The organism is Halocynthiibacter styelae, assembly GCF_016123485.1.
Taxonomy (GTDB): Bacteria; Pseudomonadota; Alphaproteobacteria; order Rhodobacterales; family Rhodobacteraceae; genus Halocynthiibacter; species Halocynthiibacter styelae.
Map to the genome: position 1 here is coordinate 1 of NZ_JADCKQ010000012.1, position 114450 is coordinate 114450.

Below are 114450 nucleotides of genomic sequence, written 5' to 3' on the forward strand. Positions count from 1 at the left end.
CGGTCTGAAGCCAGCTGTACGTCAGCATCTGACCCACGTCATTCGCATCGGAAGCAGACCCGTTCAGCGTCACGCCAGCACCGGATGCCACGCTCTGATCGCTGCCCGCATCGGCGGTTGGCGGCGTATTGACCGGGCCGTTCACCGTGATCGCAACCGTGTCCAGAGTGGAATCGACAAACCCGTCGTTCACAATCAGGCGGAAAGTGAGGATCTCACTGTCGCTAATCGCAACCACGGGGGCCGTAAACACCGGGCTTGCCACAGTGCCATCGTTCAGCGTCACAGAAACGCCCCCGGTCTGAAGCCAGCTGTACGTCAGCATCTGACCCACGTCATTCGCATCGGAAGCAGACCCGTTCAGCGTCACGCCAGCACCGGATGCCACGCTCTGATCGCTGCCCGCATCGGCGGTTGGCGGCGTGTTCGGGGGCGGAATGGGTGTGCGCGATTTCACATAATGCGTACCTGAGACACCCTCGACGCCAATCCTGTAGTTATACCACTGACCACCATGCTGGCCGGCAAAGCTCACACCAACAAAATCATCTGCTGCAAACGTGCCATTTGCTCCGTCAGTAACAAAATTTTCGATCGCTGTAATTTCACAAAACTCGATGAAATCACTTGCCTGAATATCACCCGTGCCCCAGTTGATAATCGTTTCCGTCGCACTATCCCAAACGTTTCCGCCTGCATATCTGTTTTTAAAACCGACACCAACCTCGGTGTCATCGTAGTAAGAATTAATAGTACATCTCGAATCTGAAACGCCATCGAGTGCCTCTGTGACATCAAAATAGCCCACTCCGCCCAAAGCATGGGCCGGTCCGGCGGATAGCGTGCCCAGTGTCAGGGCAGCAAACGTGTAAGTTCGTAAGCAGTTCGGTTTCATTGTATCATCCATTGCAGTGAGCGGAGCGCCCCAAAAACTGCAATCAAGGTAAATGTCAGAAAAAATTAACTCTGTGTCGCTGGGCACAGAAATCATCCCGATATCCCTGTTCACAGTGAGGGGAGCGGTCCGGAAAGCCGGACATTCAGCACATCCAATACGGAGTTCACTCATGGAACCTTTCATTGCACAGATCATGATTTTCGGCGGAACCTTTGCCCCCCGCGGGTGGGCGTTCTGCGACGGTCAGCTTCTGCCCATTTCCTCAAACGAAGCCCTGTTCAGCCTGATCGGCACCACATACGGCGGCGATGGCCGGACAAATTTTGCCCTGCCGGATTTACGGGGCCGCGCCCCGATCCATGAAGGCCAGGGACCTGGCCTGACAAACCGTCAGCTGGGACATCCCTATGGGGCAGAACAAGTGTCCCTGACGGCTAATCAATTGCCAGAACACAGCCATACAATGAATGTTGCCAATGCCCCCGCCGACAACAGCCGCCCTCAGGGTGACATGCTGGGACGCAGTGAAATCTACACCGCGACAACAAGCCCAACTGTCCCACTTGCCGCAGAAACCATCAGCGGTGGCGGTTCAGGTCACGGCCACGACAATATTCAGCCAAGCCTCGCCGTGAACTACATCATCGCGCTTCAGGGCATTTATCCATCCCGCAGCTGACCAGGGGCCGGTCTGCTATCAAAAACACTTGGGCGGGATCACATTCCCGCCTAAGCTGTATTGGGGACAAATCAAACAAGGCACTGAAATGAAAAAACCTTTATCACTGATCGCTGTTACGGCACTTGCGGGTCAAATGGCTTATGCCTCTGATCACCGCGATGCACCCGCAACACAAATGGACCCGATGTCTGACATTGGCGACAGCTTTATGTTTAAGGGCGCACAAACCGGCGGGTTGACCATGGCCTATACGCTGAACCCGCTGTCCGGCAGCGGCGCGCCGGGCACCCAGGCATCAGATGAAATCCGGCTTGATCCGGAACGTATCTATATGTTCAAGCTGGATACAAATGACGACGCCCTGGCTGACATCGCCTATAAAATCCGGGTCTTTGATCTGGAAGACGACAGCCAGAAACAGCGCCTTGAAATGCTGCGCGCGGAAGGGCGTGATGCCCAGTCCCATGAATGGGTCGGTGAAATGGTGGGGGAAGGTTTCACAACCGCGTTGAATGCCCCTCTGGAAGTCACCCATGGCGACAATGGCGAACTTCTGTTTGTCGGCCCGCGCCGCGATCCGTTTTTCTTTAACTTCACCTCTGTTCAGGCCCCTGCAGCGCAAGCCATCAAACAGGCCCTGGCCGGTGGTGATCACCTGCCCTCTGCTCCCACATCGCTTGGTGCATTTGGCGTCACCGATATGACCCTGATCGTGCTTGAAATCCCTGAACTTGCAGATCAGACCCTGAACTACTGGGCCGTGGTCGCGGATAGCCTGGGGCATTCTGTTGATCGCATGGGCCGCGCCGGTGTGCAGGGCATCTTCTTTGTCGATCCACCCGTTGGCTATAACAAATGGCATTATCTGCCGGTGGAAAGCAACGGGCACCACTATGACACGGTGGGCGCATTTAACGACGCCTATAATGCAGCCGGCCCTGATCAGGGCCTTGAAGATTTCGGCGCACAGTTCCGTTTCAGCTTTGAACGGCTGGAAGTCCTGAAAGATGACATCGAGGAACATGTCACCTTTTACGCACCGGATATGCTGCGCTGGGATCCATCCCTTGATCCGGGTTACCCAAACGGGCGTTCATTCGCGGAAGATGCGATCTACTGGACCATCAAAGACGTGAACCCTTTCATGTATGAAGACACGGACAGTTTCCTGCCGCGCACCTCTGATCAGGATCTGAACCCGGATCATTTCCCCTATGCCGCGCCTTCCATCAATCAGGCCTGGAAACCCGGCCTGCCGGTGGAACCGGTTGCTCCGATTTACATGGATTAATCCTGCGTGGGCCGGAACACACGGACCGGCCCGCGACCCCGCAGCTGAATTTCCCCGTCTGACCGAAACCCCTGCGCGGTGCTCAGCAGATCCACCGTACTTTGCGACACAAGCATGCTGTTCACAGCACTGCCCCGCACAAGGCGCGCAGCGGTATTCACCGTATCCCCCCAGATATCAAAGCTCAGCCGGTCCTGGCCAATCACCCCGGTAGAGACCGGCCCCGCGTTAATCCCGATCCGGATCTGCCACAGGGGCATGTCGTCTGAAATCCCAAAGGGACGTACGGTTTTCACAAATGTCAGACAGTCCTGCGCTGCGCTAATCATGTGATCAGCAGGCTGGCTATCTGCATGTAATCCGGCAACACACATGTAAGCGTCACCAATGGTTTTCACCTTCTCCACGCCGTGCCGGGCAGCGATGCGGTCAAATTCGGAATAATACTGATCCAGAATCTGCACGAGGATCATTGGGTCCAGCGTTTCTGCATGGGCCGTGAAACCGACAAAATCCGCAAACATCACCGTCGCATTGTCAAAGCGCCGGGGCACAACGCCCCCGTCTTCGCGCAGCTCCTGCGCGATAGATTCAGGCATAATTGAATGCAAAAGCTTCACCGTGCGGCCCTGCTCTTGCTGCAATTGCGCGTGGAGTTCTTCCAGTGCCGCTTTTGATGCCTCAACCTCTTCCAGCACACGGCGCTGAAAGGACTGGCCTGTGTCAATCAGATGTTCCAGTTCGGTGCGCCGCATTTGCGAACGCTCCAGCCGCCGTTTCAGGCGCAGGACCTCGCGTTCTTTGTCCATGTCAGCTTTCGGGCGACCCGATCAGAACCGCAATGAAAGCGTTGGTATGGGTCAAAGACGGGCCGTTCATGATATCGGGGCCTATTTCCCCGTAACAATAAAACCCGGCCGTGGGGACATCCGCGCCAATAATGTCTTTAATACCCGCGTATTCTTCCCCTGTGCGGGTCCCAAGCGTCGCCCGTCTTCCGGCGCAGGAAAACAGCAAAGCCACGTCAACGTTGCAATCCCCGAAACCGGCAGCGGCCTGACCAACCGCATTGCGCGCCGCATCAATGATTTCCTGGCGGGATGCGGTCGCAAGCTGCACTTCGCTGTCCTGCGCCACCGGGTTGACCAGATGCAATGCGCCAGTTTCCGCGTCAAAATTCAGAGGCGAACTCAGAACAAGCGATCTGCGGCTTTCATCACGCACAGCCAACGGGTAAAAAATTGACGGTTGCTGCAGGTAATCAGCATAAAGTTCTGCGGCCGGGCGATCACCGATCTCATACACAACCTGACCTTCGGCTCTGGTGACCACATGTGGCTGACCAAGCGGCGTGTATCCGGTTGAAACGCCAGATGACACCACAAGAGGCCCATGCAACATAAGCACCACAACCGCATCACTGGTGACCACGTCATTGCAGATCTGACGTGTCCCTTCAAACCGCAGCTGATCCCCGGCAGCCCCCCCGACAATCGGTACATCCGCGCCCAAAGCCGTGCGCAGACCGTCAACAAGATGGTGGATATTTGTGCCCAGCCCTTCAAGCAAAGAAATCGCCAGCGATGGGGCGGTTTCTGTCCCTGCGCGGGCCTGGTTCACGGCTGTCAGAGTGGCGTCTTGCGGATTTGCAACGGCGCCCTGCCCCATGCCGACGGTAAACTCGATATTGTCTGAGGCAAACAATGTGATAACAAGGCTATCCTCAAGGAACCCCTCGCCACCGGCAATCTCGCCATCCGTGGTACAGCCCGCGATCAACAGATCGGGGAACCGTTCCAGCATGGCCTGCGACACCACCTCAAGGTCCAGATCAACCGCCGCATACACCAGCGCGGCCCGGGGTGGATGCCCATCCAGCATCTCAACGGCCATATCCAGTGCTTCCTGCGTCGTTGTTAAGCTATCCGGATCATCAGACCAACCAGTTCCAACCTTTAACATTCCATCCCCCCTTTGGGCGGATCAGCTGACCTGATCCGCGCCTTTATCTGCGCTTATGTCTCTGGCACAGCAATGCCATGCGCTTTCATAACATCAATTGCAGCTTCTCTTGCAACCTTTTGGAAAGCTTTGACAACTTCCGGAAGATAATTCCCCTCAGCAGTGGCGGATACCCAGGGATCCTGCGTGGTTGAAATCAGGAAGGACAGCGATGTTCCATCCGTCGGATCAAGCCCCGCACGGGTGCCAAACGCATCGACAAATGTCTGGCCATAGCTGGGCACATCGAAGGCAGAAGAGGTAACAAACATTGGATTTTTGGGCACTGTACCGCCGTTAAATGTACTGATGGACAGGTGATTGAAAATCGCTGTGTTCAGTTCATTCATCAGGGCGGGATCACGGTTCCAGCCCTCAGAGGTTCTGAAATTCACCGCATAGGTGACAATATTCTGATCAGATCCAAGCTCTTTGAACAGTGCATTTGCTTTCGGATCTTCCACCAGAAGATCCAGAAGCTCGTTATTTTGTCTTGGCACAAAGTTATCGCGGATATAAGCGATCTGCTCTGCGACGGCATCGGGGCTTTCGGCGGATTTTTCAGCAGGAAGGCGTTGAAAAGGAACAACTTTGATAAAGTCGTCTGTCCCATCAAGGGATACCAGTTCCGAATACAACCGCTTAGAGTTAAAAATACACTTCCCCAGCAGCTTGCCATATCCTGACTTATCAGGACGGATCATTTCATGGGACAGATAAACCCCCGCAGCCGCAGCCCCGGGTTTGGAACCCTCGATCCCATAAACACCAACAGTCGGGTCAACACCACCGTGATACACAACGGGGGCCGTGAAGGTGATCATATCCCGCATCGCGCCGTTGCGATAACACAGCGCACCCGCAGGATAAGGCACAAAACCCGCCTTGTGTGGGTCAACGGTTTGCGTATCTGCATGCCGGAAAGCGCGATACTGACGCAGCACATAATCGCTCATGATCATCGCCGGGGTTTGTTCCAGCGCATCCGCCTGATCCGGATCAATGGGTTCCTTGCTGTCGCGCAACATAGACGCAAAATACCCGCCCCAGGCACCATCGACATGCAGACAGAATTCAAGCCCTTTGGACCGGAATTCATCACGCAGTTCAACGATATCAGCCAGCGGATCAACAGCGCTTTCTTCGGTAGATCCGATAACGGCAACCACCTCTAGCACCGGGCGCTTATTGTCGAGACACTCCTGCAGCATCTCGCGCAGGTGATCCATGCGCATGCGCCCATCCAGGTCGACGTGAACACGGTGCAGCTGATTGGCACCCAACCCGATAAGGGCCGCACTTTTCGGCCAGGAATAATGTGCCGTAGACGGTGCCAGAACGATGGGCAGGTTCTGCACATCCTTTGCGATAAAGCGCTGCTGGTATTCCGCAAGCCCCAGGTTCTGCACAGAATACGTATCAAGCGCAGCTTTGATCGCCGCCTGTGTCACGCCGAAATCTGATTGCAGACGGGGTGACAGGGCGATCACATCATCAACAGCAACGTTCAGCAGTTCCCAACAGCTCAGGTCCAGAAGCTTCGCAACCCGCCCGTCAGCCAGCGTCACAGTCACATCTTTGCCCGCCGCCATGTCGGGTTCGTTGCGAATGGCCTCGGCCAGCGTAATCGGCATATATTTCAGATTGCGCGCCGCCCACATTGATTCACCATTGGCCACCGATCCGTCACAGGTGATATGCGCCCAGGGCGTAATCCCGCCCTTTGTTTCATCATCGGGCACAGTATAGCCCAGCATCCGCGCCAGATCCTTGCCCACTTCAATTTCCAGCAATGTCGTCACAGGCGAAGCCTCAGCGGCAACATTGTTCTGATTGTAAAGCATCGCAGCAAAGTACCCGATCGCGCCGGGCATGGTGATATCCCAGTACATATGCGACTGATTGCGATAGCTCGACAGCGGGATTGATCCGTGCAGGGCCCCCAGAAGATCATCAAGCTTGTGATCCAGCGTATGAAGCGTCTCACGGTATTCTCTTGAAGCTTTGATTTCCGGTGTCACATAGGGCGGATCATCAAACTGCGCCCCATATTCACGGCGGGCATCACAATGCGCCCCGACGGCACGCACCACGGCCCGCTCCAGGACGTCCTGATTTTCCGCCACAGGCCCCAGAAACCAACCCGCCAGGGATTTTGACCCCTTGCTGTTATCAAGATCCATTCTCCCGGAATCGCGTTCCTGTTTATGGAATGTGTTCAGGACGGATGTGATCTTTTTGTGCTTATCAGTCAGGCTCATAAAGCGCTCCCATTGTGTCTTTGGCCAGCCTCATAAATGTCAGAAACCACATCCGAAGCCTGGCCCTTTCCGGAAGCAGATTTGCGGTTTTAGGGTAAAAGTGATGTGCTGTTGCGCACGTTTCCTCAAAGAATCTTAACACTCCATAGCAAGCAACTGACGCAGATCACGGATCACAATTTTTTTGCGCTCAGATTCAATCACGCCAGCCTTGTTCAGTTTTGCAATCGCACGGCTGACCGCTTCCCGGTTTGACCCGACATAACCAGCCATCATTTCATGCGTTGGTGTGTTCCGGATGATCCCACCTTCAACAAGTTGCTCCTGGGCCTGCGCCAGTTGCATCACCCGCACCCGCACCCGGGTTTCAACATCATGTGCGATCAGCCCGAACACGCGTTCATTCATGTTCCGCAATTGACCAACAAGGTCCCTGGCAAGATTAATTCCGACTTCAGGAAACTCATGCAGGATTTTCAGAAACCGTTCCTTGCTGAGCTTCGCAAAAACGCAATCTGCACCGGCTGAAATCGTGATGGACCGCGCCCTGTTGTCCAGGGCTGCAAGCTCCCCGAAATACCCATTCTGCCCAATTTCTGTAAACAGGATTTCCCGCCCGTTTTCTGCAATTATCTGTCCGATAACAGAACCAGATAACAGAAAATACATGTCCGTCGTCGGATCGCCGTGTACGATCACCAACTGACCACGCGACGCATGCAGCCTGTCCGTTTGCACCGCAATTTGCTGCAACTGATCCTCACGCATCCCGGCAAACAGACTGCAATTCTGCAACGCCTGTGATAGCTCAGACGCCGGCACTTTTTCCTCGGACATAATCCCCCCATCCCTGATCAGGTTGATTTCAGGTTTGCTGTCCCAACAGCAAGTCCCCACCTGCTTCAACCCTGGGGATATTATATGATGCCTCGCCACAGCATACAATTGCTGAGAAAATATATTCACCTGCTAAAGGCAACATCTCTCTGATCCGGAACTGACCCATCATAACAGCTGTAAGCATCGGAAAATTGCTGAAAAAACCATCGCCAGAAAAACGGTTTACGGCCTTGTGCCTAAGCAGAAGGCCATCGCAGACACGCACGGGGCAGGTGTAACGCATACCCCTGGACGCAGGACTTGCGAAACAGGCAATGCCACCTTCGCCAGTCGGAATGCGAAAAGGTTTTGCTGCCATAACATTATTCGAAAGCAGGAAGGACTGCGGTTCAGCCTTTAAGCTTATGGATCCGCGCTGTGATCTTGTTGCGCCAAAGTCTGCGCTGTTTTGCCAAACCGTAATACCAGCTGCGGTCATTTACCTTCCGGCCACCTGCATCGCCATCGATATCACTATCCGCCCCAATATAACTGATAAGTGTCGGCCATACGGCAAATCCACTGGCGCGCTTCGTCATGGTTTCACGAAACTGGCTGTCCACAGGCATGGTAACAACTGAATGATTGTCACGAATATTTTCCGCCCCTTGCCGAGACCACAAAAGAGCCCCGGTTACCTGCGGAAAGTAATATGCCTGAACAAGATCATGCCCATGAGACAACTGATCCACAGACTCAAAGATCTTCAGCCTGCCGGGCGCAAGGTGAACGGCGTCCCACGGCGTACCACTATCCTCAAAAAAGCGGATCGTTTCTTGCGCTATGCTGAAAAGATTCTCATCAAACTGAATGTCATCTTCAAGGATCATGGCATAAGGGCTGTCCGTTGCCAGAAACCTGTCCAGGCACTCCAAATGACTTTTGTAGCATCCGTATTCGCCCCCCCGCAGTGGCCGTCCCAGAAAACGTTGCGCCGTTTGCAAATCACAGTCGCTCACCTGGGTGAGATCAACTTTACGCCCATCAAAAGCGGACACGCGTTCAGGATCTGTAATACCCACAGCCTGCAATTGAGCCTCCATAGAGGCACGTCGATCAACGCTACTATCAAGGTTAATGTAATAGACTGGAAGATTTATGGTCATCAGGATATCTTTTGGTAGCTACCAGGATTCACCTAAACTAAGCCAGCAGAGACATCAAGCTCAGGTAATATATCCCAGATTATCTCACTCTGCGGGCAGATGCTTTGATACAACGACAATATTTGAGAAGAGATACGGAACGAATGGTGGGTCGTGAGAGGCTCGAACTCCCGACATCTTCGGTGTAAACGAAGCGCTCTACCAACTGAGCTAACGACCCGTTCCGTAGGTGGTGATTTAGAGAAACCCGCCAGGGGGCGCAAGAGGATTTTTGCAGTTTTTCCGCTGAAATCGAACTTTTTTCAGCAACCCCGCAAACACCGGTAGAATGCCACGCCCATGCGACTGAATGATACCACCTTCAAGGTCAGACAAAAAAACCACCCTGGAAAGCAGGGTGGTTTTTTTCGGATCACGCCTCGGTTTTTCCACCGGATCGACGGATTTTACAGGTATAGACCGTGGCGCCGCCGATATCCTTGACCTGTTTCACGACGATTTTGCCAAGCGGCTGAAAAACCATCTGACTGTCTTCGGCCAGATTGTCGCCAATTTCTTCAAGGATCGCATCAAGGATCGGCCGGACTTCGTTTTTCCGCACTCCGGCACGACGTGCAACTTTTTCAATCAGATGTTTCTTCAGAATACGCGTATCTTCAGAGGCCTCTTGTGCAGCTGCCGCCGGTGCAGCTGTTGCTGGCGCCTTAACTATTGCTGGTTTTGCTTTGGCAGGTGCCTTGGTCGATGAACTCATTTTAAGTTTACTCCGTTAACTACAGACAAAGGATAGCGGGGATGCCTCCCCCACACCACCCTAAACAATCCTTTAATCATGTCCGTTGTATGAAAGAAAAAAGGCGCGGACTAAACCGCGCCTTCGTCATTCTGTCATCTGGTATCAGTGCTGCGCCGTCACGCCAGCCTGGGTTTTCGTCGCCAGTGCGGCCTGGGCGGCGGCGGCTTCTTCGGCGACCTCGTCCCATTCAACGGCCTCTGGTGCCTCAACCAGCGCATGCTTCAGAACCTCTGACACATGGCTGACCGGAATGATCGTCAGACCTTCTTTCACATTGTCCGGGATTTCCGGCAGGTCTTTTTCATTCTCTTCCGGGATCAGCACGGTTTTGATACCACCGCGCAGCGCCGCCAGAAGTTTTTCCTTCAGACCACCAATCGCCAGCACATTCCCACGCAAGGTAACCTCGCCAGTCATGGCCACATCACGCTTTACAGCAATGCCAGTCAGCACAGACACGATAGAGGTCACCATGCCAACACCTGCAGAAGGGCCATCCTTTGGCGTCGCCCCTTCCGGCACGTGCACGTGGATGTCGATCTTTTCAAAATGCGGTGGCTTCACCCCGATTTCAGGGCTGATGGAACGCACAAAGGAACTGGCGGCATCAATGGATTCTTTCATCACATCGCCAAGCTTACCGGTTGTCTTCATACGGCCCTTACCAGGCAGTTTCAGCGCTTCGATCTGCAGCAGATCGCCGCCAACCGACGTCCAGGCCAGACCCGTGACAACACCCACCTGATTGTCCTTCTCAGCCAGACCAAAGCGGAATTTCTTCACGCCCAGGAAATCATCCAGATTATCCGCGTCAATCTTTACAGTTTCGGCTTCTTTCTTAACGATTTTGGTCACGGCTTTACGGGCCAGTTTCGCGATTTCACGCTGCAGGTTCCGCACCCCCGCTTCACGGGTGTAATGACGGATCAGACCAGTCAGCGCCCCATCGGTCACTTCCAGTTCGCCCTTGCGCAGACCGTGGTTTTTGATCTGCTTGTCGATCAGGTGATGACGCGCGATCTCAGCCTTCTCATCTTCGGTGTAACCGGCAAGGGAAATGATTTCCATCCGGTCCAGAAGCGGGCCAGGCATATTATAGCTGTTCGCAGTGGTCAGGAACATCACGTTAGAGAGGTCATATTCAACCTCCATATAGTGATCTGAGAAAGTAGAGTTCTGTTCCGGATCAAGCACCTCCAGCATCGCAGATGCGGGATCACCACGGAAATCCTGACCCATCTTATCGATCTCATCCAGCAGGATCAGCGGGTTGGTGGTTTTCGCCTTCTTCAGCGCCTGAATGATCTTACCCGGCATAGAACCAATGTAAGTCCGGCGGTGACCGCGGATTTCGCTTTCGTCACGCACGCCACCCAGGGAAATGCGGATAAATTCACGCCCTGTCGCCTTGGCAACAGATTTACCCAGCGATGTTTTACCCACACCAGGAGGGCCGACAAGGCACATGATCGGGCCCTTCAGCTTTTTGGAACGCTGTTGTACCGCAAGATATTCAACGATACGTTCCTTAACCTTTTCCAGGCCATAGTGATCTTTATCCAGAACCGCCTGCGCGTTCGCCAGATCCTTTTTCACCCGGGATTTCACACCCCATGGAATGGACAGCATCCAGTCCAGATAGTTGCGCACCACTGTTGCCTCTGCAGACATGGGTGACATGGATTTCAGTTTCTTAACTTCCGCATCCACCTTTTCACGGGCTTCTTTGGAAAACTTGGTTTCAGCGATCTTCGCTTCCAGTTCCTGAAGCTCATTCTGACCTTCATCACCGTCGCCCAATTCCTTCTGAATGGCTTTCATCTGCTCATTCAGGTAATATTCACGCTGGGTGCGTTCCATCTGGGATTTCACGCGGGTTTTGATCTTTTTCTCAACGCGCAGAACCGACAGCTCCCCCTGCATCAGACCATAGATCTTCTCAAGGCGGGCCGCGATATCCAGGATTTCAAGGATTTCCTGTTTCTGTTCCACCTCAATCCCCAGGTGACCAGCCACAAGATCGGCCAGTTCATTGGGTTCACGGGTGTCGGCAACCGCTGTCAGGGCCTCTTCCGGGATGTTTTTCTTGATACGGGCGTAACGTTCAAATTCCTGATCAACAGACCGCAACAGGGCTTCTGATACAGCTTCATCGCCCGGCACTTCTTCCAAAAGCTCAGCGCGGACTTCAAAGAAGTCATCATTCTCAACGAATTCGCTGATCTGCACACGGGATTTGCCTTCAACCAGCACTTTCACAGTGCCATCGGGCAGTTTCAGCAGCTGCAGCACATTTGCCAGCACACCAATACGGAAAATGCCATCCGCAGTCGGTTCATCTACGGAAGGATCCATCTGACAGGACAGCATGATCTGCTTGTCATCCTGCATGACCTCTTCCAGCGCGCGGATAGACCGTTCCCGGCCGACAAAAAGCGGCACGATCATATGGGGGAAAACCACAATATCGCGCAGGGGCAGGACGGGATAGGTCTGGTTAAGTTGCTCTTGCATTATCAATCCTTGCTTAGCAAAAGACGCAGGCCCCAAACGGCAGCCACGGTCTTCTCTGTTCGGAGATCTGAGATAGGGATGAAATGCCCCATATTCAACCTTGATCCCATAAGTTGGCCGCGATCATGCACCTTGCAGAAACCCGCTGCAAGGGGCCAACCCCACCTTTATAGCAGAGTTGGCATGGATTTTCTTAAATTCGGTTAAACCGTCTCAGAATGCATCACCGCTGACATCCCTGAGAACATCAGATGATCTGCGGTAAGCCCAGTAAACTTTACAGTCCGCTGAACTTACAGCGGCTCAATATCGCCCTGGGCGCGGGTTTCGTGGAAAGTTTTCTCAAACTCCGCAAAACGTCCTTCAGAGATCGCATCGCGCATGCCCTGCATCAGCTCCTGGAAGTAATGCAGGTTGTGCCAGGTCAGCAGCATGCCGGAAATCATTTCCTGGCTGCGGAAAACGTGATGCAGATACGCGCGGGAATAGTTGGAACAGGCCGGGCATGTGCAGGCTTCATCCAACGGGCGCGGATCATCCGCATGGCGGGCGTTTTTGATGTTCACAACACCATTGCGCGTGAACACCTGCCCCGTGCGGCCAGACCGGCTGGGCAACACGCAATCCATCATATCAATGCCACGCGCCACAGCCCCAACGATATCGTCAGGCTTGCCCACGCCCATCAGGTAACGCGGCTTATCTTCCGGCAGGAAACCAGGGGCATAATCAAGACAGTCAAACATTTTCTCCTGCCCCTCGCCCACTGCAAGACCGCCAACAGCATAGCCATCAAACCCGATCTCACGCAGGGCCTGCGCAGATTCCTCACGCAAATCAGCCTCAAGCCCGCCCTGCATAATACCAAACAGCGCATGTCCCGGACGATCACCAAAGGCATCACGCGAACGCTGCGCCCACCGCATCGACAGACGCATGCTTTCGGCAATCCGGTCTTTATCCGCAGGCAGTGCCGGGCATTCGTCAAAACACATGACAATGTCAGACCCCAGAAGCTGCTGAATTTCCATGCTGCGTTCCGGGGTCAGTTCATGACTGGACCCGTCAATGTGACTTTTGAAAGTCACGCCCTTTTCTGTCAGCTTGCGCAGCCCCGCAAGGCTCATGACCTGAAACCCGCCGCTGTCGGTCAGAATGGGTTTGTCCCAGTTCATGAACTTATGCAGCCCGCCCAGACGGTCAATGCGTTCTGCCGTCGGGCGCAACATCAGGTGATACGTATTGCCCAGCAGGATATCTGCGCCAGTCGCCGCAACGCTTTCCGGCATCATCGCTTTCACCGTGGCCGCCGTGCCCACAGGCATAAAGGCCGGCGTGCGGATGTCGCCACGCGGGGTTGATATCACACCTGTCCGGGCTTTTCCGTCGGTGGCGTTCAAAGAATAGCTGAATTTGGTCATAGAGACCGAATGTCCCAATTTTCCTGGGTTGCCAAGGGAAAAATAAGAAACAGAGGTGATCAACTCTCACAAAACAGATGGCCCTGGTGCATTGATTACCTGACTCCATAAAAAACTTCGCCCCCAGAAATTCCGGCTACCCGGAACGTCTGGGGGCTGCAATCCGAACGGGACGCACTTACTAACTAATACAAGCAACTTTATGGCGGCTGCTGCTGATTCCAATTTATGCACGCCAACCGGCTGATCTGCAATTTCGGAAATCAGACGCACTGTCTCAGAATTGAGACATTTTAGATTCCATTCTGCTATTAACCATGTATATTGTAGCTGTAAGGTTGCAGGTTAGACGTTTACTTTTGCGCTGCGTGAATCTTTTGATTGAACGTGCCCCCCTGTAAAACATAGGAAAAAATGATCCTATATGTCTGTATCCAAAGTATTTTCTCTTAACTTGCGCCGGCTAACAGACCAGGTTGGCAATGTGTCCGAAGTTGCGCGCCTGCTGGACATTAACCGGGCACAGTTCAACAGGTATCTGAGTGCCGAATCTTACCCCAAGCCGCCGATACTGGCACGCATTTGCGATTATTTCGGTGTTGATGCCCGGATTCTGACAGATCCGCTGGATGAAGAGGCTTTGCACGCCCTGCCGGAACCTGGCACAGAAAGAAAACCCTCCTCCCCAAGCCACTTCTGGGAAAATGCTGCCCATTGGCTGCCTGAATGCGATTTCGATACACCCGGCCAGAAGCACATCGAAGATGGTCTGTATCTCTATTGGCGTCAGTCACTGGCAAATAAGGCACAATATATAGCCACCCCAGCACAAATCGGCACGACCAGAGGTCTTCGTACATTTCGTATGTATGGCGTCAAATCACCGATCATGATGACCCATACACTGCCTCCCAGGCAACGCGAAATTCGTGGTATTCTGCTTGGACAGGAGCTGGGAATTGCCATTTTTCTGCCCCCCAGCCAGACATCATTGTCCAGTATCACAATTTACCTGAACAACAGCTACAGCAACAGTTCCGTCTTTCTTTCTGGCCACACCACCATTGCCCGGGATCCCCGGGGGAACTACAGCAACACCGCACGCTGCCTGTTTCAGCGCCTTCCGGCGGATCCACGCTCTGTCGTATTTGCTGCAAGACATCACCGCTACTTTAAGCCGGAAGAGCTTCCCACAGACGTTGCTCCCCTGCTCCTGACGAAAGGCTGAATAGCCTGGTGGCGACATTTTAGCTGGTCAGAACCTCTGGACCTCTTTCACGATAATCCCTATATCTTCACTCAGGTAATGAAAGAGACCCGTGATGACTGCAGAGACATCTGCGCCAATGGAAGGCGCCCCGCTGATCAAACCCTCCTCAACCAACCACGAAATGTATGACACAGTGGTCGAGGCCTGCCGTTCCGTATTTGACCCGGAAATTCCGGTGAACATCTACGATCTTGGCCTGATCTATACGATTGAAATCAGTGACACCAATGAGGTCGCTGTTCTGATGTCCCTCACCGCTCCGGGTTGCCCTGTGGCCGGCGAAATGCCGGGTTGGGTTGCTGAGGCGATTGAACCGCTGCCGGGCATTCAGTCCGTCAGCGTTGAACTTGTCTGGGAGCCACCCTGGGGCATGGAGATGATGTCAGATGAGGCACGTCTCGAACTGGGCTTTATGTAAGCCCTGACAAAAGGAAACGCGCGATGTTTGGTATTCCGGGAAAACAGGCGGTCACCATGACCCCCGCCGCTGTGAAACAGATCACAAAGCTCATGGTTGCCAAAGGCCATGCGGGCCTGCGCATTGGCGTGCGCAAAGGTGGCTGTGCCGGCATGGAATACACGATGGATTACGTCGATGCCGCCGACACCCATGATGAAGTCGTCGAACAAGATGGTGCCCGTGTGATGATTGCACCCATGGCGCAGATGTTTCTGATCGGCACAGAGGTTGATTATGAAGTTGGCCTGCTGGAAAGCGGGTTTAAGTTCAACAACCCCAATGTGTCAGACGCCTGCGGATGTGGGGAAAGTATCCGCTTTGAAGGTATGGATGGTCCGGCGGGCGATTTAAAACTGCCACAGTAAGCCCCACCAGAACGCACGTCCCGAACCCGCCCCAGTGGCGGGTTTTCTTTTGCTCGCGCTTTTAACAACCTCTGAATCCCCCGTTCCCCGCGTATGCATAAGTAGTGCATAGAAAGTGCATGGTTTGTGCATGCGATATTCTGACGTTTTGGCTTGTTTCATCCGCTCACAGATTGGTGTGCATGTGTGAACATTAAAAACGCAATCCTCACGGTTCTGTGTCTTGAAGGTGATCTGAAGCACCCCCAAATCAATCACATCGGAAGCACAAAGACTTCCTCCAAAATTCGAAACACCCAGACCCTTGAAAGGTTAACGCTATGAAAACTGTAATCGCATCCATCCTCGCCCTGACTGTTGCTGCTCCTGCTTTTGCGGGTGCCAAAGATGTTGAGGCGCATTTCGCCCAGGACAACACCGGTATTGAAAGCGTTGTTGTTGAACGCTCTGCCCCAGTTTCAGCAGAAGCTGTTGAAATTTTTTCTGATCTGGCGCTTGAGGCTGGCACAGGCATCGAGACACAAGCCAATCCATCCGTCGGCGCAACCCTGTCCTCCAAGGGCGGCGTGAACCCGGTTGCCGCTGCATGGTTCGCAGGCCAGCTGGCATCCGAGGACGCATCTGACCGGTAAGGTTAAAAGTTAATAACCACGACGAAACGAAAAGGCCCGGGGGAAACTCCGGGCCTTTTTTCATTCAGACCCCCCACTTCTGCCTGCAATTCCCTTGACGCCCCGCCATCCGCCTGCGAATTCTTGCAAAAGAAATCAAAAAGGACGACAGGCAATGCGCAGAAAGCTCGCCGCTGGCAACTGGAAAATGAACGGTACAACCATTTCCCTTACCGAAGCGGAAAACCTCGCGAAAGCATACACTTCCCCAAGTGTAGACCTGTTGATCTGCCCCCCGTCCACCCTGCTGTCCCGCCTTTCTGAAACACTTGGCAACAGCCCGATCGCAACCGGCGGTCAGGACTGTCACGCCGCCACATCCGGCGCGCACACCGGTGATGTTTCCGCAGAGATGCTGAAAGATTCCGGCGCAACCTATGTGATCCTTGGTCATTCAGAACGCCGTGACACCTATGACGAAGAAAGCGAAGAGGTCCGCGCAAAGGCCGGTACTGCAATGGAAAACGGGCTGACAGCTGTTGTTTGCCTTGGCGAAAGCCTGGCGCAGCGCGAAGCCAATAACACGCTGGATATCATTGGTGGTCAGCTGGCCGGTTCAGTGCCTGACGGGGCAACTGGTGAAAACCTGGTGATCGCCTATGAACCCGTCTGGGCCATCGGCACGGGCCTTGTGCCAACCCTGGAACAAATCGCCGAAGTCCATGGTTTCATTCGCGAAAGACTGATCCGTCGCTTTGGCGAGGAAACCGGCAACGCGATCCGCATTCTTTACGGCGGCTCTGTCAAAGCCGCCAACGCCACTGAAATCTTCTCTGTCGCAGATGTGGACGGCGCACTTGTTGGGGGGGCCTCCCTGAAAGCCTCTGATTTCTCAGGCATTATCGATGCGCTTGAAAAAGCCTGACCATGAACAGCAACACGCCCCTGGTCTCCGGGGAAACTCTGATGGCGGCACTGCGCCTGTGGCAGGCCCGCGTTGACGCGGAACTGATCACGCAGGGGTATCCATTCATGGCCGGACCACAGGGGCAAAAGCGAAAATATTCGCGACTTCACAGGAGCCAGAGATGCAGAAATTCACCCAGTCCCCCACCGATCCGGAATTCGTTCAGAACCCCTATCCGTTTTATGAACGCCTGCGGGCTGCCGGGGATTTTGCCTTCTGGGATGATTACAACCTGACCTGTGCCAGTTCCCATCAGGCTGTGTCCGCTCTGCTGCGCGATCGTCGTTTTGGCCGCGAAGTGCCTGAAGACAAACGCAAACCGATCCCGGACCATCTTACGCCTTTCTATGATGTCGAAGCCCATTCCATGTTAGAACTGGAACGCCCCCGCCATCCCCGTCTGCGTGGCCTTGTGATGCGGGCGTTCACCTCGCGCCGGATCAAGGGGCTTGCGCCCGAAATCGAAGCCATCACCCATGATCTGATCGACAACTTCCCATCCGGCGAATTTGATCTTCTCACTGCATTTGCCCAGAAGATCCCCGTCATCATCATCTGCCGCCTGCTGGGCGTACCGGAAACCATGTGGCGTGAACTGCTCGAATGGTCCAATGCTATGGTCATGATGTATCAGGCCGGTCGCACGCGAGACATGGAAGACAAAGCCGTACGCGCCACAGAAGAATTTGTCGCCTTCATGCGCGAATATGTGGAAAAGCGCCGAGCAACACCAGGGGATGATCTGATCTCTGCCCTGATTTCCGCGGAAGAAGAAGGCACAAAACTGTCCACGGATGAGCTGATCACAACCTGCATCCTGCTTCTGAACGCAGGCCACGAAGCCACGGTGCATTCCATCGGCAACGCTGTCAAAACCATCCTTGAACACGGCGCGCAAGCCCATTGCACCACAGAGGGCATTGAAACGCTGTCTGAGGAAACCCTGCGTTTTGACCCACCCCTGCATATGTTCACCCGCTGGTGTTATGAAGAAGCTGAGATCTGCGGTCACACTTTCCAGCCTGGCGATGAAGTTGCCCTGCTGCTGGGATCTGCCAACCGGGACGGCGCCACCTGGAAAAATGGCGAAAGCTTCCAGCCTATGCGCGACGTTCAGACCAACACCAGTTTCGGCGCGGGCGCACATTTCTGCATCGGCGCCCCCCTTGCCCGGATGGAATTGCAGATCGCCCTGCCGATCCTGTTCAGCCGCTGCCCGGACCTTGCCCTGGCAACAACACCGGAATACGCCGACATCTATCATTTCCACGGCTTGAAAGCCCTGCCCGTCACTGCTACATAGGCCAGCCCCGCAATCAAAAAAGGGCCGCCCGCCATGACACAGACGCTTGGAATTGACTTCGGAACCTCAAACTCCGCCGCCGGGATTTCTATGAATGGTCGCCCCTTTCTGATCGATGTGGAAGCGGGTGAAAACACCCTGCCCACGGCCGTGTTTTTCGATTTTGACAGCGGCAAAACCCTGTTTGGCCGCCAGGCAGAACGCGCCCTGATCAATGGCGACGACGGACGTTATATGCGCGCATTGAAAAGCATCCTGGGCACGCCCCTGATGCATGAAAGCCGGATGATGATGGGCGAACGCATCACATTCGTTGATATCATCGCGCGTTTTTTGAAACGCTTGAAAAAGCGCGCCGAAGACCTGTGTTATCAGGATTTTGACCACGCCTTATCCGGGCGGCCCGTGTTATTTCATTCGTCTGATCCAGAAAAAAACGCACAGGCCCTGAAAGATCTGACCCAATGCTATCTGGCCGCTGGCTTTAAGTCGGTCGACTTCATGCCCGAACCCGAAGCAGCCGCGCTGGCTGCGGGTCAAAAAGGTGATGGGCTGAAACTGATCGTCGATATCGGCGGCGGTACATCCGACTTCACCGTCTTTCAGAATACACTGCAGGGCATCGATATTCTCGCCAGCCACGGCCTGCGCCTGGGCGGCACCAATTTTGACCGCAGCATCAGCTTTGATCACGTCATGCATCTCTTTGGCAAAGACAGCGAGATCCGTAAAGATTTTGGCGCAGGCACCCATGCCGCGCCCCGCGCGATCTTTCATGACCTTGCCACCTGGCAGATGATCCCCTTCCTCTACGCTCCTGAAGTCAAAAGAAAAGTCGCCGACCTGCAACGCAACGCCGTTGATCGCCCCGCCTATGATCGCCTGATGAATGTGCTGGATGATCACCTGGGCCATGACATCGCATTCGCGGTGGAACGCGGCAAAATTCAGGCCAATATGGACGGTCAGGGCATGATCAACCTGGCCACTGTTGAGCGCGACTTAAACCAGCCGCTCAGTGCTGAAATGCTGACCACATCCCTGACCCCGCATATGGGCAGCCTGACCTCGGCCGTCCAGGAAACCCTGACGCTCGCCGGTTGCACCCCGGATCAGATCGACAGCGTGATTTTTGTCGGCGGCTCCAGCCTGATCAAAGACATCAGCAGCACGGTGAAAACCACCCTGCCCCAGGCCACGCTTCACTATAATGACGCTTTCACTGCCATCATCGATGGCCTTGCCCTCGCCACTGCAAATCCCCGATAGACTTCATCTTTCCATAAATACTCCGGGGGAGTCCGCCAACGGACGGAGGCAGCGCCCCCTCACCCTTCCCGCAAAGGCAGCGGACGGTTGTTGATGATCTCTTCCATCGACAGCAGCGCCGTCACATTATAAATGTCCACATCATCAATCAGCGCCTGATAGAATTTATCATAGGCCCGGGCATTGGTCACACGCACCTTCAGAATGTAATCAATATCCCCCGCCAGGCGATGCGCTTCCATCACTTCAGGCCGGGCATTCAGCGCATTCATAAACTGTTCTTTCCAGCTCGCCGCATGTTGTGACGTGCGGATCAGAACAAAGAAACAGCTTTCAAAACCAAGCGCTTCCGCATCCAGAACAGCGGTCTGTCCCTGGATCATGCCGCTTTTCTTCATCTTCTGAATACGATTCCACACAGGCGTCTTAGATGACCCCGCCTTACGTGCAATTTCATCCAGCGACTGGCCCGCGTCCTCTTGCAGGGCCATCAGGATTTTCCGGTCGATCTCATCAATACGGACTGACATTCCGCTTCTCCTTAAAAACCGGAAATATTCGCCTGCTGGGCGTAAAAGCCGGAATGATTGTTCTTATCTACGCCCGATACTAGCGCAATATCGGGAAAATATCCTATATATCACCCAGTAACAAGCAGGATTGCGGAACAATGGACCATTTCCCGATTTACATGAAGACCGATGGGGCACGTATTGCGCTGTCCGGCGGCGGCGATGCGGCCATTGCGAAACTGCGTCTGCTGGTTAAAACACAGGCGCAACTGGATGTGTTCGCAACTGAACCGTCCAACGCCATCCGCGATCTTGCGCAAAGTGGAAAAATTTCCCTGCATCTGCGCGATCTGCGTTTCACTGACATTGCTGGCGCCGCCCTGGTTTATGCTGCTGACGAAGATAACGTGCGCGATCAGGACATCCGCGCCATGGCGCAGGCGCAAAGCGTTCCGGTCAATATCGTCGACAACCTGCAGGACAGCGACTTCATCACACCGGCGATTGTCGATCGTGATCCCGTGACCATCGCCATTGGCACCGAAGGTGCGGCACCCGTTCTGGCGCGTGCGATCAAAGCCAGCCTTGAAGAAGAACTCCCTCCGGTTCTGGGCAAGTTGGCTGAAATCGGGAAATCCTTCCGCTCCCGCGCCTTTGCCCTGCCCGCTGGCCGTGCCCGCCGTGATTTCTGGGCTGACTACTATAATCACGCTGGCCCACAGGCCTATGCAAACGGTGGTGACGCCGGCGTGCGTGACGCCCTTGATACGCTCCTGATCCAACACCTGAACGAAGAAGACGCGGCAGGCCGCATTGATCTGATCGGCACCGGCGCGGGCGAAGCTGACATGCTGTCGATCCGTGCCCGCCGTGCCATTGACCGCGCTGACATTGTTATCGCCGATCACGATGTATCTGGCGAGATCCTGGAACTTGCCCGCCGCGAAGCTGAATTTCTTCCGGCCTCCACCCCGGCCACCGACATCCTGGATGCCGTGCGCGAAGGTGCCTCTATTGTGCGCCTGAAGCCCGGCACCGGCACACCGGACGCCCTGATTTCCGAAGCCCTGGCAGCAGGCGTTGATTGCGCCATCTTGCCAGGCCTTCCCTTCACACAACAACCGACACCCCAGCTACAGCAAGGACAACGCTCATGAGCCGTCGCCCCTTCACACCAAAAGTCATCACCGCAAACCACCTGATCTCAGGTGACGTGATCTACTGGTCTGCGGACAGCTGTTGGGTTTCCGCCCATGCGGATGCCGCCCTGTTCACCGAACAAGACGCAGCCGACGCGCAGTTCGCCATTGCCAACGCCCAGCAGCAGATCGCTGTTGGTGTGATGCTGGCAGATGCTGTTATGGGCGACAATGGCCCAGAACCTGTACATTTCCGTGAGGAATTCCGCGCTACAGGCCCATCCAACTATTTCCACGGCAAGCAAGCTGAAATCGCAAGCGCAGGAGCCTGAACATGTACCACTATAACGACTTCGACCGCGCCTTCCTGAACGAGCGCAACGCACAATTCCGCGCCCAGGTTGAACGCCGCGTGGCGGGCAACCTGACCGAAGATGAATTCAAGCCTCTGCGCCTGATGAACGGTCTGTACCTGCAATTGCACGCCTATATGCTGCGGGTTGCGATCCCTTACGGCACCTTGTCTGGTGCGCAAATGCGTCGCCTTGGTGACGTGGCTGCGAAATATGACAAAGGCTACGGTCACTTCACCACCCGTCAGAACATCCAGTACAACTGGCCGACACTCTCTGATGTGCCTGATATCCTGGACAGCCTGGGCGAAGTTGGCCTGCACGCGATCCAGACCTCTGGCAACACCATCCGCAACGTGACCGCCGACCATTTCGCCGGTGCCGCCAAGGATGAAATCGAAGATCCACGTCCCGTGGCTGAACTGCTGCGCCAATGGTCCACCGATCACCCGGAATTCCAGTTCCTGCCGCGTAAATTCAAGATCGCGATCACAGGCTCCCCAAATGACCGCGCCGTGACCAAGGCGCACGACATCGGGCTGCGCATGGTGCGCAATGAGGCGGGTGAACCCGGCTTTGAAGTGATTGTTGGCGGTGGCCTTGGCCGTACACCAATGGTGGGCAAAGTGCTGCGCGCCTTCCTGCCAAAGGCCGATCTTCTGCCATACTGTGAAGCCGTGGTGTCCGTCTGGAACACCCTTGGCCGTCGCGACAACAAATACAAAGCCCGCATCAAGATCACCGTGCATGAAAACGGCATCGAGAAAATCAGCGAGCTGGTGGAAGAACGTTTCAACACCCTGCGTCCGCAGTTCTCTGGTGTGGATCAGGAACTTCTGGCTGATATCGAAGCCCACTTCCAGCCCCCCGTCTGGGAAGCATCCGATACCGGCGTGTTTGATGCGGCTTACGCAACTGATCCTGTCTTCCGCTCCTGGGTGGATACAAACATCACCGATCACAAACGCGACGACCACGCGATTGTTTCGGTGTCTCTCAAAGCCCACGGTGACACGCCAGGGGATGCAACCACAGAACAGATGCATCTGCTGGCCGATATCGCCCGTGACCATGCCTATGATGAACTTCGTATCAGCCATGAACAGAACGTCATCCTGCCACATGTGAAGAAATCCGACCTTCCGGCAATCTTCGAACAGCTGAAAACCGCAGGTCTGGGCACGGCCAATATTGGCCTGGCCTCGGATATCATCGCCTGCCCTGGCATGGATTACTGCGCCCTTGCAACAGCGCGTTCCATCCCTGTGGCACAGCAGATCGCCAACCGCGTACAGGAACTGGGCGTGGAACATGACATCGGTGCGCTGAAGATCAAAATCTCTGGCTGCATCAACGCCTGTGGTCATCACCACGTAGGCCACATCGGAATCCTCGGTTTGGATCGTGCAGGTGTTGAGAACTACCAGATCACCCTTGGTGGTGACGGCACAGAAACCGCCGCAGTCGGCGAACGTGCAGGTCCTGGCTTTGCCTATGACGCCATCGTTCCGGCGATTGAACGTCTGGTTCTGGGTTATCTCGACCTGCGGACTGACCCGTCCGAGACCTTCCTCGCGACCTATCGTCGCCTGGGTGCAGCACCGTTCAAAGCTCTGCTTTATCCGGAGGATGCGAAACATGCCGCTTGAAGCCCCCCTTCCCGCACCAGCGGACCGGGCGAAGGAGCTGAACGCGCGCTATCGTCATCACGGCGCGCGTGACATCCTGGCCCAGGCCCTGTCTGACCCGCTGACCGGTCGCATCGCTATGGTGTCGTCCTTCGGGGCGGAATCCGTTGTGCTGCTGCATCTGCTGTCCACCCTGGACCGCACGGTTCCGGTGCTGTTTCTGAACACCGAAATGCTGTTTGAGGAAACCATTCAGTATCAAAGGGATATCAGCAAACAGCTTGGCCTGACCGATGTGCGCGTGATCTCACCGGATCGCAACGAAATGTTCCTTGAGGACAATGACGCACTGCTCTGGCAGAAATCAACCGATGCCTGCTGTGCGCTGCGCAAAACCCGTCCGCTTGAAAAGGCACTGTCTGGTTTTGATGCCTGGATCACCGGGCGCAAACGCTATCAGTCCGGGACACGCGCCCAGATGGGTCTCTTCGAAGCTGACGGCGAAAACCGCATCAAGGTCAACCCGATGGCCCATTTCACGCCGGACACCATCCGCGAGTATATGGAAAACAACAATCTGCCGCGTCACCCGCTGGTGAAAAAAGGCTTTGCGTCCCTGGGCTGTGCCCCATGTACATCTCGCGTACGCGACGGCGAAGACCCACGCGCGGGCCGCTGGCGCGGACAGGACAAAACAGAGTGTGGCATACACTTTGAAAACGGAAAAATGGTGCGTACACCCGTGCGCCCGTCAGGAGAAGTATTCTGATGTCAGTTATCATCACAGATGAGGGCTTCGGCTCTGAACACTGGGAACATGGTTTTTTCACGCTGGACGAACTTCCGGCAAACCATCCCCCGGCCCTGGCGGTCGATCTGCCTTCAGATGTTGCGGTGGAAGACCTGCCGCAGCTTCTGAACAACGTCGATCTTGTGCGCATTGACTTCCCGTCTTTCGCAGACGGCCGCGGCTTTACCCTGGCCCGTCGCCTGCGGGATCTGGGCTTTGTCGGTCGTCTGCGGGCGCGTGGTCATGTGATCTCCGATCAATATGCCATGGCGCGTCGTTCCGGCTTTGATGAGGTCGAGATTGATGATAGCCTGGCCGCCCGTCAGCCCGAAGGTGAATGGCTTGCCCGCGCCAACTGGCAGGACCACAGCTATCAGGCGCGCATGCGCGGCTGAACGCCAATTTTCGTTAGCACACATACAAACTGGACCTGAGAGCCAATTTGTCCTATTGAGTGATGAAAGGGCGTGGGGTATTCCCCGCGCGGACCCTATGAATGAGCATGTAAAAGTGACCGATACAACCGCAGACGCCCCCGCAGTCAAAGCTGTCCCCGCCCTTCCGGACGCGCAAACCGTAACCGAAGTTCAGCATTACACAGATCGCCTGTTCCGTTTCCGCTGCACCCGCCCGGCAAGCCTGCGCTTCCGTTCCGGCGAATTCGTGATGATCGGCCTGATGGGCGATCCACATCCGGAAACCGGCAAGCAGAAACCCCTGCTGCGCGCCTATTCCATTGCATCCCCAAGCTGGGATGAGGAAATGGAATTCTATTCCATCAAAGTCGAAGACGGTCCGCTGACATCCAAGCTGCAGCACATCAAGGTCGGCGACGAAGTGATCCTGCGTCCGAAACCCGTTGGCACCCTTGTGCATGACGCACTGATCCCGGGCAAACGCATCTGGTTCTTTGCCACCGGCACAGGTTTCGCACCATTTGCATCCCTCCTGCGCGAACCACAGACCTATGAAGATTACGACGAAATCATCATCACCCACACCTGTCGTGAAGTCGGCGAGCTGACCTATGGTCGGGAACTGATCGAAGGCCTGAAAGATGATGAGCTTCTGAATGAAGTGATCGGCGAAGGTTTCTGGAAGAAGATCAAATACTACCCGACCACCACCCGCGAAGAGAGCCCCAAGATGGGCCGCATCACCGATCTGATGCGCTCTGGCGAGGCTTTCTCTGATCTTGGTGTCGAACCTCTCTGTGCAGAGCATGACCGCGCCATGATCTGCGGCAACATGGCCTTTAACCTTGAGCTGAAAGAAATGTTTGAGGAATACGGCCTGGAAGAAGGCGCGAATTCCAAACCTGCGCAATACGTGGTGGAAAAAGCCTTCCTCGATTAAGTTTCAGCATCGCTACTGTACACTATGCTGACGCCCCGCCTGGACTTTCCGGCGGGGCTTTTCTTTTGTGGGTTCTATGAACTGCCCCTTAATTCCCCGTTCCCCGCATATGCATAAGATGTGCATAGAAAATGCATATGTTGTGCATGCCATATTCACGCGAATTCCCTTGTTTCAAACGCTCACAGCCCTGTGTGCATGCGTGAACAGACCTCACGGTTCTGTGTCTTGAAGGTGAGCTGAAGCACCCCCAAATCAATCACATCGGAAGCACAAAGACTTCCTCCAAAATTCGAAACACCCAGACCCTTGAAAGGTTAACGCTATGAAAACTGTAATCGCATCCATCCTCGCCCTGACTGTTGCTGCTCCTGCTTTTGCGGGTGCCAAAGATGTTGAGGCCCACTTCGCCCAGGACAACACCGGTATTGAGAGCGTTGTTGTTGAACGCTCAAGCCCCGTCACCGCAGAAGCCGTTGAAATCTTTGCTGATCTGGCGCTTGAGGCTGGCACTGGCATCGAGACACAAGCAAATCCTGTTGTCGGTGCAACCCTGTCCTCTAAGGGCGGCGTGAACCCGGTAGCAGCCGCATGGTTCGCAGGCCAGCTGGCATCTGAGGATGCATCTGACCGGTAAGGTCAAAAGTTAATATCTTTAATGAAACACAAAGGCCCGGAGAAACCTCCGGGCCTTTGTGTATTGACATAAGGGTATTGAAAATAAAAAGTTTTCCAGTTTTCCAGTTTTCCGGTTTTCCGGTTTTCCGGTTTTCCGGTTTTCCGGTTTTCCGGTGAAACTATGTTCCAGGTCGTTCACGTCAACAAAAAAGCCCCCCGGAAATCCGGAGGGCTTTTCTTCAAGTTTATCTGTGAGTTACAGACCCAGAGCGGCTTTCACCTGCTCAACCACAGCACCAATCATATCAGGGTTCTGCGCAGCTTGATCCACAGCCAGGTTCAGACCGGTTTTCACCGTGTCACCCAGAGCAGAACCGTCGATCATTTCTTTGATTGCGCCGGCGTCGAAACCTTCAACGCTCAGTGGGTTCGCACCAGTAACAGCTTCGGTTACAGCTTCAACCGCACCAGTTGCGGTATCCGTCGCTGCTTCAGCAGCCTCACCAGCAGTTTCTGTCGCCGTATCAACAACATCGCCAGCAGTTTCGGTCACAGCTTCAGCAGCCTCACCAGCTGTTTCTGTCGCTGTATCAACAACATCGCCAGCGGTCTCGGTCACAGCATCAGCAGTTGCTTCAGCAGCATCAGATGCGGCCTCAACAGCTTCGCCAGCTGTTTCTGTCACAGCTTCACCCACGTCAGAAGCCGCTTCTCCAACAGCCTCGACAGCCTCACCAGTTGCTTCGGCTGCACCTTCAGCAGCTTCAGTCACCGCCTCAGCAGCTTCACCAGCGGTCTCTGCAACAGCATCCACTGCCTCGCCCGCAGTTTCGGTCACAGCTTCAGCAGCTTCACCAACAGTTTCAGTCACCGCACCAGCGGCTTCCGTTGTGCTTTCTACAGCACCTTCAACCACGTCTTCAACGGACTGACCGGAATACCAGACGTATCCACCAACAGCAGCGGCAGCGATTACAACAGCGGTAATAATATTTTTGTTCATGTGTCTCTTCCTCGTTAAAGACCTGCACTATACAGCGCTTTCCTGTCAGATTTGGTCATTAAGGGAAAGCAGATTAAGGGGAAAGAGTAGGAATTCGGCTCATTTTCGCACTTATCATTCTGCGTTTCCTGCTTGAAACACGCGCAGTCCACGTATAGTTTCCCTGCACGAAGGACAAACAATTAAAGGATCAATCCAATAGCCCGCAGACCTCATAACGCCCCGCCTCAGCGTGAAACCGGCCCCCGCGTAAACGAACGCATCCGGGCCCCGGAGATCCGACTGATTGGCGCCGAAGGCGAAAATGTTGGTGTTGTCACACCTTCCCGCGCCATGGACATGGCGGCAGATGCCGGACTTGACCTTGTAGAGATTTCCCCGAACGCAAATCCTCCGGTCTGTAAGATCATGGATTTCGGCAAGTTCAAATACGAACAGCAGAAGCGCGAATCGGAAGCCCGTAAAAAGCAGAAGACCATCGAGATCAAAGAGGTCAAATTCCGCCCGAATACGGACACCAATGACTATGAAGTCAAAATGCGCAATGTTTTCAAGTTTCTTGAAAATGGCGATAAGGTGAAAATCTCTCTGCGTTTCCGCGGACGTGAGATGGCCCACCAGGAATTGGGGCGCAAGCTTTTGGAACGCGTTGCTGAGGATACCAAAGAATCCGGCAAGGTTGAAAACTTCCCGAAAATGGAAGGCCGGCAGATGATCATGCTGATCGGACCGCTTCCCGCCAATAAAAAATAAGAACAGTCACGCCGGGCTCGTCCCGGCGTTTTCTTTTGCGGTTCCTTTCTTCCATCAGGGAAATGTAAAGGATTGCCCATTACGGTTCTCTCTCAGGAGGTGCCAATGGAAACAGATCAGCCCAAAAACCTGCTGGAATATGAAAGCCAGGCCTTTATGGGCATTGGCCCCGCGCGGATCGGTGCACTGACGCTATATGCGCTGTTCAGTGGGCATGACCCGGATCGCGACGATCACGCATCAGCACGTGTGCAATCAGATCTGGCCCGTAGTCGCCTGAAAAACGCTGAAAAACAACTGACCGGATTTACAGACGGGCTTTCAAAACTTGATTACCAGCCTTCAGAACCTCTGGAAGGTTTTCGTACGGCCGCAGTTTCTGTCCTGTCGTCGTTTCGTCAGCTGGTGCCAGAGGTGCCACAAGACGGAAGCATTGCCAGAGTTCCATCCGCCCAACAGGATCAGATGCGCAGCCTTTGCCTGAATGAAATTGAGCCGGCAGTCACAGGCTTTCTGGGCCTGATGTCGGAGGAATTGAAGGCCGAACATCACCTGCGCCAGCGTGCAAGGCGTGCAAGCGCTATTAAATCAGTGGACGCAGCCCATGCTGCAGGGCGCAATATCAACATGATTGCCCTGAATGCCACGATCGAAGCATCCCGCGCCGGGGAATTTGGAACCGGTTTCAAGTTAATCGCTGATGAAATCCGGACGCAGGCAGAACATACCCGCAGTTTCCTGAGTGATATCGCAGTACAACTTGATACGATCTGAAATCGGATTACGCTGCATCGCCTCTATGTGTTCTGTGGAAAACGACGGCCCAGAGGTTCAGTCCATATTACAGCGACAGGCCTTTCACCCCCGACGCAAGACCTGCACAAGTTCTGCCATCACAGAAACGGCAATCTCTGCCGGGCTTTTGGCCCCAATATTCAGGCCAACCGGGCCATGGATACGATTGATATTCCCTTCAGAAAACCCTTGCTCCTGCAGGCGCGCAACACGTTTGGCATGGGTCCGGGTCGATCCGAGACAGCCAATGTAAAACACATCTGTTTGCAGGGCGGCTATTATCGCGGGGTCGTCCAGTTTGGCATCATGTGTCAGGGTCACAAGCGCCGTACGGGCGTCTGGTTTCAACGCCGCCAACGCTTCATCTGGCCAATCCTCGATGATATCTTCCCCAGGGAAACGCGCCTCTGATCCGAAAACAGGGCGTGGATCAATCAGGGTAACATCAAAACCGGTGGCTCGCGCCATAGGAAGCAGATGCTGTGCAATATGAACCGCACCAGTCACGATCAGACGCAGGGGCGGTTTATGCAGCGCAAGGAAATGATCCCCCCGCGTAGTGGATTGCCCATCTTGCCAGCAGGGCGCGGTCATCACGGGTGCTGCGGTTGTCACAAGATGCTGGCCGGTTGTCAGGTTCACTTCAGAGCCCACCATCTGTCGCGTGGCCCGTGCTCTCGCAAGATCACGCAGTTTCGCAATCGTCAGGCCATCCCCCGAAGCCAACACAGGTTCCACCAGCACCCGGATCTGGCCGCCACAGGCCAGGCCAACCTCAAAGGCATTCTCATCCGACACCCCAAATATCAGAACCCGATGTTTACCGTCCTCTATCGCTTCCTGCGCTTCCAGGATCACCGCCCCTTCGACACAGCCACCAGAGACAGAACCGGTCATGACCCCATCACCTGAAATCGCCAGCTGACTGCCCACGGGCCTTGGTGCAGACCCCCATGTTTCCACGACTGTCGCAAGCGCAGCCCCCTGCCCGGCCTCATAGAAACCCAGGGCATCTTCGGGGATCTGATCTGTCTCAGCTTTCATCATCGCGCTCCTTGTCGTGCACAGTATGAAAGCGATTTAGCCAAAAGAAAACCCGCGCGAATAGCTTCGCACGGGTTCACCTAATCTGACGCCAGATTATACAGTAGCGGCGGCAGGTTGTTTCTGTGTGATACGTTCAGGCAGGATGAAAGCGACCACGATAAAGGCCAGGCCCAGCGCGATGCCCAGCAGATCCCCGGGAAGCGCGGTCAGCCCTTCGTATTTGGCATCCGGTACAGTGCCAAGTGTCACTTTTCCACCCGCAATTTTGTCAAGCAGACCACTGTGTGTCACCGCAGGGTAAGTCGCCATATAGGCTGCAGCCCCGAGAAGACCTCCGGCGATAAAGACCAGCGCGTCTTTGCGGCCTGCGGCAGCACCAACCAGGGATGTGCCTGGACAATAACCAGAAAGCGCCCAGCCAAACCCCAGCAGCAGCCCGCCGGCAAACACACCGATATAAGCGGCTTTCACGGACATATGGGCGACATCCACAAGGCCCAGCATCTGGCCGCCAAACATCAGAACAGAACCGGTGCCAATCGCCAGAAGGATCGCCTTCATCAGATGCAGATTTGACAGGTTCAGCATTTTCCCGATCAGGGTCGGGTTGGCGGCGCCCACACGGTCCAGAACTGCACCAAAGGCACCACCGATGATCAAAGCAAGGAGTATGGAAGACATCTTATGCCTCCTTTCTGAAAAGGATCAGCGCGGTCGGCACGGCCGCCGCAAATGCGCCCAGCGCAAAGATATAGCCAGACAGGGAAGTCTGCATCATGCCGCTCATCATATGGCCGGATGTACAGCCCCCCGCCAGACGGGCCCCGTACAGCACGACAAAGCCTGCAACAAAGACCGCGGCATTGCGTTTCATCTGACTGTCACCGAAATTCGCCCGCCAGATCGCGGGCATCTGACGTTCCTGCGCGCCAATACCGCCGCGCATAAAAGCAGAGATCGCACCACCGACAACCATCGCAACCACAAAGACAAAACTATAGTTCAGCGGATTGGCAACGTTCTTTGCATATTTCCCACCGGATTTCGCCAGATAGGCGTTGGTGGATGTATAGCTCCCGTCATCGGCCTGGGTCACAACAGAACCATCGACCGCATTCCAGAGGATCCCGTCGAGGATTACAAATTGCGTTGAAACGCCAATGGGTTTCACCAAAAGCACCGCGAGGAAAAACACCAGCCCCAGCGCCAGTCCTCCGGTTTTCCAGTTCAGGGTCATTTCCTGACCTCCTTCATTTCTCCTGATCCGGACAACAAGCCCGGGTTTCCACCAGAGAAATGAAGAATGCTGCACCATTCTTCAGTGACATTGTCACCCGAATCCGGAAAGTTTACAGAAAACCATCAGCGCCTGGCCCGCGCCAGAAAACAGTTATTCCGGGAAGAGCGGATATCAACAAAGGCCACATCCGCACGTTTGAACAACTGATCAATGTAACCGGTAAGATCATCGGTCGGGGTGATCTGCCCCGTGCCATAGATAATACGTTCATCCGCACTATAGGCTTTCACCAGATAATTCCCGGTGCTTTGCAAGACCGGAGGAATCCCCTGCGCACCCCATGGGGTACAGCTCTTTTCACAAAAGAACACCGGGCCGCATTCAGCATAGGGATTCAGCCTTTCAAACGGACGCATCCCCACCACCAGCATCATTTCTCCTGCGGGAATATGTTTCAGGCAGGATCGACAGGGGTTCCCTCCGCCATCAGATATCTGTTTCTCAGCGATCTGATCATTGTCATCCCGCCCGCTGTTCCGCAGCTCTGTCGTCCGTTTTTGGTTAAAAGGTTCGATTAAAAAACGCATCTGTGGCTCCCTCATGTTCATCCGATCAACTAACCTCCCCAGATGGAAACACACGACCCGGAACCTGCGTATTGTCTGATCTGGCGATAAAACAGAGGCAGAGTTTACGATGCCTTCATTTCTCTCTGGCATGAATAAGATAACTTGCCGGAAGAGAGGACCGAATGAACATCGCGGCGACAATGGACAACTGGCGTATTTCGGATGAAGACGCTGAAACCTGGCTTTCAGAGATCGAGGCAACGGCCCAGGACACGGGGGCGTTTTTCCGGATCAGCGCGGACCATGCCGCGATTTTTCACGAAGGATATGGGGCGGCGGCAACCAGCCTGCTGATCACCTTCGAAAGCATGGACCAGGCCTGTCATCGTCCCCATCGGTTGCCAATCGGGCTTGACCTCTGCACCGCAGATGATCCATCGCGCCTGGTTATTGTCGCTAAAGGCAGAACCTGGTTCCGGGACGCAGCACTGACGACGTTTTTCACCAGTTTGCATGATGATCAGTTCTTCAGTGATTTTGAACGCCATGTGTTTTACGGCGCAGCAATGGGGGGATATGGTGCGGCCTGCTATAGCAGATATGCTCCGGATTCCGTCGTGATTACCACGGAACCGGTTGCAACCCTGGCCCCATTGAAAGCCCCATGGGAAAAACGATTTCCCGATCAGCGCAGACGTGATTTCAACACCACAGATTCATATGCGCCGGAATGCGCCGCCACTGCTGCCAGCTGCATCATCCTGCATCGTGACAGCCGGGCCGAAGACGTGATGCACGCCAGCCTGTTTAACTCTGCCTGCCAGCATCGCCTGCCTTTGCGCTTTCTGCGCCAGAGTGCTGAAGAACATCTTGAGGGCAGCGGGGCGCTTGAACATATCATATCAGCCGCACTAATGGTCTGCCCCGGTGATGAAGACCTTATCCTTTTAAAACGGCGCATAGAACTGGAAAGCCTGCGGGCACTGCGGTTGCGCCGTACTTACGAACCTTATCTGCGCTACCTCTTTGCGCGCCTGAACCGCGATGACCGAGCCGGACTTTTACGCAGGCTTTACCGGCATGGCGAATCCGTCGATTCTGTCAAAGAGTTCTTTCAGCGAAAACGACAGAAATCAGAACATCGCGAATAGGTGGGAAAGCCAGCCTACAAAAAAGGCCCCGCAAATTGCGGGGCCTGCCGTCGTGGTTGTCTCTGCCTGTCGGGCAAATCAGATGTAGTAACGGCCTACGAATACAGCGCGTGCAATATCTTCGCGCTTGATGCCGATATCTGCCAGTTCCTGGTCAGACTTGTTTTCAAGCTGACGCACTGTGCGCATACGGGATGCACCTTCGGTCATTGCCATGAAGAATGTGCCAACAGCACGCAGGGCGTGAGCAGCGAAAGATGTGGTTGGGCGGGCGGAAGCGATTGCATATGCCATATTGAATTTCCTTGTGATGTCCGGTTCGACTTGCGTTGAATGACATATGGGGCAAGGCCAGGCATTTGAGTACCACCGCATTCTGCAAAGCCGCTGTGCACCCCATGCATGACAGGTTAATCCCCTGTTAGCGCGCGCAGAGGCTGGCAAGAGCGGCCACAATTGTGTATCCCGCCCTTATGACCGACTCTCTGATAATCCGCCGCCCCGACGACTGGCACCTGCATCTGCGCGACGGCGCAATGCTGAAAGCTGTTCTTCCTGAAACCGCCCGTGATTTTGGCCGTGCCATCATCATGCCCAACCTGGTTCCGCCGGTTGTGAAGGCCGCACAGGCAACAGAATATCGCGATCGCATTCTGGCCGCGATGCCGGATGGCGCGGATTTTAAACCGCTGATGACACTGTACCTGACTGAGGACAGTGATCCGGCGGATATGCATGCGGCTTTTGAAAGCGGGTTGATTTCCGCTGTAAAGCTATACCCCGCCGGCGCGACCACCAATTCTTCCTCTGGTGTGTCCAACTTCGACAAGATCCGTCCTGTCCTTGAAATGATGGCAGAGACTGGCCTGCCTATGTGTGTGCATGGCGAAGTCACCGACGCCGAAGTTGATATCTTTGACCGCGAGGCCGTGTTCATTGATCGCGTGCTTGATCCGATCCGCAAAGCCACCCCGGGCCTGCGCGTGATCATGGAACATATCACCACAAAAGATGGCGTGGATTATGTCGGCAGCCAGGATGACATGGGCGCGACCATCACGACGCACCATCTGATCATCAACCGCAACCACATCCTCGTCGGCGGGATCAAACCGCATTACTATTGCCTGCCTGTGGCGAAACGCGAAGAACACCGCCTGGCCCTGCGTGCGGCTGCAACCTCTGGCAATGCGAAATACTTCCTGGGCACCGACAGCGCCCCGCATCTGGATGACGCAAAAGAAAGCGCCTGTGGCTGTGCCGGATGCTTTACGGCAACCAACACTATGCCCCTGCTGGCCCATGTGTTTGAAGAAGAAGGCGCGCTGGATCAGCTGGAGAAATTCGCATCCCTCAACGGCCCTGCCTTTTACCGCATGGCCCCGAACGACGCGACACTGACCCTGACAAAGGGCGATGTGAACACGTTCCCCGCCCATATCGAAACCCCTGACGGCCCGGTCACCGTGTTTGACCCCGGCTTCCCTGTACACTGGCACACGAGCGCATCATGATCCCGACAAGCTATCCTGACAAATCCACCATCGCGGAAATGACTGCAAAGATGCTTCTGGATATCGAAGCCGTGCATTTTAACGCGCGTGATCCCTTCACTCTGGCATCTGGTCTGCCCAGCCCGACCTATATCGACTGCCGCAAGCTGATCTCTTACCCGCGCATTCGTACAACTCTGATGGATTTCCTGACCTGCACCGTGATGCGCGACGCGGGCCTTGAAAGCTACGACAACATCGCCGGTGGCGAAACAGCGGGCATTCCCTTTGCGGCGTTGGTTGCGGAACGTATGGCTCTGCCGATGACTTACGTGCGCAAAAAGCCAAAAGGCTATGGCCGCAATGCGCGCATCGAAGGTGCGATGTCTGAAGGTCAGCGGGTGCTTCTGGTGGAAGACCTGACAACGGATGGCGGATCCAAACTGTCCTTTGTCGATGCGATCCGCGACACCGGCGCGACCTGCGACCGGACTGCTGTAATTTTCTACTACGGCATCTTCCCTGAAACAGAGAAGACCCTGTCCGACCACGGCGTCGGCCTGAGTTACCTTTGCACCTGGTGGGATGTTCTGAAGGTCGCCCGCGACGAAAAACGCTTTGACGAAGAAACCCTCACCGAGGTCGAAAGCTTCCTCAATGATCCGCGTGCTTGGCAGGATGCCCGCAAGGGATAAGCGATCCTTCAGGCGGAAAGGTTAAGAAAAACTTTTCCGCCTGGATAATCCCCACACGACAATCCCCAGGTAAATCCGTGCAATGCACGGCCAGATGTGGTAGTGATTTCACTTATCCACAGGTTTATACAATTTGCCTGAGACTTCGCGGGTGTGCCACAAAGGCCACCGGAGAGATAACGATGAACGAATTTGCACGCATTGGCACCCCGGAACCATCCCCGGAGGCCGAAACACAAACCGTCATGCCCCATAATATTGAGGCAGAACAGCAATTGCTGGGCGCGATTCTGACCAACAATGATGTCTATGACCGTGTGGCTTCGATCCTTCAGCCCGCGCATTTCTTTGACCCGGTGCATGGCCGGATCTACGAAGTGGCTGAGGCGCGGATTCGTAAAAACGCGATTGCATCGCCAGTCACGCTGAAGGCTTTTCTTGAAAAAGACGAAGGTCTGGCTGAACTTGGCGGTCCGGCGTATCTTGTGAACCTCGCCGGTGCGTCGATCTCTGCTTTTGCGGCCCGTGACTATGCCCAGCTGATCTATGATCTGGCCATCCGTCGCCAGCTGATCCGGATTGGCCGCGATATTTCTGACAAAGCGCAAAGCGTTGATGTGGATTCGGAACCCGCCGAACAGATCGTCGAAGCCGAACAGACACTTTATTCCCTGTCTGAACAAGGCCAGTCCGACAGTGGGTTTCAGTCTTTCCTGTCTGCTGTCACCGAAGCCGTGAATTCCGCCAATGCCGCCTATCAGCGCGGCGGCGGGCTTGCGGGGGTCTCAACCGGTCTGATTGATCTGGATAAAAAGATGGGTGGCCTGCACCCATCCGACCTTATTATTCTTGCCGGTCGTCCTTCCATGGGGAAGACATCGCTTGCGACCAACATCGCCTTTAACGTCGCCAAAGCCTTTAAAAAAGGCAAACAATCAGATGGATCCATCGGTGCTGTAGAAGGCGGCGTTGTTGGTTTTTACAGCCTTGAAATGTCAGCCGAACAGCTGGCGGCCCGTATTCTGTCAGAGGCATCCGAAGTGCCCAGTCAGCAGATCCGCCGTGGTGATATGACTGAGGAAGAATTCCGCCGTTTCGTCGATGCCGCGAAAGATCTGGAAGCCTGCCCGCTGTTCATTGACGACACCCCCGCCCTGCCAATTTCTCAGCTGGCCGCCCGTGCGCGCCGCCTGAAACGGACACATGGGCTTGATCTTCTGGTCATCGACTACCTGCAGCTTTGCCGCGGGACAGCAGAAAACCGGGTGAACGAAATTTCCGAAATCACCATGGGCATGAAAGCGATCGCGAAAGAACTGCACGTGCCGGTAATCGCCCTGTCCCAGCTGTCGCGTCAGGTGGAGAACCGGGAAGACAAACGACCGCAGCTGTCTGACCTTCGTGAATCCGGCTCGATTGAGCAGGATGCCGACGTGGTGCTTTTTGTGTATCGTGGCGAATATTATAAAGAACGTGAAAAACCAAATGATCACGAGCTTGATAAAATCGCGGCCTGGCAGGAAGAAATGGACGAGTTGCATGGCAAAGCCGATGTGATCATCGGCAAGCAACGTCACGGTCCAATTGGTGACGTACAGCTGTCGTTTGAAGGCCAGTTCACCCGCTTTGGCAACCTCGCCAAGCCATGGCAGGCCGACGGCGAAGATCAGGGTTTCTGATTTGCGCAGCCTCTTTTCATATCTCGTGGTGATTGAACGCCACTACGGCCACCGCCGGAAACGCTTTGAAGGATAGCGATGGGGCATTTCGCCCCTGACCTTCCCCTAAATCAAAGCGAAAGATATGAAATGACTGAATTTTCCGAAATTCCGGTGATCGACATCACCGGTCTGACCGACGTGCCATCCGACGATCTGGTGGCGCAATTCCGCAAAGCATATGGCGAAACCGGCTTTGGCTATATCACCGGTCATGGCATCGATCTGGCGCTGATTGATAGTGTATTTGCAGCCTCCGCTGCCTTCCATGCCCTTCCTGCGGACCAAAAACAGGCGCTTGCCCTGGATTCCGGCCATCGCGGCTACATCGCGATCAACACCTCAACAGACGTAAACTCTGCCCATGCAGAGGTGACAAAACCCAATCAATCCGCCAGCCTGATGATGCTGCGCGAAGATACCGCACATGATCCAGATGTGTATCTGTCCGGCCCCAATCAGTGGCCGGATCTGGACGGGTTCCGGGATCTGATGCTGCGCTATAAGACAGAGATGTCTGATCTGGGCCGCCGCCTGATGCGCCTGGCAGTGCTTGCCGCCGGCGCTGATCCGGAACCGGTTCTGCGCGACGGATTCGCCACGCCCACCACGTGGTTACGCCTGCTGCATTACCCACCAACCGATCCGTTGGGCCCCGATGATCTGTTCGGCTCTGCCCCGCATAATGATTTCGGCTGTCTGACCCTTCTGGCGCAGGATGGGATCGGCGGATTGCAGGTGAAAACACCCGCAGGCAATTGGGTCGACGCCCCCAAAATCGACGGCAGTTTTGTGGTCAACGTCGGTGATATGCTGCATCGCATGTCTAACGGTCGACTGCTGTCGACCCCACATCGTGTGATCAACAGATCCGGGCGTGAACGCTATTCTGTGCCCTTCTTCTTTGATCCCCACGTGAGTTACGACATCGCCCCCATGCCCGGAACCGGCACGCCGAACTATGCTCCGATTAATTTCGGGGACTTCCTGCGCGGCGAACTTGAAGCCGGATATGACGCCCATAAGGACGCAAAAAGCGTATAAATTCATCAAAGCGCGGCCCGTTGCATCTGTGACGGGCCTTTCTTCTTGACCGACACGAAATCGTCGGCAAAACAGCGCTATGGGCACAGGAATTCTGACAATTAACCCCGATGCGCTGGCGAAAAACTGGCAGGCGCTGGACGGGATGAGCAACCAGGCGGTGGAAACCACCGCCGTGGTCAAAGCAGATGGTTACGGGCTTGGCGCAGGTCTGATCGCAAAACGGCTGATGCGTGAAGGCGTGCGCATATTTTTCGTTGCTGCGACCGAAGAAGGTGTGGAATTGCGCAAAGCCGCCGGTGACACCCTGGACATCCGCATTTTGTCTGGTCACATGGCCGGTGATACGGAGTTGCTGCGCGACTTCGACCTGACGCCCATGCTGAACTCTGTCGATCAGATCAACCGTCACTTTGACATCCTGTCAGATCACCCTTTCGGCGTACAGCTTGACAGTGGCATGAACCGTCTGGGGCTTGAGCCTGCGGAATGGGACAGTGTGAAGGCAGATGTTCTGGCGAAGAGCCCGGTCTTGCTAATGAGCCACCTTGCCTGTGCCGATGAACCGGAAAACCCGTTAAACGCCCAACAACTGACCTGTTTCCACGAGATGACCGATGGGTTGGATGTGCCCCGTTCTCTCGCGGCGACCGGCGGTATTCTGCTTGGTCCCGACTATCATTTTGATCTGGTGCGCCCGGGTGTTGGCCTGTATGGTGGTGCGCCGTTCACCAATGCTGTACCAGTCATAAATCTTTCACTGCCCATCATTCAGACACGTGACGTGCAGCCCGGTGAATATGTTGGTTACGGCAACGGCTGGCAGGCGCAAACCCCTGCAAAAATTGCGACTCTAGCCGCGGGTTATGCCGATGGCCTGATCCGTGCCATGGGCGGGAAAGAAACGCAGATCTTTGCCGGGGATACCGCCTGCGAGGTGCTTGGTCGTGTGTCTATGGATATGCTGACCGTGGATGTGACGCATCTGGAAACGGTACCTGAAAGCCTCGATCTTATTTGTGAACATCAAAGCATCGATGATCTGGCTGACAAGGCCGGGACCATCGGGTATGAGATCCTGACGAGTCTTGGCGCAAGGTACACGCGCCGCATTCTGGGAGAGTAAGAATGAACCCTGCCGCCCTTCTGGCAGCACTTGGACGTCCCGCGCTGGCGCTTCTCGCCGCGATCGGGCGTCTGACCCTGTTCGTGACTGACACGCTCAGCCATCTGTTCCGCCCGCCGTTTTATCTGCGTGAATTGCGCGATGCGCTGATCTCGGTTGGCTATTTCTCCCTGCCAGTTGTGGGCCTGACTGCCTTTTTCACAGGCGGCGCATTGGCTTTGCAAATTTATTCCGGCGGCGCGCGTTTCAACGCCGAAGCCGTGGTGCCCCAAATCGTCGCCATCGGCATGGTACGTGAACTTGGCCCGGTGCTGGCGGGTCTGATGATCGCCGCCCGTGTGACGTCATCTATCGCCGCTGAAATTGCGACCATGAAGGTGACCGAACAGATCGACGCGCTGGTAACCCTGTCCACCAACCCGATGAAATATCTGACCCTGCCTCGTGTTCTGGCCGCAACCATTGCTGGTCCGATCCTTGTGGGTATTGCGGATATCATCGGCATCTTCGGCGGCTATACTGTGGCCACCGGACGGCTGGGGTTCAACACCGCCGCCTATTTGCAGAACACCGTCGATTTCATCCAGTTCACAGACATCACATCTTCTCTTGTCAAAGGCGCGGTCTTTGGCTTCATCGCCGCGATGATGGGCTGTTATTACGGCATGAATTCCGGCCGTGGCGCACAAGGCGTGGGCCGTGCAACGAAACTTTCTGTGGTGGCCGCAGCGGTGATGATCCTAGCTGCGAACTACATGCTGACGGGGCTGTTCTTTACATCATGATTAAGCTCGACAACGTATATAAATCATTTGGAAGCAACCACGTGCTGCGCGGCGTCGATCTTGAGATCCCGCGCGGGGAAAGCATGGTTGTCATCGGTGGCTCCGGCACCGGTAAATCTGTGACCCTGAAATCTGTTCTGGGTCTTGTGACGCCTGACAGCGGGACAATCACCCTTGATGGTGAAGACGTGACCAAGGCCGAACGGGATGCTTTCCTTGCCCGTTTTGGCATGTTGTTTCAGGGTGGTGCGCTGTTTGACAGCCTTACCATCTGGGAAAACGTCGCCTTCCGCCTTTTGCGTGGTTCACTGAAACGCCCCAAGGCAGAGGCCCGTGAGATCGCGATTGAGAAACTGCGTCGCGTCGGTCTGAAACCTGAGGTCGCGGACCAGTTCCCGTCTGAGCTATCCGGCGGCATGCAGAAACGTGTGGGCCTGGCCCGCGCGATTGCGGCAGAGCCAGAAATCATCTTTTTCGATGAACCCACCACCGGCCTTGATCCGATCATGTCCGGCGTAATCAACGAATTGATCCGCGAGATCGTTGTTGAAATGGGCGCAACCGCCATGACCATCACCCATGACATGACATCCGTGCGCGCCATCGCCGACAAAGTAGCCATGCTGCATGAAGGCGTGATCCAATGGACCGGCCCTGTGTCAGAAATGGACACCTGCGGCGACCCCTATGTGGAACAATTCATCCATGGACGCGCCGAAGGCCCGATTGAGGCAGTGCGTTGACCTCTATGTATTCGACAGATGCTGAGGCATTCCGCCGACATGCAGAAGAATACATCATGGCAGTTGAAGCTTTAGCTGCCAGTACTTTTTCAGGAAACGGGAATGGTGGATTTGTGGGTGCGCCTTTGATGCATAATTTGGGGCTTGCTGCGGAGTTAACATTCAAAACACTCCTGCTACAAAATGGTTTTGGCCTCAAAAGCCTTAGAAAATTTGGCCACGATCTGCTTCTCAACTATAACGCGACAGCGCCATTCCTTGATCAGACAGCTTTCGAAGCTCAGATAGTAAAAGAAGCCCAGAAACATCAACCAGACCAACCAATTTTTGACAGACGTACATCCTTCACAGAAGAACTGAAAACTCTAAATGTTAGCTACTACGAAAATTCAGAGCGTGATGGGCACCGATTTTTGACCCGATACCCAGACCTCACCAAAACACGCCCAATCTGTCACACGGCAATTATTCATCATGGCCTGGTTCTCATTTTAGATAACAAAATTGTTCAAACTCAATGATCCTTAAACTCCTCAACCTCTCCCTGCTGATCCTCTTCCCGCTCGCTTGGTTTGCGCCGATTTTGCGCGCCGGTCTGCTGCCGCTCTTTGGTTTGTCTGAAATCACAGTAATTTCAGGCCTGCAAAGCCTTTGGGAAAGCGATGTGATCCTGGCGCTGGCGGTCACATTCTTCGCCATTTTCGCGCCCTATCTGAAAACCCTGGGCCTGGCGCTGATCCATTTTGGTCTTTTGCGTCGTAAAGTACTGCCTGTGCTGCACATCCTCGGTAAACTCGCCATGGCGGATGTTTTCCTGATCGCGCTTTATATCGTGATCATCAAAGGCATTGGCATCGGCAAGGTTGAAACAGCATGGGGGCTGTATTTCTTTACCGGCTGTATTCTCGCGTCGCTGGTGATATCCGTCCTGACAGAAAAGAAAAAGGCGCCCGCGAAGGGCGCCTCTTAACGACTTATTCACATTAGATCAGAAGCGGAAATCAATCCCGGCTTGCACGGATTTTCGCAGGGCATCGCCACCGATCCCGCCGATTTCAGCATTCACGTACAGGTTTGATCCACTGCCCATCTGATAATCGAGGCCAAAGTTCACAGCACCGGTAAACCCGTCACTGCCATAGTGATCCGCCGCGATATTATCGAGGTTCCCAACGTCATTGTAATCAACAGATGCCCCGAAAGACATCAGTGCCGCGCCAGCTTGCATTTCATATCGGGCACCAAGGGACGCATAGCTCCAGGTGGAATAAGTATCCGCCATGCCCGCAAGGCTGCCTGTGGCGCTGTCGATTTCCTGACGACCGAACCCACCGTCAAATGACGCAATCACCTGATTGCCGCCCAATGCAAAAGGACGTTCCAGTGACAGGCTGAGCGCACGCATATCGCCTTCTGCCGTACCTGCCCCATCTGTGGTTTCCAGATCAAGTTTACCAAAGCTCAGGGTCACGGCACCGGTCACCTCACCGGAGCGGAAGCCAAGGTACGGTTGAATGGAAAGGCTTGCACCATCCAGATCAGACGCCGCAGAACTGATGGAAAAATCGCTGTAGCCCAGGGCCGCACCAACGATCATCCCGTTCTCAAGCTGAAAATCGATCCCCGCCTGCATGGTCGGAAATCGACCATCCAGATCAGTGCCATCAATCGCAGTGTAATCCATCTGGAACCATGTGCGGTTGTCATTGGTATTGTTCAGCCCCGGCGCTTCACGGCTGACAACAGGCATTCCACCAGCAAGTCCGGACTTAACAGCAGAGAAGATGGAAGCAGAAAGCGCCTGAGCAACTTCATTTGCCAAAACTTTGATCTGATCGCCTGCGATTTCCTCAAGGGCCGGTCCCCAGCCAAGCACAATGCCACCCAGGGTCAGAAGATACGAACCGGTGACGCCGCCGCTAAAGGAGGTAACAACCAATGAGTATTCACCATCCTGGATGTTGGCAGAGGGATTGATCACCGCATCACCGAAGAATGAAACGCCATCATCATTATGCGTAACATAATTTGCGTTTACATCTGATGGATCAAATTCCCCGGAATACAAAACAAGATAGGAATCGAACCCCGTTGTCAGTTCCGCAAGGAAAGCTGCAGCGTCTTCAACGGTGATCTCGATGACATCATAATAATAGCCTATCGGTGAACCGCCAGTGTAGCGTGCACCTTGAGTATCGCTGCTCTCCAGGGCACCGTTTACTGTTGTCGGCGGTACCAGCTGCGCAAAAGCCGAAGTGGCCATCATCATGGATGCAAATGCGGAAACAGAAAACCGTGTAATATACCTGTGCTGAAGTTTCTTCTGAAACATAGTTAATCCCCTCGATTACATGCTGCTCCCCAGCAGCGGAAAAATCATTAGTAATCAAATATGTTTAAAAAGCGGCCTAAACTGTTCCTTTTGGGGCCTCTGAGTACCACACAGAAACAATAACCTATTCCTGTTGCCCTTTGCGTCACTTCCGGGCACAACATCGCCATGGCAAAATCACTTCTGACATATTCATGCTCGGCATGCGGGCATGCGCATAAGAAATGGGCCGGGCAATGTGACGGCTGCGGCGAATGGAACACACTGGTCGAAGAGGCCCCGATGTCAGCCGGGCCTGCCTCCAGTTCTCTTGGGGCGACGCGCGGGCGTAAGGTGCCGCTTATGGATCTCGATGGTGATATCGAGCTTCCGCCACGGACCTTGTCAGGCGTACAGGAACTGGACCGAGTGCTTGGGGGCGGCTTGGTGGCCTCTTCTGCGGTTTTGGTGGGCGGCGATCCTGGCATCGGGAAATCCACGCTGTTGCTACAGGCCGCAGCACGATTTGCCCGTAATGGCCTGAAAGTCATTTATATTTCAGGTGAAGAGGCTTCTGCACAAGTCCGCATGCGGGCCCAACGTCTCGGGGTTGAGAAATCACCAGTACGTCTGGGCACAGAAACAAGCCTGCGCGATATTCTGACGACCCTGGAAAATGAAAAACCTGACCTTGCCGTCATCGATTCCATTCAGACGATGTGGGCCGATAATGTCAGCTCCGCCCCTGGTTCCGTCAGTCAGGTGCGTGCGGCTGCCCATGAGCTGACAACATTCGCCAAACGCAAAGGCATGGCGATTGTACTGGTTGGCCATGTGACCAAAGAAGGCCAGATCGCCGGGCCGCGTGTTGTCGAACATATGGTGGACACCGTTCTTTATTTTGAAGGCGAGCGCGGACATCAGTTCCGCATTCTGCGTGCTGTCAAAAACCGTTTTGGTGCGACAGATGAAATCGGCGTTTTTGAAATGACGGGCAAAGGCCTTCGCGAAATCAAAAATCCATCTGCCCTTTTTCTGGCGGATCGGGACAAGGCGCAGCCTGGCTCGGTTGTTTTCGCGGGGATCGAAGGCACCCGTCCGGTGCTTGCAGAATTTCAGGCCCTTGTATCGCCTTCCCCGCACAGCCAGTCAAAACGCACAGTTGTCGGGTGGGACAGTGGCCGTCTTGCGATGATTCTTGCCGTTCTTGAATCCCGCTGTGGCATCCCCTTTGCAGGGCTCGATGTTTATCTGAATGTTGCCGGCGGGTTAAAAGTTACGGAACCAGCAGCGGATCTGGCTGTTGCGGCGGCGCTACTTTCTGCACGTGAAGACACAGCTTTGCCTGCGGATACTGTCGTTTTTGGTGAAATCAGCCTATCAGGGACATTAAGACCAGCGGGACAGACCGAAAACAGGTTGAAAGAAGCGGAAAAACTTGGTTTCTCGGGGGCAATTGTCCCGTCGCGCAGTAAAACGGGTGCGGGTTGTACGTTAGAACTCAAACAGTTCGATGATCTCATCGGGTTTACGGAACAGACATTTTCTGCCGGATAACCGGCAAAACGATCGCTAAAGGAACGACCATGGAAGGTTTTACAGTCATTGACGGCATTGCAGCTGCGGTCATTATTCTATCAGCCCTGCTTGCCTATTCGCGCGGGCTGGTACGCGAGGTCCTGTCCATCGGCGGCTGGATCGCCGCAACAATCCTGGCCTATATGTTTGCAGCGTCTGTTCAGCCGCTTCTTGCACAGGTGCCCGGACTGAATGGTTTCATCGAAGGCCAGTGTGAACTTGCCCTGCTGATCAGTTTCGCGGTGGTCATGGTCATTGGGCTTCTGCTGTTTTCCATCTTCACCCCCCTGTTTTCCGGTGCCGTTCAGCGATCTTTCCTGGGCGGGCTTGATCAGGGCCTCGGGTTTCTCTTTGGTGCTGCCCGTGGTGTGCTTCTCGTGGTGATCGGACTGATGGCTTATGACTTCATCAACCCGGGTGAACCTGCGCCAATGGTTGCAGACAGCCGCACCAATCTGGTCTTTGGCCATCTGACCACACAGGTTGAAGATCAGGTTCCAAGCGATGTGCCTGGCTGGCTGCAGACACGCTACAACAGCTTTATCGCATCCTGCGAAGCCCCTGCCGGATAAGGCTTTTACAACAGAAATTCGGAAGGCCGTGGCATAAATATGCTGCGGCCTTTGTCTTTTTGGGCAGGAAAGAACGAATTTCTGTGACTCTTTAATGACAGACGCCCACAGGCCGATTAAGAGGAGGCAACGCCACGCCGGAGGGATTCGCGCCCCCGGACAAACGGAGCTGCTGCCACATGCGCAACCTGCCACGACGTTCGCCCCTTTCTTCCAACAGCCCAGATGTGCCTGATATTGCGGATGCAAAACCGTATTACGCGCACCCCTTTGACGACAGCAAACTGAAAGAAGAATGCGGTGTCTTTGGTGTGGTCGGCGTTAAAGACGCTGCCAATTTTGTTGCGCTTGGTCTGCACGCCCTGCAACACCGTGGTCAGGAAGCCGGCGGCATTGTCGCCCATTGCCCTGATCAGGGTTTCAACTCAGCCCGTCGTTTTGGCTATGTGCGCGACAACTTCACCAAAGCCAGCCTGATGGAAACACTGCCAGGCCCTGTGGCCATCGGCCATGTGCGCTATTCCACCGCCGGTTCGAAAGGCGCGGTTATCCGGGATGTTCAGCCTTTCTTTGGGGAGTTTTCCATGGGTGGTGCTGCCGTTGCCCATAACGGCAACCTGACCAACGCCAATGCCCTGCGCAAAGAACTGATTGAACGCGGATCCATCTTCCAGTCCTCATCTGACAGTGAATGTATCATCCACCTGATGGCCCGTTCTCTGCAACGCAATATCCCGGAACGCATGGAAGATGCTTTGCGTCGTGTTGAAGGGGCGTTCTCTATTGTTGCCATGACCCGTACCAAACTGATGGGTGTGCGTGACCCGCATGGCGTGCGTCCGCTTGTTCTTGGTAAAATCGGTGACGGCTGGGCGCTGTCTTCTGAAACCTGTGCGCTGGATATCATCGGTGCGGAATATGTCCGTGAGGTCGAACCAGGCGAAATGGTAGTGATCACGGAAAAAGGCGTCGAAAGCCACTTCCCCTTCCGCCCACAGCCCTCCAAGTTCTGCATCTTTGAGCATGTCTATTTCTCACGTCCCGACAGCATCATCGGCGGCCAGTCTGTCTATGAAACCCGCCGTCAGATCGGTGTAGAACTGGCACGTGAAACCCCTGTTGAGGCAGATCTCGTCTGTCCTGTGCCCGACAGTGGCACGCCCGCAGCGATTGGTTTCTCACAGGAAAGTGGTATTCCTTATGCTATGGGCATCATCCGCAACCAGTATATGGGCCGGACCTTTATTGAGCCGACCGAGCAGATCCGCAACATGGGTGTGCGTCTGAAACTTAACGTGAACCGGGCCCTGATCAAAGGAAAACGGGTTATCCTGGTGGATGATTCCGTTGTACGCGGAACCACATCGCGCAAGATCAAAGACATGATCCTGGACGCAGGCGCAAAGGAAGTGCACTTCCGCATTGCATCCCCGCCCACGGCCTGGCCTTGTTTTTATGGCGTAGATACACCCGAACGTGGAAAACTGCTTGCGGCGACAATGTCCGAAGATGAAATGCGCGACCACCTTGGTGTGGACAGTCTGAAGTTCATCTCACTCGATGGTCTCTACCGTGCAGCGGGTCAGAAAAAAGGCCGCAAGAAATCTTGTCCGCAATATTGCGACGCCTGTTTCTCTGGAGAATATCCGGTGACACCCGCAGATATGATCGAAAAGGGCTTTGAGATGAAGGCGGCAGAGTGAGGCCGCCGAATTCTTCAAAGAATTCGACCCGGATTATTTCAAATAATCCGGGCGCTCTACTGCAATTCCGCCCGCATCATTTTCTGTGTTCCCTGGGGTTCCAGGGCAAAGGGTATTCTGACGACTTCACCGCCAATATGGTGCAGATCGTGGATAAAGTTTTGCGAACCCCGGGCGGAGATGATCAGAAGATCGAAGTCGTGCGCAACACGGATGACATCTGCGCCCCCTGCCCCAAACGCCGTGGCCTGCGTTGCAGCAATCAGGACGGGATTGAAAAGCTAGATAAGGCCCATCTACGTGCCCTGAAACTTGATTATGGTCAGGTGATCACCTGGGGCGAGGCACAGGAACGTATCCGCAAACATGTGGCCCCGGAAGGGTTGCAGGTTATCTGCGCGGGCTGTCAGTGGCTGCAATACGGCATGTGCGAAGCGGCAGTGCGCGAACTGCACGGTTGATCCCAGCGCACTCCCTGGCGATAGTCGCGTTCAGGGAGAACACATATGTCATTTTCATATCACTTCACACATGCAATCTGTCGACGCCCCGGCACATCTGCCACGCAGGGACTGCGCGCGGTGGATACCGGCACACCGGACACGGATTTATTTCTGCAACATCACGCCGATTATATTACCGCGTTGAAATCAACCGGGGCCACCGTCACAGAACTTGCCGCCGATGAAGCCTTCCCTGACGGTTGTTTTGTCGAAGATGCAGCCCTCTGCCTGCTTGAACTTGCGATCATCATGCGCCCGGGAGCCCCCACACGACTGGGCGAAGCCGCACTGATGAAACCGGTGCTGGAAGATCTGTATCCCAATGTCGCTGAAATCACGCGCGGGCATATTGAAGGCGGTGATATACTGGTAACAGAACGTGAAATCCTCATTGGCAGCTCGGATCGCACAGATGCTGAGGGCGTTGAAAACCTGCGTGAGATTGTAACGCCTTATGGATACAGCATCCGAATGGTGCAGACCCCGCCGGGCGTATTGCACTTCAAGACCGATTGTTCGCTGCTGGACGCGCAAACAATCCTGTCGACCCGGCGCCTGGCGGACAGTGGTTGTTTTGACGGATATGAAGTCATCCATGTGGCCGAAGGAGAAGAAGCCTGCGCCAATGCGATCCGATTCAACAACCTTGTGATAATGCCCGCTGGTTTCCCTGAGACCCGGGCAACCCTGACGGCGGCCGAATATGAGGTGCGGGACGTCGGCAACAGCGAGGCTGCCAAGCTTGATGGTGGCATGTCCTGCCTGTCTCTGCGCTTTTCACCACCTGCGGCCTGAACACGCAGCTGCACCCTCTCGACTCTAACCCCATGGCCCGTTAGGAAGCCCGCATGACTGAGACAGCACAAAAAACCGCCCTGATCACTGGTGCCTCACGCGGGCTGGGTTCTGCCCTTGCCCTGGCGCTTGCCCCGACCCATCACATTATCGCGGTCGCCCGTACCCAGGGCGGGCTGGAAGATCTGGATGACAACATCAAGGCAATGGGCGGCACTGCTACGCTGGTGCCTATGGATCTGACGGATGAAGGTGCATGTGAATATCTTGGCGGATCCCTTGCGCAGCGCTGGGGTGGAGTTGATCTTTGGGCCCACACTGCAATTCACGGTGCGCCTCTGACACCAGCAGCCCATATCGACAACAAGGATTTTAACAAAAGTCTTGCAGGTAATGTCAACATGACCCGCTTCCTGATCCGTGCCGTTGAACCGCTTCTGCGTGCGAAACAAGGGCGCGCAATGTTCTTTGACGACACAACGATTGGTGAGAAGTTCTACGGCAGCTATGGCGCAACAAAAGCCGCGCAAATCGCCATTGTGAAGAACTGGCAGGCAGAAACCATAAACACCGGGCCAGAGGTATTGATTTCCGCCCCTGATGCGATGGGAACAGGTCTGCGCGCGCGGTTCTTCCCTGGTGAGGATAAATCCGCCCTGGCCGATATTCACGCGGAAGCAACGAAAGTCCTTTCTCTGCTAGGATAACATAACAGTTGGGAACCACTTTCTGGTTTTCTGGTTTTCTGGTTTTCTGGTTTTCTGGTTTTCTGGTTTTCTGGTTTTCTGGTTTTCTGGTTTTCTGGGGAAACTGCGATTTTCACAGATCCGGTCAAGAGGTCACTCAGCAATATGCGGCCAGAAAACCGCAGTTATTTCTGCATTCATCTCCCTTCCGTCACACCACTTTACGTGACGCAATCAGCCCGTTATTCAGGCCTAAACTGCAAGCGGGGCTGACATGCGTATTCTGATCACCAATGACGACGGCATTCATGCCCCAGGCCTGAAAACCCTGCATAAAATCGCAACCGATCTGGCGGGGCCGGATGGTGAAGTCTGGACCGTTGCACCGGCCTTTGAACAGTCCGGCGTCGGTCACTGCATAAGCTACACCCATCCCTTCATGGTCGCCCAACACGGAGAGCGCAGCTTCGCCGCAGAGGGAAGCCCTGCGGATTGCGTTCTGACTGCTCTGCATGATGTTATGCCTGAACGGCCTGATCTTGTGCTTTCGGGCGTAAATCGTGGCAACAACTCTGCAGAAAATACACTTTATTCCGGAACAATCGGCGCCGCGATGGAAGCGGCACTTCAGGGTATTCCCGCCATTGCCATGTCCCAATATTTCGGCGTAGAAAACCGGGATCTGGATGACCCGTTTGAATGCGCGGCAACCCATGGTCTGGACGTCATAAGACAGATCCTCGCCGCCCCACAAACCAGTGAAACGGCGGATTACCGCCTGTTCTGGAATGTGAACTTCCCACCCGTCAGCGCGAAAGATCACAAAGGTGTCCGCCTCTCTGCACAAGGGTTCCGCCGAGATACCGACTTTGGCGTCGAACCCCATATGGCCCCGTCCGGGCGTCGTTTCCTCTGGATCAAAGGCGGGCCGCAAACCACGCCAACACTTCCGGGCACGGATGCCGCTGACAACCTTGCAGGGTATACCTCTGTTACGCCCATGCGCGCGGATCTGACAGATCACGCGACCCTTGCAGCGCTGAAGGAAAGCTTCGGCCAATGACCCAATCCATGGATCAGGATATTGCCGAACGTAAAATGCAGTTCCTGTTTCAACTGCGTTCAAAAGGCGTGACCGATAATCGCGTACTGACAGCCATGGAAAAGATTGACCGAGGGCCTTTTATTCAGGGCTTTTTCGCAGATCGCGCCTATGAAGACACGCCCCTGCCAATCCCATGCGGACAAACCATCAGCCAGCCTTCGGTGGTGGCCCTGATGACCCAGGCACTGGATGTGCAGCCCCGCGATAAGGTGCTGGAGGTTGGCACAGGCTCTGGTTATCAGGCCGCTATTCTCAGCCAGCTCGGGCGACGGATCTATACCGTAGAACGCCATCGTCAGCTGATCCGGACCGCGCGGGAAATCTTTGATGCACTGGATCTCAGCAATATCACTGCAATCACTGGCGACGGCAGCTTCGGTCTGCCTGACCAGGCCCCTTTTGACCGCATCATTGTCACCGCCGCAGCAGAGGATCCGCCCGGCCCGCTGCTGGCACAACTGCGCATTGGTGGCATCATGATCGTTCCGGTTGGTCAATCTGACGCGGTTCAGAGCCTGATTAAGGTCACCCGCACCGAGATGGGCTTTGATTATGACGAGCTTCGCCCGGTGCGTTTTGTTCCTTTGCTGGAAGGACTGGCCAAAGATGAGTATGATTAAAGCAAATCACCCCCGGCGCAGGTGCAGAAAGACCACGTAAAGAAGGTCACGCCCCCGCAGAACCGGTTTGAGAAAGAGCAGAGATATGACCCGACCGTTTATTCACGACGTCACCCGTAAAACCCGCCTTTTGTCCGCAGCGGCAATTGTTGCGCTGACTGCCGGATGTTTTGATAACGCAGATCTGGATTTGCGCAACAATTTCGGCAATGGCATCGATACGTCTGGTGCGGTCCGTCAGGCCTCTTCCCCACGCCCGCGCCCGGATAACCGCGGCGTGATTTCCTACCCGAACTATCAAGTGGCGGTTGCCCGCCGCGGTGACGATATAACCAGCCTGGCAAATCGCCTGGGTGTCGATCCGCAGACCCTGGCGAATTACAATGGAGTCGCTACAGATACCTCTTTGCGCAATGGTGAAATTATCGCCCTGCCCGGCCGTGTTTCCGAACCGTCTGAAGCCACCGGCGCAGTAACCTCAGGTCGCACTCAGACACCACGTGTCATCGATGTGGAAACCCTGGCCTCAGGGGCAATTGACCGCGCACCCAATGTGAACTCTGGTACTGCAGAAGGTACGATCAATGCGCAGTCAGAAAGCCCCACTGGTAATGAACCTGTGCGCCACAAAGTGGGACGCGGGGAAACTGCATATAGCGTTGCCCGGCTTTACAATGTGTCTGTACGTTCACTGGCGCAGTGGAATGGCCTTGGCTCTGACCTGAACGTGCGCGAAGGGCAGTATCTGCTGATCCCAACAGCCACCCAAGCCCGTCAGGCGCAAAACACCACACCGGAACCGACACCCGCCGCGGCGGTCTCTGCACCTGGAACCGGCAGCACAACACCTGTGCCGCCAAGTGCCAGCAGCCCCCTTCCGCAAAATGACACGACACCTGCTGAAGAAGTTGAAGAAACCCCTGAAGCGCCGGATCTGGGAGAAACCCGCAGCGACAGTGGCGGACGCCTTATCATGCCGGTTGACGGTAATATCATCCGCCCGTTTGACGAAGGCCGGGGTGGCGGCATCGATATTTCGGCAGATGCCGGTAAAACCGTTGTTGCCGCAGATGCCGGCACGGTGGCCGCGATCACCGAAGATACAGATGACGTGCCGGTTCTGGTTTTGCGACACTCTGGTAATCTGCTGACGATCTACGCCAATGTCAGCGATATTTCTGTTTCAAAGGGTGATCGGGTGACACGTGGTCAGCAAATCGCAACTGTGCGCGACGGTAATCCATCCTTCATCCGGTTTGAGGTCCGTCGTGGCTTTGATCCCGTCGATCCGGTGGATTTCCTGAACTGATCTGGTTCAACAGTGACAAAAGAAAACGCCGCGCAGATCCCGCGCGGCGTTTTCTTTTTGTAGATCGGTCTGACTTTACAATGCGACGCCCCGGCGTCCTGCCAGATCGCAGAAGAACTGCCAGGCGACACGTCCCGACCGGCTGCCCCGTGTGGCCTGCCATTCAATCGCTTCCGCCCTGAGGTCCTCATCAGAAATCTCAACACCGTAAGCATCACAATAGCCCCGGATCATCTGCAGATAGGCATCCTGATCACAGGGATGGAAACCCAGCCAGAGACCAAAGCGATCAGACAGAGACACTTTCTCTTCCACTGCTTCAGATGGGTTAATCGCGCTTTGGCGTTCATTTTCAATCATATCGCGCGGCATCAGGTGACGGCGGTTTGATGTGGCGTACAGCACGACATTGTCAGGCCGGCCTTCAATGCCACCATCCAGAATTGCTTTCAGAGATTTGTAATGCTCGTCATCATGTGAGAAAGACAGGTCATCACAGAACAGCACAAAGCGATGTGGCACCCCGCGCAGAAGTGTCAGAAGACGGCCGACAGAGGGCAGATCTTCACGCTGTAACTCGATGATCTTCAGAGTATGACCCTGCTTCAGGATCTCGGCATGTATCGCTTTCACCAACGATGATTTTCCCATGCCCCGTGCGCCCCAGAGAAGGGCGTTATTGGCGGCAAAGCCACGGGCAAACTGCAGGGTGTTTTCCAGCAATGTGTCACGGGAACGGTTGATGCCCACCAGCATATCAAGCGCCACACGGGATACTTTCATCACCGGCACCAGTGCATCAGGATCGGCCTGCCACATAAAAGCATGCGCGGCATCAAAATCGGGTGCTGCGGCACCGGGCGGGTTCATCCGCTCCAGCGCCTCAGCAATGCGCACCAGCGCGTCAGTCTTACGGCTCATTTGTCGTCCATCTCTTCGGGATGCTGGTTCAGTTCTTCGTCGAACTCATCCTCGTCCTCGACCCACAGACCTTCCGCACGCAGCTTGGCTTCACGCTTTTTCTCGATCCGGCCCACAAGGAAGATCGAAATTTCGTAAAGGCCATAAACCACGACAAACAGGATCACCTGAGTAATCACATCCGGGGGGGTAACCAGCGCCGCAAGCACAAGGATTGCAACAACCGCGTATTTGCGCACGCTGCCAAGCCCTTGTGCAGAGACCAGCCCCGCCTTCCCCAGAAGGGTCAGCAGAACCGGCAGCTGGAAGCACAGGCCAAAAGCCACAATGAATTTGATCGTCAGGCTCAGATATTCCTGCGCGGACCCCTGAAAGGCGATCCCGGCGGTGGCATTATCGACTTCGTCACTTAAGACAGTGCCCGCCTGCTGGAACCCCAGGAAGAAATCAAAGGCCAGTGGTGTGACGACATAGAAGGCAAAGCTTGCGCCCAGGAAAAACATGAACGGCGACGCAATCAGGAACGGCAGGAACGCGCCCTGTTCGTTTTTGTAAAGACCCGGCGCCACAAAGCGCCACATCTGGAAAGCGATATAGGGGAAAGACAGCACCAGCCCGCCCAGAAGCGAGATGGAGATCGCGACAAAGAAACCTTCCTGAAGCTTGATCAGGATCAGCCCGCAATCATCCTGCCCGCGTTCTGCCATAGCGGAACACAGGGGATGGGTCAGAAAGTTAAAGATCGGGTTCCAGATGGTGAAACAGATCACCATGCCAATGATAAAGGCCACGACCGAATGGATCAGCCGCGTGCGCAGCTCGGTCAGATGTTCAATCAACGGGGCTGAGCTTGATTCAACCTCATCCGGGGCGCCTGTGGCCTGATCTGTCATTCTTATGCGTCTTTATTGCTCGGGGCATCCGGTGCGGGTGTTGCCTCCGGCGCGGGGGCCGGTTCCGGTGCCTGTGTTTCAGCTTCCGCAGCCGCAGCTTCTGCTGCTTTGCGCTCAGTCGCTTTCTCGGCAGCCTTGGCGCGGATTTTCTCCGCAGCCTCAGCACGCTCTTTCGCAAGCTTCTGGGTTTCGGGACCGGCCGTGCCTTCCGTCAGGGACGAAGACCAGCCCTTGGTCGCATCTTTCACCGCATCCAACGACGCCCCGACGGGGTTGGTGGCCGCCTTCAGGGTTTTATTGACGTCCGCGCCCATGTTTTTGATGTCTTTGACACCAGATTCATCGGCTGCGTCTTCCATCGCGCGCTGAAACTCACGGGCCATGCCGCGCATCTTACCGGTGAACCGGCCAAGCTGGCGGAACATGCCAGGCAGATCTTTGGGGCCAACGACAATAAGCGCGACGATCCCGATCAGAAGAAGTTCGGTCCATCCAAGGTCAAACATATGTCAGACCGCAGATCAGGCTTTGTCGTTTTCAGTTTCCGGTGTCACATCGACAGCGGTGTCTGCAGACTGTTCTTCCAGTTCTTTTTTGCCGTCGTCCACGCCACGTTTAAACGCGGTGATTCCTTTACCGACTTCGCCCATCAGGGACGAGATCTTGCCACGACCAAAGAGAACCAACACAACAACAGCGATGAGCAGCAGGCCGGGAAGGCCAATATTATTCAGCATTTCTTAGTCTCCCTTACCGGATATTCGCGGGCACTGACCCGCTCCGGGCTTCTTGTTCCATTTATATTTAGGGAATGCCTGCGGGGATTCATAGTGCAAAGCGGCGTACATGTGCTGATATGTGCTGATTTTTCGCGGCGTCGCCTTTTCATCAGGCACTTATCCGGCCTGATGAACCCTCTCGTGGCTTTCAGCCAGCAAAGACGTAGCAGCGCGCACGAGGCACAGTAATCCACATTACACGCCCCGTTTCCGGCAGAAAGACAGAGGGCACAGTGGCCGAAAGCTGCACGCCACAGTCGAGATCAAATTCAACAATGCTTTCCCGCCCGAGAAAACGCGCACGACGCACGGTGGCACGGGCGGCCACCCCATCGGATTGTGTTGGCTCAGGCCCGCGTCCGCCACGGTCAAAATCGATGCGGATATGCTGTGGGCGGAAAGCGATCTTTACTTTTGTCCCATTGGCGTGCCCCGGGGCCAGAAACTGACCAAATGGGGTTTCAGCAAGGGCCCCGTTGACCTCGGCCTCAATCACATTGAGATCCGAGAAAAACAATGCGGCTTCAAGATCATGTGGGGCGTTGTAGATATTATAAGGCGCACCACGCTGCACGATCTTCCCCCCGCGCATCAGCAGGATCTCATCAGCCATGCGCATGGCTTCCTCGGGTTCATGGGTCACAAGCAGAACCGCCGTGCCCTCTTCCTTCAGCATCGCCAGGGTTTCATCGCGCACAGAATCACGCAGACGGTCATCAAGGCCGGAAAACGGTTCATCCATCAGCATCATGACAGGACGCGGCGCAAGCGCACGGGCCAGGGCCACACGTTGTTGTTCTCCGCCGGACAGTTCGTGCGGATAGCGATCAGCGTAATGGGTCAGGCTGACGCGTTTCAACAGCTCCATCACCCGGGCGCGTTTCGCGATCTTATCGCCCTTCAGACCAAAGCCAATATTCTGCGCAACGGACAAATGCGGAAACAGCGCAAAATCCTGAAACATCAATCCGATAGAACGGCCTTCTGGCGGAACACGGTGCAATGTATCGCAGATCAACTCGCCATCCAGCCAGATTTCACCGCTTTGCTGCATTTCCACACCCGCAATCGCGCGCAGGGTCGAAGATTTACCGCAACCTGACGGACCAAGCAGGCAGGTCACCTGCCCCGGCATCACTTTGAACGAAACCCCATCGACAACCTTTTTGTCGCCATAGGTCTGGGTCAGGTTCTTCAGTTCAAGCCGTGGTGGCAGGTTTTGTTGTGCAGTTGTCTGGGTCACAGCCAGGCCTTTGCTGAGTGAAATCGTCAGTTTTCACGAGGTAGCAGAGCCCCCGCCCTGCGGCAAGGGGGCTATGCCCGCCTGCGACCAATCAGCAGCAGCTTCCGCCGGCAGCAGGTTCAGTGGCGGCCTGTGTGCGGGGTGCATCTGTTTTTGCGCCCGGTTCGAATGCGCCATAGTGACGGCAGAACGTACCGATGAAATCGAAATATTGCGCAAAACGGCTTTGACCCAGGGTCCGTGCGGTGTTTCCGCAAACCGGCACGCATTTTCCGGCCTCAAACTGTTTGTCTTCGTCCAGAACAAAGACCTGCGCCATATGTTCCAGACCACCGTTGTAGATCACAGCCTGGCCGTAATCTTCCGGGTTCGCATCCAGATTGTTCAGCTTAAACAAGCGCCAGGTTTCTGAGGTAAAACCAATATTGCCAAGCTTTGCTTCAATCTGTGGGTTTTCAACCGTCAACACACGGGTATCCACCATACGCGGATCGCCAAAACCAACTTTCTTAGACAGGGCAATGAAATCATTGCGATACAGCGCACCGGACAGGCATTCACCATACAGCACCGGATCTTCGCGCAGGGATCCAGGCACGCGGCGATCTGCGTAAACATCCGAGAAGTACATTTCCCCGCCCGGTTTAAGAATACGGTAGGCTTCTGACAGCACGGCCTCTTTATCCAGCGCCAGGTTGATCACGCAGTTTGAGACGATCAGATCAAAGCTGTTGTCTTCAAATCCAAGCGCACCCAGATCTTCAATTGTGCCTTTGACAAAAGCCGTGTTGGGCTTCGCGTAGCCAAAAGCCTCGGCATGGTAATCCATATGCGCCCGCGCGACATCAAGCTGCGCATCGGTCATATCAACACCGGTGACAAAACCGTCTTCGCCCACAAGAGCCGACAGCGCATAGACATCGCGCCCGGAACCAGACCCCAGATCCAGCACTTTCAGCCCCTCAAGCGCCTCAGGGGCAACAAGGCCGCAACCGTAGTAGCGCGACAGCACTTCGTCATGGATCTTGCCCAGGATTTTCTTCAGGTAATCCGGTATCGCATCGGGCGTGCAGCAGGCATTGGTCTGAAGATCGGACGACCCCTGAAGGGTTTCGCCGTAATATTCCTGAACGGTTTCATGCTGCATGGGTCGGGCCTCTGTTACGTAAATTCACCCGCAGACCTAACGGCTTGCGCATGCCCCGGCAAATCACGTGATCGTCAGGGCACGCAGAACATATCACAGAAGAGTGAAGTAAAATCCAGCCAGAATTTTGCCATTGAGCTGAAGCGACAGGCGATGCTGCCCGGGGTAATGGGTAAACGTCGTCGCCCCCTTCTTAAACAGGTGTTTTTTGCTCAGGGTCAGGCAGCTGCCCGCTTTCATCTGCGCCTGTTTCAGCTTGAACACTTTCGGGGCCGTGCCGCCATTGGCTTTCACAAAATCAATGACGTAATCCACCATCAGGGCTTCGTCCTGCCCGGCCTCAAGCACAGCCTCAAAGGTGAAACTTTCCCCGACCTCCAGGCTGTCGCGGTCTGCCTGCAATGAAGTGACAGTAATACCCGGATTGCTGCGATACCCCAGCAGTGCCAGTGCCCCCGCATGGCCCTTTTTCACCAGCCCGCGCAGGGCATGACGTGTCATCCAGTCCAACTCTTTTGCGTCCTGTCGCCCCTCCGCCTGCCAACGCGCCAAAGTGGACACCACAAGATCCGGATCTGTTTTTGATATATCATTCAGGTGGTTTGCAACGGATCTTGTCACGAAACGGGTTGGGTCCACATGTAGCAGATCAAGGACAGGCAATGTCCGTTCCGATGTGACGCCGACCTTCATTCCCCAGGGCAGTTTTGGCCGTGTGCCTTCTGAAACCAGGCGGCGCACGTGGTAGTGGTCATGCCTTGCCCAGTCCTGCATCCGCAACAAAACGGCATCGGGCCAGCGGTTCAGAAAAGGCCGGATCGCGAATTCCATGGAAAAGCGTTGTGTCACAGCTTCCAGCAGGTCCAGCGACAGATCCAGATGATGTTCCAACCCATGGTTCACCGCATATTCGCCCAAAGGTGCAAAGATAAACCGCCCGAAGTCATCATCTGTCCGCGTGGGATCAAGTGGCTCCGGCAAGGCCGCATGAATATATCGTGCGGCTTCGGGGAATTCGGCTGGCAGATGATCCGTCAGCACCGAAGCTATATGATCAATGCGCTGTTTCAGTTCCAGTTCAGGAAAGGGCGCAAGCACCTGATCCGCAAATGCCTGCGCCTGAAATGACGGATCAGCTGCCTGAAAAAGCCCGGCCAGATAACCAACCGTTCCCGCGTTAAAGAGGTCATCTTTCAGACTGTATTTCTCCGCCATTTCTATTCCTTACATCGTTGTGTTCACGCCGCCGCCATCCAGCAGAATATTCTGCCCGATGATAAAGCCTGCGTGTTGCGAACAGAGGAAAGCGCAGGTGGCACCAAATTCTGCCGCTGTGCCGTAACGGCGGGCGGGAATCGTTGCCTCGCGTTGTGCTTTTGCTTCCTCAGAAGTGATTCCCTGCGCCGCTGCAACACCACCATCCAGAGAAACTGCACGGTCTGTTGCATGTATTCCGGGCAGAAGGTTGTTCATGACCACCCCTTCGGGGGCAACCTGGCGTGACGTTCCTGCAACATATCCGGTCAGACCCGTACGGGCAGAGTTGGACAGACCAAGTGCCGGAATCGGTGCCTTCACCGATTGAGACGTGATGTTCACAACCCGACCCCAGCCGCGATCGATCATGCCGGGTACCAGAGCTTTGATCATGGCAATGGGTGCCAGCATATTTGCATCCAAAGCCTTGATAAAATCTTCACGATCCCAATCACTCCAGACACCAGGAGGTGGTCCACCCGCGTTATTTACAAGGATATCCACGGCACCAGCCACCCGCAGAACCTCTGCGCGCCCTTCCTCGGTGCTTATGTCCCCTGCAACGGTTTCAACCGTCACGCCATAGGCCTGGCGAATGGCCTCGGCCGTTTCTGACAGCGGTCCTTCAGAGCGGGCGTTCAGAACAACATTCACCCCTTCAGCCGCCAGTGCTTCTGCACAACCGCGGCCCAATCCCTTTGAGGACGCACAGATAAGCGCTCTCTTTCCTTTAATTCCCAGGTCCATTTTGCTTTGTTCCCCTCTGTAAGTGAGATAGTTTCCCATAAGGTCACCAGATCAAGTTGCGATCCGGCACTCTCTTAGATGGTAATAAAGGTAGTGAGCTTAGTTATGTCACCCCCCGAACTAAATTTCGCCCTTTTCTCATCTATATTTTCTCAGATAAGTTTCGCCGCAGACTACCCAAATAGGCGTGTTGTCACTGGGAGCTTTTTCCCGTTAGGTAATAGTGTTTTTATCGACACGTAAGTTTAAATGTAACGTCAGTGATTGTAGGTAACAGTGAACTCGATTGGTAACATAGAACAAAAAATGGCTCTTTCGGGAATGCAGACAATTCCCGTGATCCGTGGTGATGATTTCAGAGTAACCGACGGTGTAAACCTTGGGGATCAGTTGCACGAGGCTTCAGAACTCCTTCTTGACGACTACTATCAGATCAGTCGCACCGGGCGCATGGAAGCTCTTGATATTATTCCAGTTTCTGAAACATCAACAAACAGTGGACTGCCCGCCCCGGAATATCGGATAGCCGAAACGTCTTCGCTTGGCACCCCCGGGAACGCCGTCTTTCTTGATTCTGTCATTACCCTGATGGCCCAGGATGGCAAAACCGTCGACTCACTTGTGATGATTGAAGTCGCACAAGACACGAACTTCATCGAAGCCAGTTATCTTTTGCCAATTGCCGATATTTTACCAGGGCAACCCTATCGCCTTGTTGGAATCAGTCAAGAATCAGCGCGCAAGTTCTTTGCCCTGGTTTCATGCGTATCCTTCACCCGTAGCACACAAATCACCATGGCTGACGGCACCCAGCAGCTGATTGAAACACTACGTCCGGGCGACAGAGTGCTGACACGTGACAATGGCCCTCAGGAGGTCCGCTGGGTCGGGGAAATCACCCGCCGCGCTGTCGGCGAATTCGCCCCGATTCTGATCCGGAAAAATACACTGAACAACTCACGTGATCTGCTGGTCAGCCCCGGGCACCGTCTGTTTTTCTGGCAGCGCGTTGATGAGTTGAACATTGGCCGTTCTGAAGTTCTTGTGCAGGCCCGTCACCTTGTAGATGGCGACCGGATTTGTCGTTCTGAAGGCGGTTTTATTGACTATTTCCAACTGCTGTTCGATGATCACCAGATTATTTACGCTGAGGGAATTGCAACCGAAAGCATGTTGCTGTCACCGCATACCAAACCTGCACTTCCTGAAGCGCTAAGCCAAAACTTTTCCGACGATGTGAACAGCCGATATGCAAGCAAAGCGGCCTCTTACGAAGAGGGCATTGCTGAACTGGCACGAGAAGCCGATATTGCGACCAGGCTAAAGCGCGCTTCGTCCCCTCAATGATCTGATGCGGTTATCAGGAAAACGGAGTCGCCCCACCCTGTTCCTGATGTTCTGGCATTCGTCTGCTTTATCTCTGGCATGCCTTCTTGCAACGGCTTTGTCTGCACAGGAAACTGCCCCTGAAGTTGCGCTACCGGATCGCTTTTCAGATCAATTCCATTCATTCTGCACCGTTGACCGGATGCGCAGCTGGGTTCTCTCAGCCAACGGCCCCAACGATAAATACCTGGTTCAACTTGCCTGCTGGCAAGGTGGAAATGCCGTACACCTGCGCCATTTCCGCACCAGGGTTATTGGCAATACGCAAACCACGGAAGAACTATCACTTCCCCATCAGGGCATTCGGTCTGTCCGTGTTTCCCCTGAAAGCATCACCCTGAATATGTTCAGCTATAAAGCCGGTGATTCCCGTTGCTGCCCGACCGGCGAAGAGCATATTTTTCTTTCCCGATAACCCGCCGCGGTTCTTGCGCTGCATTCTTAGCCCGCCTATAGCTCTGATCATGTCTGATACCGCATCAAATCAACCCGTCCTGCCGCCCGAAATTGCGCGCCGCCGTACCTTTGCGATCATCTCGCATCCGGACGCCGGTAAAACCACGCTGACTGAAAAGTTCCTGCTTTATGGTGGCGCGATTCAGATGGCGGGCCAGGTACGCGCAAAAGGCGAAGCCCGCCGCACGCGATCTGACTTTATGCAGATGGAAAAAGATCGCGGCATTTCGGTTTCCGCCTCCGCCATGAGCTTTGATTTTGACGGGCATCGTTTTAACCTTGTCGACACACCAGGTCACTCTGACTTCTCGGAAGACACCTATCGCACGCTGACAGCCGTGGACGCTGCTGTCATGGTGATTGACGGTGCAAAAGGCGTGGAAAGCCAGACACAGAAACTGTTTGAAGTCTGCCGTCTGCGTGACCTGCCAATTCTGACCTTCTGTAACAAGATGGACCGCGAAAGCCGCGACACATTCGAAATCATTGACGAAATTCAGGAAAACCTGGCGATTGATGTAACGCCCGCCTCCTGGCCTATTGGTGTTGGTCGCGATTTTATCGGCTGCTACGACATCCTGCGTGACCGTCTTGAACTGATGGACCGTGCGGATCGCAACAAAGTTGCGGAAAGCGTAGAAATCAACGGCCTGGATGATCCAAAGCTTGCAGAACTTGTACCTGCTGATCTGCTGGAAAAATTCCTGGAAGAGATCGAAATGGCGAAGGAGCTTCTGCCGCCACTAGATCACCAGGCACTGCTTGATGGCACCCTGACCCCGATCTGGTTCGGGTCTGCAATCAACAGCTTTGGCGTGCAGGAACTGATGGCCGGTATCGCGCAATACGGCCCGCAACCCCAGCCTCAGAACGCTGAACCCCGCGCTATTGCCCCCGAAGAAAAGAAAGTCGCAGGCTTTGTGTTCAAGGTTCAGGCAAACATGGACCCGAAACACCGTGACCGCGTGGCTTTTGTGCGTATGGCATCGGGGCACTTTAAACGTGGCATGAAACTGACACATGTGCGCACAAAAAAGCCGATGGCGATTTCAAACCCTGTGTTGTTTCTGGCATCAGACCGGGAATTGGCGGAAGAAGCCTGGGCAGGTGATATCATCGGTATCCCCAACCATGGCCAGCTGCGCATTGGTGACACGCTGACTGAAGGCGAAATGCTGCGTGCGACAGGCATCCCAAGCTTTGCGCCGGAATTGCTGCAAGGCGTGCGTGCTGGTGATCCGCTGAAATCCAAACACCTTGAAAAAGCCCTGATGCAATTTGCTGAAGAAGGTGCTGCGAAAGTATTCAAGCCTTCCATCGGTTCCGGCTTTATTGTCGGTGTTGTTGGTCAGCTACAGTTTGAAGTTCTCGGCTCCCGCATTGAGATGGAATACGGTCTGCCTGTGCGTTTTGAGCAAAGCCAATTCACCTCTGCACGTTGGGTTCATGGGGAAAAAGACGCGGTTGAAAAATTCGCGGATGCCAACAAACAGCATATTTCCCACGACAATGACGGTGACGTGGTTTTCCTGACGCGGATGCAATGGGACATTGACCGGGTCGTACGGGATTACCCCGATATAACCCTGTCGGCGACCAAAGAAATGATGACATAACACGATAACGCGGGACCTTTCCCGCGTTATTTATTTCTTAGAAATGCCACAGTTTGTTCTGTTGTAACCGACCCTTGTTCCTTTCATTGACCTTTATTCCAAAAACCGTTACCCCATAGCGAGTCTGGAGCACCCTATAGAACCGGCGGCCACGCGGGTCGCACGCTCCGAAAATGCCCGCAACAGGCGGGCCAGGGAATACGCCCTGCAAGTCATGGAAAATAATGACAAAATTTAGTGATCTGAAACTTGGACCCAAGGTCCTGAAAGCTGTCGACGAAGCGGGTTATGAAAGCCCGACTCCTATTCAGGCGGGTGCCATCCCCCCTGCCCTTGAGGGCCGCGATGTTCTGGGAATCGCCCAGACCGGCACCGGCAAGACAGCCTCTTTCACCCTGCCAATGATTTCGATGCTGGCCCGGGGCCGTGCACGGGCACGTATGCCACGCTCGCTGGTGCTTTGCCCGACACGGGAACTGGCGGCGCAGGTTGCTGAGAACTTCGACACCTATGCAAAACACGTTAAACTGACCAAAGCTCTGCTGATCGGTGGTGTATCCTTCAAAGAACAGGATGCCCTGATTGATCGCGGTGTTGACGTTCTGATCGCAACACCTGGTCGCCTTCTGGACCATTTTGAACGCGGTAAACTGCTGCTGACTGGTGTGCAGATCATGGTGGTGGATGAAGCCGACCGTATGCTTGATATGGGCTTTATCCCGGATATCGAACGTATCTTTGGCCTGACGCCGTTTACCCGCCAGACACTGTTCTTCTCAGCCACGATGGCCCCCGAGATCGAGCGCATCACAAACACATTCCTGTCGGCCCCTGAACGCATTGAAGTTGCCCGCGCGGCGACCACCAATGACAAGATCACCCAGGGCGTGGTGATGTTCAAACCGACTCGCAAAGACCGTGCCAGCAGCGAAAAACGGACACTACTGCGCAAGCTGATTGATAGCGAAGGTGACAAATGCACCAACGCAATCATCTTCTGCAACCGCAAGTCCGACGTTGATATCGTTGCAAAATCTCTGAACAAATACGGCTATGACGCGGCCCCGATCCATGGCGATCTGGACCAAAGCAAACGTATGGAAACCCTGGATGCCTTCCGTTCAGACAAACTGCGTTTCCTCTGTGCATCCGACGTTGCCGCCCGTGGCCTTGACGTTCCAAACGTCAGCCATGTGTTCAACTTTGATGTTCCAGGCAACGCCGAAGACTATGTGCACCGCATCGGACGTACAGGCCGCGCGGGCCGCACCGGCACCGCTTATATGATCTGTGCGCCGTCAGACGAACGCAACTTTGATGATATCGAAAAGCTGGTTCAGCAGGAAATTCCACGCCTGGATAACCCGCTGAAAAAAGACAAACCAGTTGCGGAAGTGAAGTCAGACGAAACACCGTCCGAAAAGCCAAAACGCACCCGTTCCCGTCGTAAACCGCGTGAAGAACAGGTTGAACAAGCAGCTGAACCTGTGACGGATTCCCAGGAGCCTGAAAAGACTGAACAACCACCACAACAACAGCAGCCACAGCGTGGCGGTGGTGCCCGTGGTGGTCGTGGCAAAGGCAAATCAGGCGATCAAAAAGACAACGGAAACCGTGTCGTTGGTATGGGCGACCACATGCCTGGTTTCATCGCCATGAGTTTCGATGAACGCCGTCAGGCTGGCTGAACAAATTCACAATCTCATTAAAAAGCGCGCCGCTCATATCTGAGCGGCGCGCTTTTATTTTGTCTCCGGAAAGATCCCCGGGGTGTGGGGGCTGGCCCCCACACTGATTATGCCAGACGGCTGACCACCACAGTGACCTCTGGTTTGTGCCCAACTTCTTCATTGGCAGACCGGCGGGTCTCACGGCGCAGTGCTTCTTCCACTTTGTCATCGTCCCGCAGGGTCTTGCGATCAGCCCGCATAATCAGTTGTTCCAGATCCGCTTCAAGCACATCCTGCAGTGGTGCGTTTGAGTTTCCGGTTTCCGGCAGGCCTTTGATTTCGACCCAGGGCTCACCCAGAGGTTCGTTGTTCTCATCAATGATCAGCGTCACCAGAACATGCCCGTTCAGCGCCATGCGGATACGATCCCGCACAACCCCGTCCATAGCCCCGATCTGAACGCGACCATCCAGATAGGTGCGTCCGGTTTCGACATAGTCCACGATCTGACCACCTGCGGAAATATCCACCATGGTCCCATTCACAGCAAGAACGCTGGAACGGCCATTGCTCATCGCGACTTTGGCGTGTTCACGCAGATGGCGGTGTTCACCATGCATCGGGATCACAAGATCAGGGTTCATGATCTCATGGGCGCGTTCCAGATCCGGGCGGTTCGCGTGACCGGATACATGGTAAATCCCGGCGCGGTCATCCACCACATCAACACCCATCTCTGAGAAACTGTTGATAATGCGGATCACACCACGTTCATTGCCCGGAATGGTTTTGGAGGAGAACAAGAACAGATCGTTCTCTTTCATGCTCAGCCCAAGATATTTACCACGGGCAAGCTGTGCCGATGCCGCGCGACGTTCCCCTTGTGATCCGGTCACAAGCAACATCAGGTTTTCACGAGGCAGTTCGCGTGCATCTTCCGGCGAAATCGTCTGTGGGAAACCTTCCAGCACACCTGTAGCATGCCCTGCTTCTACCATACGGCGCATAGACCGGCCAAGCAGACAGACAGAACGTCCGGCGGCAACACCAGCCTCAGCCAGGGTTTTCACCCGTGCCACGTTAGACGCAAAAGTGGTTGCAACCACCATGCCTTTGGCCTCACTCACCAGTTTGGTGATCTCAGGACCAACGGTCGATTCGGATTTACCAGGGTGTTGCGAAAACACATTGGTAGAATCGCAGACCAGGGCTTTCACACCCGGTTTCGCAATCTCAGCCCACATCACCGGATCAAATGCTTCCCCAACCAGCGGGGTTTCATCCAGTTTGAAATCGCCGGTATGTACGATGCGCCCATCCGGCGTATCAATCACCAGACCAGAGCTTTCCGGAATGGAATGCGCCAGTGGCATAAAGCCAACCCGGAACGGGCCAGCGTCAACCATCGCGGGCCACGGTTCACAAACCACAACTTCTTCTTCCGGCTTGCCCTGCTCACCCATTTTGCGTGCGGCGTGATAAGCAGTGAAAGGGCGCGCATAAACCGGCGCTTCCAGACGATCCCAGAGATGGCCAACAGCCCCAACGTGGTCTTCGTGGGCATGGGTGATAAAGATCGCATCCAGGCGGTCTTTGCGTTCTTCAAGCCAGGCGATATCTGCGAAGATCAGATCAACACCAGGAGAGCTTTCCATATCCGGAAACGTCACGCCAATATCCACGAGGATATAGCGTTCTTTGCCCTTGGGGCCATACCCATACACATAGGCGTTCATACCAATTTCCCCGGCGCCGCCAAGGGGAAGATAAATCAGACGGTTTTTGCTGCTCATAGAGTGCCAGCATCCTTATTATATTTGTGAATGACGACCAGCCCATGCATGGTCAGATCGTCTTCAATCGTGTCAAAGCCGGTTTCGGCCTGTTCGAACAAAGGGGCAAGGCCCCCGGTGGCGACCACTTTCATCGGCTGGCCATATTCCGTTTTAATCTTTTCAATCAGCCCGCTGATCAGGCCGGAATAGCCCCAGAACACGCCGGACTGAATACAGCCCACCGTGTCGGTGCCTATTACTTTTTCCGGTCGGGAAATATCCACATGCGGCAGCGCGGCTGCGCCCTGGTGCAGGGCTTCAAGCGACAGGTTGATTCCCGGCGCAATCACGCCCCCTACATAGGCGCCATCTTCCGCAACCACATCAAAATTCGTCGCAGTTCCAAAATCAACCACCACAATGTTGCCCCCATGTCGATCCCATGCTGCGGCGGCATTGGCCAGCCGATCCGGGCCCGGGCGTGTGCCTTCATCTACGCGCGGCATCACAGGCAGCATGCATTCGGGTTTCCCCACCACCAGCGGGCGGCAGTCAAAGAAACGATCAGCAAAGACCCGCAGGTTCCAGACCACGCGCGGCACGGTGGAACTGATCACAACATCAGTGATGTCTGCGGTGATGCCATAGTGACTAATCAGCGTGGAAAACCAGGTGAAATAAGCATCTGCGGTGCGCGAATGATGGGTCGAGGTGCGCAGGGTACACAGGAATTTTTCGCCATCCCAGATCGAGAACACGGTATTTGTATTGCCGCAGTCAATCGCCAGAAGCATCTTACGCCCCCCTCAGAAGAAAATGTCAGCGGCGGCAATCACCTGCCGGCCCGCGCTTGTCTTCAAAACCAGATTGCCCGCTTCGTCAATGGTTTCAAAGGTGCCGGTGGTCTCTGTTGTGCCGGTCCGCGCGGTTATGACCTCCCCCAGACGGGCTGCGCGGGCGAGAAAAGCTTCGCGCAATGGGGCAAACCCATAGGTCTTGAAACGGTACTCCCAGGCGGCGAATGCCGGGGCCAGCAGATCAAGGAAGGCTTCCGGCGTGAGATTGGCACCGGCTTCACACAGGCTGACGGGGCGCACTGCGCGCTGTTCAAGCCCCTCAACCAGAGGTACTTCAACCAGATTCACACCAATACCAACGGCTAGGTGCATGAGCCCCCCCTGCCCGGCAACACCTGCGCTTTCCAGCAGAATGCCCGCAAGCTTGCCGCCATTCAGCAGCACATCATTTGGCCATTTCAGGGCAAAAGCATCGGTGCGGCCTGTGGCGGCAACACAGGCATCATAAAGCGCAAGCGCGGCAACAAAGCTGTAAAGCGCAACCTGCCCTGGATCGCCTTCGGGACGCAAAGCAAGCGTGGCCGAGAAATTCCCTTTCGGATCCACCCAGCCCCGGCCCCGACGCGCGCGGCCTCTGGTTTGCTCTAGCCCCAGAATCCACGTCGGCCCCGCAAGTGTCGGGGCCTGACGGATCGCTTCGGCATTGGTGCTGTCGACAGAGGGCAGGACAATACGCCCTACCCCTTCAGGCCACTCAGTTGACAAGAGCTTGCGCCGCCGCTTCAGCAATCGGTTCAATCCCGAACAGGTTCACAATCCCTGCCAGCATGATCACCGCAGACGCAACAAGCCCTGCGTTCAGAACAAAAGATCCAGGCTTATCAAGACCATCGGATTCTTCACCAAAGTACATAAAGTACACGATGCGCAGATAGTAGAACGCCCCGATCACAGAGGCGATCACACCAGCAACCGCCAGCCAGGACATACCTGCGTTCACGGCGGCCTGCAGCACGTAGAACTTGCCAAAGAACCCCAGCATTGGCGGCACGCCCGCAAGGCTGAACAACAGCACGAGCATTGCCAGCGCGCGCATGGGTTCCGCTTTTGAATACTGGTTCAGGGCCGCGATGTCAGTGACGGCTTTGCCATCCTTTTCCAGCGACAGGATAAAGGCGAATGTTCCGATGTTCATGGTCACATAGATTGCAATGTAAACCAGCATCGCCTGCACGCCATAAACGGTGCCAGCTGCCAGGCCCATCAGGGCAAAGCCCATATGCGCGATGGAAGAAAACGCCATCAGACGTTTGATGTTGGTCTGACCGATCGCAGCAACCGCGCCCAGGAACATGGACACAACAGACAGCAGCGCGATGATCTGGCTCCAGTCGGCGGTAGCACCGCCAAAGGCGTCATGCAGCACACGGGCGAACAGGCCCATAGCGGCCACTTTTGGTGCGGTTGCGAAGAACGCTGTCACCGGGGTGGGTGAGCCTTCATATACATCCGGCGTCCACATGTGGAACGGCGCAGCGGACACTTTGAACGCAAGACCCGCCACAATGAACACCAGACCAAAGAGCAGACCAAGGCTGACATGGCCTTCATGCACAGTGGACAGAATGCCAGAGAACAAAGTTGTTCCGGCGAAACCGTAAGTCAGGGAAGCCCCGTACAGCAGCAGACCAGAAGACAGTGCACCCAGTACAAAATACTTCAGACCGGCCTCAGTAGAACGCACAGAATCCCGGTGCAGCGATGCGACGACATAAAGTGCCAGGGACTGTAGCTCCAGCCCCATATAAAGCGCCATCAGATCGCCAGCAGATACCATCATCATCATGCCAATGACAGCCAGGGTCACAAGGATCGGATATTCAAAGCGCAGAAGATCACGCTTCTGCATGTAATCCTGCCCCATCACCAGTACCGCGGCAGCAGATAGAAGGATCATGACTTTGGCGAAACGCGCAAAGGCATCGTCGTTGAACATGCCGTTAAAGGCGGTCTGTGTGCCCGGTGCCATGGTCGCAATCCACAGGGCCACAAGGGTAAACACCCCCGCCGTCGACCAGAGGATCAGCCCGGCAAGCCCGTCCTTCTTCGTGTAAACGGCCCCAAGCAGCGCCACCATCGCATAGATGGCCAGCGTGATTTCCGGCAGAACAGTCGAAATATCCTGAGAGATCATAGTCAGGCCCCTTAATGCGATGCCGGAGCCACGGCCTCAGTCGCTTCAGCGACAACAGGCAGGGCTTCGTGATAGTTATGGACAAGTGCCGCGACAGAGTCACCGATGATATCGGTCACAAGCCATGGGGCGACACCCAGAAGGATGGTCATGACAACCAGCGGTGCGAAGATCATCTTCTCACGCGGGGTAATGTCAGAAATCGTGCGCAGGGCCTCTTTGATCAGTTCTCCCATCACCACACGGCGATAGAGATACAGCGCATAGGCCGCAGACAGGATCACACCAGATGTGGCAAACATCGCAACCCATGTGTTGACCTGGAAGATGCCCATCAGAACCAGAAATTCCCCGACAAAACCGGATGTGCCCGGCAGGCCGACGTTCGCCATGGTGAAGAACATGAAGATCAGCGCATAAGATGGCATACGGTTCACAAGGCCACCATAAGCATCAATGTCACGCGTGTGCATCCGGTCATAGATCACGCCCACACAAAGGAAGAGCGCGCCGGAAATAAACCCGTGGCTGATCATCTGGAAAATCGCACCATCAACACCCTGCTGATTCGCAGCAAAGATACCCATGGTGACATAACCCATGTGGGCGACCGATGAATACGCGATCAGCTTTTTCATATCTTCCTGCACCAACGCCACAAGCGACGTATACACAATCGCTATTGCGGACATCCAGAACACCAGCGGTGCCAGAAGGTCAGAGGCAACCGGGAACATCGGCAGGCTGAAACGCAGGAAGCCATAGCCGCCCATTTTCAGCAGAACCGCTGCCAGGATTACAGAACCCGCAGTTGGTGCCTGCACGTGCGCATCTGGCAGCCAGGTGTGAACAGGCCACATCGGCATTTTCACCGCAAAACTTGCGAAGAACGCCAACCAAAGCAGGGTTTGCATGCCGCCAACGATCTGGAAGCCCATCAGCTCAAACCCGGCGGTTGAGAAGTTATGAGTCAGAAGGGTCGGAATATCAGTGGTGCCTGCATCCAGGAACATAGCGATCATCGCCACCAGCATCAGCACGGAACCGATGAAGGTATAAAGGAAGAATTTGAACGATGCGTAAATCCGGTTCGCCCCGCCCCAGATCCCAATGATCAGGAACATCGGGATCAGACCCGCTTCAAAGAAGACATAGAACAGGACCAGGTCCAGCGCCATGAACACACCCAGCATCAGGGTTTCCAGCAGCAGGAAAGCGATCATGTAATCTTTGACGCGCGTGGTCACATCCCAGCAGGACAGGATCACAATTGGCATCAGGAAGGTGGTCAGCATCACAAAGAGAATGCTGATCCCGTCCACACCCATTTTATACTTCAGCCCCAGGATCCAGTCGTGTTCTTCAACAAACTGGAAACCAGTATTGGCCGGATCAAAGCCCGTCAGAATAAAGATCGACAACAGGAAAGTCGCGGATGTGGCGATCAGCGCCAGCATCTTGGCATTTTTCTGTGCCGGGGCGTCGTCACCGCGCAGGAAAATCGCAAGGATCAGTGCCGCCAGCAGCGGAATAAATGTGACGATGGAAAGGAGGTTTTCCATATTATTCAGCCCCTCCGCTGATCGTAAGCCAGGTCATCAGCACCAGAACGCCGATCACCATCCAGAAGGCATAAGTGAAGATGTAACCGGACTGCGCGCGTCCCGCGAGCCGTGTGAAGAAAGGAATAATACCCAGTGCAAGACCGTTCAGCGCGCCATCAATGGTCTGCTGATCCCCACGCTTCCACAGGAAACGCCCCAGCGCCTGGGATGGTTTCACAAAGAGGAAATCATAGATCTCATCCACATACCATTTGTTGAGCAGGAACCGGTAAAGATAGGGCTGCGCATTCGCCAGACGTGCCGGCAGAGTCGGATTCCAGATATACATCCAGAGCGCCAGAAGCAGACCGCCCAGCATCGCGAAAAACGGCGATACTTTTACCCAGGTCGGCGCGTGGTGCGCATTGTCCAGCACATGGTTATCCGGATGGGTGTAAACCGCACCGGATCCCGGGGTCCAGCCAGCTGCATGTTCTGTGGCAGCACCGTGATCATCTGTTGCTGCAACATCTGTTGTATGACCGGCATCAACTTCGAACACCGCAGCCGCAGCACCGTGATCATCCGTGGCCACTTCATGCACAGGCACACCGTAGAATTTGTTGACTGTGTCATGATCACCAAAGAATGGCTTCAGCCAGATCATCCCTGCAAAGATCGCACCAAGGGCCAGCGCACCCAGCGGGATCAGCATAACCACCGGGCTTTCATGCGCGTGATCATGCGTATGCGGATTGCCGCGTGGCTTGCCAAAGAAGGTCAGGAACATCAGGCGCCAGGAGTAGAAAGACGTCATAAAGGCCGCAATCACAAGCATCCAGAAAGCAAAGTTACCAGCAGAGGTATGCGCACCCCACGCGCTTTCAATGATCGCATCTTTAGACAGGAAACCTGCAAAACCATAATATGTCAGCGGAATGCCAACACCGGTGATCGCCAGCGTGCCGATCATCATCGCCCAATAGGTCAGCGGGATCTTTTTGCGCAGACCACCATAGTTGCGCATATCCTGTTCATGATGCATCGCATGAATGACAGAGCCCGCCCCAAGGAACAGCATCGCCTTAAAGAACGCGTGTGTGAACAGGTGGAACATCGCGGCGGAATAAACACCAACGCCAGCTGCCACAAACATATAACCCAGCTGCGAACAGGTGGAATATGCGATGACGCGTTTGATGTCGTTCTGCACAAGGCCAACGGTCGCGGCAAAGAAAGCTGTGATCGCGCCAACGTAAACGATGATGGTGGTTGCGCCTGGCGCGAATTCCATCAGCGGCGACATACGCACCACAAGGAACACACCGGCGGTTACCATGGTCGCGGCGTGGATCAGCGCAGACACAGGTGTCGGGCCTTCCATCGCATCGGGCAGCCAGGTGTGCAGGAAGAACTGTGCAGATTTACCCATGGCCCCGACGAACAACAGGAATGCCAGCAGGTTTGCTGCGTTCCATTCGGTCCAGAGGAAAGAGATATTCTGATGCGCCAGATCCGGTGCTGCGGTGAAGACCTCATCAAAGTTGATGCTGCCGGTCATGTAAAACAGGCCGAAGATCCCCAGAGCAAAGCCAAAATCACCAACACGGTTCACAACAAAGGCTTTCATCGCCGCCGCATTCGCGGAAGGTTTCTTATAGTAGAAACCAATCAACAAATATGATGCAACGCCAACGCCTTCCCAGCCAAAGAACATCTGCACAAGGTTGTCAGAGGTCACAAGCATCAGCATGGTGAAGGTAAAGAAGCTCAGATACGCAAAGAAGCGGGCGCGATAGCTTTCGCCTTTGGCATCATCGAAGTTCTCATCATGGGCCATATAGCCGAAGGAATAAAGATGCACGAGCGATGATACAGAGGTCACAACAATCAGCATAATCGCGGTCAGACGATCCAGACGGATGGACCAGCTGGTATCCAGCGTACCGGATTGAATCCAGGTCATAATCTCGATCAGGCGGGTTTCGCCGTCAAAGCCCAGGAAAACAATCCAGGACAGGATCGCTGCCAGAAACAGCAGGCCGGTAGTCAGGTACTGTGCGCCCTTCTCACCGATGATCCGCCAGCCAAAGCCGCCAATCAGCGCGCCCACCAGCGGGGCAAAGAGGATGATCTTTTCCATGTCCCCTTACCCTTTCATTACGTTGACATCTTCAACCGCGATGGTGCCACGGTTGCGGAAGAAGCAAACAAGGATCGCAAGGCCAATGGCGGCCTCTGCTGCGGCCACTGTCAGCACAAAAAGCGTAAACACCTGCCCGACGAGATCGCCAAGGAAGCTGGAAAACGCCACAAGGTTGATGTTCACCGCCAAAAGCATCAGTTCAATCGACATCAGCAGAATGATGATGTTTTTGCGGTTCAGAAAAAGCCCGAAGATGCCGATGACGAACAAAGCCGCCGCCACGCCCAGGTAATGTTCAAGTCCGACCATCTGTCTCTCAGTCCTTGTTCTCTTCGTTCTTCTTTTTCTTGTCACCCCGGGCCCGCATGACCCGCAGCGTTATTCCAAAGGCAATCATCGCCATTCCGATGATCAGCCAAGTATTCATTGTGAATGTTCCGGATAAAACCGCTCGCATCCACAGAACAAATCGTAGCGGTTTCGCCCGCTCAATCGTTGAATTTGTTCCAGCGCATCATCACTAACCGTAACATTGTGTTCTCGTGCCATCTCTCTTGCGCCCTCAAGAGAAGTAATCGCGTAGAGATCAATCGGCCCCTCAGGCATAAGTATTTTTTCAACTGAAGTAGTAAATGATCCCGCAATAGCAGGCTCACCTGGGTCAACGGGATTCTGACCATGAAGCGAGAGTTGGTTTTGTTCCGCACAATCAATCAAATGTAGTGTCTCACTAAACGAGCATCCACTCCCAAAACGTACAGCCTGCGCAACAAGGTCATTACCAAGATCAATCGCGGGCGAGCCTTCCCCCAGCCCAAACTCTCCTTCGCCAGCTCGCGTAAAGCTGCAGTCTGCACGCACACGAATTCTGCGATCCCAACCCTGAGATGCAGGAGAGCAGGCTGCTGCAATATCAGCATAAAACAGCAAGCAAACAGCCAAAAGTGATATGAATGCGTTCAGCTTCACTTACAGGCCCTGCCCCGGTTTCACATCGATCAGTTCCATCTGTTTAGCCGGATCACGGTGCATCTGTTCCATCACGTTCTGGCGTTTCACATGGGGGCGGTGGCGCAGGGTCAGGACGATTGCGCCGATCATCGCGACCAGCAGGATCAGACCCGCAGCCTGGAACAGGTAGATGTAGTCATCATAAATCAGCTGCCCAAGCGCCACGGTGTTGTGCACTTCAGACACATCCGGTGTCACGGCCTGGCGCAGACCCTCGGCCTCGGTTGCTGTTTTCCAGCTGCCGAATACCATGGCCAGTTCCATCAGGATCACAATGCCGATCAACAGGGCAACCGGCATATATTTCGCCATGCCGCTTTTCAGTTCCGCGAAATCCACATCCAGCATCATCACAACGAACAGGAACAGGACGGCCACCGCGCCGACGTAAACGATCATCAACAGCATCGCGAGGAATTCTGCGCCCAGCAGGACAAACAGGCCCGCAGAGGACAGGAATGCCAGGATCAGCCAGAGGACCGAATGCACCGGATTGCGGCTGATCACCACAAGGAAGCCTGCAACCACTGTGGTGATTGCGAAAAGGTAAAATGCGAAATCAGCGACTGTCATTCGCCTGTCTCCTCTTTCGTGCTGTCTGCCAGCACGTCCTGTGCAAGTTTTGACGCCCGTGTTGATGCGGGCAAACCTGCGAACATCCCCATCATTGCGATGGTTTCTGAAATTTCCTGCGCCGTGGCCCCGGCAACATGTGCATGGCGCACCGCCAGTTTAAACGGCACTTCCGCCTGCGCGCCCTGGCAGGTCAGCCCGGCCAGCGTCAGCAGAAGCTTTGTCTTCGCGTCCAGGCCATCTTCCGACAGCCCTTTCCCGAACATCCCTTCCATCCAGTCCGCCGGCATGGTTGGGATCAGCTTTTCAAACCCGTCCGCCGCAAATGTTTCAAGCGCAGGGTTCACGGCTTTCGCCATTTCCTGTGCCTGTTCCATCATGGCTGCAAAAGGATTCTTCGGGCTGGTCATCGGTACGGCGCATCCATTTCCAGGTTGCGGGCGATCTCGGCTTCCCAGCGGGCACCGTTATCCAGCAACTTTTCTTTATCGTAGAACAGCTCTTCCCGGGTTTCGGTTGAGAATTCGAAATTCGGCCCCTCAACGATCGCATCCACCGGGCAGGCTTCCTGGCAGAAGCCACAGTAGATGCATTTTGTCATATCAAGGTCATAGCGCGTGGTGCGGCGGGAACCATCATCACGCGGTTCCGCATCAATGGTGATCGCCTGCGCCGGGCAAATCGCTTCGCACAGTTTACAGGCAATGCAGCGTTCTTCCCCGTTCGGATAGCGACGCAGCGCATGTTCACCGCGAAAACGCGGGGACAGCGGGCCTTTTTCCTGCGGGTAGTTGATCGTTGCTTTCGGTGCAAAGAAATATTTCAGCCCCAGACGGAAGCCTTTGATGACATCCATCAGAAGGAAATATTTCGCCGCGCGTGTGTAATCCATCGCCATCGCTTAACCCTCGATCTGCTGTGTTTGTTCCGCACGGAAATATGCGCCACCGAAGCTGTTATATTCCTTGTCGTAGAACGCGAGGAAAGAGACCAGCACAACCCAGGCCAGAGACATCGGCAGGAAGACCTTCCAGCCAATGCGCATCAACTGGTCATAGCGGTAACGCGGGGTGATTGCCTTCACCATCGCGAAGATGAAGAAGAAGAAGACAATTTTCAGGATCAGCCACAGGATGCCATCCGGCAGGCCCGGGATCGGTGACAACCAGCCCCCGAAGAACAGAAGCGACGTCAGGGTACACATCAGAACCACCGCCATCAGTTCACCGATCATGAACAGAAGGAAAGGTGTGGATGAATATTCAACCTGATAGCCAGCCACCAGTTCAGATTCTGCTTCGGGAAGGTCAAATGGCGGGCGGTTGGTTTCCGCAAGGGCGGAGATGAAGAAGAGGAAGACCATCGGGAAATGCGGCAACCAGAACCATGAGAAAATGCCATAACCGCCGTCTTGTGCTGCAACGATGCCAGAGAAGCTCAGGGAACCGGAAGAGATGATCACACCGATGATGATCAGGCCCAGGGACACCTCATAAGAAATCATCTGCGCTGCAGACCGCAGGGATCCGAGGAACGGGTATTTGGAGTTCGACGCCCAACCGCCCATGATCACGCCGTAGACCTCAAGCGAGGACACCGCAAAGATATAAAGCACCGCAACGTTCAGATCCGCGATCACCCAGCCCTCATTGAACGGGATCACCGCCCAGGCAATCACCGCCAGCACGAAAGTCGTCATCGGTGCCAGAAAGAAGACCGCCTTGTCAGCCCCCGCAGGTACGACGACCTCTTTCACGATATATTTCAGGAAGTCAGCGAAAGACTGCAGCAGACCAAAGGCGCCCACAATGTTCGGCCCCTTACGCATCTGCACCGCAGCCCAGACCTTACGGTCCGCATACATCAGGAAGGCCAGAGCCACCAGAATGGGAACAAGCACCAGCAGACACTGACCAATGATCAGCAGCAAAATGCCCAGGTTTGTAGTGGTGAAGAATTCGACCATCTGTTGCCTCTTATACCGTCGGTATGTCAGTTTCCACGCAGTTGGCACGCACGACTTCTGCATCGATTGTACGCGAACCACGCGGCAGCGCCGCTGAGATGCTGTAAATAGCATCCCCGTGCCAAACGCCAGCCTCTGTTTCAATATTTGTGCGCAGATGTCGCGCAAATCCGTAGCCCCGGATCAACGCATATTCTGCCACAGCACAATCCGCATAGGCCGCAACATCATCACGCCCCCGCGCACCGCGCATTTTCACATCAAAGGCGACAAGATCGTCACCTTCATAGTCCCTATCCAGCAGACGAACCCCGATCCCCAGATATTCCGGGGCAAAAGCCGCGTTTCTGGACACAGTCGTATCCCCGGCATCCGGCGCACAGGCCAACAGAAGCGCCATAAGCCCCCCTGCGCCCAGGGCTTTCGCCCCGCTGATATGCCGGATCATGGTTATCATTCTGCTGCCATCGCCTGTTCACTGCGGGCTTTCGCATTTGCGGAAAGTTCAGCCATCAGCTGGCTTGCACGTGCGATTGGGTTGGTCAGGTAGAAATCACTGACCGCATTGATCAGTGTCGCCTTGCCCGGTTTGCGCAGAGCAACGCGCTTCCATTCATTCGCCGGCACCTGATCCATGGCACCAAGATGCGGCACAGCTTCGATCATCTGTGTACGCAGACCACCAAGGCTGTCCCATGGCTGGGTTGCCTCAAGTTCGGCAGACAAAGCCCGCAGGATCGCCCAGTTTTCCTTCGCATCGCCCGGCGCAAAGCCAGCGCGTTGCGCCAGCTGCGGGCGGCCTTCGGTGTTCACAAAGACACCGCTTTCTTCCGTGTAAGCCGCACCTGGCAGGATTACATCTGCACGATGCGCACCACGGTCACCATGGCTGCCCTGGTAGATCACAAAGGCGCCGCCATCGATGTCAACTTCATCCGAACCAAGGTTGTAAATCACCTCTGCCTCATCCAGCGCGGCATCAAGACCACCCTCTGTGACAGCGCCCACATCCATTGCACCCACACGGCCAGCGGCAGTGTGCAGAACCAGGAATTTGCTTTCCGTGGTTTCGGCAAACTTCATCGCCTGAGACAGAACAGCTTCGCCATCTGCTTCGCGCAAGGCACCCTGGCCGATGATCACAACTGTGTCTTTGCCAAGCGCGCCTTCATGGCCGCCTTCGTTCAGCTTCAGCAATGCCTCACGGTCATTGCCCAGATGCGCATATTCATATGTCAGATCATGGGCTTCCCCCACAACACCGATATTTGCCCCCGCCAGCCAAGCCTTACGGATACGGGCGTTCATAACCGGGGCCTCAACACGTGGGTTCGCACCGATGATCATGATAGCTTTGGCGCTGTCGATATCTTCAATCGCAGCTGTACCCACATAGGCGGAACGGTTGCCTTCCGGCAGTTTTGCGCGGTCGGTACGGCATTCAACCTTGCCGCCCAGACCTTCCACGATCTGCTTCAGAGAAAACGCAGCTTCAGTCGACACAAGATCGCCCACCAGACCGGCAACCTTCTTACCTTTCATCGCCTCAGCAGCCTTCCCCAGGGCCTCACCCCAGGTGGCTTTGCGCAGCTTGCCGTTTTCACGCACATAGGGTGTATCCAGACGCTGACGACGCAGACCATCCCAGACGAAACGGGACTTATCGGAAATCCATTCTTCATTCACGCCGTCATGGTTGCGCGGCAGAATGCGCATCACTTCGCGACCCTTGGTATCCACGCGGATGTTGGATCCCAGCGCATCCATCACGTCGATGGTTTCTGTCTTGCGAAGCTCCCAGGGACGGGCGGTAAAGGCATATGGTTTGCTGGTCAGCGCGCCAACCGGACAAAGATCAATGATATTGCCCTGCAGGTTACTGTCGAGCGTCTCATTCAGATAAGAAGTAATCTCTGCATCTTCCCCACGGCCAGTCTGACCCATCTGAGAAATACCGGCGATTTCAGTGGTGAAACGCACACAGCGCGTGCAGGAAATGCAGCGGGTCATCGCAGTAGATACAAGTGGACCCAGATCCAGATCATCGACAGCACGTTTTGCTTCACGGTGACGGGTGGTGGACAGACCATAAGCCATGGCCTGATCCTGCAGGTCACATTCACCGCCCTGGTCACAGATAGGACAATCCAGCGGGTGGTTGATCAGCATGAATTCCATCACGCCTTCCCGGGCCTTTTTCACCATAGGTGAATTGGTCTTCACCACAGGCGGCTGCCCTTCCGGGCCAGGGCGCAGATCGCGCACCTGCATGGCACAGGAGGCCGCGGGTTTCGGCGGGCCACCGACAACTTCGACAAGACACATCCGGCAGTTACCGGCGATCGACAGGCGTTCATGATAGCAGAAACGCGGGACTTCCACGCCTGCCTGCTCACAGGCCTGAATAAGGGTCATGGCTGGATCAACCTCAACCTCTTTTTCGTCGATGATGATCTTGCGAAGGTCCGTCATGTCTTAGTCCGTCCTCAGGAAATTGCCGATCTGGCTGCCAGCGGAGATCTCCGCACGGCCAACGGCACAGTAGCTTTCGGCGTTGCCTTCCACGGCACCGCGCTGTGTCAGCCATGCGTCAACGAAAGTATAGAGGTGGGCCTCCTGATCCTTGTCGTCGATATAGGCTTCGATTTCATCCGCGCCGTAGCCCTGCTCCTGCGCGAGATTATGGATAGAGCGCAAATACATAAAGCTGCGCACACGTTTATAGGTCAGATCCGGGCAGCGCTTATGAATACGGCGCACAACCCCCGCCGTGATCAGACGATTGTTGATCGCATCATTTTCAGTCAAAGGCACCGGGCCAGTGGCCGCAGCCGGAACCGCCATAACAGCAGCAAGAACGCCAGCGGCGAAGAAGGTTTTGATATCAGACATGAGAGTCTCCTTTTGTGTCAAAAGGAGTTGTGTTTCCACAGGTCAGATATTCAATAACATCCACACAGTCACCCGCTTTCACGGCAGAAACCTGCCGGCCTCCCAAAGCCAGACGGCAGCGGCCCGCTGCTGTCGCTTTATAAAGCCGTGATATGGTGATCAGGGTTTTCAACTTCAGATCCTCACCAGCATCTTGCCAATGGCCGTATTGTGACGGCGTTCATAGTCACCAGCGCGACAGACCGACGCCCGATCATCCAGTTGAACATTGCGGCGTTGGGAATACTCCACCAGAGAGCGCAGAATAGCGACTTCGGACTGGGCCGTATCAAGCGCCCTGTCAACTTCGCGCGGCGCAATACCACGTTCGGACATTTCCATCAGCATTTCATACTGAAGTTTGCTTTCTTCCGCCGGATTCATCCGGTAGTTCGGACATTCATTTGAAATGAAAACCGCAGGCCCGATTTTACCCGCAAACTCGGACACAAACCGCTGTGCTTCCGCCATGCGAGCCGGATCAATCGGCTCTGGGGCGGTACAGCCAGTGACAGCCAGAACCGCAGCAACCAGTGAAAATTTAAGGGTGGTTTTCAAAATATTTACTCCGCAGCCATAGCGCCCATGCGCCCGGTTTTGTTTGCCTTAATACGGTCTTCAATTTCTTCACGGAAGTGACGGATCAGACCCTGAATTGGCCAGGCCGCCGCGTCGCCCAGGGCACAGATCGTGTGGCCCTCAACCTGTTTGGTCACATCAAACAGCATGTCGATTTCTTCAATTTCAGCTTCGCCGCGCACCAGGCGATCCATCACACGCGCCATCCAGCCGGTACCTTCACGACATGGCGTACACTGGCCACAGCTTTCGTGTTTGAAAAATTTGCTCAGGCGCCAAATCGCTTTGATCACGTCGGTATCATTGTCCATGACGATCATACAGGCCGTGCCCATGGAGGACCGGTTTTCGCGCATCCAGTCGAAATCCATGATCGCGTCTTCGCACATCTCTTTCGGCAGTACCGGGCAAGACGCCCCACCAGGAATAATCGCTTTCAGATTATCCCAGCCGCCACGAATACCACCACCGTGCTTTTCGATCAGCTCGCGCATGGGAAGGGACATTTCTTCTTCAAACACACAGGGCGTATTCACATGACCAGACATCGCAAACAGCTTTGTACCCGCGTTGTTCGGACGACCAAAGGATGAAAACCACTCCGGCCCGCGACGCAGAATGGTCGGCGCAACCGCGATGCTTTCCACGTTGTTCACAGTGGTCGGGCAACCATAAAGGCCTGCACCTGCCGGAAACGGCGGCTTCATGCGCGGCATGCCTTTTTTGCCCTCAAGGCTTTCCAGCAGTGCGGTTTCTTCGCCACAAATATAGGCCCCTGCCCCGTGGTGCAGATAAAGGTCAAAATCCCACCCGGATTTGCAGGCATTCTTACCCAGCAGGCCGTCAGCGTAACATTCATCAATCGCCGCCTGCAGCGCTTCGCGTTCACGGATAAATTCACCGCGGATATAGATGTAAGCGTTGTTCGCACCAATCGCGAAAGAGGCAATCAGCGCGCCTTCGATCAGCGTGTGCGGATCGTGGCGCATGATTTCGCGATCTTTACAGGTGCCCGGTTCTGATTCATCGGCGTTGATCACCAGATAGGCCGGACGACCATCGGTTTCTTTCGGCATGAAAGACCATTTCAAACCGGTTGGGAAACCCGCACCACCCCGGCCACGCAGACCAGAAGCTTTCATCTGATCAATGATCCAGTCACGGCCGTTTTTGATAATCTTCGCTGTGCCATCCCAATGGCCGCGCGCTTTCGCACCCGCAAGGCTACGGTCTTTCATACCGTAGATATTGGTAAAGATCCGGTCCTGATCTTTCAGCATCTGGTTCTTCCTTCAATTGCGGGTGGCCTGGTGGCCCCCTGCCCCTTCGGGCTTAGCTATCACTGCGACGCGCGCGCCATATTCCCATTGCGACCACCAGCACCCATACAAAAGCGCCGATCGCCATCAGATCGAACAGAAGGGCAAAACGTCCGGGAAGCCCGATCATTTTGCCAATCCATTGTCCCCCAAGCCAGAGAAACACAGCCCCCGCAATCACAAGCGAAAGCATGCGTGCGCGTTTTGCCAGTTCTCTGTCCCTCTCAGGGGTCATCATTCATACTCCTCAGTACACGTCGCCGTCTTTGACGCGCTTTGAGAATTCCGTTTCATCACCGGATGCCAGGGCTTTCGCCTGATCCACCCAGTTGTCGCGGGTAATACGGCCTTTAAACTTCAGACGCGCATCCACCCATTCAATTTCTGCCGTGCCCCAGGCTGCAATCTGGTCAAAATGCCAGAAACCCAGTTCATTCAGCGTTTCTTCCAGCTTTGGCCCAACGCCTTTCAGCTGTTTCAGATCATCCGCGCCACCCGCGCGGGCAGTCTTCAGAACCTCGGGCTGCTTTTCAGCAGTGTCATCTGCTTCTGCATCAATCGCAGGCTCTTCTGCAGGTGCCACCTCTTCCGAAGAAACCTCTTCCGCACTCTTTTCCTCAGGTGCAGCTTCAGCTTGCGCAGCAGGTGCTTCGGTAACCTCTTCAACCGCAGTTTCTTCGGCGGCATCATCCTGCGCAGCTGCCGCAGGTGCAGGCGTGGTCAGAGTGCTTTCCAGCGGCGCCTGAACCTGCAAACCACAGAAACGGGACACAAGGAAAAAACCAAGCAGCAGCAGAACCACAAGAGAAATCAGAATGGCAAGCCAGTTCCAGAGAATACAGCTCATCAGCCACCAGGCAATCAGCGCACCAACGGCAGCCGCAGCCCAGCAGACAATGCTGCATAAATTCAGACCTTGATTTTCATTCATTCTCTCTCTCCCTCAGTGATTGCTTAAACTCAGTATATTTTGCCCTTTTTTACGCGCGCAGAGAATCCAGTCTCTTCGCCAGCGGCAAGCTTTTCAGCCTGCTCAATCCATCCGTCCCGTTCAATACGGCCTTTAAATTTCAGGCGGCTATCCACCCAGGCGATTTCCGCAGCACCCCATTTGGCAATCTGATCAAAATGCCAGAAACCCAGTTCATTCAGCGTTTCTTCCAGCTTCGGACCAACGCCTTTCAGCTGTTTCAGATCATCTGCCCCAGCTTTGCGTGGCGCTTTCATGGTGCGTGGCTTCTTCTCAGCCACATCCGACGCAGGCGTATCTTCCACCTTCGGTGCCACTTTCTTCTCAGCCGGTTTCGCTGCCTTCTTCTCAGCCGCAGCCTGTTTTGCTGCGGTCATAAACTCAACGGGGGCCGCTTCGTCATTACGCGGACGGCCACCGCGATCAGTCCAGGGCGCGGTCAACGGAACTTCTGTCCCGACAATGCGCTTCACAGTCTCGCCAATGTCAGACGCAATCTGCACAGAACCATTGTGATCTGCACGGGCATTATTGCCCTCGCCCAGAACCACGGGACCACCCGCAGGTTCACAGCCATAACGGCCATTCTGCGGACCTGGCAGCGGCACGTCACCTTTGCCCAGACGTGTCAGAATATCGCGTAGCATCTCAGGCGTCAGATCCTCATAGAAATCCTTACCGATCTGTACCATCGGTGCGTTGGAACAGGCACCAAGGCATTCAACTTCTTCCCAGGAAAACTTGCCATCCGCAGACAAATCATGTGGGTTCGCAGCGATCATTTCCTGGCAGACTGCAATCAGGCTTTCTGCGCCGCAGATCATGCAAGACGTGGTGCCGCAAACCTGAACATGTGCAACAGAACCAGTCGGTTGCATCTGAAACATAAAGTAGAAAGACGCAACTTCCAGCGCACGGATGTAAGCCATGCCCAGCATATCCGCGACATATTCAAGCGCCGGCTTAGACAGCCAGCCTTCCTGTTCCTGCGCACGCCACAAAAGTGGAATAATCGCACTGGCTTCGCGCCCCTCAGGGTATTTCGTCAGCTGCGCCGTGGCCCATGCAAGGTTGTCTGGCGTGAAAGCAAAGCTTTCTGGCTGGGTATGATGTAGACGGCGTAGCATCAGGCGCTGGCCTCCTCAGAAAGGTATTCAATATGCATTGGGCTGTGGCAGGTCATCAACGGTCGATCTCCCCGAACACAACATCCATGGTGCCGATGATCGCGGCAACATCCGCCAGCTGGTGGCCACCAGCCACGTGATCCATGGCCTGCAGGTGCAGATACCCGGGCGCACGGATTTTGGCGCGGTAAGGTTTGTTGGATCCATCAGCCACCAGGAAGACGCCAAATTCACCCTTGGGCGCTTCAACAGCGGCGTAAACCTCACCCGCAGGCACATGGAAGCCTTCAGAGTACAGTTTGAAGTGGTGGATCAGTGCTTCCATTGAAGTTTTCATATCGCCACGCTTTGGCGGGCTCAGCTTGCCACGGGCCATCACATCGCCCTGCCCTTCGGGGGCACGCAGTTTTTCAATCGCCTGCAGCATGATCCGCAGAGACTGACGCATTTCTTCCATGCGGCACAGATAGCGATCATAACAGTCACCGCTTTTGCCAACCGGAATGTCAAATTCGAATTCATCGTAGCATTCATAAGGTTGCGCGCGACGCAGATCCCAGGCAAAGCCGGATCCACGCACCATCACGCCAGAGAAGCTCCAGTCGAGAATGTCTTTCTCGGTGACGATGCCGATATCAGCATTCCGCTGCTTAAAGATCCGGTTTTCCGTCAGCAGCCCGTCGATGTCTTCCAGAACCGCCGGGAAAGTCCCGCACCATTCCTCAATATCATCCAGCAGATCGTCGGGCAGGTCCTGATGCACACCGCCAGGACGGAAATAGTTGGCGTGCAGACGCGCACCACAGGCACGCTCGTAAAACACCATCAGCTTTTCACGTTCCTCAAAACCCCAAAGCGGCGGCGTCAGCGCGCCCACGTCCATCGCCTGTGTGGTGACGTTCAGCAGGTGGTTCAGAATACGGCCAATTTCGGAATACAACACGCGGATCAGGCTGCCGCGACGGGGCACTTCGGTGCCTGTCAGCTTTTCAATTGCCAGACACCAGGCATGTTCCTGGTTCATCGGTGCCACATAATCCAGCCGATCGAAATACGGCAGGTTCTGCAAGTACGTCCGGCTTTCCATCAGCTTTTCAGTGCCGCGGTGCAACAGGCCGATATGGGGATCGCAGCGTTCTACAATCTCACCGTCCAGTTCCAGCACCAGACGCAACACACCGTGGGCCGCAGGGTGTTGCGGACCAAAGTTGATGTTGAAGTTACGGATCTGCTGTTCGCCTGTGCGAACATCGTCAAACTTGCCTGTTCCGTCCATCATCATGCTACCTTCGCAAAATCACGTTTCCAGCGGTTCGGCAGATCGCCAAAACGGCGCTCCATTGCCTGATACTGGTCATCCAGCAGCGCACGCGCTGCAAATTTCAGTTCCGGGTCCAAAGCCACAGCCTGCCCCGCATGCACTTTTTTCTTAAGCTCAGCCGGGTGATAGCTGATGTTCAGAAATTCACAGATGTCACGGATCGTATTTTCTCTGAACATATCTTCGAAAAAAACAATCTTCAGGTTTTCCCGGGGAATAGCCTGATCAAGTTTTTCGAGAATTCCAGTATAATCAGATCGTGCAAGCATGGCCGGGCGCATCTTTTTATGGATCACATTTTCCAGAATACGGGTGGCCACTGGGTGCAGGGGCTGGCCTTCTTCGGCCTGTCTTCTGGCAACCATACGAACATGGGACCAGAGCCGGTCAACCGGATCACGCAGGATGTATATAAAACGGGTTTCAGCAGCCATACCTACCATGTCCGACAAACGCGCGGCTGGCAGCAAAGCATAGGATGGCGTTATATCGCCAGTCAGCTTTGCCCCTTCTTCAAAGTGGCTCAGCATAAATTCCCGATAAGCCTGATCGTCAGTCCGGGGTGCCTTCAGCATCTTGCGCAGGCGTTTCAGCCCTTCCACTTTCATAAAGCGTAAAGCCTGTTCCAGCCCTTCTTTACGCTCTGCATTCCAGGCGATCTGGCGTTCCTGACGCTCAAGATCACGGATCGTCCCATCCAGGTCATGCTCAGATGTTGTGTCGAAATAATGCAGCTCTTTCGTAGCAGGCATCGCACAATCCGGGTGCGCGCAAAGATAGCGGTAGAGCCAGCTGGTCCCCGCCTTCGTCGCGCCTATCCCAAACATGAGCGTTGCCTGATCCGTCATCAGCCTTTCGCCTCTTTCTTCTCATCACCCGGCAGAATGTATTCTGCACCTTCCCAGGGAGACATGAAATCAAACTGGCGATATTCCTGAACCAGGTTAACCGGTTCGTACACCACGCGTTTCAGTTCTTCGTCGTAACGCACTTCGGTATAACCGGTGGTCGGGAAGTCTTTCTTCAGCGGATGACCACGGAAACCATAATCTGTCAGAATACGGCGCAGATCCGGGTGGCCCGAAAAGAGAATGCCGAACATATCGAACACTTCACGTTCAAACCAGTTGGCGCTTGGGTGCACAGACACAACCGAGGCAATCATTTCCTCTTCACGCAGCTGCGCGCGCAGGCGAATGCGGTGGTTCTGATACATGGACAGGAAGTGATAGATCACATCAAACCGCTTTTCGCGGGACGGATAATCCACCGCTGTGATGTCGATGAGGCTGGAAAACTGACACTGACGGTCGTTTTTCAGAAACTCTACAAACCCAACGATTTCAGACGGGGCCACACCAATGGTCAGCTCACCATGGTCTGACACATCATATGAAATCACCGCATCCGGCTGTTTCAGCTCAAGATATGCGCCAAGCTCATTCAACGCGTTTTTCTGGGCTTCATTCATTTTCAGATCCCCTTATCGCGCGATGGTGCCGGTGCGGCGGATTTTGCGTTGCAACTGCAGAATACCGTACATAAGCGCTTCTGCGGTCGGCGGGCACCCGGGCACATAGACATCCACAGGCACGACACGGTCACAGCCCCGCACAACAGAATAGCTGTAGTGATAATACCCACCGCCATTCGCGCAAGACCCCATGGAAATCACATAACGTGGTTCTGGCATCTGGTCATACACTTTGCGCAGCGCGGGCGCCATTTTATTGGTCAGTGTGCCGGCAACAATCATCAGATCAGACTGACGTGGGGAAGCCCGCGGCGCGGTGCCATAGCGTTCCAGATCATAACGCGGCATGGACGTGTGCATCATCTCAACCGCGCAACAGGCCAGACCAAAGGTCATCCAGTGCAGGGAACCTGTGCGTGCCCAGTTGATCACGTCTTCGGTCGAGGTCAGGATAAAACCTTTATCCTGCAGTTCCTTGTTCAGGGCTTCGGTGGCGACAGAACGATCTTCGCCCGCTGTAGCTGCCATCACTCCCATTCCAGAGCCCCCTTCTTCCATTCGTAAGCAAAGCCGATGGTCAGAACCCCGAGGAAGACCATCATAGACCAGAACCCAAGCAGCCCCAGATCACCAAAGGCAACAGCCCATGGGAAGAGGAAGGCGATCTCAAGGTCAAAAATGATGAAGAGGATCGAGACAAGGTAGAACCGCACATCAAACTTCATCCGCGCATCATCAAATGCGTTAAATCCGCATTCATATGCAGATACTTTTTCAGGGTCAGGATTACGGACCGCCAGGACAACAGCAGCAAGGATCAGGACAAGCCCAATCGCAATTGCCAGTCCCAGGAAAATCAGGATCGGGAGGTATTCTCTCAGAAGGTCTTGCACATCTGGCTCCTTGGTAGCGTGAAAGCAACGCGTGCCTGGTTGGCAATGGGTTTAAACCTGCCCGCTTTCAGGGTCAATGCGCAGGGCCCTTCTGGCGGGGAGTTTTTCAGTTTCTGTAGCGCGGCTACAATTCCACCAGGAACCTGAATTTTTCCTTAAAAATATAGGAATTCTGGCAGTACCCTGGTCTTTCTCCAGGATACTCCACACAAAAAACTGACCGTAACGTGACGAAATGGATCAGGGCAAAAGCAAGAATGGCAATCTCACCGACTCTCTGAAGCTCTCTTACGACATCCAAAAAGCGGTATTATAACCCTTAACTCCTTGCCAAATCAGATCAACCTGCTCAAATCTTCTTTCAGAAGTCCGCGGTATTCTGAACCGGAAATCTTGCTGAACAACTCACCATCCGGCCATAAAAAGAGCGCGGCCTCTTCCCCGTCCAGAAGCATCTTATACTGTACACCGCTTTGTGCGGTCACTCCGTAAAACGCGTAATGTTCCGGCAGTTCATCAGGCGTATCTGCAGGCATCAGGAAACTGAGAAACGCCGGAGGATCGTCGGGTGTCGCAGCTTTCAGAAGGCTCCAGGCAAAACGCCCCGGTTTATATCGCCCGGCCAGTTCGCGATGTCGCTGCGCAACCGCTATATCGCATTCTGCAATCTGTCCGAGTTCTCCGTTTGAAGGATCCCGCACGAACATATCAACACTGTCGCCCGCATATTGCCCGGACAGATCCCCATCCGCATTGGCAACCAGTCGCCACAATTGCCTGTCCCCGCGCGTATAATCCGCGCCTGGTGCACTGTGATCGAAAAACGGGCTGGGCTTTCCTCCCGACACTGCACGAACCTCGAAAAACTGTTCACCCCGGACCATCCCTGCCATACAGGCCCGGAAATACGACACTGTATCGGTCGTCAGTCCGGCATCAAGCGCGGCAATCGAATTGGTGCGCTGACGGTTTGCAAAACGCGGGTTAAGATCCGGCAGAACCGTTAAGGCATCACGCACTGCTGCTGCTGGCAGGAAAAGAACCCCCACATTATCTTCCGCCCAGCGCCGCACCGCATGATAGAAATCTTCTTCATTCAACGCGTAGAACCGTTCATCCAGAAGCTCCAGCGCCTCTGCCCAATGGGTCACACCATTCTGCTGCGCCGCTTCCTCAGGGTTCGCAGCAACCCAGTCTGCCAGTTCCTGAAGGATCTGCTGCAACTCTGCACAGCCAATCATTTCCATCGCGCGCAATGCATAATGCAGTGAACTTTCATCCGCACCGGAATTGCGATCATTCATCAGATAGCGGGAATGCCCGTTCTGCAGCACCTCGCCCATGTAATAATCCGCATTATAAAGGCAGTAAGCTTCTTCCGGGAATTCACCGACTTTATACAAAGCACTGTGCATCACCGCATTGGTGTAATCCACAATGCCCATCATCACAGTGTAATGCGGGGCATCCGGCGCAAGCGCTTCTTCTGACAGGTAGATTTCCTGCAACGCCGGTTCAGGCTTCTGACGCTTCAAAATTCCAAACATATGTGCCCCCGGCTTCATCCTATGCGGGAAAATTAATTTTCCTTTGTGCCCAAAGTATGACCGCAAGGTGACGGTGCGCTATGAACGGCAATGCAACGTGACAGGCGGTCTTTCTCAGGATATGCCTTCTGAACCCCTGCCCTGACGGAGCTTTGTGATGACCCTTTTTATGCTGCTGGATTTTGCTTCGGTCTTTGTTTTCGCCCTGACTGGTGCGCTTGTCGCCAGCCGTGCGCAGCTGGATATCGTCGGGTTTTGCTTCTTTGCCAGCCTGACGGCGGTCGGGGGCGGTACGCTGCGTGATGTATTGCTTGATCGGAATCCAGTCTTCTGGCTTGAACGTCCGTCTTATCTGGGCGTGGCCTGCGGGGCAGCTTTGCTTGTATTTTTCACGGCCCACCTGTTTGAAAGCCGCTATAAACTGTTGCTTTGGCTGGATGCATTTGCGCTTGGCATTACCGTATCTGCAGGATCGGGCCTTGCACAGGCGCTGGACCAGCCTGCGCCCGTCGTCATTGTGATGGGTATTATCACCGGCAGCATGGGCGGCCTGATGCGGGATGTTGTGTCAAACGAAGTGCCTCTGATCCTGAAAAAAGGCGAGTTATACGCAACCTGCACCCTCGCAGGTTCTGCCGCCACAGTGCTGGCCAGTTCGGCCGGCCTTACGGTTGCATATGTTGCACTTGCTTCCGGCCTTGTTACCTTCAGCCTGCGCGCAGGTTCCATGATCTTCGGCTGGAGCATGCCCGTCTATAAATCTCGCCCGCCAAGGGCCTGAAGACTGGCAATACGCCCGTGTAATAAACTGGACTTATGCGCACCTGAAATCAGGATCTTGTCTGAAACAGCGTTGCCACCCAGACCCACTAAAAACATCAGATGGAGTCCCCCATGGCCCACCCCACCGTTCTTATCACATCCGCCACCGGCCGTATTGGTCGTGAACTGGTCGCCCGTCTGGCCCAGGCCGGGGACTTCACCGTGCGCGCCTGTTACTTCAGCGAAGATAAAGTCGAGATGCTGAAATCTCTTGGTGCAGATGAAGTTGTAAAATTCGACCTCTCTGACCCCGCCACGTGGGATGCTGCACTTGAGGGCGTTTCTGCGGTTTATTCTGCCTCGCTAGACCCTATGCTAGAAGGCCATCTGAACTTCAGCAAAGAGCTTGGCCGTCGCAAGGACACCATTCAGCATGTGGTGCGTGTCAGCTGCATGGGCGCGGATACCAATACGGCGTCTTATGATGCCGATACCCATGCCTCCCGTCCCGGCACTGCTGTGCCCCTGATGCTGCAGCATTACTGGTGGGGTGAAAAATCCCTGATTGATGAGGGGCTGAATATCACCGCCCTGCGCAACAACTTTTTCATGAACCACCTGCTGAAGACCGACTGCGAAGAGATTGAAAGCAAAGGTACATTCAGCAATCCCCTGGGGCATATCCGCAATTCTTTTGTTGCCACCCGCGATATCGCCGAAGCCGCAGCCGTCGTCCTGACGGAAGGCCCCGCGCGCCATGGCAATAAGTTCTATGACATCACAGGCCCCACGCCCCAGAATATGGCTGAAATCGCCGCAGACCTTGGCCGCGCCATGGGCAAAAACATCAGCTATATGCCGCAAAGCATGACAGATTTCGAAGCTGATTTCGGCAGCACCCGGGCCGAGTTCTTTGAATATCTGACCAACGGTTTTTACACCCGCTGCAGCCCCGACTTTTACAACCTTACCGGCCACAAGCCCACGTCTTACTACGACTACCTGACCACGAAAGGCGCAAGTGGCGAAACCGGCCTTGAGGAACTCTGGCAGGGCAATCTATGGAAGAAAGGCGAAGACGCAATGAAAGATGCGGTGAAGTAAATCTGACATAACAAAGCCCTGCCGACACCCGGCAGGAGCTTCATCTTCAGGGGCGTCCGGAAACTTTCAAAGTTTCCGTCCCGTTTTCTTTCAAAGAAAACGGAGCCACCGGCCAGGGACCAATCTTAACCTCCACCTGTTGCCCATCCTCAGGAAGTACTGCTGCAAAACTTTTGTGAAAACTATGTAGTTCCACAGCAGAAACGGCTTTCAGAGATACACCCTCTGCCGCCTCTCTGGTGCAATACGGCGGCCAGACGTGGATCAGATTTCCCGGCTCCAGATTACCGCTTTCGGCCTGAAGACGAAGCAAAGGCTGAAGCGCCAGAAATTCAACCGGATCCTGTGCAGCTTCATGCAAAAATGCCATCACCCCCAACCCGGTAAGTTCGATGTCTCCGCTTTCAGCCAGCAGCCGGACAACCTCCCCGTCGGTCAGGAAGAACTGATCCCCAACGCAATCCTGCGCAAAAGGAATCCATTCAGCACGGACGACCTCATAAGCAGTGTGAAAGGCCATTTGCCCCGTCCAGGCTTCCTCAAGCGAATGCCAGCCCGGTTCCTGACAAATGCCCCGAACATGCAATCCGCCACCATATTGAATAAAGCCGTTCTTCTGGTTCAACAGATCGCGCAACTCTTCAGGCAGCTTTGCAAGCAGAGACAAATTGTCAATCGCCCCGCCTGTCCAGCTTATGTCCCGAAATTCCATGTCTCTGGCCTTAAGCCGCAGCGCCACCGGCTTTGGTCAGCACGAATGCATCCGCACATTGCTTTGACAGCGCACGCACACGGCCAATATAAGCTTGGCGTTCCGTCACGGAAATCACGCCACGAGCATCCAGCAGGTTGAAGATATGGCTGGCCTTGATGCACTGGTCATAGGCCGGATGCACCATGATGATGCGCTTGCCGGTTTTCGGGTCATCATGCTCCTGGGCCAGGATAGCCTCGCATTCCGCCTCTGCCTCTTCAAAGTGGCGCAGCAAAACGTCCGTGTTCGCCACATCAAAGTTCCAGCGGGCGTATTCTTCTTCGGTCTGCTTAAACACATCCCCATAAGACAGGGCGATCGGGCTTTGCGGATCGTTAAACGGCATATCCATCACGTGGTCGACACCCAGCACATACATCGCCAGACGTTCCAGACCATAGGTCAACTCACCAGACACAGGCGTGCAGTCATGGCCACCCACCTGCTGGAAATAGGTAAACTGGCTGACTTCCATGCCGTCACACCAGACTTCCCAGCCCAGCCCCCAGGCACCCAGCGTCGGGCTTTCCCAGTCATCCTCAACAAAACGGATGTCGTGCATTTCCATATCCACGCCAATCGCCTCAAGTGATCCCAGATACAGCTCCTGCAGATTGGGCGGGCTTGGCTTAATCAGCACCTGGTATTGATAGTAATGCTGCAAGCGGTTCGGGTTTTCACCATAACGCCCATCAGTCGGGCGACGGGACGGCTGCACATAGGCCGCAGCCCAGGGCTGTGTCCCGAGCGAGCGCAGCGTGGTTGCCGGATGGAACGTCCCTGCCCCAACTTCCATGTCATAGGGCTGCATGATGGCACAGCCTTTGGAAGCCCAGTAGCTTTGGAGTCTCAGGATGATGTCCTGAAAACAAGTGGGTTTGTCCTGCACAGCCATATCATGCCCCTGTGGTGGTGTTTGTTGCGGAGGTGATAGGCGGTGGCGGGGGGAAATGCAACGGGATGCGCAGTGAATATAGAAAGCACCTTAAAGTTGACAACTTTAAGTTGTGTGTGTTTGATTGATTTATCTTAATTTATGGATTGATTTGATGTCAGATAAGCTCCCCGAATATCTCGTACAGGGCGAACAGGCCCGCCTTTTTCCGGTTCTTTCAACAACCTCAAAAGAAGGTCGCACAACATCAATCGTCTTAGCCTGCCTCGCAAAGGTAGATGAGTTTGGCGCAAATCTGATGCAGAGCATTGGTCAGCGTGCCGGGGTGCGCACAAAACTGGAAACATATACTGAAGTTGTCCTGAAAAATCGCCCTACCGACAGCAAAGATCGCCCCGACGGCCTGATCATCCTCAGAACCGGAAAGCGTGAATGGAAAGCACTGGTTGAAGCCAAAATTGGCTCCAGTGAACTGGAAGCCCCACAAATTGAAAAGTACCGGCGGCTCGCAAAAGACAATGGTATCGACGCTGTGATCTCAATTTCAAACCAGTTTACCACAACACCAACGTCTCATCCCATCGAAGACGTTCAGAAAAGCAAATCCAGGATCCCCGTTTTCCATTGGTCCTGGATGTATATCCTGACAATTGCCGATCTTCTGATCAGTCAGGAAAATGTTGCGGACACTGATCAGAGCATGTTGCTCAACGAACTCAGGCGTTTCCTGTCACATGAAAGTGCTGGGGTAAAAGGTTTTCACAGAATGCCCAAAGAATGGGTCGAAATAAACAAACTCGTCTCAAGCGGAGGCGTCATACCAGCAAAATCGCCCGACGCTACTGCGGTGGTCAGTGCCTGGCACCAGGAAACACGCGACCTTTCCTTTATTCTCAGTCGCATGACGGAAACCCATGTCAGTGAACGTCTGAGTCGCAAGCATCAGAATGATCTTACACTTCGGGCCAAAGACGAGATTTCAGCGCTTCGCGACAATCAACATCTGACTGCCTCGCTGGAAATTCCGGATGCCGCCGCCCCTCTGGAAGTCACGGCAGATATTACAAGACGCTGCATTGACGTCGGGATGACCTTGCGTGCAACCGAAGACAAAGTCACCACAAAAGCCCGCCTCAACTGGTTATTGAAACAGGTCAAAATCGACAATACTGACGACCTTTTCATCCGATTGATGTGGCCCGGCCGGAATGACCCTACCCAATTCCCTGCTGCGATCCTGAAGGAAGACCCGGATAAAGCCGCTGAAGGGAAAGACAACCTGGCACCACACAGTTTTCACGTTTTCCACTCAAAACGCCTTGGGGCAAGATTTTCGCAACAAGCAAATTTCATCACCGATCTTGAAGATATTGTTCCTGCATTCTACCGCGATATCGGGTCCAACCTAACCGCGTGGAAGAAAAGCGCTCCTAAAATCAAGGAAGATCGTTCATCCGCACAGGATGTTTCAACCGATGCGATTGCGGAAGATGCAAAAGGGTACACACCGTAGATCTGCTCTGGTCATTCAAAGCACAACCCAAATCACACACTCCCCTCAGGTCAGGTTTCTCCCCATATCCATCTACGGCCCACTCTGATAGCTTCGCCAGGATTCGGACTGCCAGACAGGGTTTTTTCATCCATGCTTTCACGCCTTCTTATCTCAGCATTTCTGCTGATCTCAGGCTTCGCCCTTCCCGCTTTCGCTCAGAACACCTTCGTTCAGATCGAAGCCAAACCCGACCTTCAGGGCGCACAGCAGCGTGCGCGCGCCTGGTCGGATGATGTGTTTAACGTTAATGGCTTCCGGATGCGCTCCGGCTGGTATGCAATCGCACTTGGCCCCTTCACCGCGGAACAGGCCGAAAGCGAAATGCGCAGCCTGAAGAACACTGGCCGCATTCCGCGTGACAGCTATATCACCAACAGCGTCGATTATTCCCAGCAATTCTGGCCCACAGGCGCAACCGCGCTGACGAGCCCACAGGCTGTGGAAACCCCTGTACCGGTTGAGCAGGTTGAAACCGTGCTGGAAGCAACCCCGGTTGCCCCCGATGAAACCCCGCGCGAAGCCCGCCGTTCCGAAAGCAACCTGACCCGGGATGAGAAAAAAGACCTGCAGATCGCCCTGCAATGGGACGGTTTCTATAACTCAACAATTGATGGTTCTTTTGGCCGGGGCACCCGCGCCTCAATGGCGGCCTGGCAGGAAGCCAACAACCATGAGGCCACCGGGGTTCTGACCACGGCCCAGCGCGCCCAACTTATCGACAGCTACAACGCAGTGCTTGCCGGCATTGGCATGGCATCCCACACAGATGCAGCCGCAGGTATCACACTGGATATACCCGCCGCCCTGGTGACCCGATCCCGCGAAGAATACCCGTTTGTGCAGTTCGACGCCAAAGACGACAGCGACGTGCGCATGTTGCTGATCTCTCAGGCAGGTACCCAGGCCACCCTGCATGGGCTGTATGACATTATGCAGACCCTCGAAATCGTGCCGACAGAAGGCCCGCGCAGCAAAGACGCCAACAGCTTTACGCTTGTGGGTGAAAACAGCACATTCATCAGCCACACCGAAGCCCGTTTTGCCAATGGCGAAGTCAAAGGGTTCACCCTTGTCTGGCCTCTGAATGACGAACGCCGTCGCCTGCGGGTTCTGTCTGCAATGCAGGACAGTTTCATACCACTGCAAGGCACCACCCTGCCCCTGAGTGACCCAGGCAGTGATCAAAGCATTGATCTGCTCGCAGGCCTTGAAATCCGCAAACCCACGCTGTCACGGTCCGGCTTCTTCATTTCTGACAATGGCACTGTTCTGACCACATCAGAGGTCACGGGCCAATGTTCAGAAATCACACTGAACCATGATACCATCGCGGAAGTGATCTTCTCTGACGATACTCTGGGCGTTGCCGCCCTGCGCCCTGTTTCCTCAATCGCCCCAGCCGCTGTGGCCGGTCTGCGTGATGGTGCTGCGCGTATTCAGTCGGATGTGATCGTTGCGGGCTTCCCTTTTGAAGGCGTGTTGCCTGCCGCCACACTGACCTGGGGCCGCCTTGAAGACATCCGCGGTCTGAATGGTGAAGAAAACCTGCAACGCCTTGCCATGCTCGCTGAACCTGGTGACGCCGGTGGCCCGGTCTTTGACGCAAGCGGCGCGGTGATTGGCCTGCTCAATCCCGCAACTTCCCCCGAAGGTCAGCGACTCCCGGAAATTGTGCGTTTCGCGACACGCTCTTCCGCGCTTGTTGACCTGCTCTTCGCCAATGGCCTCTCCGCCAGTGCGCCTGTCTCCTCTGGCGCCATCGCGCCGGAGGAACTGACAATACTCGCCGCAGACACAACCGTGCTTGTAAGCTGCTGGAACTGATCCCAAACGCGCTCCGGGACTCTTGGGGCGCGTTTTCCTTAACTGGTATCCATTTATGCGTGTCACCTATAGCAAAACCCGTTCTGTTCCCGAAGGAACGCCCTTTTTAACAACCTCAACAGGTTTAAAATACTGGCATATCAGGCATCCCCCATCAGGGGGGCTTCAGGCAAGCGTGGAAACGGAAGACCCCGAAATTTCGATGCATGCGTATGGGAGCGGAAGCCGGGATGGCACAAGATCGTTTATGTTCTGTTATAAAGACGGGTTCCGCATAGGTTTCAGTTGTGCATGCTTTATTGACGGGTTGCCCTGGGGAAATATTAAACGTCAGGAAGATATTGACCAGGGAAAGCGCGAAGGAAAGTCGATCATCCGGATCACAGCGATTGGCACGCCAGTTACAGATTTTGCAACGCCTACCGAAACAGAAAGAAGTACAATTCTTTGTGGGCCGACCTGGAATGAATTCTATAACGGAAAACGGACATTGTTTCCGTCACTCGAAATTCAGAATGAGATGCGGATGATCTGGCTGGAGCTATTTGGCGGGCTGCGCGGAAAGTTCTTGTTGCTCGATCCGGCCTTCCCCAAAACATTGCCCGATGGCTCTGCCTACCCCCAAATTACTCCAATTTTTGACGAGGCCGTCATGCAGCAGTTTGCAAATGGGGACCTTGTCGACGCCAAAAGTTGACGGCTGTTAACCACATAAAGCCTTCCGTCCGCCCGCGATCAAAACAAATATCCCCGTCAGACAGCTGTAAAGTCTTTAAACAATACCCTTCTGGCGCTTTAAAGACTTTAAACTTCCCCTCGGTCCTGAACCCCCGGCGTAATATAAATCAGTGTCGGCCCGGCATGATCCAGCGCTTTTGTCACCGCTTCTTTCAAGCGCGCAATATCAACCGGTGACACCCCTATCGCGCCGATTGAATTAACGGCACCTGCGACTGATCTGAGGTTGCTGGTCAGTTGCTGGAACTGACAAACCCCTGATACAATTCCAAGGGCGCATCATTTTGGTGCGCCTTTTTTGTTTGAAAAGAACTACCGGCAGATCACTTCTGTTCACATATCTCGCAGTTCAGACCTCAGGATATTGCTCCGATTTCGGCCTCTCCTTAGAAACGATCAGTAGAGTTGAAGCATATCGATTGCTTGCTTAACCCATCTCTTATGAAAGGAAATAGCACCATGCGTCTTTTTCAACCACTGATCCCACTGCTTGCCCTGTTCGCCCAAGGGGCAACGGCCGACACATATCTGGTCACAGCGCAAAACCTGATGCCCGACGAACATATCACACAATATGTCATGGGCCCCGCCGACAAGGATGCGATCTATTTTGAGGAAGACGGATCCCTGACCCTGCCAGCCCGCTTCCTCGCTGTTCAGGGGTCTCCGTTTTTACTTCTCAGCGCCCTTGGTGAAGGTGGTTTGCTTGGGAATGGACAAGATACAATTGGGGATTGGACCGGTCAGACCAACCACCTGGAGACAGCAGAATTTGAGATCACAACGGACGCCAGTTCACTGCGTATCATGGCGATGGTTGGTCCGGAACTTGAACCTGACAATTACCTGATGGGCCTGGCGGATCTGTCTCATGATGATGAGATCACTGTGCCTCTGCGGCGTTATGATCTTGGTATGAACGAAGGTACCAATCAAACCACTTACATCGGGGATGATGACGTGATCTTCACCATTCGCAAAGTCGCAGATTGATCTGAGCCAACGTAGATCAGTTTAGCACGTCCCCCTTTGGCCGTGCTAAACCTGCCCTTTCGCTGTGGGTCTGCTTAGTCCTGCACATCCGGCGTGATGTAAATCAGCGTCGGACCATCAGCTTTTAAGGCCTCAGTCACCGCGCCCTTAAAACCTGAAATATCAACTGGCGCCACCGCATTCGCACCAAAAGCTTCTGCCAGCTTACAGAAATCCGGGTTCTGCGCGATCACCGCGTTGGGCGCGATCTGGCTGCGCACCATCGCATCCTCGATTTCTTTTAACTTCCCGTTATCCCAGAGAATAATCGGCAGGCTCAGCCCCAGTTCCACGGCAACGCCAAGTTCCTGCATCGTATAATGGAACCCATAGTCACCGATGATCGAAATCACCGGGTCATCACCAACCCCAACCTTACCGCCAATCGCCGCAGGCAGCGCATAGCCAAGCGTTCCAAATCCGTAAGGGTGATGCCACTGACCAGGTTTCTCCACCGGATATGTGTTCTTCAGAACATAAGCGATCTGGGTCATATCTGAATAAATCATCGTGTTCTCAGGCAGGATGTCCGCCAGAGCATCCCCAAACCGCGAGACACCAGGGCGCGCGGCTTCTGTCTCAGCCCGCCAGGCCGCCCGCAATGTCGCAATCCGCCCCTTATCCCACTGGCTTGCATGCTGATGCCCGCTCAGGGCTTCTGTCGCATCCCGCATAAAGGCCTGCGCATCGCCCATGATCGGCAGGTCAGCGCGATGTGCATCCTGCAAACACTCTGCATCAATATCCACGCGCACAAGTTTTTTGCAGGCGCCAATCGTGTCGCGCCAGATATCCACTTCCGCCAGTTCCGTGCCCAGTGCGATCACCAGATCTGCACTTTCAATCTCTTTGGCACTGTCTGGTGTGGACAGATAAGCGCCGTAGTTCAGTGGGTCAGACGATGCGATCACACCACGCCCGGCATAGGTCACAAAGCAAGCCCCACCGGTCACTTCCATCAACGCCCGCGCTTCCTCATATCCGGCCACAGCCCCGCCACCAAAGATAAACATCGGCTTTTTTGCCGCCTTCAGCCACGCTGCCACAGTCGCGACATCTGCGGGCCGGGCCAGTGGAAGCTGACCGCGTGGTGCTTCGGATGATGGCCCGGCCACCGGTGCGCCCAGCACTTCAATCGGCACCTGAATATGTTTCGGGCGTTTGCGTTTCACCTCAAACTCCACCAGGGCCCGATCCATCAACCCATAGGCCGCATCGGCTGTCAGCGCGGTTTCAGACCAGTCACAAACCGTGCGCGCTGCCGCTTCCTGATCCTTCATCTGGTGCAACTGGCCACGACGGTTCGCGATCTCATCAAGACAGGAAGAAATCACCAGCATAGATACAGAATCCGAATATCCCTGCCCCATCGGTGTCATCGCGTTACACATCCCCGGCCCGGTGATCAGATACGCCACCCCCGGCTTGCCGGTCGCACGTGCATAGCCATCTGCCATAAACCCCGCGCCCTGTTCGTGACGCGCCAGCACGTGGGTGATCCCGGCTTCTTCAATACCCCGATACAGTTCGACATTATGCACGCCGGGAATGCCGAAGATCACATCCACCCCCCGATCCTTCAGCATATGGGACATCTGTGCGCCAAGTGGCCGGGTCAGGGATGTGGTCATGTCAGTCTCTCCAGAATTTCACTGTCAGGATGGCATAAACCGCCATCAGTTCCAGTCGCCCGATCAGCATCGCTGCCGCCAGGATCCATTTTGCCGTATCTGTCAGCCCGGCGAAGTTCCCCGACGGACCAATTTTATCTCCAAGTCCTGGCCCGATATTGGCCAGTGCTGCTGCGGCGCCGGAAACGGATGTTGTGAAATCCAGCCCGGTCAGCCCCAGTGCCACAGAGATAACGCCCAGGGTCACGATAAAATACACAAAGAACGACATAACCGAGCTCAAAACTTCCTCCGGGATCGTTCTGCCCTCATATCGGGGCGCAAACATTCCGTTTGGGGAATGGATCCGGCGAATCTGCGATTTCACGGAAGCAATCAAAAGCTGATACCGGAAGATCTTGATCGAACAGGCGGTTGACCCCGCACAGCCGCCTATCAGCCCGATGATAAAAAACAGCGTCACAGCAAAACTGCCCCAAAGCATGTAATCCGCACTGGCATAGCCCGTGCCCGTCAGGATGGAGACGGTGTTAAACAACACCTCACGAAAATGGGCCTCTGAAATATCGCCGGTATCATTCAGCCGCCAAAGCGTCAGCGCGATCACCAGCACAATGGCCGTGATAAAGAAAGACCGCACCTGGCTGTCGCGCAACAAGGGCTGCGCCGTGCCTGCCAGCATCTGCACATAACGCACAAAGGGCAAAGCAGCGAGCAGCATAAAGACCGTGCAGGCATATTGCGCAAACGGGGAAAACCCGCCGAAAGAACTGTCATAATTGGCAAACCCGCCCGTCGCCACGGTGGTCATCGCATGCACAACCGCATCAAACCGCCCCATGCCGCCGATCATATAGGCAATCGCGCAGGCCAGTGTCAGACCAACGTAGATCACAGAGATACGACTTGAAATCTCAGTTGCGCGGGGCAGGATTTTCCCAAATGTATCAAAGCCTTCGGACTTAAAGATCTGCATACCACCAATGCGCAGTTCCGGCAGGAACACCATGGCCACAACAATGATACCCACGCCGCCGAACCACTGCAAAAGGCCGCGCCACAACAGCAGGCTGCGCGGCAGATCGTCAAGGCCCGACACAACCGTTGCGCCCGTGGTGGTCAGCCCGCTCATGGCTTCAAAAAACGCATCCACCGGTTCGGCGTTCAGCACCCCCAGGACAAAAGGCAACGCGCCGAACAGAGGCAGCGCCAGCCAGACACCGGTTGTCAGCAGGAAGGTCTGGCGGATTGTCAGCCCCTGGCGCAAGCCGTTCTGACAGGCCAGCGCCACAAGCCCGCCGGTCAGCGAGGTGATCACAGCGCTTTCCAGGAAGACAACCCAGTGTTCATGGCCGTCGCGCAAATCAACCGCCATAGGGGCCAGCATGGTCACCCCGAGAAAGGCCACAAGCAGGCCGATTACATAGCCCACCGGGCGCAGATCAAACATGGCTAAGGCTTCACCCGCGCGGCGCAAAGTGTCAAGAGAGCCGTGATTTTGCCCATGCACAATCTATGCATATGTTATGCACAAACCATGCATATGATCCGCCGGACTACCCGACGTGGAACAACGTGCTGAACAGTTTCGGGTCAAAGCTTTCGCTCAGGAAGGTATCGCCTTCTGTCAGGACCGACACCGCATCATGGCTGTGCAGGCTTTCCTGATGGCTGGCAATCACGCGGAAATCCCCGATGCGTTCTTCGTTCTGCAAACCTTCTGCAAACAGACGCGCCGCATCTTCCACAAAGATCGGGTTGGCGGCGTTGAGTTCTGCAAAAGCCTGCTCGTCTTCGCGCTTCACCATCACCTGGGTTTCAGTCGCGACCGATGCCCGGCAAATGTCGATCAGGTCTTCGAACCAAAGACGATCTTCAGACGGTTTCATCACAGCAGAGACCCGCGCAACGGACCGCTGGGAATGCGGTGTTGCCAGCTGACCGCGCACCTGGCGGGCGTGTTCAGACAGCTCCAGCGAACATGGGCAGGTTGAGGAATAGACATAATCAAGGTGAATGATGCGTTTCTTCTCACCGGCCGTTTCCGTCAGTTCCAGTGCCACATCGTAATACTGATAGCCAGACAGACCAGAACGCAGGCTCATCACTTCCATCGGGAAGGAAAAGCGCATCTGAATGCGGGCATCAAATGTGTCGTGGTCAGTTTTGTAATCCGCCAGCGCATCCTGGATCACATCAAAGGAAAAGGTCTTCTTTGAATGCGTGTAAAAGGTGCGCATGATGCGGGACATATTGATGCCCTTGCGCCCGGCCTCAAGGCTGACGGTGCCGGTGATCGACGCCTCAAGCGTGAGGTCAGATCCATCCCGGCGATGGAATCGGATCGGCAGGCGGAAATTCGAAATCCCCACATGCTGAATATTACGCTTTGCGCCTTTGATCAGGCTTTCCGGCCCGTTCTGAAGATCCGGAAGTGAGGCTTTATAGGCCTCATCAACTGTGAACTCTTCTGGGTAAGCTCTTGCAAGCGCCGGATAATTCGCCACCTCATTGCCCGGAAGCAGACGCGAAACAGAAGGATGCAACTCCGCCACTTCCGTCACCGTGGCCTCCGCCGCCCAGTTCTGCAAAAGCTTCAGCGCAGCCTCGGCATCTTCGCGGGAAATAGCTGTTTTATCTGGGTTGAACGTATCCATGACCGCCCCCTGGGGAAACTTACGCTGTCACTATAACAGCTTTCGCGCCAGATACCGCGCCAATTCCGTCGGCGCAATCGGGTTTTGCGGCATTCATTGTGCCTCCTGCGTCAGACACGCCCGCTTTGTCGGGCCGCGGGGCTTTTCCCTCGATGGGGAAAGCCCCGCGTTTGCTTATACAGCATCCAAAGCGTTTTTCAGATCTGCAATCAGGTCATCCGCATCCTCAAGACCAATGGACAGACGCACAAGGCCTTTGGTGATCCCCAGCGCGTCGCATTGTTCTTCAGACAGGCGCTGGTGGGTTGTGGTCACCGGATGGGTCGCAAGGCTTTTCGCATCCCCGAGGTTGTTGGAAATCGTCACGATCTTCATTGCATTCAGCAGACGGAATGCCTCATCCCGGCCACCCTTCAGATCCAGCGCGATCACAGTGCCGCCCGCCTGCATCTGCTCCATACACAGGTCATGCTGGGCATGATCTTTCAGGCCAGGGTAAATCACACGTTCCAGTTTCGGATGCCCCTGTAAAGCCTCTGCAATTTTCAGCGAAGACGCGGCCTGTGCCCGCACACGCAGATCAATCGTTTCCAGACCTTTCAGCATCACCCAGGCGTTAAACGGACTGATAGAGGCGCCGGTGTGTTTCAGGTAAGTCTCACAGGTGCCGCGCACATAGTCGCGCGAGCCAAGGATCACACCACCCAGACAACGCCCCTGCCCGTCGATATGTTTGGTTGCGGAATAGACCACAACGTCCGCACCACGATCCAGCATGCGCGACAGAACAGGCGTGGCAAAGACGTTATCAACAACCACAATCGCACCCACAGCATGGGCCAGATCGGACACGGCTTTCACATCAATGATTTCCAGTGTCGGGTTGGCAACGCTTTCAAAGAACACAAGCTTTGTGTCTTCGCGCAGCGCATCCTTCCAGGCCGCCAGATCGGTGCCATCGACAAATGTCACCTCGACACCAAAGCGTGGCAGGATTTCTTCAAGGATATAGAGACAGGATCCAAACAACGCCTTCGCGGCAACCACATGATCGCCAGCTTTCAGAGGCGCGGTCACCGCCGCATTCACCGCAGCCATACCAGAAGCTGTGGCAAAAGCGGCCTCAGCGCCTTCAAGCATCGCAATGCGTTCTTCAAACATGCGCACGGTCGGGTTGCCGTAGCGGCCATAGATGAATTCATCATCCGGACACTCAATAAACCGGCCTTCGGCCTGCTCAGCACTGGCATAAGCAAAACCCTGGGTCAGGAACATCGCCTCAGACAGTTCCCCAAACTGGCTGCGTTGGGTGCCGCCATGCACAAGGTTTGTCCGCGGTTGATAGGTATTTTCGCGCTTGCTCATCTTCATCTTCCATTGTCAGGCCCGCCCCGCCAGGGTCGAAACCAAAAAAAACCCGTACCGGTAAAGGCACGGGATGTAAGTAAACCCAGACCTCTTTAGCAGTATATTTAACGTGGCCCGCAATCCGGTTAATCAAATCGCCACGAGGAGGTGGATACCGTCAGCCGGTGAGTCGGGTCAAGGTTTTTGCCCGGGCGCAGATCAATTTTATGTTAACGCAACGGCAATGCCCCTTGCGGAAACGCATAAAACAACAAAGATCTGAGGCATCATCAGGAGAGATACGCATGACACACCCCATTGATCTGCACTACTGGCCCACGCCCAACGGCTGGAAAATTTCCATCGCGCTTGAGGAACTTAATCTGCCCTACAATCTGCATCTGGTGAATATCGGTGCGGGGGAACAGTTTGAACCTGACTTTCTGAAGATCGCACCCAACAACCGGATGCCCGCGATTGTGGACCCTGATGGGCCGGATGCCGCGACTGTGTCATTGTTTGAAAGCGGGGCGATCCTGCAATATCTCGCCCGCAAAACCGGCAAACTATACGGCGAAACGGAACGCGACCGCATTGAAGTCGAACAATGGCTGATGTGGCAGATGGGCGGCCTTGGCCCGATGGCCGGTCAGGCGCATCACTTCCTGAAATATGCGCCCGCCATGGATCCGCCCAACGATCTGCCCTATGCGAAGGATCGTTACCGCAATGAAGTCGCGCGGCTTTATGGTGTGCTGGACCGGCGCCTTGCCGACCGTGAATTTGTTGCCGGTGATTTCTTTTCCATCGCTGACATTGCGATCTGGCCCTGGGCCATTCTCTGGGAAGGGCAGCAGCAGGATCTGTCTGACAAACCAAACCTGAAACGCTGGCTTGATACGGTTGGCGCGCGCCCGGCTGTGATTGCAGGGAAGGCCGTGGCGGCTGAGAATCGGTCAAATCTGCAGGATGACAAAAATGCCCAGGAGCTTTTGTTTAAGCGCAAAGGCTAAGGGGGTCAGCCCCCGTCCCTGCGGGACTCCCCAGGACATTTACAGAACAAAAATGGCGGCGTTTACGCGCCGTCAGGCTTCCAGGTGTCTCACAATTCAGATGGGTGGCGCTGCACGTTCGGTGACCAGCTGTTTGGCGGTTACCCTTTCCCGGTGTACCATATACAGCCCCGCCCCGATGATGATGGCTATGCCTGTCAGGGCCAGGGTGTTCGGGAAATCGCGAAACACGAGATAACCCAATACGGCTGATATGGGCAATTCCAGATATTGCAGTGGGGCCAATGTGGCCGAAGGGGCCATCGACAGCCCGTAGGTCATCATCATATGGCTTAATGTCGCGAAAAACCCTACGCCCAGAAGCCATAGCCATGTGACACCTTCCGGCCAGACGAGATCCAGCAACTCAGACCCTGACCCCTGGGCCAGTATCATAACCGGGATGCAAAACAGGCTGGCGATCAGGCCTGTGTAAAATTGCAGGGTGACAGGATGTATCCGGCGCGACAAACCGCGGGTGACGAGGATATAGAATGCAAAGCCGACAGCCGTACCAAGAGGATACAAGGCAACAGCGCCGAAGGTCGCAAAGCTGGGCTGGATCACAAATAAGACGCCCACAAACCCGACAACAGCCGCCCCCACACGACGTGGGCCGACATCTTCGCTGAGATAATATTTACCCACAAGCAGGATGATAAATGGTTCTACGAAGACAATTGCCAGGGCATCTGCAAGCGGCATCACACGGATTGCTGCGATGAAACAAAACGTCGAGACAAGCAAAAGCAGGGCGCGCAACGCAAGTGTTAGCCAGTGCGCACGTGCCACGGTTAATGACAGGCCCATGATCCAGATAAACGGTGCCATAAGCACACATTGTACGACAAAGCGCGCGGTTGTAATCTGCCCCACAGGTATGGTGTCAGATGCCAGTTTGGCTGCCACATCCAGCATGGGCGCGGTCAGACAAAACCCCAGCATCAGGGCAACACCTGCAAGAATGCGGTCAGCGGGTCGGGACGTGGAAATACTGTCAGTCATGTCTCACCTGAATAGGTCATCAAAACACGCGTCCACCCCAATTGCGACATTGGTCAATGGATTGCAGTTTTGTTTATAATTTTCCGGAAAACACGAGGGGCTGGCCCCTCGTCTTGGTCAGCTTTCGTCTTCTTCGGTCGAGTATTTTGAAATCAATCCGCTTTGAAGCATAAAGAAGCCAAACATAATCACAGGCATGCCGAAGGTTTTAAACTTGACCCAGGTATCTTCGGTCAGCATCCGCCAGACCAATTCATTGGTAACCGCCAGCCCGAGAAACAGCAGAGCCATGCGTTTCGTCAGCGCCATCCAGCCTTCATCCGTCAAGGGCAATGCAGAATCCATCATCACCTGCATATAGCTTTTGCCACGCAACAGGCCAAAGCCAAGCGCACCAGCAAAGAACAGATAGAGGATCGTTGGTTTCATCTTAAAGAAACTGCCGTCATTCAGCCAGACGGTCAGCCCGCCGAACCCCACAACCAGTACCAGCGTCATCAGCTGCATTTTTGACAGATGACCTGTCAGTTTCCAAAGTATCAGGGTGGAGGCCACCAGCAGCGGGATGAACAGCGCGGTTGCGACAACGAAGCCTTCATACACTTCACCACCAAAGGTGAACTGTTGTTCCTTCAAGCGCCCGTAAGCGATGAAAAACAACAACACGGGCCCGAATTCCAGCGCCGGTTTTACCCAGGGTTTCAGTTCTTTTTCTTCGCTCATATCAGCCTCCGGTTTCCACAAACACCGCGCCCAGCGCAATCAGCGCCATCAGAAACAGACGGCGCGGTCCGACGGTTTCTTTTAAGAAGAGTACACCAATCGCCGCCGCAAAGACCACGCTGGTTTCGCGCAGAACGGCGGCCTCGCCGACTTTATCAAGACGTGTGGCCAGCATGACCGATCCGAAAGATGCATATGCCACCAGCGCCCCGGCCACGCCACGTTTAAACAGCGGCACAACGGGCGGACGCGGCGTTATTGTTTTCCAGCGTTTCCAGCCGAAAAACGGCATCGCAAGCCCGTCAATCATGAAGAACCAGGCGAGGAATGTGAACGGATCAGCCGTCGCGCGGATGCCCCAGGCGTCATAAGTGGTATAGACCGCAACCATGGCCCCCGTCAGCACCGCAAGGCCAAGCGCATGCAGCAATTCACGACGGTCTGTCAGCTGGGTGAAATAGTTATACAGCGCCAGACCAAAGATCCCGCCGACCAGCAGAAACACCCCGCCCCATTGCATGCCGCTATAGGTTTCGCCAAAGACAAACCCGGCCCCAATCACCGTGAACAAAGGCCCCATGCCACGCACAACGGGATAAACCACCGTATAAGCGCCACGCTGATAGGCCATGGCCTGCAGGTATTTATAGATGAAATGGATCACAAAAGCGCCGGCAAAGATCCCCCACATATGGGGTTCGGGCCAGGGCACAACAAACAGGGCAAAGGGCGTTGCAATGGCAAAATAGCTGAAATCAATCGCGCCACGCATGACCCATGGATCAAAGCGCCCTTTCTGCATTGCGCCGAACACCGCATGCAGAAAAGCCGCCGCCAGGGCCAGGACAAGCGCAAGCTGATGCCCGGCCTCTGTGCCTTCTAAGGAAATCAGCCAGGCGCTCATGACAGTTTATTCAGCAACCCATGGGTAGGTTACATCAACGGTCGCACCATCAAACAGGATATCCATGATCTGGGCGGGTTCCGCATCACCCGCCATCAGAACCGGCATCAGACGTATCGCAGACAGGCCAACCTCGGACTGCAGGATCAGGCGCAGGCCTTGTTCTGGTTCCGGCAGAGCCGCGACCAGATCTTTCAGCGCCTGACGGGAAGCCGCATCAAATGTCGCCTGCGGAAGCTGATCAACAAAGGCGTTGGCTTCCTGAATTTCCTCATCGGTCGGCGCAGAGGTTGGGTTTCCTTCGGCAATATCCTCGATCCCTGCAAGCAGAGCCAGCATATCCGTACCCTTCACCTGCACATCCAGATCCGTCAGGGCGGCAGACATGGCGGAAATCTGCATCATTTGCGGAGAAGACAGATCAAGTCCATTCACGGTCCCTGACACAGCGATCCCCTGCCCGCCTTCAAAGCTGACCGAAAGATCAGAGATATTCATCGCACGGCTCGTCGCATCCCATGTGTAGGACAGAACCATGTCACCCGGCTTGCCAGCCAAAGCCCCCATGTCTGCGCTGACTTCACTTTCACGGATGCCTGTAATGATCACATTTGCAGCCTGTGGTGCCATCCCCTGCAAAGCGGCCTCTGTCAGACCCGGGACCTTCCAGCGCAGACTGTCTGCCGTGGTGCCATCTGCCCAGGAAATGTTCAGAACCTGGCATGCGTCATCATCCAGAGTTGCTTCACTGCCGTCAGCATTTGTCATCTGGCTGATCAACACCCATTCAGATGCGCAATCTGTTGCGGCAGCAGCTGGGGTCATCATTCCGGCCAGGGCCAGGGCGAAAAGCGGTGTTTTGTAAGTCATCATTTAATGTCCTCTGCGCCCGTCAGGGCTTTTGCAAAATCTTCAGGGTCAAAAGCGTCCAGATCATCGATTTGTTCACCCACGCCAATCGCATGGATCGGCAAACCAAATTTATCAGCCAGCGCCACAAGCACACCGCCCCGCGCGGTGCCATCCAGTTTCGTCATCACAAGGCCGGACACATCCGCAAGTTTCTGGAAGGTTTCAACCTGGTTCAGGGCGTTTTGCCCGGTGGTCGCATCAAGAACCAGCAGGGTGTTATGCGGGGCCGTTTCGTCTTTTTTGCGGATGACACGCACGATTTTCGCAAGCTCTTCCATCAGATCCTGACGGTTCTGAAGACGCCCGGCGGTGTCGATCAGCAGAAGATCTGCCCCATCCGCTTCGGCCTTGACCATCGCGTCAAAAGCAAGGCTTGCCGGGTCAGAACCTTCAGGTGCGGTCAGCACAGGCACACCGGCCCGTTCGCCCCAGACCTGAAGCTGTTCCACGGCTGCGGCGCGGAACGTGTCGCCTGCGGCAATCACCACGGATTTCCCGGCGGCGCGGAACTGGCTGGCCAGCTTGCCAATGGTGGTGGTTTTGCCGGCACCGTTCACGCCAACGACCAGAACAACCTGGGGTTTCTTCGCATAAAGCGGCATCGGACGGGCCACAGGTTCCATAATCCGGGCCACTTCCTGGGCCAGCAGATCCTTGATTTCCTGCGTGGACAGTTTCTTGCCGAACCGCCCTTCCGCCATATTGGCCGTCACCCGCAGGGCAGTATCAACGCCCATGTCAGCGGAAATCAGCAGCTCTTCGAGCTGCTCCAGCATCTCGTCATCAAGTTCCCGTTTCACGGCCCCGGGCCCGGCACCCCCCAGCACGCGCGAGATCAACCCGGGGCTGGCGTCGGCCTTTGGCAGCTCTGCTTTCGGCGCTTCTGCAGCCGGTGCGGCACCCTCTGCCGTTTCCTCAACAATCGCATCCAGCCCGTCACTCAGCTTGTCAGAGCTGCGGGTCAGGCGGTTTTTGAGTTTTTTAAAGAAAGACATGGTGGCTCCCGGAATGCTCTTAAGTCTGAGTTAAGGCAGAGCGGGCGCAGATGGAAGGGGGGCTGCGAAATTTAGATACCACAGGCGTCAGAGATTAACCGGATAGGCCAGCAAAAACCCCGCCTGCGCCAGCCAGTATGTGGACCAGACCGCAAAAGGCGTGATGCGCCGCAATGGGTGGTCTTCGCGCAGCAGGAACATTTCAGAGGCCAGAATGCTGTCAGACACCATAAACAGGAACGCCGCTACAACCACACCCAGGTAACCGCCAGGCATCATCAGAGCAGCAACACCCATAGACAGGATAATCGGCACATAGATGCAGACCGCGATGCGCAGATCCCCGGCTTTCCGGTACAGCGCGGACATCATGAAAAGACCAAACAGCACCAGCCCGGCAACAATGAAAAGATCCGCCTGCGAAAGCCGGTGCAGCCCTGCCCCGCTGGTTGTCAGAAACAACGCGACATAGGCGATATGGGCCGATGCAAACGCCGCAACGCCCACAAGAAACTGCCCCTCGCTGTCACGCGACAACAGGTAATCCCCGACAGCCGAAAGACCCAGCGCAAGGATCAGCAGATCTTCTGCCCCGCCAAGATATCCGGCCACTGCCAACAACAGGACAGACAGGATTTTGACGATGCTTTTGGGCCAGCTTGCACCGCGATAGCAGTAGATAAAAAAATAAACCGCCGCCAGAAAGGCAGCGGTTAAAATCAAGATCATAACATCGGTGAAAAACATGGCGTCCCTTTCCGGCAACGCCATATGCCCGGCGTCAGATTTCGTCTGCGAAATGCTTCATGGTCAGACGGATCGGGTTTGGTGCGGCCTGGCCCAGACCACAGATGGATGCATCACCCATAGCCGTCGCCAGTTCCTCCAGCAGACCCTGATCCCATTTATCCGCCTGCATCAGCTTCACAGCTTTTTCGCAACCTACACGGCACGGCGTACACTGGCCACAGCTTTCATCTTCAAAGAAGCGCAGCATGTTCAGGGCTGCTTCTTTCGCGCTGTCCTTGTCAGACAGAACAACCACAGCAGCAGACCCGATGAAAGTGCCAAGCGGCTGAAGCGTGTCAAAGTCAAGCGGCACATCGTTGATATGCGCAGGCAACAGACCAGAGGACGGGCCACCCGGCTGATAGGCCTTAAACGCATGACCATCCAGCATTCCGCCACAGGCCTCGATGATGTCCGTAATGGTAGATCCGGCAGGCAACAGATGCACGCCCGGGTTCTTCACGCGACCAGACACAGAATAGCTGCGCAGACCTTTGCGACCGTTTTTCTCAACAGAGTTCAGAACTTGCGCGCCTTCACGGCAGATACGTGCCACCCACAACAGGGTTTCGACGTTATGCACAAGCGTTGGTTTGTTGAAAATCCCGACCTGGGCCACAAAAGGCGGACGGTGACGAGGTTCGCCACGTTTGCCTTCGATGGATTCGATCATCGCGCTTTCTTCACCGCAGATATATGCGCCCGCGCCACGGCGCAGTTCGATATATCCAGCTTCAACCATGCCCGCATCTTCAAGCGCTTTGATCTCACGACGCAGGATTTCCAGAACCGCAGGATATTCGTCGCGCATATAGATAAAGCAACGTTCCGCTTCCACAGCCCAGGCCGCGATCAGCATGCCTTCCAGCATCAGATGCGGAGTGCGTTCCAGATAGTAACGGTCTTTGAATGTGCCTGGCTCGCCCTCATCGCCGTTGACGGCAAGGTAACGTGTGCCAACATTTGCGCGCACAAAGCCCCATTTCATACCAGATGGGAAACCCGCGCCGCCAAGACCACGCAGGCCGGCTTCTTTCAGGTTGGCCTGAACCGCTTCCCAGTCGCCATTCGCGCGCAGGGATTTCAGCTCGCCATAACCGCCCTCAGCCTCATAGGCAGACAGGGTTTCGTAATCCGGGATATGCGCGTGGGTGTCCCCCGCTGCAATCGCCTTGTTCACCAGTTCAGGTGTCGCATGATCGATGTGGTTGTGGCCGATTTCCAGCACAGGTGCTGTGTCACAACGGCCCATGCAAGGCGCGCGCACAACGCGGATTTCGGACGCATCCAGACCGTCTTCCAACGTTTTTTGCAGCGCCTCAGAACCCGCCAGTTCGCAAGACAGGCTGTCACAAACACGAATGGTCAGCGCCGGTGGCACCGCTTCGCCTTCGCGCACCACGTCGAAATGGGCGTAGAAGCTGGCGACTTCATAGATTTCCGCCTGACCTGTGCGCAGCTCATCCGCCAAAGCGCGGATATGTGCCGCAGAAATATGGCCGAATTTATCTTGAATCAGATGAAGATATTCGATCAGAAGATCACGGCGATGCGGCGCAGCGCCAATCAGTTCCAGAACTTCACTGTGTGCCTGATCGTCAAGTTGACGGCCTTTGGGTGTGTGACGGCCTTTGCCCTTGCCTGATTTCCAGACCCCTGCTCTGTTATCCACGCCTCAACCTCCGTCGCTTGGCCGGAGAATCCGGCACCTGGCTATGTATTCGCGCGAATTTAACCCGCGCTCTGGGAATTGCCATTCAAAAAAGCGACAGTTTGGTGGCCAGAGGCGCAGTTTACGACGTTTTTCCCTCTGGCTTTGTCGTCGTGCGCCGGATAGCAATCTTACATGTTGTTCATTGAGTTTTCCCGCCGCTTCCCCATTGCCACCTATGGCCTGGTGATTTCTGTGCCTGTTGTTCTGTTGGTGATCGCCATGATATTTGGCGGCCTCTGGGCGTTGCTCGCGTTCCTTTCCGTCGCTTTATTAACGGCCGTGATGGATGAAATCCTGCCAACAGATCTGGCGACTTCAGATTCGCCGGAGGCGCTGATCGCCGCAGACCGACTTTCTGCCGCTCTGGCCGGTGTACATTTTTTCTTGCTGCTCCTCGGGGTGCGGGCCTTGTCCATGAACCAGGATATGGGGTTCTGGGCAACGTTGTTTCTGTTTTCCGCCCTTGGCCATTTCTTTGGTCAGGTCAGCAATTCAAATGCGCATGAACTGATCCACAGATCGGATAAGCTTTTGTTTAACCTTGGAAAGTGGGTCTATATTTCACTGCTGTTCGGGCATCACACATCCGCACATGTGCTGGTTCACCACCGCTTTGTTGCCACCCCGAAAGATCCGAATTCAGCGCATATGGGTGAAAGCTTCTGGCAGTTCTTCCCACGTGCCTGGAAAGGGGCTTTTCTTGCGGGCCTGAAGGCTGAAAGTGCGAGACTGCGTCACCGTGATGGCAAGGTAAATCCCCTCATTCACCCCTACACCCAATATCTGGGTGGCGCGGTTCTGATGCTGTTTCTGGCGTTTCTCATCGGAGGGCTGAAAGCTGTGTTCGTGCTGCTGGCCCTGTCGGCTTTTGCGCAGATGCAGTTGATGCTGTCGGATTATGTGCAGCACTATGGCTTGCAACGCGCGCCCATGGAAAATGGCAGGTATGAACCCTGCGGCCCGATGCACAGCTGGAACAGTCCGCATTTTTATTCGTCCCGTCTGATGCTGAACGCCCCCCGTCATTCAGATCACCACAAGAACCCGATGCGCCCCTGGCCGTCTCTGGAAATCACACCCGGGGAAATGCCGGTTCTGCCGCGTTCTCTGCCCACGATGGCAACCCTCGCCCTTTTTCCACGCCGCTGGTTTAAAGTCATGGACCACCGGGTTGCCGCCCTGTCATCCGGACACGAAACCGGACAGTCCTGGAGCCATAAGACATGAAATTGATTTCTGCTGTCAGCCTGTTTCTTCTGTCCACCCTGCCGGGCATGGCAAGTGAACCGCTGGGTCAAAAGGGCTTTCATGAGCTTACCAAAGGGCGCACATTTACCTTCAGTCTGAATGGCGAATTTTACGGGGCGGAAACCTATTTGTCCGGCAATCGCGTGATCTGGCAACGTCAATCGGGCGAATGCCTGCCCGGTCACTGGTATGCGCAGGGAAAACACATCTGTTTCATATATGAAAATCAGCCGGATCCGGTGTGCTGGGAAGTTTATGCCGAAGAAAACGGTCTGCGTGTGGTGTCAACATCAGGCACGGCAACCGAACTTGAAGAACTCAGCCGCGATGCAGCGCCCCTGGCCTGCCATCAGGAATATCTTGGCAGTTAGCCCTGCTATGCCTCAGAACAGGCTGCCCTGACCGCCATCCTCTTCACCACCGCCACGGATGATCTTAGGTTTGCGCCCTGCCGGTTGCGCAGTTGGTGCACCTGCCTGCCCGGTCACCAAAACCCCATCTGCGAACTCAATCTCAAGCGCTGCGGCCTGTTCGGCGGTCGCTTTACTGGTCACAAGATCCCCGTCCCCGCGCACAACGGCATAGCCACGCGCCAGCGTCGCTTTATAACCCAGCGTCTGGCGCAAACGATCCAGCGCTTCCAGTTTTTGCAGGCGATCCTGTTGCTGGCGTGTGGCCCGATCAGAAAGGCGCTGAAACAGGCCCTCTGCACTGCGAGACGCCTCGCGGACATGGCGCACTACTATCTCAGAGCGGAGCCGGTTTGATTGCTTGGAGAAGTCTTCTTTCTTCCGAGAAGCATAACGACCAGGAGCCGACGCAAGGCGTTCTGCCAACTTTTCCAGATCGGCTCGACGTTGGGTAATTCCCCCCTGCAGAGAGGCAACCCTAATTGCACCGGCGTGCTCCTGAAATCTTGCACGCTTCCTGGACACCTCGGTTCGCAATGCCAAATCCAGTTGTGAAGACCATCTGTCAAGTCGTTGTTGCGCTGTATTCACAAAGTTTTGGGGATCTGAAAGGCCACGGGAAATATCCCTCAGTCGTTCTCCACGCCGCGACAGACCTTGTGTCAAAGCTCTTGTTAACCGTGCTTCTTGCTCCGAAGTCCAGGCCAGAAGCTCCGCCCGCACCGGCACCGCATGTTCTGCCGCTGCCGTGGGCGTAGGCGCGCGCAGGTCTGATACGAAATCAATCAGGGTTGTGTCGGTCTCATGACCTACCGCCGAAATCAGCGGAATGTCTGATGCCGCCGCCGCACGGGCGACAACTTCCTCGTTAAATCCCCAGAGATCCTCAACCGAGCCACCCCCACGGGCGATAATCAGCAAATCAGGCCGTGGCAAAGCACCGCCGGGTGTCATCGCGTTGAACCCTTCTATCGCAGCCGCCACCTGAGGTGCACAGGCATCGCCCTGCACCGCCACCGGCCAGACCAGAACCTTGCGTGGAAAACGATCAGACAGGCGATGCAGAATATCGCGGATAACTGCGCCTGTGGGCGAGGTCACAACGCCGATGATTTCCGGCAGAAAAGGAATCGGCTGCTTACGTTCCGGCGCGAACAGGCCTTCCGCTGCCAGGGCTTTCTTGCGCTTTTCCAGCAGGGCCATCAGCGCGCCTTCGCCGGCGATTTCCACCGCATCCACTGTCAGCTGATATTTCGACTGCGAACCAAAGGTCGTCAGTTTGCCCGTGGCGATGACTTCCATCCCCTCTTCGGGCATTACCGCAAGCTTGGAAACCTGCCCCTTCCAGCTGACCGCATTGATCAGCGCGCGATCATCCTTAATGTCGAAGTACATGTGGCCTGAACGTGCAAGCGTCACACGGCCAACCTCACCGCGCACACGCACACGGCCAAAAGCACCCTCAATGGTCTTTTTGACCGCGCCTGCAATCTCGGAAACGGAAAATTCCGGTGCATTGCCACTGGTCTGCTTTTCAGGTGTCGGGTCTTCAAAAAGGTCGGACATATCGCGCCATACTTGTTTTGTCTTGCCGCGCACCATAGAACGCAAATCAACGAAACCCAAGACCACAGGTGGTGCCTTATGAATATCCTGATCCTCGGCAGCGGCGGGCGTGAACATGCGCTGGCATGGGCAGTGAAACAGAACCCGAAATGTGACCGGCTGATCTGCGCCCCAGGCAATGCCGGCATGGCGGTGATTGCGGAATGTGCGGCGTTTGACATCAATGATGGTGCTGCCGTTGTGGGGTTCTGTGAAGAAAATGCGATTGATTTTGTGGTGATCGGGCCGGAAGCACCGCTTGCCAATGGTGTGGCGGATCGTCTGCGCGCAGCAGGTGTGCTGTGTTTTGGTCCATCACAACAGGCGGCGCAGCTTGAGGCCTCCAAAGGGTTCACCAAGGAAATCTGTGATGCAGCCGGAGCACCAACCGCCGCGTGGAAACGCTTCACCGATGCGGAAAGCGCCAAAGAATATGTGCGCCAACAGGGCGCGCCGATTGTGGTGAAGGCCGATGGTCTTGCCGCGGGTAAAGGCGTTGTCGTTGCCATGGATGAGGCCGAAGCTTTCGCCGCACTTGATGATATGTTTGACGGAGCATTCGGTGATGCGGGCGCGGAAGTCGTGATTGAGGAATTCATGGATGGCGAGGAAGCCTCTTACTTCATCCTCTGTGACGGTGAAAACGCCCTGCCTGTTGGCACGGCCCAGGATCACAAA

The 114450-nt window shown here is 55.0% G+C and carries 117 protein-coding genes, 1 tRNA gene and 1 riboswitch (1 of these 119 only partly in view); of the genes, 50 read left to right on the forward strand and 68 right to left on the reverse strand.

Annotated elements, in window-relative coordinates:
- Positions 1-895, reverse strand: an 895-nt coding sequence (locus tag H1D41_RS14435) for a PKD domain-containing protein (RefSeq protein ID WP_449271802.1), incomplete at its 3' end; no start/stop codon positions are given.
- 172 nt (positions 896-1067) lie between these two features.
- Between H1D41_RS14435 and H1D41_RS14440 the strand changes: the two genes are divergently transcribed.
- Both H1D41_RS14440 and H1D41_RS14445 read left to right on the forward strand, forming a co-directional pair.
- A complete protein-coding gene (locus H1D41_RS14440; RefSeq protein ID WP_228849581.1) occupies positions 1068-1577 on the forward strand; it encodes a phage tail protein in 510 nt (169 codons plus the stop codon).
- 88 nt (positions 1578-1665) lie between these two features.
- A complete protein-coding gene (locus H1D41_RS14445; protein WP_228849582.1) occupies positions 1666-2871 on the forward strand; it encodes a DUF4331 family protein in 1206 nt (401 codons plus the stop codon).
- Here H1D41_RS14445 and H1D41_RS14450 read toward each other — a convergent pair.
- The 9 genes from H1D41_RS14450 to tgt all read right to left on the reverse strand — a co-directional run bounded on the left by H1D41_RS14450 (position 2868) and on the right by tgt (position 13849).
- On the reverse strand, positions 2868-3680 hold the full coding sequence (locus H1D41_RS14450; RefSeq protein ID WP_228849583.1) for an adenylate/guanylate cyclase domain-containing protein: 813 nt from the start codon (positions 3678-3680) through the stop codon (positions 2868-2870). The genes H1D41_RS14445 and H1D41_RS14450 overlap by 4 nt on opposite strands.
- Before the next feature lies 1 nt (position 3681).
- Positions 3682-4833, reverse strand: a complete 1152-nt coding sequence (locus H1D41_RS14455) for an FIST signal transduction protein (protein WP_228849584.1) — start codon at positions 4831-4833, stop codon at positions 3682-3684.
- Positions 4834-4886: 53 nt separating this feature from the next.
- Complete coding sequence (locus tag H1D41_RS14460) at positions 4887-7133, reverse strand: pyridoxal phosphate-dependent decarboxylase family protein (RefSeq protein WP_228849585.1); 2247 nt, start codon at positions 7131-7133, stop codon at positions 4887-4889.
- 135 nt (positions 7134-7268) lie between these two features.
- Positions 7269-7970 carry a Crp/Fnr family transcriptional regulator gene (locus H1D41_RS14465; RefSeq protein ID WP_228849586.1) on the reverse strand — a complete coding sequence of 234 codons (702 nt, stop codon included), beginning with the start codon at positions 7968-7970 and terminating at the stop codon, positions 7269-7271.
- 392 nt (positions 7971-8362) lie between these two features.
- Entirely contained in the window at positions 8363-9118 is a 756-nt protein-coding gene (locus H1D41_RS14470) for a glycosyltransferase family 25 protein (protein ID WP_228849587.1), read from the reverse strand.
- Positions 9119-9262: 144 nt separating this feature from the next.
- Positions 9263-9338, reverse strand: a tRNA-Val gene (locus H1D41_RS14475).
- 192 nt (positions 9339-9530) lie between these two features.
- The gene (locus H1D41_RS14480) at positions 9531-9872 is read right to left on the reverse strand and encodes an HU family DNA-binding protein (protein WP_107498123.1); all 342 of its coding nucleotides are present in this window, start codon (positions 9870-9872) and stop codon (positions 9531-9533) included.
- Between the two features lie 144 nt (positions 9873-10016).
- The gene (gene lon / locus H1D41_RS14485) at positions 10017-12428 is read right to left on the reverse strand and encodes an endopeptidase La (protein ID WP_228849588.1); all 2412 of its coding nucleotides are present in this window, start codon (positions 12426-12428) and stop codon (positions 10017-10019) included.
- 293 nt (positions 12429-12721) lie between these two features.
- The gene (gene tgt / locus H1D41_RS14490; protein WP_228849589.1) at positions 12722-13849 is read right to left on the reverse strand and encodes a tRNA guanosine(34) transglycosylase Tgt; all 1128 of its coding nucleotides are present in this window, start codon (positions 13847-13849) and stop codon (positions 12722-12724) included.
- 424 nt (positions 13850-14273) lie between these two features.
- Between tgt and H1D41_RS14495 the strand changes: the two genes are divergently transcribed.
- The 7 genes from H1D41_RS14495 to H1D41_RS14525 all read left to right on the forward strand — a co-directional run bounded on the left by H1D41_RS14495 (position 14274) and on the right by H1D41_RS14525 (position 20094).
- Complete coding sequence (locus H1D41_RS14495; RefSeq protein ID WP_228849590.1) at positions 14274-15077, forward strand: helix-turn-helix domain-containing protein; 804 nt, start codon at positions 14274-14276, stop codon at positions 15075-15077.
- 94 nt (positions 15078-15171) lie between these two features.
- Entirely contained in the window at positions 15172-15537 is a 366-nt protein-coding gene (locus tag H1D41_RS14500) for an SUF system Fe-S cluster assembly protein (RefSeq protein ID WP_228849591.1), read from the forward strand.
- Between the two features lie 23 nt (positions 15538-15560).
- A complete protein-coding gene (locus tag H1D41_RS14505) occupies positions 15561-15944 on the forward strand; it encodes a HesB/IscA family protein (RefSeq protein ID WP_107498127.1) in 384 nt (127 codons plus the stop codon).
- Between the two features lie 320 nt (positions 15945-16264).
- Positions 16265-16576 carry a hypothetical protein gene (locus H1D41_RS14510; RefSeq protein WP_228849592.1) on the forward strand — a complete coding sequence of 104 codons (312 nt, stop codon included), beginning with the start codon at positions 16265-16267 and terminating at the stop codon, positions 16574-16576.
- A 154-nt stretch (positions 16577-16730) separates the two neighbouring features.
- The gene (tpiA, locus tag H1D41_RS14515; RefSeq protein ID WP_228849593.1) at positions 16731-17480 is read left to right on the forward strand and encodes a triose-phosphate isomerase; all 750 of its coding nucleotides are present in this window, start codon (positions 16731-16733) and stop codon (positions 17478-17480) included.
- A gap of 163 nt (positions 17481-17643) precedes the next feature.
- Positions 17644-18825 (forward strand): cytochrome P450, encoded by a 1182-nt coding sequence (locus H1D41_RS14520; RefSeq protein ID WP_228849594.1) that lies wholly within the window; start codon positions 17644-17646, stop codon positions 18823-18825.
- 33 nt (positions 18826-18858) lie between these two features.
- A complete protein-coding gene (locus H1D41_RS14525; protein ID WP_228849595.1) occupies positions 18859-20094 on the forward strand; it encodes an Hsp70 family protein in 1236 nt (411 codons plus the stop codon).
- 59 nt (positions 20095-20153) lie between these two features.
- Here the strand turns inward: H1D41_RS14525 and H1D41_RS14530 are convergent, their stop codons facing one another.
- Positions 20154-20624, reverse strand: a complete 471-nt coding sequence (locus H1D41_RS14530; RefSeq protein WP_228849596.1) for an Lrp/AsnC family transcriptional regulator — start codon at positions 20622-20624, stop codon at positions 20154-20156.
- Positions 20625-20764: 140 nt separating this feature from the next.
- On the opposite strand from H1D41_RS14530, the gene H1D41_RS14535 reads away from it, so the two are divergent.
- From H1D41_RS14535 to H1D41_RS14565, 7 genes are all read left to right on the forward strand, one after another.
- A complete protein-coding gene (locus H1D41_RS14535) occupies positions 20765-21763 on the forward strand; it encodes an NAD(P)-dependent oxidoreductase (protein WP_228849597.1) in 999 nt (332 codons plus the stop codon).
- Positions 21760-22077: a DUF2849 domain-containing protein gene (locus H1D41_RS14540; RefSeq protein ID WP_228849598.1), complete on the forward strand. Its 318-nt coding sequence runs from the start codon at positions 21760-21762 to the stop codon at positions 22075-22077. The genes H1D41_RS14535 and H1D41_RS14540 overlap by 4 nt, the downstream gene beginning before the upstream one ends.
- 2 nt (positions 22078-22079) lie before the next feature.
- Positions 22080-23747, forward strand: a complete 1668-nt coding sequence (locus H1D41_RS14545; RefSeq protein WP_228849599.1) for a nitrite/sulfite reductase — start codon at positions 22080-22082, stop codon at positions 23745-23747.
- Positions 23737-24495 (forward strand): phosphoadenylyl-sulfate reductase, encoded by a 759-nt coding sequence (locus H1D41_RS14550; protein ID WP_228849600.1) that lies wholly within the window; start codon positions 23737-23739, stop codon positions 24493-24495. The genes H1D41_RS14545 and H1D41_RS14550 overlap by 11 nt, the downstream gene beginning before the upstream one ends.
- Positions 24495-24911, forward strand: coding sequence for a DUF934 domain-containing protein (locus H1D41_RS14555; protein WP_228849601.1), 417 nt, complete (start codon positions 24495-24497; stop codon positions 24909-24911). The genes H1D41_RS14550 and H1D41_RS14555 overlap by 1 nt, the downstream gene beginning before the upstream one ends.
- A gap of 97 nt (positions 24912-25008) precedes the next feature.
- Positions 25009-25872 (forward strand): ferredoxin--NADP reductase, encoded by an 864-nt coding sequence (locus tag H1D41_RS14560; protein ID WP_228849602.1) that lies wholly within the window; start codon positions 25009-25011, stop codon positions 25870-25872.
- A gap of 325 nt (positions 25873-26197) precedes the next feature.
- The gene (locus H1D41_RS14565) at positions 26198-26509 is read left to right on the forward strand and encodes a hypothetical protein (RefSeq protein WP_228848591.1); all 312 of its coding nucleotides are present in this window, start codon (positions 26198-26200) and stop codon (positions 26507-26509) included.
- Between the two features lie 237 nt (positions 26510-26746).
- On the opposite strand, the gene H1D41_RS14570 is transcribed toward H1D41_RS14565, so the two are convergent.
- A complete protein-coding gene (locus tag H1D41_RS14570) occupies positions 26747-27493 on the reverse strand; it encodes a translation initiation factor 3 (RefSeq protein WP_228849603.1) in 747 nt (248 codons plus the stop codon).
- A gap of 285 nt (positions 27494-27778) precedes the next feature.
- Between H1D41_RS14570 and infC the strand changes: the two genes are divergently transcribed.
- The gene (infC, locus tag H1D41_RS14575) at positions 27779-28246 is read left to right on the forward strand and encodes a translation initiation factor IF-3 (protein ID WP_324250290.1); all 468 of its coding nucleotides are present in this window, start codon (positions 27779-27781) and stop codon (positions 28244-28246) included.
- A 105-nt stretch (positions 28247-28351) separates the two neighbouring features.
- On the forward strand, positions 28352-29020 hold the full coding sequence (locus H1D41_RS14580) for a methyl-accepting chemotaxis protein (RefSeq protein WP_228849604.1): 669 nt from the start codon (positions 28352-28354) through the stop codon (positions 29018-29020).
- Between the two features lie 84 nt (positions 29021-29104).
- Here the strand turns inward: H1D41_RS14580 and H1D41_RS14585 are convergent, their stop codons facing one another.
- The 4 genes from H1D41_RS14585 to H1D41_RS14600 all read right to left on the reverse strand — a co-directional run bounded on the left by H1D41_RS14585 (position 29105) and on the right by H1D41_RS14600 (position 31915).
- Positions 29105-30085 (reverse strand): XdhC family protein, encoded by a 981-nt coding sequence (locus tag H1D41_RS14585; protein WP_394355416.1) that lies wholly within the window; start codon positions 30083-30085, stop codon positions 29105-29107.
- 96 nt (positions 30086-30181) lie between these two features.
- A complete protein-coding gene (locus tag H1D41_RS14590) occupies positions 30182-30769 on the reverse strand; it encodes a YeeE/YedE thiosulfate transporter family protein (RefSeq protein ID WP_228849606.1) in 588 nt (195 codons plus the stop codon).
- Between the two features lies 1 nt (position 30770).
- Entirely contained in the window at positions 30771-31325 is a 555-nt protein-coding gene (locus H1D41_RS14595) for a YeeE/YedE thiosulfate transporter family protein (protein WP_228849607.1), read from the reverse strand.
- 125 nt (positions 31326-31450) lie between these two features.
- Complete coding sequence (locus H1D41_RS14600; RefSeq protein ID WP_228849608.1) at positions 31451-31915, reverse strand: DUF1203 domain-containing protein; 465 nt, start codon at positions 31913-31915, stop codon at positions 31451-31453.
- Between the two features lie 164 nt (positions 31916-32079).
- Here H1D41_RS14600 and H1D41_RS14605 point away from each other — a divergent pair, with 164 nt between their 5' ends.
- Positions 32080-33048: a hypothetical protein gene (locus H1D41_RS14605; RefSeq protein WP_228849609.1), complete on the forward strand. Its 969-nt coding sequence runs from the start codon at positions 32080-32082 to the stop codon at positions 33046-33048.
- Between the two features lie 78 nt (positions 33049-33126).
- Here H1D41_RS14605 and H1D41_RS14610 read toward each other — a convergent pair whose 3' ends face one another.
- Positions 33127-33342, reverse strand: coding sequence for a DUF1127 domain-containing protein (locus tag H1D41_RS14610; protein WP_157946775.1), 216 nt, complete (start codon positions 33340-33342; stop codon positions 33127-33129).
- 179 nt (positions 33343-33521) lie between these two features.
- Between H1D41_RS14610 and pyrC the strand changes: the two genes are divergently transcribed.
- The 9 genes from pyrC to H1D41_RS14655 all read left to right on the forward strand — a co-directional run bounded on the left by pyrC (position 33522) and on the right by H1D41_RS14655 (position 41622).
- Positions 33522-34562 (forward strand): dihydroorotase, encoded by a 1041-nt coding sequence (pyrC, locus tag H1D41_RS14615; RefSeq protein ID WP_228849610.1) that lies wholly within the window; start codon positions 33522-33524, stop codon positions 34560-34562.
- Positions 34559-35236: an orotate phosphoribosyltransferase gene (locus H1D41_RS14620; RefSeq protein WP_228849611.1), complete on the forward strand. Its 678-nt coding sequence runs from the start codon at positions 34559-34561 to the stop codon at positions 35234-35236. The genes pyrC and H1D41_RS14620 overlap by 4 nt, the downstream gene beginning before the upstream one ends.
- Before the next feature lie 182 nt (positions 35237-35418).
- Positions 35419-36915 carry a replicative DNA helicase gene (locus tag H1D41_RS14625; RefSeq protein WP_107495268.1) on the forward strand — a complete coding sequence of 499 codons (1497 nt, stop codon included), beginning with the start codon at positions 35419-35421 and terminating at the stop codon, positions 36913-36915.
- Positions 36916-37044: 129 nt separating this feature from the next.
- The gene (locus H1D41_RS14630) at positions 37045-37998 is read left to right on the forward strand and encodes an isopenicillin N synthase family dioxygenase (protein ID WP_228849612.1); all 954 of its coding nucleotides are present in this window, start codon (positions 37045-37047) and stop codon (positions 37996-37998) included.
- Between the two features lie 79 nt (positions 37999-38077).
- Complete coding sequence (gene alr, locus H1D41_RS14635; protein WP_228849613.1) at positions 38078-39124, forward strand: alanine racemase; 1047 nt, start codon at positions 38078-38080, stop codon at positions 39122-39124.
- A gap of 2 nt (positions 39125-39126) precedes the next feature.
- Positions 39127-39909 (forward strand): MlaE family ABC transporter permease, encoded by a 783-nt coding sequence (locus tag H1D41_RS14640; RefSeq protein ID WP_107495266.1) that lies wholly within the window; start codon positions 39127-39129, stop codon positions 39907-39909.
- Positions 39906-40652, forward strand: coding sequence for an ABC transporter ATP-binding protein (locus H1D41_RS14645; protein WP_228849614.1), 747 nt, complete (start codon positions 39906-39908; stop codon positions 40650-40652). The genes H1D41_RS14640 and H1D41_RS14645 overlap by 4 nt, the downstream gene beginning before the upstream one ends.
- Positions 40653-40708: 56 nt before the next feature.
- Positions 40709-41173 carry a hypothetical protein gene (locus H1D41_RS14650; RefSeq protein WP_228849615.1) on the forward strand — a complete coding sequence of 155 codons (465 nt, stop codon included), beginning with the start codon at positions 40709-40711 and terminating at the stop codon, positions 41171-41173.
- Positions 41170-41622, forward strand: a complete 453-nt coding sequence (locus tag H1D41_RS14655; protein WP_228849616.1) for a paraquat-inducible protein A — start codon at positions 41170-41172, stop codon at positions 41620-41622. Before H1D41_RS14650 ends, H1D41_RS14655 begins: the two co-directional genes overlap by 4 nt.
- Positions 41623-41640: 18 nt before the next feature.
- Here H1D41_RS14655 and H1D41_RS14660 read toward each other — a convergent pair whose 3' ends face one another.
- Entirely contained in the window at positions 41641-42984 is a 1344-nt protein-coding gene (locus tag H1D41_RS14660; RefSeq protein ID WP_228849617.1) for an autotransporter outer membrane beta-barrel domain-containing protein, read from the reverse strand.
- Between the two features lie 168 nt (positions 42985-43152).
- Here H1D41_RS14660 and radA point away from each other — a divergent pair, with 168 nt between their 5' ends.
- The 9 genes from radA (at position 43153) to H1D41_RS14705 (ending at position 51834) form a co-directional block, all read left to right on the forward strand.
- Positions 43153-44520 carry a DNA repair protein RadA gene (gene radA, locus H1D41_RS14665; protein WP_228849618.1) on the forward strand — a complete coding sequence of 456 codons (1368 nt, stop codon included), beginning with the start codon at positions 43153-43155 and terminating at the stop codon, positions 44518-44520.
- A 29-nt stretch (positions 44521-44549) separates the two neighbouring features.
- Entirely contained in the window at positions 44550-45113 is a 564-nt protein-coding gene (locus H1D41_RS14670; protein ID WP_228849619.1) for a CvpA family protein, read from the forward strand.
- A 179-nt stretch (positions 45114-45292) separates the two neighbouring features.
- Entirely contained in the window at positions 45293-46816 is a 1524-nt protein-coding gene (purF, locus tag H1D41_RS14675) for an amidophosphoribosyltransferase (protein WP_228849620.1), read from the forward strand.
- The gene (locus H1D41_RS14680) at positions 46813-47277 is read left to right on the forward strand and encodes a DUF1284 domain-containing protein (RefSeq protein WP_228849621.1); all 465 of its coding nucleotides are present in this window, start codon (positions 46813-46815) and stop codon (positions 47275-47277) included. Before purF ends, H1D41_RS14680 begins: the two co-directional genes overlap by 4 nt.
- A gap of 45 nt (positions 47278-47322) precedes the next feature.
- A complete protein-coding gene (locus H1D41_RS14685) occupies positions 47323-48114 on the forward strand; it encodes a dimethylarginine dimethylaminohydrolase family protein (RefSeq protein WP_228849622.1) in 792 nt (263 codons plus the stop codon).
- A gap of 53 nt (positions 48115-48167) precedes the next feature.
- Positions 48168-48821: an SDR family NAD(P)-dependent oxidoreductase gene (locus H1D41_RS14690; protein WP_228849623.1), complete on the forward strand. Its 654-nt coding sequence runs from the start codon at positions 48168-48170 to the stop codon at positions 48819-48821.
- A 253-nt stretch (positions 48822-49074) separates the two neighbouring features.
- Entirely contained in the window at positions 49075-49863 is a 789-nt protein-coding gene (surE, locus tag H1D41_RS14695) for a 5'/3'-nucleotidase SurE (RefSeq protein WP_228849624.1), read from the forward strand.
- Positions 49860-50525 (forward strand): protein-L-isoaspartate(D-aspartate) O-methyltransferase, encoded by a 666-nt coding sequence (locus H1D41_RS14700; protein ID WP_228849625.1) that lies wholly within the window; start codon positions 49860-49862, stop codon positions 50523-50525. Before surE ends, H1D41_RS14700 begins: the two co-directional genes overlap by 4 nt.
- Before the next feature lie 85 nt (positions 50526-50610).
- Complete coding sequence (locus tag H1D41_RS14705; RefSeq protein WP_228849626.1) at positions 50611-51834, forward strand: peptidoglycan DD-metalloendopeptidase family protein; 1224 nt, start codon at positions 50611-50613, stop codon at positions 51832-51834.
- A 75-nt stretch (positions 51835-51909) separates the two neighbouring features.
- Here H1D41_RS14705 and H1D41_RS14710 read toward each other — a convergent pair whose 3' ends face one another.
- The 8 genes from H1D41_RS14710 to H1D41_RS14745 all read right to left on the reverse strand — a co-directional run bounded on the left by H1D41_RS14710 (position 51910) and on the right by H1D41_RS14745 (position 58821).
- Positions 51910-52755 carry an ATP-binding protein gene (locus H1D41_RS14710; RefSeq protein WP_228849627.1) on the reverse strand — a complete coding sequence of 282 codons (846 nt, stop codon included), beginning with the start codon at positions 52753-52755 and terminating at the stop codon, positions 51910-51912.
- Entirely contained in the window at positions 52752-53648 is an 897-nt protein-coding gene (gene tatC, locus H1D41_RS14715; protein WP_107495254.1) for a twin-arginine translocase subunit TatC, read from the reverse strand. The genes H1D41_RS14710 and tatC overlap by 4 nt, the downstream gene beginning before the upstream one ends.
- Positions 53649-53650: 2 nt before the next feature.
- Entirely contained in the window at positions 53651-54154 is a 504-nt protein-coding gene (tatB, locus tag H1D41_RS14720) for a Sec-independent protein translocase protein TatB (RefSeq protein ID WP_228849628.1), read from the reverse strand.
- A gap of 15 nt (positions 54155-54169) precedes the next feature.
- Positions 54170-54385 (reverse strand): twin-arginine translocase TatA/TatE family subunit, encoded by a 216-nt coding sequence (locus H1D41_RS14725; RefSeq protein WP_107495252.1) that lies wholly within the window; start codon positions 54383-54385, stop codon positions 54170-54172.
- A gap of 190 nt (positions 54386-54575) precedes the next feature.
- Positions 54576-55670, reverse strand: a complete 1095-nt coding sequence (locus H1D41_RS14730; RefSeq protein WP_228849629.1) for an ABC transporter ATP-binding protein — start codon at positions 55668-55670, stop codon at positions 54576-54578.
- 91 nt (positions 55671-55761) lie between these two features.
- A complete protein-coding gene (locus H1D41_RS14735; protein ID WP_228849630.1) occupies positions 55762-56817 on the reverse strand; it encodes a methyltransferase domain-containing protein in 1056 nt (351 codons plus the stop codon).
- Between the two features lie 93 nt (positions 56818-56910).
- Complete coding sequence (locus tag H1D41_RS14740) at positions 56911-58032, reverse strand: DNA alkylation repair protein (protein WP_228849631.1); 1122 nt, start codon at positions 58030-58032, stop codon at positions 56911-56913.
- 9 nt (positions 58033-58041) lie between these two features.
- A complete protein-coding gene (locus H1D41_RS14745; protein WP_228849632.1) occupies positions 58042-58821 on the reverse strand; it encodes an SDR family oxidoreductase in 780 nt (259 codons plus the stop codon).
- A gap of 321 nt (positions 58822-59142) precedes the next feature.
- Between H1D41_RS14745 and H1D41_RS14750 the strand changes: the two genes are divergently transcribed.
- Entirely contained in the window at positions 59143-60168 is a 1026-nt protein-coding gene (locus H1D41_RS14750) for a Hint domain-containing protein (RefSeq protein ID WP_228849633.1), read from the forward strand.
- Here the strand turns inward: H1D41_RS14750 and H1D41_RS14755 are convergent.
- On the reverse strand, positions 60162-60332 hold the full coding sequence (locus H1D41_RS14755; RefSeq protein ID WP_228849634.1) for a hypothetical protein: 171 nt from the start codon (positions 60330-60332) through the stop codon (positions 60162-60164). The two genes, H1D41_RS14750 and H1D41_RS14755, sit on opposite strands and share 7 nt — an antisense overlap.
- Before the next feature lie 339 nt (positions 60333-60671).
- Here H1D41_RS14755 and H1D41_RS14760 point away from each other — a divergent pair, with 339 nt between their 5' ends.
- Both H1D41_RS14760 and H1D41_RS14765 read left to right on the forward strand, forming a co-directional pair.
- Positions 60672-62279: a peptide chain release factor 3 gene (locus tag H1D41_RS14760; RefSeq protein WP_228849635.1), complete on the forward strand. Its 1608-nt coding sequence runs from the start codon at positions 60672-60674 to the stop codon at positions 62277-62279.
- Between the two features lie 224 nt (positions 62280-62503).
- Positions 62504-63967 carry a DEAD/DEAH box helicase gene (locus H1D41_RS14765; protein ID WP_228849636.1) on the forward strand — a complete coding sequence of 488 codons (1464 nt, stop codon included), beginning with the start codon at positions 62504-62506 and terminating at the stop codon, positions 63965-63967.
- Between the two features lie 107 nt (positions 63968-64074).
- Here H1D41_RS14765 and H1D41_RS14770 read toward each other — a convergent pair whose 3' ends face one another.
- The 27 genes from H1D41_RS14770 to H1D41_RS14900 form a co-directional block, all read right to left on the reverse strand.
- Entirely contained in the window at positions 64075-65742 is a 1668-nt protein-coding gene (locus H1D41_RS14770) for a ribonuclease J (protein ID WP_228849637.1), read from the reverse strand.
- Positions 65739-66518 carry a type III pantothenate kinase gene (locus H1D41_RS14775; RefSeq protein WP_228849638.1) on the reverse strand — a complete coding sequence of 260 codons (780 nt, stop codon included), beginning with the start codon at positions 66516-66518 and terminating at the stop codon, positions 65739-65741. The genes H1D41_RS14770 and H1D41_RS14775 overlap by 4 nt, the downstream gene beginning before the upstream one ends.
- Before the next feature lie 12 nt (positions 66519-66530).
- Entirely contained in the window at positions 66531-67286 is a 756-nt protein-coding gene (locus tag H1D41_RS14780; RefSeq protein WP_228849639.1) for a biotin--[acetyl-CoA-carboxylase] ligase, read from the reverse strand.
- Positions 67276-68715: an NADH-quinone oxidoreductase subunit NuoN gene (nuoN, locus tag H1D41_RS14785; protein WP_228849640.1), complete on the reverse strand. Its 1440-nt coding sequence runs from the start codon at positions 68713-68715 to the stop codon at positions 67276-67278. Before nuoN ends, H1D41_RS14780 begins: the two co-directional genes overlap by 11 nt.
- An 11-nt stretch (positions 68716-68726) precedes the next feature.
- Entirely contained in the window at positions 68727-70277 is a 1551-nt protein-coding gene (locus tag H1D41_RS14790; RefSeq protein WP_228849641.1) for an NADH-quinone oxidoreductase subunit M, read from the reverse strand.
- Between the two features lies 1 nt (position 70278).
- A complete protein-coding gene (nuoL, locus tag H1D41_RS14795; RefSeq protein WP_228849642.1) occupies positions 70279-72402 on the reverse strand; it encodes an NADH-quinone oxidoreductase subunit L in 2124 nt (707 codons plus the stop codon).
- Between the two features lie 6 nt (positions 72403-72408).
- Positions 72409-72714 (reverse strand): NADH-quinone oxidoreductase subunit NuoK, encoded by a 306-nt coding sequence (nuoK, locus tag H1D41_RS14800; protein ID WP_107495237.1) that lies wholly within the window; start codon positions 72712-72714, stop codon positions 72409-72411.
- Between the two features lie 114 nt (positions 72715-72828).
- On the reverse strand, positions 72829-73374 hold the full coding sequence (locus H1D41_RS14805; protein ID WP_228849643.1) for a hypothetical protein: 546 nt from the start codon (positions 73372-73374) through the stop codon (positions 72829-72831).
- Positions 73375-73989, reverse strand: a complete 615-nt coding sequence (locus H1D41_RS14810; protein ID WP_107495236.1) for an NADH-quinone oxidoreductase subunit J — start codon at positions 73987-73989, stop codon at positions 73375-73377. It lies immediately after the preceding gene.
- Positions 73986-74399, reverse strand: coding sequence for a carboxymuconolactone decarboxylase family protein (locus H1D41_RS14815; protein WP_228849644.1), 414 nt, complete (start codon positions 74397-74399; stop codon positions 73986-73988). The genes H1D41_RS14810 and H1D41_RS14815 overlap by 4 nt, the downstream gene beginning before the upstream one ends.
- Entirely contained in the window at positions 74396-74887 is a 492-nt protein-coding gene (nuoI, locus tag H1D41_RS14820; RefSeq protein WP_107495234.1) for an NADH-quinone oxidoreductase subunit NuoI, read from the reverse strand. Before nuoI ends, H1D41_RS14815 begins: the two co-directional genes overlap by 4 nt.
- 3 nt (positions 74888-74890) lie before the next feature.
- Positions 74891-75955: an NADH-quinone oxidoreductase subunit NuoH gene (gene nuoH / locus H1D41_RS14825; protein WP_228849645.1), complete on the reverse strand. Its 1065-nt coding sequence runs from the start codon at positions 75953-75955 to the stop codon at positions 74891-74893.
- Positions 75956-75965: 10 nt separating this feature from the next.
- On the reverse strand, positions 75966-76403 hold the full coding sequence (locus H1D41_RS14830) for a hypothetical protein (protein WP_228849646.1): 438 nt from the start codon (positions 76401-76403) through the stop codon (positions 75966-75968).
- Between the two features lie 5 nt (positions 76404-76408).
- Complete coding sequence (gene nuoG / locus H1D41_RS14835; protein WP_228849647.1) at positions 76409-78427, reverse strand: NADH-quinone oxidoreductase subunit NuoG; 2019 nt, start codon at positions 78425-78427, stop codon at positions 76409-76411.
- 3 nt (positions 78428-78430) lie between these two features.
- Positions 78431-78847, reverse strand: a complete 417-nt coding sequence (locus tag H1D41_RS14840) for a DUF5333 domain-containing protein (protein ID WP_228849648.1) — start codon at positions 78845-78847, stop codon at positions 78431-78433.
- Complete coding sequence (locus tag H1D41_RS14845; RefSeq protein ID WP_228849649.1) at positions 78840-79019, reverse strand: hypothetical protein; 180 nt, start codon at positions 79017-79019, stop codon at positions 78840-78842. Before H1D41_RS14845 ends, H1D41_RS14840 begins: the two co-directional genes overlap by 8 nt.
- A gap of 2 nt (positions 79020-79021) precedes the next feature.
- The gene (locus H1D41_RS14850) at positions 79022-79444 is read right to left on the reverse strand and encodes a DUF5333 family protein (RefSeq protein ID WP_228849650.1); all 423 of its coding nucleotides are present in this window, start codon (positions 79442-79444) and stop codon (positions 79022-79024) included.
- Between the two features lie 5 nt (positions 79445-79449).
- Positions 79450-80745: an NADH-quinone oxidoreductase subunit NuoF gene (gene nuoF, locus H1D41_RS14855; RefSeq protein ID WP_228849651.1), complete on the reverse strand. Its 1296-nt coding sequence runs from the start codon at positions 80743-80745 to the stop codon at positions 79450-79452.
- A gap of 52 nt (positions 80746-80797) precedes the next feature.
- Positions 80798-81022 (reverse strand): DUF5337 domain-containing protein, encoded by a 225-nt coding sequence (locus H1D41_RS14860; RefSeq protein ID WP_228849652.1) that lies wholly within the window; start codon positions 81020-81022, stop codon positions 80798-80800.
- A 9-nt stretch (positions 81023-81031) separates the two neighbouring features.
- Positions 81032-81715, reverse strand: a complete 684-nt coding sequence (locus H1D41_RS14865) for an NADH:ubiquinone oxidoreductase (protein WP_228849653.1) — start codon at positions 81713-81715, stop codon at positions 81032-81034.
- Between the two features lie 29 nt (positions 81716-81744).
- Positions 81745-82881 (reverse strand): NADH-quinone oxidoreductase subunit E, encoded by a 1137-nt coding sequence (locus tag H1D41_RS14870; RefSeq protein WP_228849654.1) that lies wholly within the window; start codon positions 82879-82881, stop codon positions 81745-81747.
- Between the two features lie 55 nt (positions 82882-82936).
- Positions 82937-84157, reverse strand: coding sequence for an NADH-quinone oxidoreductase subunit D (locus H1D41_RS14875; protein ID WP_198645391.1), 1221 nt, complete (start codon positions 84155-84157; stop codon positions 82937-82939).
- Positions 84158-84159: 2 nt separating this feature from the next.
- Complete coding sequence (locus tag H1D41_RS14880; protein WP_228849655.1) at positions 84160-85050, reverse strand: sulfotransferase family protein; 891 nt, start codon at positions 85048-85050, stop codon at positions 84160-84162.
- Positions 85050-85673, reverse strand: coding sequence for an NADH-quinone oxidoreductase subunit C (locus H1D41_RS14885; RefSeq protein WP_228849656.1), 624 nt, complete (start codon positions 85671-85673; stop codon positions 85050-85052). Before H1D41_RS14885 ends, H1D41_RS14880 begins: the two co-directional genes overlap by 1 nt.
- Positions 85674-85685: 12 nt before the next feature.
- Positions 85686-86213 (reverse strand): NuoB/complex I 20 kDa subunit family protein, encoded by a 528-nt coding sequence (locus tag H1D41_RS14890; protein WP_198645389.1) that lies wholly within the window; start codon positions 86211-86213, stop codon positions 85686-85688.
- Positions 86204-86569 (reverse strand): NADH-quinone oxidoreductase subunit A, encoded by a 366-nt coding sequence (locus H1D41_RS14895; RefSeq protein WP_228849657.1) that lies wholly within the window; start codon positions 86567-86569, stop codon positions 86204-86206. The genes H1D41_RS14890 and H1D41_RS14895 overlap by 10 nt, the downstream gene beginning before the upstream one ends.
- A 335-nt stretch (positions 86570-86904) precedes the next feature.
- Entirely contained in the window at positions 86905-88116 is a 1212-nt protein-coding gene (locus tag H1D41_RS14900) for a DMP19 family protein (RefSeq protein WP_228849658.1), read from the reverse strand.
- Positions 88117-88273: 157 nt separating this feature from the next.
- On the opposite strand from H1D41_RS14900, the gene H1D41_RS14905 reads away from it, so the two are divergent.
- Positions 88274-88897: a trimeric intracellular cation channel family protein gene (locus tag H1D41_RS14905; protein ID WP_228849659.1), complete on the forward strand. Its 624-nt coding sequence runs from the start codon at positions 88274-88276 to the stop codon at positions 88895-88897.
- 113 nt (positions 88898-89010) lie between these two features.
- Positions 89011-89982 (forward strand): NAD(P)H-binding protein, encoded by a 972-nt coding sequence (locus H1D41_RS14910; RefSeq protein WP_228849660.1) that lies wholly within the window; start codon positions 89011-89013, stop codon positions 89980-89982.
- A gap of 46 nt (positions 89983-90028) precedes the next feature.
- Here the strand turns inward: H1D41_RS14910 and H1D41_RS14915 are convergent, their stop codons facing one another.
- Both H1D41_RS14915 and H1D41_RS14920 read right to left on the reverse strand, forming a co-directional pair.
- The gene (locus tag H1D41_RS14915) at positions 90029-90694 is read right to left on the reverse strand and encodes an SMI1/KNR4 family protein (RefSeq protein ID WP_228849661.1); all 666 of its coding nucleotides are present in this window, start codon (positions 90692-90694) and stop codon (positions 90029-90031) included.
- Between the two features lie 10 nt (positions 90695-90704).
- Entirely contained in the window at positions 90705-91631 is a 927-nt protein-coding gene (locus H1D41_RS14920) for a glycine--tRNA ligase subunit alpha (RefSeq protein WP_228849662.1), read from the reverse strand.
- Between the two features lie 154 nt (positions 91632-91785).
- On the opposite strand from H1D41_RS14920, the gene H1D41_RS14925 reads away from it, so the two are divergent.
- From H1D41_RS14925 to H1D41_RS14940, 4 genes are all read left to right on the forward strand, one after another.
- The gene (locus tag H1D41_RS14925) at positions 91786-93144 is read left to right on the forward strand and encodes a hypothetical protein (protein WP_228849663.1); all 1359 of its coding nucleotides are present in this window, start codon (positions 91786-91788) and stop codon (positions 93142-93144) included.
- 132 nt (positions 93145-93276) lie between these two features.
- Positions 93277-95010 carry a trypsin-like peptidase domain-containing protein gene (locus tag H1D41_RS14930; RefSeq protein ID WP_228849664.1) on the forward strand — a complete coding sequence of 578 codons (1734 nt, stop codon included), beginning with the start codon at positions 93277-93279 and terminating at the stop codon, positions 95008-95010.
- 55 nt (positions 95011-95065) lie between these two features.
- A complete protein-coding gene (locus H1D41_RS14935; protein WP_228849665.1) occupies positions 95066-95707 on the forward strand; it encodes a hypothetical protein in 642 nt (213 codons plus the stop codon).
- A 500-nt stretch (positions 95708-96207) separates the two neighbouring features.
- Complete coding sequence (locus H1D41_RS14940) at positions 96208-96741, forward strand: hypothetical protein (protein WP_228849666.1); 534 nt, start codon at positions 96208-96210, stop codon at positions 96739-96741.
- 74 nt (positions 96742-96815) lie between these two features.
- Here the strand turns inward: H1D41_RS14940 and H1D41_RS14945 are convergent, their stop codons facing one another.
- From H1D41_RS14945 to metZ, 4 genes are all read right to left on the reverse strand, one after another.
- Complete coding sequence (locus tag H1D41_RS14945) at positions 96816-98411, reverse strand: 5-guanidino-2-oxopentanoate decarboxylase (protein ID WP_228849667.1); 1596 nt, start codon at positions 98409-98411, stop codon at positions 96816-96818.
- 1 nt (position 98412) lies between these two features.
- Positions 98413-99861 carry a TrkH family potassium uptake protein gene (locus tag H1D41_RS14950; protein WP_228849668.1) on the reverse strand — a complete coding sequence of 483 codons (1449 nt, stop codon included), beginning with the start codon at positions 99859-99861 and terminating at the stop codon, positions 98413-98415.
- Between the two features lie 106 nt (positions 99862-99967).
- Positions 99968-101068, reverse strand: coding sequence for a GTP cyclohydrolase FolE2 (gene folE2, locus H1D41_RS14955; RefSeq protein ID WP_107495211.1), 1101 nt, complete (start codon positions 101066-101068; stop codon positions 99968-99970).
- Between the two features lie 174 nt (positions 101069-101242).
- Positions 101243-102433 carry an O-succinylhomoserine sulfhydrylase gene (gene metZ / locus H1D41_RS14960; RefSeq protein WP_228849669.1) on the reverse strand — a complete coding sequence of 397 codons (1191 nt, stop codon included), beginning with the start codon at positions 102431-102433 and terminating at the stop codon, positions 101243-101245.
- 74 nt (positions 102434-102507) lie between these two features.
- Positions 102508-102587: riboswitch (SAM riboswitch) on the reverse strand.
- Positions 102588-102720: 133 nt separating this feature from the next.
- Here metZ and H1D41_RS14965 point away from each other — a divergent pair.
- Positions 102721-103428 carry a glutathione S-transferase family protein gene (locus tag H1D41_RS14965; protein WP_228849670.1) on the forward strand — a complete coding sequence of 236 codons (708 nt, stop codon included), beginning with the start codon at positions 102721-102723 and terminating at the stop codon, positions 103426-103428.
- A 96-nt stretch (positions 103429-103524) separates the two neighbouring features.
- Here the strand turns inward: H1D41_RS14965 and H1D41_RS14970 are convergent, their stop codons facing one another.
- From H1D41_RS14970 to H1D41_RS15000, 7 genes are all read right to left on the reverse strand, one after another.
- Positions 103525-104472 (reverse strand): DMT family transporter, encoded by a 948-nt coding sequence (locus H1D41_RS14970; RefSeq protein WP_228849671.1) that lies wholly within the window; start codon positions 104470-104472, stop codon positions 103525-103527.
- A 117-nt stretch (positions 104473-104589) separates the two neighbouring features.
- The gene (locus tag H1D41_RS14975) at positions 104590-105195 is read right to left on the reverse strand and encodes an inner membrane-spanning protein YciB (RefSeq protein WP_228849672.1); all 606 of its coding nucleotides are present in this window, start codon (positions 105193-105195) and stop codon (positions 104590-104592) included.
- A 1-nt stretch (position 105196) separates the two neighbouring features.
- Complete coding sequence (locus H1D41_RS14980; protein WP_228849673.1) at positions 105197-106099, reverse strand: DMT family transporter; 903 nt, start codon at positions 106097-106099, stop codon at positions 105197-105199.
- Positions 106100-106105: 6 nt separating this feature from the next.
- Positions 106106-106972, reverse strand: a complete 867-nt coding sequence (locus H1D41_RS14985; protein ID WP_228849674.1) for a hypothetical protein — start codon at positions 106970-106972, stop codon at positions 106106-106108.
- Positions 106969-108006 carry a signal recognition particle-docking protein FtsY gene (gene ftsY / locus H1D41_RS14990; protein WP_228849675.1) on the reverse strand — a complete coding sequence of 346 codons (1038 nt, stop codon included), beginning with the start codon at positions 108004-108006 and terminating at the stop codon, positions 106969-106971. The genes H1D41_RS14985 and ftsY overlap by 4 nt, the downstream gene beginning before the upstream one ends.
- A gap of 87 nt (positions 108007-108093) precedes the next feature.
- Positions 108094-108753 carry a lysoplasmalogenase gene (locus H1D41_RS14995; RefSeq protein WP_228849676.1) on the reverse strand — a complete coding sequence of 220 codons (660 nt, stop codon included), beginning with the start codon at positions 108751-108753 and terminating at the stop codon, positions 108094-108096.
- A 34-nt stretch (positions 108754-108787) separates the two neighbouring features.
- Positions 108788-110467 carry an NAD(P)H-dependent oxidoreductase subunit E gene (locus tag H1D41_RS15000; RefSeq protein WP_228849677.1) on the reverse strand — a complete coding sequence of 560 codons (1680 nt, stop codon included), beginning with the start codon at positions 110465-110467 and terminating at the stop codon, positions 108788-108790.
- 174 nt (positions 110468-110641) lie between these two features.
- Between H1D41_RS15000 and H1D41_RS15005 the strand changes: the two genes are divergently transcribed.
- A complete protein-coding gene (locus H1D41_RS15005; protein WP_228849678.1) occupies positions 110642-111736 on the forward strand; it encodes an alkane 1-monooxygenase in 1095 nt (364 codons plus the stop codon).
- Positions 111733-112128: a hypothetical protein gene (locus H1D41_RS15010; protein WP_228849679.1), complete on the forward strand. Its 396-nt coding sequence runs from the start codon at positions 111733-111735 to the stop codon at positions 112126-112128. The genes H1D41_RS15005 and H1D41_RS15010 overlap by 4 nt, the downstream gene beginning before the upstream one ends.
- Before the next feature lie 12 nt (positions 112129-112140).
- On the opposite strand, the gene xseA is transcribed toward H1D41_RS15010, so the two are convergent.
- Positions 112141-113733 carry an exodeoxyribonuclease VII large subunit gene (gene xseA / locus H1D41_RS15015; protein ID WP_228849693.1) on the reverse strand — a complete coding sequence of 531 codons (1593 nt, stop codon included), beginning with the start codon at positions 113731-113733 and terminating at the stop codon, positions 112141-112143.
- A gap of 78 nt (positions 113734-113811) precedes the next feature.
- Here xseA and purD point away from each other — a divergent pair, with 78 nt between their 5' ends.
- Positions 113812-114450, forward strand: partial view of a phosphoribosylamine--glycine ligase gene (gene purD / locus H1D41_RS15020; protein WP_228849680.1) — the 5' portion only. The gene runs 624 nt beyond the window's last position; only the first 639 of its 1263 coding nucleotides appear in the window; the start codon lies at positions 113812-113814; its stop codon lies beyond the right edge, outside the window.

Bases quoted from the DNA above. Each gene is read 5' to 3' on its own strand.
- H1D41_RS14985 (WP_228849674.1), bottom strand. From the start codon at position 106,972: ATGATGACTTACAAAACACCGCTTTTCGCCCTGGCCCTGGCCGGAATG.
- H1D41_RS14940 (WP_228849666.1), top strand. From the start codon at position 96,208: ATGCGTCTTTTTCAACCACTGATCCCACTGCTTGCCCTGTTCGCCCAA.
- H1D41_RS14460 (WP_228849585.1), bottom strand. From the start codon at position 7,133: ATGAGCCTGACTGATAAGCACAAAAAGATCACATCCGTCCTGAACACA.
- H1D41_RS15010 (WP_228849679.1), top strand. From the start codon at position 111,733: ATGAAATTGATTTCTGCTGTCAGCCTGTTTCTTCTGTCCACCCTGCCG.
- H1D41_RS14930 (WP_228849664.1), top strand. From the start codon at position 93,277: ATGCTTTCACGCCTTCTTATCTCAGCATTTCTGCTGATCTCAGGCTTC.
- H1D41_RS14760 (WP_228849635.1), top strand. From the start codon at position 60,672: ATGTCTGATACCGCATCAAATCAACCCGTCCTGCCGCCCGAAATTGCG.
- tgt (WP_228849589.1), bottom strand. From the start codon at position 13,849: ATGACCAAATTCAGCTATTCTTTGAACGCCACCGACGGAAAAGCCCGG.
- H1D41_RS14440 (WP_228849581.1), top strand. From the start codon at position 1,068: ATGGAACCTTTCATTGCACAGATCATGATTTTCGGCGGAACCTTTGCC.
- H1D41_RS14610 (WP_157946775.1), bottom strand. From the start codon at position 33,342: ATGGCATATGCAATCGCTTCCGCCCGCCCAACCACATCTTTCGCTGCT.
- H1D41_RS14925 (WP_228849663.1), top strand. From the start codon at position 91,786: ATGTCAGATAAGCTCCCCGAATATCTCGTACAGGGCGAACAGGCCCGC.
- folE2 (WP_107495211.1), bottom strand. From the start codon at position 101,068: ATGGATACGTTCAACCCAGATAAAACAGCTATTTCCCGCGAAGATGCC.
- H1D41_RS14585 (WP_394355416.1), bottom strand. From the start codon at position 30,085: ATGAAAGCTGAGACAGATCAGATCCCCGAAGATGCCCTGGGTTTCTAT.
- H1D41_RS14790 (WP_228849641.1), bottom strand. From the start codon at position 70,277: ATGGAAAACCTCCTTTCCATCGTCACATTTATTCCGCTGCTGGCGGCA.
- H1D41_RS14570 (WP_228849603.1), bottom strand. From the start codon at position 27,493: ATGAACAAAAATATTATTACCGCTGTTGTAATCGCTGCCGCTGCTGTT.
- H1D41_RS14505 (WP_107498127.1), top strand. From the start codon at position 15,561: ATGTTTGGTATTCCGGGAAAACAGGCGGTCACCATGACCCCCGCCGCT.
- H1D41_RS14840 (WP_228849648.1), bottom strand. From the start codon at position 78,847: ATGTCTGATATCAAAACCTTCTTCGCCGCTGGCGTTCTTGCTGCTGTT.
- H1D41_RS14690 (WP_228849623.1), top strand. From the start codon at position 48,168: ATGACTGAGACAGCACAAAAAACCGCCCTGATCACTGGTGCCTCACGC.
- H1D41_RS14595 (WP_228849607.1), bottom strand. From the start codon at position 31,325: ATGACCCTGAACTGGAAAACCGGAGGACTGGCGCTGGGGCTGGTGTTT.
- H1D41_RS14725 (WP_107495252.1), bottom strand. From the start codon at position 54,385: ATGCTGAATAATATTGGCCTTCCCGGCCTGCTGCTCATCGCTGTTGTT.
- H1D41_RS14445 (WP_228849582.1), top strand. From the start codon at position 1,666: ATGAAAAAACCTTTATCACTGATCGCTGTTACGGCACTTGCGGGTCAA.
- lon (WP_228849588.1), bottom strand. From the start codon at position 12,428: ATGCAAGAGCAACTTAACCAGACCTATCCCGTCCTGCCCCTGCGCGAT.
- H1D41_RS14915 (WP_228849661.1), bottom strand. From the start codon at position 90,694: ATGGAATTTCGGGACATAAGCTGGACAGGCGGGGCGATTGACAATTTG.
- H1D41_RS14745 (WP_228849632.1), bottom strand. From the start codon at position 58,821: ATGGACCTGGGAATTAAAGGAAAGAGAGCGCTTATCTGTGCGTCCTCA.
- H1D41_RS14920 (WP_228849662.1), bottom strand. From the start codon at position 91,631: ATGGCTGTGCAGGACAAACCCACTTGTTTTCAGGACATCATCCTGAGA.
- ftsY (WP_228849675.1), bottom strand. From the start codon at position 108,006: ATGTCTTTCTTTAAAAAACTCAAAAACCGCCTGACCCGCAGCTCTGAC.
- H1D41_RS14750 (WP_228849633.1), top strand. From the start codon at position 59,143: ATGCAGACAATTCCCGTGATCCGTGGTGATGATTTCAGAGTAACCGAC.
- nuoH (WP_228849645.1), bottom strand. From the start codon at position 75,955: ATGGTCGAATTCTTCACCACTACAAACCTGGGCATTTTGCTGCTGATC.
- H1D41_RS14540 (WP_228849598.1), top strand. From the start codon at position 21,760: ATGAGCCGTCGCCCCTTCACACCAAAAGTCATCACCGCAAACCACCTG.
- H1D41_RS14470 (WP_228849587.1), bottom strand. From the start codon at position 9,118: ATGACCATAAATCTTCCAGTCTATTACATTAACCTTGATAGTAGCGTT.
- H1D41_RS14905 (WP_228849659.1), top strand. From the start codon at position 88,274: ATGACCCTTTTTATGCTGCTGGATTTTGCTTCGGTCTTTGTTTTCGCC.
- H1D41_RS14670 (WP_228849619.1), top strand. From the start codon at position 44,550: ATGGAAGGTTTTACAGTCATTGACGGCATTGCAGCTGCGGTCATTATT.
- H1D41_RS14590 (WP_228849606.1), bottom strand. From the start codon at position 30,769: ATGTCTTCCATACTCCTTGCTTTGATCATCGGTGGTGCCTTTGGTGCA.
- H1D41_RS14495 (WP_228849590.1), top strand. From the start codon at position 14,274: ATGTCTGTATCCAAAGTATTTTCTCTTAACTTGCGCCGGCTAACAGAC.
- H1D41_RS14660 (WP_228849617.1), bottom strand. From the start codon at position 42,984: ATGTTTCAGAAGAAACTTCAGCACAGGTATATTACACGGTTTTCTGTT.
- tpiA (WP_228849593.1), top strand. From the start codon at position 16,731: ATGCGCAGAAAGCTCGCCGCTGGCAACTGGAAAATGAACGGTACAACC.
- surE (WP_228849624.1), top strand. From the start codon at position 49,075: ATGCGTATTCTGATCACCAATGACGACGGCATTCATGCCCCAGGCCTG.
- H1D41_RS14600 (WP_228849608.1), bottom strand. From the start codon at position 31,915: ATGCGTTTTTTAATCGAACCTTTTAACCAAAAACGGACGACAGAGCTG.
- H1D41_RS14900 (WP_228849658.1), bottom strand. From the start codon at position 88,116: ATGTTTGGAATTTTGAAGCGTCAGAAGCCTGAACCGGCGTTGCAGGAA.
- H1D41_RS14555 (WP_228849601.1), top strand. From the start codon at position 24,495: ATGTCAGTTATCATCACAGATGAGGGCTTCGGCTCTGAACACTGGGAA.
- H1D41_RS14995 (WP_228849676.1), bottom strand. From the start codon at position 108,753: ATGTTTTTCACCGATGTTATGATCTTGATTTTAACCGCTGCCTTTCTG.
- H1D41_RS14735 (WP_228849630.1), bottom strand. From the start codon at position 56,817: ATGCAGCATGAAACCGTTCAGGAATATTACGGCGAAACCCTTCAGGGG.
- H1D41_RS14550 (WP_228849600.1), top strand. From the start codon at position 23,737: ATGCCGCTTGAAGCCCCCCTTCCCGCACCAGCGGACCGGGCGAAGGAG.
- H1D41_RS14975 (WP_228849672.1), bottom strand. From the start codon at position 105,195: ATGAGCGAAGAAAAAGAACTGAAACCCTGGGTAAAACCGGCGCTGGAA.
- H1D41_RS14480 (WP_107498123.1), bottom strand. From the start codon at position 9,872: ATGAGTTCATCGACCAAGGCACCTGCCAAAGCAAAACCAGCAATAGTT.
- alr (WP_228849613.1), top strand. From the start codon at position 38,078: ATGGGCACAGGAATTCTGACAATTAACCCCGATGCGCTGGCGAAAAAC.
- metZ (WP_228849669.1), bottom strand. From the start codon at position 102,433: ATGAGCAAGCGCGAAAATACCTATCAACCGCGGACAAACCTTGTGCAT.
- H1D41_RS14935 (WP_228849665.1), top strand. From the start codon at position 95,066: ATGCGTGTCACCTATAGCAAAACCCGTTCTGTTCCCGAAGGAACGCCC.
- H1D41_RS14965 (WP_228849670.1), top strand. From the start codon at position 102,721: ATGACACACCCCATTGATCTGCACTACTGGCCCACGCCCAACGGCTGG.
- H1D41_RS14815 (WP_228849644.1), bottom strand. From the start codon at position 74,399: ATGACCAGCCCGAAGAATCCTTTTGCAGCCATGATGGAACAGGCACAG.
- tatB (WP_228849628.1), bottom strand. From the start codon at position 54,154: ATGTTTGACCTTGGATGGACCGAACTTCTTCTGATCGGGATCGTCGCG.
- purF (WP_228849620.1), top strand. From the start codon at position 45,293: ATGCGCAACCTGCCACGACGTTCGCCCCTTTCTTCCAACAGCCCAGAT.
- H1D41_RS14885 (WP_228849656.1), bottom strand. From the start codon at position 85,673: ATGAATGAAGCCCAGAAAAACGCGTTGAATGAGCTTGGCGCATATCTT.
- H1D41_RS14740 (WP_228849631.1), bottom strand. From the start codon at position 58,032: ATGGCGGAGAAATACAGTCTGAAAGATGACCTCTTTAACGCGGGAACG.
- H1D41_RS14860 (WP_228849652.1), bottom strand. From the start codon at position 81,022: ATGATGACCCCTGAGAGGGACAGAGAACTGGCAAAACGCGCACGCATG.
- radA (WP_228849618.1), top strand. From the start codon at position 43,153: ATGGCAAAATCACTTCTGACATATTCATGCTCGGCATGCGGGCATGCG.
- H1D41_RS14865 (WP_228849653.1), bottom strand. From the start codon at position 81,715: ATGAATGAAAATCAAGGTCTGAATTTATGCAGCATTGTCTGCTGGGCT.
- nuoI (WP_107495234.1), bottom strand. From the start codon at position 74,887: ATGGCGATGGATTACACACGCGCGGCGAAATATTTCCTTCTGATGGAT.
- H1D41_RS14710 (WP_228849627.1), bottom strand. From the start codon at position 52,755: ATGAGCCGTAAGACTGACGCGCTGGTGCGCATTGCTGAGGCGCTGGAG.
- H1D41_RS14945 (WP_228849667.1), bottom strand. From the start codon at position 98,411: ATGACCACATCCCTGACCCGGCCACTTGGCGCACAGATGTCCCATATG.
- H1D41_RS14565 (WP_228848591.1), top strand. From the start codon at position 26,198: ATGAAAACTGTAATCGCATCCATCCTCGCCCTGACTGTTGCTGCTCCT.
- H1D41_RS14875 (WP_198645391.1), bottom strand. From the start codon at position 84,157: ATGGACGGAACAGGCAAGTTTGACGATGTTCGCACAGGCGAACAGCAG.
- H1D41_RS14640 (WP_107495266.1), top strand. From the start codon at position 39,127: ATGAACCCTGCCGCCCTTCTGGCAGCACTTGGACGTCCCGCGCTGGCG.
- pyrC (WP_228849610.1), top strand. From the start codon at position 33,522: ATGACCGACTCTCTGATAATCCGCCGCCCCGACGACTGGCACCTGCAT.
- H1D41_RS14980 (WP_228849673.1), bottom strand. From the start codon at position 106,099: ATGAGCGCCTGGCTGATTTCCTTAGAAGGCACAGAGGCCGGGCATCAG.
- H1D41_RS14580 (WP_228849604.1), top strand. From the start codon at position 28,352: ATGGAAACAGATCAGCCCAAAAACCTGCTGGAATATGAAAGCCAGGCC.
- H1D41_RS14525 (WP_228849595.1), top strand. From the start codon at position 18,859: ATGACACAGACGCTTGGAATTGACTTCGGAACCTCAAACTCCGCCGCC.
- H1D41_RS14810 (WP_107495236.1), bottom strand. From the start codon at position 73,989: ATGACAGTCGCTGATTTCGCATTTTACCTTTTCGCAATCACCACAGTG.
- H1D41_RS14545 (WP_228849599.1), top strand. From the start codon at position 22,080: ATGTACCACTATAACGACTTCGACCGCGCCTTCCTGAACGAGCGCAAC.
- H1D41_RS14910 (WP_228849660.1), top strand. From the start codon at position 89,011: ATGGCCCACCCCACCGTTCTTATCACATCCGCCACCGGCCGTATTGGT.
- H1D41_RS14625 (WP_107495268.1), top strand. From the start codon at position 35,419: ATGAACGAATTTGCACGCATTGGCACCCCGGAACCATCCCCGGAGGCC.
- H1D41_RS14535 (WP_228849597.1), top strand. From the start codon at position 20,765: ATGGACCATTTCCCGATTTACATGAAGACCGATGGGGCACGTATTGCG.
- tatC (WP_107495254.1), bottom strand. From the start codon at position 53,648: ATGACAGATCAGGCCACAGGCGCCCCGGATGAGGTTGAATCAAGCTCA.
- nuoG (WP_228849647.1), bottom strand. From the start codon at position 78,427: ATGACGGACCTTCGCAAGATCATCATCGACGAAAAAGAGGTTGAGGTT.
- H1D41_RS14890 (WP_198645389.1), bottom strand. From the start codon at position 86,213: ATGGGAGTGATGGCAGCTACAGCGGGCGAAGATCGTTCTGTCGCCACC.
- H1D41_RS14870 (WP_228849654.1), bottom strand. From the start codon at position 82,881: ATGCTACGCCGTCTACATCATACCCAGCCAGAAAGCTTTGCTTTCACG.
- H1D41_RS14455 (WP_228849584.1), bottom strand. From the start codon at position 4,833: ATGTTAAAGGTTGGAACTGGTTGGTCTGATGATCCGGATAGCTTAACA.
- H1D41_RS14880 (WP_228849655.1), bottom strand. From the start codon at position 85,050: ATGACGGATCAGGCAACGCTCATGTTTGGGATAGGCGCGACGAAGGCG.
- H1D41_RS14950 (WP_228849668.1), bottom strand. From the start codon at position 99,861: ATGTTTGATCTGCGCCCGGTGGGCTATGTAATCGGCCTGCTTGTGGCC.
- nuoN (WP_228849640.1), bottom strand. From the start codon at position 68,715: ATGATCTCTCAGGATATTTCGACTGTTCTGCCGGAAATCACGCTGGCC.
- H1D41_RS14620 (WP_228849611.1), top strand. From the start codon at position 34,559: ATGATCCCGACAAGCTATCCTGACAAATCCACCATCGCGGAAATGACT.
- H1D41_RS14765 (WP_228849636.1), top strand. From the start codon at position 62,504: ATGACAAAATTTAGTGATCTGAAACTTGGACCCAAGGTCCTGAAAGCT.
- H1D41_RS14645 (WP_228849614.1), top strand. From the start codon at position 39,906: ATGATTAAGCTCGACAACGTATATAAATCATTTGGAAGCAACCACGTG.
- H1D41_RS14700 (WP_228849625.1), top strand. From the start codon at position 49,860: ATGACCCAATCCATGGATCAGGATATTGCCGAACGTAAAATGCAGTTC.
- H1D41_RS14650 (WP_228849615.1), top strand. From the start codon at position 40,709: ATGGCAGTTGAAGCTTTAGCTGCCAGTACTTTTTCAGGAAACGGGAAT.
- nuoF (WP_228849651.1), bottom strand. From the start codon at position 80,745: ATGCTGAAAGATCAGGACCGGATCTTTACCAATATCTACGGTATGAAA.
- H1D41_RS14830 (WP_228849646.1), bottom strand. From the start codon at position 76,403: ATGATCCGGCATATCAGCGGGGCGAAAGCCCTGGGCGCAGGGGGGCTT.
- H1D41_RS14775 (WP_228849638.1), bottom strand. From the start codon at position 66,518: ATGCTTCTGGCGATTGACTGCGGCAATACAAATACCGTGTTCTCGATC.
- H1D41_RS14530 (WP_228849596.1), bottom strand. From the start codon at position 20,624: ATGTCAGTCCGTATTGATGAGATCGACCGGAAAATCCTGATGGCCCTG.
- H1D41_RS14520 (WP_228849594.1), top strand. From the start codon at position 17,644: ATGCAGAAATTCACCCAGTCCCCCACCGATCCGGAATTCGTTCAGAAC.
- xseA (WP_228849693.1), bottom strand. From the start codon at position 113,733: ATGTCCGACCTTTTTGAAGACCCGACACCTGAAAAGCAGACCAGTGGC.
- H1D41_RS14970 (WP_228849671.1), bottom strand. From the start codon at position 104,472: ATGACTGACAGTATTTCCACGTCCCGACCCGCTGACCGCATTCTTGCA.
- nuoL (WP_228849642.1), bottom strand. From the start codon at position 72,402: ATGGAAAAGATCATCCTCTTTGCCCCGCTGGTGGGCGCGCTGATTGGC.
- H1D41_RS14465 (WP_228849586.1), bottom strand. From the start codon at position 7,970: ATGTCCGAGGAAAAAGTGCCGGCGTCTGAGCTATCACAGGCGTTGCAG.
- H1D41_RS14705 (WP_228849626.1), top strand. From the start codon at position 50,611: ATGACCCGACCGTTTATTCACGACGTCACCCGTAAAACCCGCCTTTTG.
- H1D41_RS14510 (WP_228849592.1), top strand. From the start codon at position 16,265: ATGAAAACTGTAATCGCATCCATCCTCGCCCTGACTGTTGCTGCTCCT.
- nuoK (WP_107495237.1), bottom strand. From the start codon at position 72,714: ATGGTCGGACTTGAACATTACCTGGGCGTGGCGGCGGCTTTGTTCGTC.
- H1D41_RS14605 (WP_228849609.1), top strand. From the start codon at position 32,080: ATGAACATCGCGGCGACAATGGACAACTGGCGTATTTCGGATGAAGAC.
- H1D41_RS14630 (WP_228849612.1), top strand. From the start codon at position 37,045: ATGACTGAATTTTCCGAAATTCCGGTGATCGACATCACCGGTCTGACC.
- H1D41_RS14560 (WP_228849602.1), top strand. From the start codon at position 25,009: ATGAATGAGCATGTAAAAGTGACCGATACAACCGCAGACGCCCCCGCA.
- H1D41_RS14450 (WP_228849583.1), bottom strand. From the start codon at position 3,680: ATGGACAAAGAACGCGAGGTCCTGCGCCTGAAACGGCGGCTGGAGCGT.
- H1D41_RS14755 (WP_228849634.1), bottom strand. From the start codon at position 60,332: ATGAATGGAATTGATCTGAAAAGCGATCCGGTAGCGCAACTTCAGGGG.
- H1D41_RS15005 (WP_228849678.1), top strand. From the start codon at position 110,642: ATGTTGTTCATTGAGTTTTCCCGCCGCTTCCCCATTGCCACCTATGGC.
- H1D41_RS14655 (WP_228849616.1), top strand. From the start codon at position 41,170: ATGATCCTTAAACTCCTCAACCTCTCCCTGCTGATCCTCTTCCCGCTC.
- H1D41_RS14770 (WP_228849637.1), bottom strand. From the start codon at position 65,742: ATGAGCAGCAAAAACCGTCTGATTTATCTTCCCCTTGGCGGCGCCGGG.
- H1D41_RS14500 (WP_228849591.1), top strand. From the start codon at position 15,172: ATGACTGCAGAGACATCTGCGCCAATGGAAGGCGCCCCGCTGATCAAA.
- H1D41_RS14685 (WP_228849622.1), top strand. From the start codon at position 47,323: ATGTCATTTTCATATCACTTCACACATGCAATCTGTCGACGCCCCGGC.